The organism is Microbacterium sp. sgz311019, assembly GCF_056135325.1.
Genome location: NZ_JBWAXO010000007.1, coordinates 1 through 113,047, shown reverse-complemented (window position 1 = coordinate 113,047; position 113,047 = coordinate 1). Strand labels below are relative to the sequence as shown.

The 113,047-nt window shown below is 69.8% G+C and carries 106 protein-coding genes, 1 tRNA gene and 2 riboswitches (1 of these 109 cut by a window edge); of the genes, 48 read left to right on the top strand and 59 right to left on the bottom strand.

All coding sequences use genetic code 11. The features are described from left to right. Positions 1 to 163, top strand: partial view of a hypothetical protein gene (locus tag AC0NZN_RS12685; RefSeq protein ID WP_474592669.1) — the 3' portion only. It extends 662 nt beyond the left edge of the window; only the last 163 of its 825 coding nucleotides appear in the window; its start codon lies off the left edge, out of view; its stop codon occupies positions 161 to 163. A 14-nt stretch (positions 164 to 177) separates the two neighbouring features. Further along, positions 178 to 384 (top strand): hypothetical protein, encoded by a 207-nt coding sequence (locus AC0NZN_RS12680; protein WP_474592668.1) that lies wholly within the window; start codon positions 178 to 180, stop codon positions 382 to 384. On the opposite strand, the gene AC0NZN_RS12675 is transcribed toward AC0NZN_RS12680, so the two are convergent. Further along, entirely contained in the window at positions 381 to 695 is a 315-nt protein-coding gene (locus AC0NZN_RS12675; protein WP_474592667.1) for a helix-turn-helix domain-containing protein, read from the bottom strand. The genes AC0NZN_RS12680 and AC0NZN_RS12675 overlap by 4 nt on opposite strands. Positions 696 to 823: 128 nt before the next feature. Here AC0NZN_RS12675 and AC0NZN_RS12670 point away from each other — a divergent pair, with 128 nt between their 5' ends. Both AC0NZN_RS12670 and AC0NZN_RS12665 read left to right on the top strand, forming a co-directional pair. Then, positions 824 to 2,218, top strand: coding sequence for a maltokinase N-terminal cap-like domain-containing protein (locus AC0NZN_RS12670; protein WP_474592666.1), 1,395 nt, complete (start codon positions 824 to 826; stop codon positions 2,216 to 2,218). A 76-nt stretch (positions 2,219 to 2,294) separates the two neighbouring features. Continuing rightward, positions 2,295 to 3,320 carry a glycosyltransferase family 2 protein gene (locus AC0NZN_RS12665; RefSeq protein ID WP_474592844.1) on the top strand — a complete coding sequence of 342 codons (1,026 nt, stop codon included), beginning with the start codon at positions 2,295 to 2,297 and terminating at the stop codon, positions 3,318 to 3,320. Positions 3,321 to 3,346: 26 nt separating this feature from the next. On the opposite strand, the gene AC0NZN_RS12660 is transcribed toward AC0NZN_RS12665, so the two are convergent. From AC0NZN_RS12660 to AC0NZN_RS12650, 3 genes are read right to left on the bottom strand one after another with little or no spacing between them, the layout of a single operon-like run. Continuing rightward, entirely contained in the window at positions 3,347 to 4,783 is a 1,437-nt protein-coding gene (locus AC0NZN_RS12660) for a CDP-glycerol glycerophosphotransferase family protein (RefSeq protein ID WP_474592665.1), read from the bottom strand. Next, positions 4,780 to 6,069, bottom strand: coding sequence for a CDP-glycerol glycerophosphotransferase family protein (locus tag AC0NZN_RS12655; protein ID WP_474592664.1), 1,290 nt, complete (start codon positions 6,067 to 6,069; stop codon positions 4,780 to 4,782). The genes AC0NZN_RS12660 and AC0NZN_RS12655 overlap by 4 nt, the downstream gene beginning before the upstream one ends. 45 nt (positions 6,070 to 6,114) lie before the next feature. Continuing rightward, positions 6,115 to 7,788: a S1C family serine protease gene (locus tag AC0NZN_RS12650; RefSeq protein ID WP_474592663.1), complete on the bottom strand. Its 1,674-nt coding sequence runs from the start codon at positions 7,786 to 7,788 to the stop codon at positions 6,115 to 6,117. A gap of 100 nt (positions 7,789 to 7,888) precedes the next feature. Between AC0NZN_RS12650 and AC0NZN_RS12645 the strand changes: the two genes are divergently transcribed. Further along, positions 7,889 to 9,088, top strand: a complete 1,200-nt coding sequence (locus tag AC0NZN_RS12645; protein WP_474592662.1) for an aminotransferase class I/II-fold pyridoxal phosphate-dependent enzyme — start codon at positions 7,889 to 7,891, stop codon at positions 9,086 to 9,088. Positions 9,089 to 9,117: 29 nt separating this feature from the next. Here the strand turns inward: AC0NZN_RS12645 and AC0NZN_RS12640 are convergent, their stop codons facing one another. Both AC0NZN_RS12640 and AC0NZN_RS12635 read right to left on the bottom strand, forming a co-directional pair. Further along, positions 9,118 to 9,924 (bottom strand): carbon-nitrogen hydrolase family protein, encoded by an 807-nt coding sequence (locus AC0NZN_RS12640; protein WP_474592661.1) that lies wholly within the window; start codon positions 9,922 to 9,924, stop codon positions 9,118 to 9,120. Between the two features lie 50 nt (positions 9,925 to 9,974). Further along, positions 9,975 to 10,826, bottom strand: coding sequence for a LysR family transcriptional regulator (locus AC0NZN_RS12635; RefSeq protein WP_474592660.1), 852 nt, complete (start codon positions 10,824 to 10,826; stop codon positions 9,975 to 9,977). Positions 10,827 to 10,896: 70 nt separating this feature from the next. On the opposite strand from AC0NZN_RS12635, the gene AC0NZN_RS12630 reads away from it, so the two are divergent. Continuing rightward, on the top strand, positions 10,897 to 11,859 hold the full coding sequence (locus AC0NZN_RS12630) for a DMT family transporter (protein ID WP_474592659.1): 963 nt from the start codon (positions 10,897 to 10,899) through the stop codon (positions 11,857 to 11,859). Between the two features lie 92 nt (positions 11,860 to 11,951). Here AC0NZN_RS12630 and AC0NZN_RS12625 read toward each other — a convergent pair. The 3 genes from AC0NZN_RS12625 to AC0NZN_RS12615 form a co-directional block, all read right to left on the bottom strand. After that, a tRNA-Met gene (locus AC0NZN_RS12625) sits at positions 11,952 to 12,025 on the bottom strand. A 44-nt stretch (positions 12,026 to 12,069) separates the two neighbouring features. Then, complete coding sequence (locus AC0NZN_RS12620) at positions 12,070 to 14,973, bottom strand: UPF0182 family membrane protein (RefSeq protein WP_474592658.1); 2,904 nt, start codon at positions 14,971 to 14,973, stop codon at positions 12,070 to 12,072. Positions 14,974 to 15,061: 88 nt separating this feature from the next. Continuing rightward, the gene (locus AC0NZN_RS12615; protein ID WP_474592657.1) at positions 15,062 to 16,186 is read right to left on the bottom strand and encodes a YlbL family protein; all 1,125 of its coding nucleotides are present in this window, start codon (positions 16,184 to 16,186) and stop codon (positions 15,062 to 15,064) included. Between the two features lie 128 nt (positions 16,187 to 16,314). Between AC0NZN_RS12615 and AC0NZN_RS12610 the strand changes: the two genes are divergently transcribed. Further along, positions 16,315 to 17,685, top strand: a complete 1,371-nt coding sequence (locus AC0NZN_RS12610; protein WP_474592656.1) for a zinc-dependent metalloprotease — start codon at positions 16,315 to 16,317, stop codon at positions 17,683 to 17,685. Positions 17,686 to 18,053: 368 nt separating this feature from the next. On the opposite strand, the gene AC0NZN_RS12605 is transcribed toward AC0NZN_RS12610, so the two are convergent. The 3 genes from AC0NZN_RS12605 to nudC form a co-directional block, all read right to left on the bottom strand. Further along, positions 18,054 to 18,224, bottom strand: a complete 171-nt coding sequence (locus AC0NZN_RS12605) for a hypothetical protein (RefSeq protein WP_474592655.1) — start codon at positions 18,222 to 18,224, stop codon at positions 18,054 to 18,056. A 205-nt stretch (positions 18,225 to 18,429) separates the two neighbouring features. Continuing rightward, positions 18,430 to 20,196, bottom strand: coding sequence for an ATP-dependent helicase (locus AC0NZN_RS12600; protein ID WP_474592654.1), 1,767 nt, complete (start codon positions 20,194 to 20,196; stop codon positions 18,430 to 18,432). Further along, positions 20,193 to 21,098, bottom strand: a complete 906-nt coding sequence (gene nudC, locus AC0NZN_RS12595) for an NAD(+) diphosphatase (protein ID WP_474592653.1) — start codon at positions 21,096 to 21,098, stop codon at positions 20,193 to 20,195. The genes AC0NZN_RS12600 and nudC overlap by 4 nt, the downstream gene beginning before the upstream one ends. Before the next feature lie 64 nt (positions 21,099 to 21,162). Between nudC and AC0NZN_RS12590 the strand changes: the two genes are divergently transcribed. Then, positions 21,163 to 22,683 (top strand): protein kinase family protein, encoded by a 1,521-nt coding sequence (locus tag AC0NZN_RS12590; RefSeq protein WP_474592652.1) that lies wholly within the window; start codon positions 21,163 to 21,165, stop codon positions 22,681 to 22,683. On the opposite strand, the gene AC0NZN_RS12585 is transcribed toward AC0NZN_RS12590, so the two are convergent. Next, positions 22,617 to 26,063 (bottom strand): UvrD-helicase domain-containing protein, encoded by a 3,447-nt coding sequence (locus tag AC0NZN_RS12585; protein ID WP_474592651.1) that lies wholly within the window; start codon positions 26,061 to 26,063, stop codon positions 22,617 to 22,619. The two genes, AC0NZN_RS12590 and AC0NZN_RS12585, sit on opposite strands and share 67 nt — an antisense overlap. Then, the gene (locus AC0NZN_RS12580) at positions 26,060 to 29,320 is read right to left on the bottom strand and encodes a PD-(D/E)XK nuclease family protein (RefSeq protein ID WP_474592650.1); all 3,261 of its coding nucleotides are present in this window, start codon (positions 29,318 to 29,320) and stop codon (positions 26,060 to 26,062) included. The genes AC0NZN_RS12585 and AC0NZN_RS12580 overlap by 4 nt, the downstream gene beginning before the upstream one ends. A gap of 150 nt (positions 29,321 to 29,470) precedes the next feature. Here AC0NZN_RS12580 and AC0NZN_RS12575 point away from each other — a divergent pair, with 150 nt between their 5' ends. Together AC0NZN_RS12575 and AC0NZN_RS12570 are read left to right on the top strand one after the other, a co-directional pair. After that, positions 29,471 to 29,695: a DUF3107 domain-containing protein gene (locus tag AC0NZN_RS12575; protein ID WP_474592649.1), complete on the top strand. Its 225-nt coding sequence runs from the start codon at positions 29,471 to 29,473 to the stop codon at positions 29,693 to 29,695. 1 nt (position 29,696) lies between these two features. Next, the gene (locus tag AC0NZN_RS12570) at positions 29,697 to 29,984 is read left to right on the top strand and encodes a GlsB/YeaQ/YmgE family stress response membrane protein (RefSeq protein WP_474592648.1); all 288 of its coding nucleotides are present in this window, start codon (positions 29,697 to 29,699) and stop codon (positions 29,982 to 29,984) included. A gap of 15 nt (positions 29,985 to 29,999) precedes the next feature. On the opposite strand, the gene AC0NZN_RS12565 is transcribed toward AC0NZN_RS12570, so the two are convergent. Beyond that, positions 30,000 to 30,713, bottom strand: a complete 714-nt coding sequence (locus tag AC0NZN_RS12565; protein WP_474592647.1) for a ferritin-like fold-containing protein — start codon at positions 30,711 to 30,713, stop codon at positions 30,000 to 30,002. Positions 30,714 to 30,894: 181 nt separating this feature from the next. Between AC0NZN_RS12565 and AC0NZN_RS12560 the strand changes: the two genes are divergently transcribed. Together AC0NZN_RS12560 and AC0NZN_RS12555 are read left to right on the top strand one after the other, a co-directional pair. Further along, a complete protein-coding gene (locus AC0NZN_RS12560; RefSeq protein WP_474592646.1) occupies positions 30,895 to 32,406 on the top strand; it encodes a DEAD/DEAH box helicase in 1,512 nt (503 codons plus the stop codon). 144 nt (positions 32,407 to 32,550) lie between these two features. Continuing rightward, a complete protein-coding gene (locus AC0NZN_RS12555) occupies positions 32,551 to 32,940 on the top strand; it encodes an SHOCT domain-containing protein (protein ID WP_474592645.1) in 390 nt (129 codons plus the stop codon). Positions 32,941 to 32,979: 39 nt separating this feature from the next. On the opposite strand, the gene AC0NZN_RS12550 is transcribed toward AC0NZN_RS12555, so the two are convergent. Continuing rightward, the gene (locus tag AC0NZN_RS12550) at positions 32,980 to 33,846 is read right to left on the bottom strand and encodes a PHP domain-containing protein (protein WP_474592644.1); all 867 of its coding nucleotides are present in this window, start codon (positions 33,844 to 33,846) and stop codon (positions 32,980 to 32,982) included. Between the two features lie 126 nt (positions 33,847 to 33,972). Here AC0NZN_RS12550 and AC0NZN_RS12545 point away from each other — a divergent pair, with 126 nt between their 5' ends. From AC0NZN_RS12545 to AC0NZN_RS12535, 3 genes are all read left to right on the top strand, one after another. Further along, positions 33,973 to 34,986, top strand: coding sequence for an endonuclease/exonuclease/phosphatase family protein (locus AC0NZN_RS12545; protein WP_474592643.1), 1,014 nt, complete (start codon positions 33,973 to 33,975; stop codon positions 34,984 to 34,986). Positions 34,987 to 35,024: 38 nt separating this feature from the next. Next, complete coding sequence (locus AC0NZN_RS12540) at positions 35,025 to 36,458, top strand: aminopeptidase P family protein (RefSeq protein WP_474592642.1); 1,434 nt, start codon at positions 35,025 to 35,027, stop codon at positions 36,456 to 36,458. A gap of 68 nt (positions 36,459 to 36,526) precedes the next feature. Further along, complete coding sequence (locus AC0NZN_RS12535) at positions 36,527 to 38,281, top strand: gamma-glutamyltransferase family protein (protein WP_474592843.1); 1,755 nt, start codon at positions 36,527 to 36,529, stop codon at positions 38,279 to 38,281. Positions 38,282 to 38,329: 48 nt separating this feature from the next. On the opposite strand, the gene AC0NZN_RS12530 is transcribed toward AC0NZN_RS12535, so the two are convergent. Both AC0NZN_RS12530 and AC0NZN_RS12525 read right to left on the bottom strand, forming a co-directional pair. Continuing rightward, positions 38,330 to 39,010, bottom strand: coding sequence for an alpha/beta hydrolase family protein (locus AC0NZN_RS12530; RefSeq protein WP_474592641.1), 681 nt, complete (start codon positions 39,008 to 39,010; stop codon positions 38,330 to 38,332). A 47-nt stretch (positions 39,011 to 39,057) separates the two neighbouring features. Next, positions 39,058 to 39,735: a YflT domain-containing protein gene (locus tag AC0NZN_RS12525; protein ID WP_474592640.1), complete on the bottom strand. Its 678-nt coding sequence runs from the start codon at positions 39,733 to 39,735 to the stop codon at positions 39,058 to 39,060. 111 nt (positions 39,736 to 39,846) lie between these two features. Between AC0NZN_RS12525 and AC0NZN_RS12520 the strand changes: the two genes are divergently transcribed. From AC0NZN_RS12520 to AC0NZN_RS12510, 3 genes are read left to right on the top strand one after another with little or no spacing between them, the layout of a single operon-like run. Next, positions 39,847 to 41,121: a magnesium transporter MgtE N-terminal domain-containing protein gene (locus AC0NZN_RS12520; protein WP_474592639.1), complete on the top strand. Its 1,275-nt coding sequence runs from the start codon at positions 39,847 to 39,849 to the stop codon at positions 41,119 to 41,121. Continuing rightward, positions 41,121 to 41,666 carry a DUF1003 domain-containing protein gene (locus tag AC0NZN_RS12515; RefSeq protein WP_474592638.1) on the top strand — a complete coding sequence of 182 codons (546 nt, stop codon included), beginning with the start codon at positions 41,121 to 41,123 and terminating at the stop codon, positions 41,664 to 41,666. The genes AC0NZN_RS12520 and AC0NZN_RS12515 overlap by 1 nt, the downstream gene beginning before the upstream one ends. Next, positions 41,663 to 42,817 carry an Mrp/NBP35 family ATP-binding protein gene (locus tag AC0NZN_RS12510; RefSeq protein WP_474592637.1) on the top strand — a complete coding sequence of 385 codons (1,155 nt, stop codon included), beginning with the start codon at positions 41,663 to 41,665 and terminating at the stop codon, positions 42,815 to 42,817. The genes AC0NZN_RS12515 and AC0NZN_RS12510 overlap by 4 nt, the downstream gene beginning before the upstream one ends. 18 nt (positions 42,818 to 42,835) lie before the next feature. On the opposite strand, the gene AC0NZN_RS12505 is transcribed toward AC0NZN_RS12510, so the two are convergent. After that, entirely contained in the window at positions 42,836 to 43,198 is a 363-nt protein-coding gene (locus tag AC0NZN_RS12505; RefSeq protein ID WP_474592636.1) for a twin-arginine translocase TatA/TatE family subunit, read from the bottom strand. 75 nt (positions 43,199 to 43,273) lie between these two features. On the opposite strand from AC0NZN_RS12505, the gene AC0NZN_RS12500 reads away from it, so the two are divergent. Then, positions 43,274 to 43,927 (top strand): O-methyltransferase, encoded by a 654-nt coding sequence (locus AC0NZN_RS12500; protein WP_474592635.1) that lies wholly within the window; start codon positions 43,274 to 43,276, stop codon positions 43,925 to 43,927. Positions 43,928 to 43,998: 71 nt separating this feature from the next. On the opposite strand, the gene AC0NZN_RS12495 is transcribed toward AC0NZN_RS12500, so the two are convergent. From AC0NZN_RS12495 to dapE, 3 genes are all read right to left on the bottom strand, one after another. Then, on the bottom strand, positions 43,999 to 44,172 hold the full coding sequence (locus tag AC0NZN_RS12495; RefSeq protein WP_474592634.1) for a DUF3117 domain-containing protein: 174 nt from the start codon (positions 44,170 to 44,172) through the stop codon (positions 43,999 to 44,001). A gap of 103 nt (positions 44,173 to 44,275) precedes the next feature. Then, positions 44,276 to 45,505 carry a hypothetical protein gene (locus AC0NZN_RS12490; protein WP_474592633.1) on the bottom strand — a complete coding sequence of 410 codons (1,230 nt, stop codon included), beginning with the start codon at positions 45,503 to 45,505 and terminating at the stop codon, positions 44,276 to 44,278. Beyond that, entirely contained in the window at positions 45,487 to 46,563 is a 1,077-nt protein-coding gene (gene dapE / locus AC0NZN_RS12485) for a succinyl-diaminopimelate desuccinylase (protein WP_474592632.1), read from the bottom strand. Before dapE ends, AC0NZN_RS12490 begins: the two co-directional genes overlap by 19 nt. A gap of 82 nt (positions 46,564 to 46,645) precedes the next feature. Here dapE and dapD point away from each other — a divergent pair, with 82 nt between their 5' ends. Continuing rightward, on the top strand, positions 46,646 to 47,602 hold the full coding sequence (gene dapD, locus AC0NZN_RS12480) for a 2,3,4,5-tetrahydropyridine-2,6-dicarboxylate N-succinyltransferase (RefSeq protein ID WP_474592631.1): 957 nt from the start codon (positions 46,646 to 46,648) through the stop codon (positions 47,600 to 47,602). 120 nt (positions 47,603 to 47,722) lie between these two features. Then, entirely contained in the window at positions 47,723 to 48,592 is an 870-nt protein-coding gene (ppk2, locus tag AC0NZN_RS12475; protein ID WP_474592842.1) for a polyphosphate kinase 2, read from the top strand. A gap of 11 nt (positions 48,593 to 48,603) precedes the next feature. Here ppk2 and AC0NZN_RS12470 read toward each other — a convergent pair whose 3' ends face one another. Then, positions 48,604 to 49,173, bottom strand: a complete 570-nt coding sequence (locus tag AC0NZN_RS12470) for a TetR/AcrR family transcriptional regulator (protein ID WP_474592630.1) — start codon at positions 49,171 to 49,173, stop codon at positions 48,604 to 48,606. A gap of 157 nt (positions 49,174 to 49,330) precedes the next feature. On the opposite strand from AC0NZN_RS12470, the gene AC0NZN_RS12465 reads away from it, so the two are divergent. After that, on the top strand, positions 49,331 to 50,767 hold the full coding sequence (locus AC0NZN_RS12465) for an MFS transporter (protein ID WP_474592629.1): 1,437 nt from the start codon (positions 49,331 to 49,333) through the stop codon (positions 50,765 to 50,767). A gap of 60 nt (positions 50,768 to 50,827) precedes the next feature. Here the strand turns inward: AC0NZN_RS12465 and ddaH are convergent, their stop codons facing one another. The 9 genes from ddaH to AC0NZN_RS12420 all read right to left on the bottom strand — a co-directional run bounded on the left by ddaH (position 50,828) and on the right by AC0NZN_RS12420 (position 59,891). Continuing rightward, the gene (gene ddaH, locus AC0NZN_RS12460) at positions 50,828 to 51,589 is read right to left on the bottom strand and encodes a dimethylargininase (RefSeq protein WP_474592628.1); all 762 of its coding nucleotides are present in this window, start codon (positions 51,587 to 51,589) and stop codon (positions 50,828 to 50,830) included. Positions 51,590 to 51,619: 30 nt separating this feature from the next. Beyond that, a complete protein-coding gene (locus AC0NZN_RS12455) occupies positions 51,620 to 52,918 on the bottom strand; it encodes a citrate synthase (RefSeq protein WP_474592627.1) in 1,299 nt (432 codons plus the stop codon). A 153-nt stretch (positions 52,919 to 53,071) separates the two neighbouring features. Beyond that, a complete protein-coding gene (dapC, locus tag AC0NZN_RS12450; protein ID WP_474592626.1) occupies positions 53,072 to 54,202 on the bottom strand; it encodes a succinyldiaminopimelate transaminase in 1,131 nt (376 codons plus the stop codon). A 27-nt stretch (positions 54,203 to 54,229) separates the two neighbouring features. Further along, positions 54,230 to 54,550 carry a ferredoxin gene (fdxA, locus tag AC0NZN_RS12445; RefSeq protein WP_286289805.1) on the bottom strand — a complete coding sequence of 107 codons (321 nt, stop codon included), beginning with the start codon at positions 54,548 to 54,550 and terminating at the stop codon, positions 54,230 to 54,232. A gap of 10 nt (positions 54,551 to 54,560) precedes the next feature. Beyond that, complete coding sequence (locus AC0NZN_RS12440; RefSeq protein ID WP_474592625.1) at positions 54,561 to 54,959, bottom strand: histidinol dehydrogenase; 399 nt, start codon at positions 54,957 to 54,959, stop codon at positions 54,561 to 54,563. 52 nt (positions 54,960 to 55,011) lie between these two features. Then, positions 55,012 to 55,326, bottom strand: coding sequence for an AzlD domain-containing protein (locus AC0NZN_RS12435; RefSeq protein WP_474592624.1), 315 nt, complete (start codon positions 55,324 to 55,326; stop codon positions 55,012 to 55,014). Next, positions 55,323 to 56,060, bottom strand: coding sequence for an AzlC family ABC transporter permease (locus AC0NZN_RS12430; RefSeq protein WP_474592623.1), 738 nt, complete (start codon positions 56,058 to 56,060; stop codon positions 55,323 to 55,325). Before AC0NZN_RS12430 ends, AC0NZN_RS12435 begins: the two co-directional genes overlap by 4 nt. Positions 56,061 to 56,127: 67 nt before the next feature. Continuing rightward, entirely contained in the window at positions 56,128 to 58,041 is a 1,914-nt protein-coding gene (typA, locus tag AC0NZN_RS12425; protein WP_474592622.1) for a translational GTPase TypA, read from the bottom strand. Between the two features lie 71 nt (positions 58,042 to 58,112). Beyond that, positions 58,113 to 59,891 carry an ABC transporter ATP-binding protein gene (locus AC0NZN_RS12420; protein ID WP_474592621.1) on the bottom strand — a complete coding sequence of 593 codons (1,779 nt, stop codon included), beginning with the start codon at positions 59,889 to 59,891 and terminating at the stop codon, positions 58,113 to 58,115. Between the two features lie 71 nt (positions 59,892 to 59,962). On the opposite strand from AC0NZN_RS12420, the gene AC0NZN_RS12415 reads away from it, so the two are divergent. Then, positions 59,963 to 60,565, top strand: coding sequence for a PH domain-containing protein (locus AC0NZN_RS12415; protein WP_474592620.1), 603 nt, complete (start codon positions 59,963 to 59,965; stop codon positions 60,563 to 60,565). 5 nt (positions 60,566 to 60,570) lie between these two features. On the opposite strand, the gene AC0NZN_RS12410 is transcribed toward AC0NZN_RS12415, so the two are convergent. The 3 genes from AC0NZN_RS12410 to AC0NZN_RS12400 all read right to left on the bottom strand — a co-directional run bounded on the left by AC0NZN_RS12410 (position 60,571) and on the right by AC0NZN_RS12400 (position 65,041). After that, positions 60,571 to 61,599, bottom strand: coding sequence for an ABC transporter permease (locus tag AC0NZN_RS12410; protein WP_474592619.1), 1,029 nt, complete (start codon positions 61,597 to 61,599; stop codon positions 60,571 to 60,573). Beyond that, on the bottom strand, positions 61,599 to 63,134 hold the full coding sequence (locus tag AC0NZN_RS12405; RefSeq protein ID WP_474592618.1) for an ABC transporter permease: 1,536 nt from the start codon (positions 63,132 to 63,134) through the stop codon (positions 61,599 to 61,601). Before AC0NZN_RS12405 ends, AC0NZN_RS12410 begins: the two co-directional genes overlap by 1 nt. Before the next feature lie 128 nt (positions 63,135 to 63,262). Further along, the gene (locus AC0NZN_RS12400; RefSeq protein WP_474592617.1) at positions 63,263 to 65,041 is read right to left on the bottom strand and encodes an ABC transporter family substrate-binding protein; all 1,779 of its coding nucleotides are present in this window, start codon (positions 65,039 to 65,041) and stop codon (positions 63,263 to 63,265) included. Between the two features lie 189 nt (positions 65,042 to 65,230). Between AC0NZN_RS12400 and AC0NZN_RS12395 the strand changes: the two genes are divergently transcribed. After that, on the top strand, positions 65,231 to 66,034 hold the full coding sequence (locus AC0NZN_RS12395; RefSeq protein WP_474592616.1) for a CPBP family intramembrane glutamic endopeptidase: 804 nt from the start codon (positions 65,231 to 65,233) through the stop codon (positions 66,032 to 66,034). A 49-nt stretch (positions 66,035 to 66,083) separates the two neighbouring features. Here the strand turns inward: AC0NZN_RS12395 and gcvP are convergent, their stop codons facing one another. The 4 genes from gcvP to AC0NZN_RS12375 all read right to left on the bottom strand — a co-directional run bounded on the left by gcvP (position 66,084) and on the right by AC0NZN_RS12375 (position 71,999). After that, complete coding sequence (gene gcvP / locus AC0NZN_RS12390; RefSeq protein ID WP_474592615.1) at positions 66,084 to 68,960, bottom strand: aminomethyl-transferring glycine dehydrogenase; 2,877 nt, start codon at positions 68,958 to 68,960, stop codon at positions 66,084 to 66,086. Then, positions 68,957 to 69,340 carry a glycine cleavage system protein GcvH gene (gcvH, locus tag AC0NZN_RS12385; RefSeq protein ID WP_474592614.1) on the bottom strand — a complete coding sequence of 128 codons (384 nt, stop codon included), beginning with the start codon at positions 69,338 to 69,340 and terminating at the stop codon, positions 68,957 to 68,959. The genes gcvP and gcvH overlap by 4 nt, the downstream gene beginning before the upstream one ends. Continuing rightward, complete coding sequence (locus AC0NZN_RS12380) at positions 69,337 to 70,497, bottom strand: glycine cleavage system aminomethyltransferase GcvT (RefSeq protein WP_474592613.1); 1,161 nt, start codon at positions 70,495 to 70,497, stop codon at positions 69,337 to 69,339. The genes gcvH and AC0NZN_RS12380 overlap by 4 nt, the downstream gene beginning before the upstream one ends. A gap of 46 nt (positions 70,498 to 70,543) precedes the next feature. Further along, positions 70,544 to 70,649: riboswitch (glycine riboswitch) on the bottom strand. Then, positions 70,650 to 70,738: riboswitch (glycine riboswitch) on the bottom strand. It abuts the riboswitch before it with no gap. A gap of 88 nt (positions 70,739 to 70,826) precedes the next feature. Continuing rightward, positions 70,827 to 71,999, bottom strand: a complete 1,173-nt coding sequence (locus AC0NZN_RS12375; protein WP_474592612.1) for a MarP family serine protease — start codon at positions 71,997 to 71,999, stop codon at positions 70,827 to 70,829. 91 nt (positions 72,000 to 72,090) lie between these two features. On the opposite strand from AC0NZN_RS12375, the gene AC0NZN_RS12370 reads away from it, so the two are divergent. From AC0NZN_RS12370 to AC0NZN_RS12345, 6 genes are read left to right on the top strand one after another with little or no spacing between them, the layout of a single operon-like run. Further along, positions 72,091 to 72,846 carry an NUDIX hydrolase gene (locus AC0NZN_RS12370; protein ID WP_474592611.1) on the top strand — a complete coding sequence of 252 codons (756 nt, stop codon included), beginning with the start codon at positions 72,091 to 72,093 and terminating at the stop codon, positions 72,844 to 72,846. Then, complete coding sequence (gene nadA, locus AC0NZN_RS12365; RefSeq protein ID WP_474592610.1) at positions 72,843 to 74,159, top strand: quinolinate synthase NadA; 1,317 nt, start codon at positions 72,843 to 72,845, stop codon at positions 74,157 to 74,159. The genes AC0NZN_RS12370 and nadA overlap by 4 nt, the downstream gene beginning before the upstream one ends. Beyond that, complete coding sequence (locus tag AC0NZN_RS12360) at positions 74,156 to 75,928, top strand: L-aspartate oxidase (protein ID WP_474592609.1); 1,773 nt, start codon at positions 74,156 to 74,158, stop codon at positions 75,926 to 75,928. The genes nadA and AC0NZN_RS12360 overlap by 4 nt, the downstream gene beginning before the upstream one ends. Then, a complete protein-coding gene (gene nadC, locus AC0NZN_RS12355) occupies positions 75,928 to 76,782 on the top strand; it encodes a carboxylating nicotinate-nucleotide diphosphorylase (RefSeq protein WP_474592608.1) in 855 nt (284 codons plus the stop codon). Before AC0NZN_RS12360 ends, nadC begins: the two co-directional genes overlap by 1 nt. A gap of 1 nt (position 76,783) precedes the next feature. Next, positions 76,784 to 77,920, top strand: coding sequence for a cysteine desulfurase family protein (locus AC0NZN_RS12350; RefSeq protein ID WP_474592607.1), 1,137 nt, complete (start codon positions 76,784 to 76,786; stop codon positions 77,918 to 77,920). 45 nt (positions 77,921 to 77,965) lie between these two features. Further along, the gene (locus AC0NZN_RS12345) at positions 77,966 to 78,898 is read left to right on the top strand and encodes a glycosyltransferase family 2 protein (protein WP_474592606.1); all 933 of its coding nucleotides are present in this window, start codon (positions 77,966 to 77,968) and stop codon (positions 78,896 to 78,898) included. 6 nt (positions 78,899 to 78,904) lie between these two features. Here the strand turns inward: AC0NZN_RS12345 and AC0NZN_RS12340 are convergent, their stop codons facing one another. After that, positions 78,905 to 80,779 (bottom strand): ABC transporter ATP-binding protein, encoded by a 1,875-nt coding sequence (locus tag AC0NZN_RS12340; RefSeq protein ID WP_474592841.1) that lies wholly within the window; start codon positions 80,777 to 80,779, stop codon positions 78,905 to 78,907. A gap of 76 nt (positions 80,780 to 80,855) precedes the next feature. After that, positions 80,856 to 81,497, bottom strand: coding sequence for a DUF1345 domain-containing protein (locus AC0NZN_RS12335; RefSeq protein WP_474592605.1), 642 nt, complete (start codon positions 81,495 to 81,497; stop codon positions 80,856 to 80,858). A gap of 143 nt (positions 81,498 to 81,640) precedes the next feature. On the opposite strand from AC0NZN_RS12335, the gene AC0NZN_RS12330 reads away from it, so the two are divergent. Further along, positions 81,641 to 83,170 (top strand): DHA2 family efflux MFS transporter permease subunit, encoded by a 1,530-nt coding sequence (locus AC0NZN_RS12330; protein ID WP_474592604.1) that lies wholly within the window; start codon positions 81,641 to 81,643, stop codon positions 83,168 to 83,170. Between the two features lie 63 nt (positions 83,171 to 83,233). Beyond that, positions 83,234 to 83,809, top strand: coding sequence for a carboxymuconolactone decarboxylase family protein (locus AC0NZN_RS12325; protein ID WP_474592603.1), 576 nt, complete (start codon positions 83,234 to 83,236; stop codon positions 83,807 to 83,809). 15 nt (positions 83,810 to 83,824) lie between these two features. Here the strand turns inward: AC0NZN_RS12325 and AC0NZN_RS12320 are convergent, their stop codons facing one another. From AC0NZN_RS12320 to AC0NZN_RS12280, 9 genes are all read right to left on the bottom strand, one after another. Continuing rightward, positions 83,825 to 84,646: a DNA-formamidopyrimidine glycosylase family protein gene (locus AC0NZN_RS12320; RefSeq protein ID WP_474592602.1), complete on the bottom strand. Its 822-nt coding sequence runs from the start codon at positions 84,644 to 84,646 to the stop codon at positions 83,825 to 83,827. 45 nt (positions 84,647 to 84,691) lie between these two features. Further along, a complete protein-coding gene (locus AC0NZN_RS12315; RefSeq protein ID WP_474592601.1) occupies positions 84,692 to 85,201 on the bottom strand; it encodes a hypothetical protein in 510 nt (169 codons plus the stop codon). Between the two features lie 17 nt (positions 85,202 to 85,218). Then, positions 85,219 to 85,341, bottom strand: a complete 123-nt coding sequence (locus tag AC0NZN_RS12310) for a hypothetical protein (RefSeq protein ID WP_474592600.1) — start codon at positions 85,339 to 85,341, stop codon at positions 85,219 to 85,221. 42 nt (positions 85,342 to 85,383) lie between these two features. Further along, positions 85,384 to 86,751: a pyridoxal phosphate-dependent decarboxylase family protein gene (locus AC0NZN_RS12305; protein ID WP_474592599.1), complete on the bottom strand. Its 1,368-nt coding sequence runs from the start codon at positions 86,749 to 86,751 to the stop codon at positions 85,384 to 85,386. A gap of 124 nt (positions 86,752 to 86,875) precedes the next feature. After that, entirely contained in the window at positions 86,876 to 87,643 is a 768-nt protein-coding gene (locus AC0NZN_RS12300; RefSeq protein WP_474592598.1) for an ABC transporter permease, read from the bottom strand. After that, positions 87,640 to 88,464 carry an ABC transporter ATP-binding protein gene (locus AC0NZN_RS12295; protein ID WP_474592597.1) on the bottom strand — a complete coding sequence of 275 codons (825 nt, stop codon included), beginning with the start codon at positions 88,462 to 88,464 and terminating at the stop codon, positions 87,640 to 87,642. Before AC0NZN_RS12295 ends, AC0NZN_RS12300 begins: the two co-directional genes overlap by 4 nt. Further along, positions 88,461 to 88,826, bottom strand: coding sequence for a DUF1048 domain-containing protein (locus tag AC0NZN_RS12290; protein WP_474592596.1), 366 nt, complete (start codon positions 88,824 to 88,826; stop codon positions 88,461 to 88,463). Before AC0NZN_RS12290 ends, AC0NZN_RS12295 begins: the two co-directional genes overlap by 4 nt. Position 88,827: 1 nt before the next feature. Beyond that, positions 88,828 to 89,169 carry a PadR family transcriptional regulator gene (locus AC0NZN_RS12285; protein WP_474592595.1) on the bottom strand — a complete coding sequence of 114 codons (342 nt, stop codon included), beginning with the start codon at positions 89,167 to 89,169 and terminating at the stop codon, positions 88,828 to 88,830. A gap of 264 nt (positions 89,170 to 89,433) precedes the next feature. After that, positions 89,434 to 89,778, bottom strand: coding sequence for a DUF7882 family protein (locus AC0NZN_RS12280; RefSeq protein WP_474592594.1), 345 nt, complete (start codon positions 89,776 to 89,778; stop codon positions 89,434 to 89,436). A 169-nt stretch (positions 89,779 to 89,947) separates the two neighbouring features. Between AC0NZN_RS12280 and AC0NZN_RS12275 the strand changes: the two genes are divergently transcribed. The 3 genes from AC0NZN_RS12275 to AC0NZN_RS12265 are packed head-to-tail and all read left to right on the top strand — an operon-like array spanning position 89,948 to position 92,852. Then, a complete protein-coding gene (locus tag AC0NZN_RS12275) occupies positions 89,948 to 91,039 on the top strand; it encodes a type III polyketide synthase (RefSeq protein ID WP_474592593.1) in 1,092 nt (363 codons plus the stop codon). Then, positions 91,036 to 91,725, top strand: coding sequence for a methyltransferase domain-containing protein (locus AC0NZN_RS12270; protein ID WP_474592592.1), 690 nt, complete (start codon positions 91,036 to 91,038; stop codon positions 91,723 to 91,725). Before AC0NZN_RS12275 ends, AC0NZN_RS12270 begins: the two co-directional genes overlap by 4 nt. Next, positions 91,722 to 92,852, top strand: coding sequence for an FAD-dependent oxidoreductase (locus AC0NZN_RS12265; RefSeq protein WP_474592591.1), 1,131 nt, complete (start codon positions 91,722 to 91,724; stop codon positions 92,850 to 92,852). Before AC0NZN_RS12270 ends, AC0NZN_RS12265 begins: the two co-directional genes overlap by 4 nt. Positions 92,853 to 92,858: 6 nt before the next feature. Here AC0NZN_RS12265 and AC0NZN_RS12260 read toward each other — a convergent pair whose 3' ends face one another. Continuing rightward, complete coding sequence (locus AC0NZN_RS12260) at positions 92,859 to 93,734, bottom strand: UbiA family prenyltransferase (protein ID WP_474592590.1); 876 nt, start codon at positions 93,732 to 93,734, stop codon at positions 92,859 to 92,861. A 37-nt stretch (positions 93,735 to 93,771) separates the two neighbouring features. On the opposite strand from AC0NZN_RS12260, the gene AC0NZN_RS12255 reads away from it, so the two are divergent. After that, positions 93,772 to 94,299, top strand: a complete 528-nt coding sequence (locus tag AC0NZN_RS12255) for a DUF2127 domain-containing protein (RefSeq protein ID WP_474592589.1) — start codon at positions 93,772 to 93,774, stop codon at positions 94,297 to 94,299. Position 94,300: 1 nt separating this feature from the next. Here AC0NZN_RS12255 and AC0NZN_RS12250 read toward each other — a convergent pair whose 3' ends face one another. Continuing rightward, entirely contained in the window at positions 94,301 to 94,795 is a 495-nt protein-coding gene (locus AC0NZN_RS12250; RefSeq protein WP_474592588.1) for a MarR family winged helix-turn-helix transcriptional regulator, read from the bottom strand. 139 nt (positions 94,796 to 94,934) lie between these two features. Here AC0NZN_RS12250 and AC0NZN_RS12245 point away from each other — a divergent pair, with 139 nt between their 5' ends. Continuing rightward, the gene (locus tag AC0NZN_RS12245; protein WP_474592587.1) at positions 94,935 to 95,291 is read left to right on the top strand and encodes a DUF7882 family protein; all 357 of its coding nucleotides are present in this window, start codon (positions 94,935 to 94,937) and stop codon (positions 95,289 to 95,291) included. 150 nt (positions 95,292 to 95,441) lie between these two features. Continuing rightward, positions 95,442 to 95,933, top strand: coding sequence for a methylated-DNA--[protein]-cysteine S-methyltransferase (locus tag AC0NZN_RS12240; RefSeq protein WP_474592586.1), 492 nt, complete (start codon positions 95,442 to 95,444; stop codon positions 95,931 to 95,933). On the opposite strand, the gene AC0NZN_RS12235 is transcribed toward AC0NZN_RS12240, so the two are convergent. Then, the gene (locus AC0NZN_RS12235) at positions 95,930 to 96,316 is read right to left on the bottom strand and encodes a hypothetical protein (protein ID WP_474592585.1); all 387 of its coding nucleotides are present in this window, start codon (positions 96,314 to 96,316) and stop codon (positions 95,930 to 95,932) included. The genes AC0NZN_RS12240 and AC0NZN_RS12235 overlap by 4 nt on opposite strands. Positions 96,317 to 96,435: 119 nt before the next feature. Between AC0NZN_RS12235 and AC0NZN_RS12230 the strand changes: the two genes are divergently transcribed. The 6 genes from AC0NZN_RS12230 (at position 96,436) to AC0NZN_RS12205 (ending at position 102,263) form a co-directional block, all read left to right on the top strand. Continuing rightward, positions 96,436 to 96,987 (top strand): TM2 domain-containing protein, encoded by a 552-nt coding sequence (locus tag AC0NZN_RS12230; RefSeq protein WP_474592584.1) that lies wholly within the window; start codon positions 96,436 to 96,438, stop codon positions 96,985 to 96,987. Between the two features lie 177 nt (positions 96,988 to 97,164). Next, the gene (locus tag AC0NZN_RS12225) at positions 97,165 to 98,139 is read left to right on the top strand and encodes a patatin-like phospholipase family protein (RefSeq protein WP_474592583.1); all 975 of its coding nucleotides are present in this window, start codon (positions 97,165 to 97,167) and stop codon (positions 98,137 to 98,139) included. A gap of 193 nt (positions 98,140 to 98,332) precedes the next feature. Continuing rightward, the gene (locus tag AC0NZN_RS12220; protein WP_474592582.1) at positions 98,333 to 100,387 is read left to right on the top strand and encodes an MDR family MFS transporter; all 2,055 of its coding nucleotides are present in this window, start codon (positions 98,333 to 98,335) and stop codon (positions 100,385 to 100,387) included. 71 nt (positions 100,388 to 100,458) lie between these two features. After that, the gene (locus tag AC0NZN_RS12215; protein ID WP_474592581.1) at positions 100,459 to 101,037 is read left to right on the top strand and encodes a TetR/AcrR family transcriptional regulator; all 579 of its coding nucleotides are present in this window, start codon (positions 100,459 to 100,461) and stop codon (positions 101,035 to 101,037) included. Between the two features lie 75 nt (positions 101,038 to 101,112). Next, positions 101,113 to 101,541, top strand: a complete 429-nt coding sequence (locus AC0NZN_RS12210; RefSeq protein WP_474592580.1) for a pyridoxamine 5'-phosphate oxidase family protein — start codon at positions 101,113 to 101,115, stop codon at positions 101,539 to 101,541. 119 nt (positions 101,542 to 101,660) lie between these two features. Next, positions 101,661 to 102,263, top strand: a complete 603-nt coding sequence (locus AC0NZN_RS12205) for a dihydrofolate reductase family protein (protein ID WP_474592579.1) — start codon at positions 101,661 to 101,663, stop codon at positions 102,261 to 102,263. A 95-nt stretch (positions 102,264 to 102,358) separates the two neighbouring features. Here AC0NZN_RS12205 and AC0NZN_RS12200 read toward each other — a convergent pair whose 3' ends face one another. Further along, entirely contained in the window at positions 102,359 to 102,718 is a 360-nt protein-coding gene (locus tag AC0NZN_RS12200) for a VOC family protein (protein WP_474592578.1), read from the bottom strand. A gap of 193 nt (positions 102,719 to 102,911) precedes the next feature. After that, complete coding sequence (locus AC0NZN_RS12195) at positions 102,912 to 104,099, bottom strand: MFS transporter (protein ID WP_474592577.1); 1,188 nt, start codon at positions 104,097 to 104,099, stop codon at positions 102,912 to 102,914. 366 nt (positions 104,100 to 104,465) lie between these two features. Between AC0NZN_RS12195 and AC0NZN_RS12190 the strand changes: the two genes are divergently transcribed. The 3 genes from AC0NZN_RS12190 to AC0NZN_RS12180 all read left to right on the top strand — a co-directional run bounded on the left by AC0NZN_RS12190 (position 104,466) and on the right by AC0NZN_RS12180 (position 106,920). Then, the gene (locus tag AC0NZN_RS12190; protein ID WP_474592576.1) at positions 104,466 to 104,867 is read left to right on the top strand and encodes a nuclear transport factor 2 family protein; all 402 of its coding nucleotides are present in this window, start codon (positions 104,466 to 104,468) and stop codon (positions 104,865 to 104,867) included. Between the two features lie 199 nt (positions 104,868 to 105,066). After that, a complete protein-coding gene (locus AC0NZN_RS12185; RefSeq protein ID WP_474592575.1) occupies positions 105,067 to 106,005 on the top strand; it encodes a DUF1214 domain-containing protein in 939 nt (312 codons plus the stop codon). A gap of 114 nt (positions 106,006 to 106,119) precedes the next feature. Continuing rightward, on the top strand, positions 106,120 to 106,920 hold the full coding sequence (locus tag AC0NZN_RS12180) for a tryptophan-rich sensory protein (RefSeq protein ID WP_474592574.1): 801 nt from the start codon (positions 106,120 to 106,122) through the stop codon (positions 106,918 to 106,920). A gap of 619 nt (positions 106,921 to 107,539) precedes the next feature. On the opposite strand, the gene AC0NZN_RS12175 is transcribed toward AC0NZN_RS12180, so the two are convergent. Next, on the bottom strand, positions 107,540 to 109,489 hold the full coding sequence (locus tag AC0NZN_RS12175; RefSeq protein ID WP_474592573.1) for an ATP-dependent DNA helicase: 1,950 nt from the start codon (positions 109,487 to 109,489) through the stop codon (positions 107,540 to 107,542). Continuing rightward, positions 109,486 to 110,292, bottom strand: a complete 807-nt coding sequence (locus AC0NZN_RS12170; RefSeq protein WP_474592572.1) for a relaxase domain-containing protein — start codon at positions 110,290 to 110,292, stop codon at positions 109,486 to 109,488. The genes AC0NZN_RS12175 and AC0NZN_RS12170 overlap by 4 nt, the downstream gene beginning before the upstream one ends. Positions 110,293 to 111,031: 739 nt before the next feature. On the opposite strand from AC0NZN_RS12170, the gene AC0NZN_RS12165 reads away from it, so the two are divergent. Beyond that, positions 111,032 to 111,949: an aldo/keto reductase gene (locus AC0NZN_RS12165; protein ID WP_474592571.1), complete on the top strand. Its 918-nt coding sequence runs from the start codon at positions 111,032 to 111,034 to the stop codon at positions 111,947 to 111,949. A 317-nt stretch (positions 111,950 to 112,266) separates the two neighbouring features. Here the strand turns inward: AC0NZN_RS12165 and AC0NZN_RS12160 are convergent, their stop codons facing one another. Then, positions 112,267 to 112,515, bottom strand: a complete 249-nt coding sequence (locus tag AC0NZN_RS12160; protein ID WP_474592570.1) for a hypothetical protein — start codon at positions 112,513 to 112,515, stop codon at positions 112,267 to 112,269. 402 nt (positions 112,516 to 112,917) lie between these two features. After that, positions 112,918 to 113,047 (bottom strand): integrase core domain-containing protein (locus tag AC0NZN_RS12155; RefSeq protein WP_474592840.1); only part of this gene is annotated, 130 nt, incomplete at its 5' end.

Sequence of the window (113,047 nt, the reverse complement as noted above, 5' to 3'; positions counted from 1 at the left end):
CGCAGGCAACGGCATCCTCGGACGCCGGGTCGTGGTCTCGGCGCGTCGCGCCTTCGGGCCGGCGCCGCTCGAGCTGCCAGCCGACCTCGCCGACGCGCGGAATCAGCGCACCGGCCGACGGCTGCCCTCCCTTCCGGTGAGGCTGCCGCTGCGCCGCCGTTGACGGACAATGGAGGCATGGGTCAGTTCACCGAGCGCTACGAGAAGCTGCAGACGTGGGCCGTGCTGCCCGCCGAGCCGCTCTCTCCGGAGGACGGAGTCGAGCGGCTGGATGCGGCTCCCCCGCCGTCGCCCACGGACCTCGGCGACGGCTCGGCATCGGTCTCCGTGGCACTGCCCCCGGCCCTGCCCGCATCGACCGATGAGCAAGAAGACCGCGCTTAGACCGAGTCGAGCTCCTCGCGGCGGCGCAGTTCGCGCACGACATCGGTCTGCGACAGCGGTCTGATGTGGTCGGGAAGATCTGCGGCCGTGAGTCCTTCGACGAAATAGGCCGGCGATACGCCGAATACGGTGGCGAGCTGTATCAGCGCGAACATCGTCGGATTGCCGATGCCGCTTTCGAGACGGGCGATGTGCGAGATGTCCATGTCGGCGAGCTCGGCCAGAGTGCGCCGGCTCATCGTCGTCTTGTGCCGCAGATCGCGGATCGACTCCCCGAGCTGTGCGGATGCAGGTGACCGCGCTTCTCTCATGGTCTCTGATTATGGGGTGAACGCACGAATGCCGCAGGCATGAATGCGGCGGGCGGTTCTGCGTCTCACCGGAAACACGCCCTGCAAGCGCTTGCACCGTTGTCACTGCAGGCAATAGCCTCGATGCCATGGACAGCACGCTGGCGTGTCTGGCCGCGTGGATGCCGCGACAGCGCTGGTACGCGGCCAAGGGCAGGACGCCCCTCCTCCGTCTCGTCGGAGACCTCGACCTCGAGGCTGACGAGCCCGCGGGGAACCGGTCCCCTCAGGGTGCCCGCGTGCGCACGCTGCTGGTCGCCGACGAAGGCTCTGCGCCCGCCGTGCTGTACCAGATTCCGATCGTCGAGCGCCCCGCACCCGCGCCGCGCGAGCTGGAGGCCTATTCGATCGGGTCTGTCGGCGAGGGGACGGTCCTCATCGACGGCATCCATGACCCGGCCTATACGCGTGCGCTGCTGCGACTGACGACACGCGGCGGCCTCGTCCGCTCCGACGGCGTCGCCGCAACAGGCTCCACCGCGCTGGACGAGAGCACGGCATCCGCCATCGCGCCGTCCGCACACGCGACCGTCCTCGCCGGCGAGCAGTCCAACAGCTCTCTCGTGTACGCCGACGGCGGCATCCCGATCATCTGCAAGGTGTACCGGCAGCTCCAGCCGGGCCTCAATCCCGACATCGAGCTCGAGACGGCTCTCGCTGCTGCCGGATCACGACGGGTTCCCCGGCCGGTCGGCTGGATCCAGGCATCCTGGACCGATCGCGGGGCGGGAACGGACGCATCCCTCGCCTTCGCGCAGGAGTTCCTCCCCGGCGTGGAGGACGCCTGGCGGGTCGCCCTGCGCGCCGCTGCCGCGGGCGACGACTTCACGGACCGCGCCCGCGACCTCGGTGCCGCGACGGCGGAGGTCCATGTGACGCTCGCGCGCGAGCTGCCCGAGCAAGTCGCCGGTCCCGAGGAGCACGAGGCGATCTGCGGAGCCTGGAGCCGACGGCTCGCCATCGCGATTGCAGAGGTGCCCCAGCTGGCGGCGCGTCGCGAGGCGATCGAGAAGATCTACGCGGAGGGCCGGGATGCGGTGTTCCCGCCGCTGCAGCGGATCCACGGCGACTATCACCTCGGCCAGGTGGTGCTGGTGCCCGATCGCGGCTGGGTCCTCCTCGACTTCGAGGGCGAGCCGATGCGGCCCATGGCCGAGCGTCTGCTTCCGGACCTGGCCCTGCGCGACGTCGCAGGCATGCTGCGCTCGTTCGACTACGTCGCCGGCTCGGTGGCCCTGGAGTTCCCCGCGTCCGCCGGCGCGGCGGCCGACTGGGCGGCCGCCGCGCGCGAGGCGTACCTCGACGGTTACGCGACCGCCTCCGGCCTCGATCGCGCCGCCTGCACACCGCTCCTGCACGCGCTCGAGCTCGACAAGGCCGTGTACGAGGCGATCTACGAGGCCCGCAACAGGCCGACGTGGATCGACATCCCCCTGCGCGCCGTCGATCGCCTGTCAGGGGTCGCGCGACCGTACATGGCATGATCGACGGGTGCAGATCGGCGAACGAGGGCGAAAGGATGCCCAGGTCCCAGCCCCCGACGCCGGCGTCGCCTTCGTCATGCCGGTCCTCAACGAGGCCCGCTATCTCGAGCGTGCGGTGGACACGGTCCTGCAGCAGGACGTCCCCGGGCCCATGGAACTCGTGCTCGCCCTCGGCCCATCGAGCGACGGCACAACGGAGCTCGCCCGGCGCCTCGCGGACAAGGACCGCCGGATCACCCTCGTGGACAACCCGGGCGCCGACATCCCCAAGGGGCTGAACCTGGCGATCCGCGCGTCGCAGGCACCGACGATCGTGCGCGTCGACGCGCACTCCGAGCTCTCCACCGGGTACACGATGCGCGCGCTGGAGGCCCTTGCGAAGACCCGGGCCGCGAACGTGGGCGGCGTCATGCGCGCCGACGGGCGCACGCCCTTCCAGCGGGCGGTCGCCCGCGCCTACAACTCCCCCATCGGCCTCGGCGGAGGCACCTATCACGGCGGCACGCAGGCGGGCGAGGCCGAGTCGGCGTACCTCGGCGTGATGCGCCGGGAGGTCCTGGAAGAGGTCGGGCTGTTCGACGAGTCGATCCGCCGCGGGGAGGACTGGGAGCTGAACCTGCGTATCCGTGCCGCCGGATATCGCGTGTGGTTCGACCCCGCGCTGTCTGTGACCTACTGGCCGCGGGAGAGCTGGGCGCGGCTTGCCCGCCAGTTCCGCGCCACGGGCGCGTGGCGCGGCGAGCTGGTGCGGCGATTCGGCCGACGCAACTCCCTGCGCTTCTTCGCGCCCCCCGCACTCGTCGTCGTGCTCGCCCTGGCGATCCTGGTCGGCATCCTGCAGGCCGCGCACGTGCTCACGGGATGGTGGGCGGTCGCGGCATCCGTCGTCTATCTGCCCCTTGCGGCATACGCCCTGCTCATCATCGCCGTCGCGATCGGACCGGGAGGCGGCACCGGCTGGCGCGACAAACTCTGGACCCTCGCCGTGATCCCGACGATGCACCTCTCGTGGGGCTTCGGGTTCCTCGGCGGCGTCCTGCGCGGCGCGCACGACACGGTCGACACGTCGCGCCTGGGCAGCCGCAACACGCCGCTGCCCTAGTCGATCGCCGTCGTCCGCTGCGGCCGTCAGCGCGCGATCATGCGCTGATCGAGGATGCGCGCGACCACGCGCTGTGCGGCATGCCCGTCGTCGCGCGGGTTGAACTTCTCGCGCCACTCGTCGTACCGGTCGGCGTAGGCTGCCGGGTCGGTGTCGGACAGCGCGGCGACCAGCTCCTCCTGCGTACGGACCACCGGGCCGGGAGCGTGGGCGACGAGATCGAAGTAGAACCCGCGCAGCTCGCCGCGATAGTGGTCCATGTCCGGCACGAGGAAGAACATCGGCTTGCCGGTGACGGAGAAATCGAACATGACCGACGAGTAGTCCGTCACGAGCGCGTCGGCCACGAGCAGCAGCTGCGCCGTGTCCGGGAACGCGGTCACGTCGATGACACGCGCGCCCGCCGCATCCCGTCCAGGCTGCAGAGTGCGCGAGTGACCGCGCACGAGGACGACTGCGTCCGTCTGCGCGGCGAGCTGCGCCGGATCGATGAAGTCGACGATCTCGGTGCGGTCGTCGCGCCACGTCGGCGCGTAGAGGATCACGCGCTCGTGAGCGCCGATCCCCAGCGCGGCGCGCGTTGCGGAGCCGTCGCCGTGCACCAGGACGTCGTTGCGCGGGTAGCCCTCGACCCAGATCGGCCGCGACAGGAACGCGTACGCCTTGCTCAGGATCCGGGCCGCGTAGGGGTTCTGCGCGATCAGCACGTTCCAGCGGCGCGACTCCCGGATGACGGCGAGCGCCCGGCGCGGGTCGAATCCGGGCCGGTGCAGAGCGAGGCGCTTCAGCGGCGTGCCGTGCCAGGTCTGCAGCACGATCTGACCCGAGCGGCGCGCGAAGCGGCGGCGCAGCCAGTCGTTCACGACGAGCAGACGTGAGGCCCCACGGGCCCGCCACCACTCGGGACTGCCCTCGACCACCGGCACAGCGCCGTCGGGAACCTGCACCGACAGATCGACGACGCTCCAGTAGCGCGTCGCGCCGGGCGCCTGCTTCGCGATCTCGCGATCGATGGCCAGCGGGTTGCAGCTCGCATTGCGGCCGTAGAAGCTCTCGAAGAAGACGGCGTTCTCGAGTCCGCCCGGCGGTCGGCCCGCGTAGCGCACCTCGAGAGCGCCCTGACCCTCCCCCGAGTCGTAAGCGGGGTCGATCGGCGGGCCGATCCGCACCGTGCTGCCCTCGAGCGACGCGCGAACGGTGCCCAGCAGCTCGACCGGCAGGGGGTTCGCCTCCGTCGCGGTGCCGTCCATCCGCAGCGTGTACGCGCCGGACGGAAGTGGCAGCTCCGGTCCTCCCCAGCGCGATGCGCGCAGCGGGACGCTGGCCATCCACCCGTCTCCTCGCGTCTCGACGATTCCGTGGACGTGCGCACGAGCACCGACCAGTTCGACCACCGGCGCCGTGCCGCGCCCCTCGAGCACGAGCGCGGCACCGCCGTCGACAGTGAATCGGGCGTCGGTCATGAAGCTCCTTCAACGATGGTGACGGCGGGGTATGTGGAGACGGCGGGGATGCGACGCGCCAGTCCGGTCAGGATCGCACGGTAGACGCGCTCGGTGTTGCGGCCGTCGGCGAAGGCGTGCACGTGCGTGTCGAGCTCGCGCGCCCGCGCGAGACGCCGCTCACGCTCCTCGGGATCGTCGAACACGGCGCACAGCTGCTGGATCGCCTCGGTCCACGTCGAGGCGACGTCCGTGCCCGCGACATCCGCATAGCGACCGTAGAAGCCGCGCTCACGGGCGTAGGCGTCCACGTCAGGGGCGAGGAACACCACCGGCATCGGCACCAGCGCCGTGTCGAAGACGAGTGACGAGTAGTCGGTCACGAGGGCGTCGACGCCGGACAGCAGCGGGGTCACATCCCGCACGAGTTCGCTGCCGAGCCCACGGACGCGGTCGGTCTCGAAGGGCACGACGTAGTCGCCGGCTCCCAGTGGGTGCGAGCGCACGAGGAGCACGGCATCCCTGGCCTTCAGGGCTTCCGTCAGCGCCCGCCATTCGTCCATCGTCGGGACGGCGGGGTCGGCGGCGCCATCGCGCCACGTGGGGGCATACAGGACGAGACGCGCGTGTCCGATCTCCCCGACGAGGTCGGCGATCGCGCCGCGCGCCCGGGCGCGGCGCTCGTCCGGCCGACCCTGCGACAGCACGTCGACGCGAGGCTCGCCCGTGACCGGCACCTGCGCGTCGGAGATGCCGAATGCCGACTCGAGGCGGCCGCGGACCAGGTGAGAGGCCGCGGGCAGCACGTCGATGCGCTGGGCGGCGCTCCGGTACATCGCCGCCAGGAGCCGGCGCACGAGCCGGGACGAGGGCAGGATGCCGCTGCGCACGGTCGCCGGCGAGTCGAGGCCGATGCGCTTCAGCGGGATTCCATGCCAGAGCTGGACGACGAACGCGCCGGAGATCGCGTATCGGTTGGCGTCGCCGAACCCGTGGGTCACGACCACCACCCGGGCGCGCGCGGTGCGCCAGAACCCGCGGATCGAGTGCTTCGGGACGGTCGGGATGCCGAGGGCAGCCGCATCCGTCGCCTCCTGGTCGGTGCCGGTGAGCCACACGGCCGTGTGACCTTCGGCGTCCGCGACGCGCCACAGAGCCAGTGCGCCGTCGCCGATTCCGGCGCCGCATCCGAACACCCACTCGTCGTCCGAACGCGGGACCAGGAGGGTCGCGAGGCGTCCGGCCGCATACAGCGGGATGCGGACGAGCTTTCCCGCGTTGCCCGCGCTGAACGAGAAGGACGCCACCCCGCGAGCCTATCGCGGGGTGGCGTCCATACCTTGGGAGTGGGCTCAGCTGGTCTTGAGCTCGCCGAGCGTCACGGTCGCGGTCTGCGTCTTGCCGCCGCGCACATACGTCACCGTCGCGTCGCTGCCCGCGGCCAGTGCGCGCACCTGCGCGGTGAGGTCGACCGAGTTGGTGATCGGCACGTTGCCGAACTCGGTGATGACGTCGCCCTTCTGCAGGCCGCCCTTCTGGGCGGCCCCACCCGAGGTGACGGCGTCGATCAGCGCACCGGTGGTGGTGGCGCCGGACGCGTTGGCCGCGTCACCGACGGTCGCACCGAGCAGGCCATGGGTGGCCTTGCCGTTCTTGATGATCTCATCGGAGACGCGCTTGGCGATGTCGGAGGGGATCGAGAAGCCGACGCCGATCGAGCCCGACTGGCCGCCCGAGGACGAGCCGGCCGAGGCGATCGCGACGTTGATGCCGACGAGCTTGCCGTCGGCGTCGACGAGGGCGCCGCCGGAGTTTCCGGGGTTGATCGCCGCGTCCGTCTGGATCACCGCGATCTTGATCGTGTCCTGGGCCTGTCCCTGCTGGCTCTGGCCCTGGCCGAAGTCGAAGTAGAACGGCGCGTTCCCGTTCTGCCCGTTCCCGTTGCCGTTGCCGTTGCCCTTCCCGTTGCCGTTGCTGCCGTCCTGCGAGTTCGAGTCCGGGGCTGCCGACGACGCGATCTCGATCGAGCGGTTGAGGGCGCTGACGATGCCGGTCGTGACCGAGTTCGACAGGGCGAGCGGCGCGCCGATGGCCACCGTCTGGTCGCCGACGTTGATCTTGCTCGAGTCGCCGAACGTCATCGGAGTCATGCCCGATGCGCCCTTCAGCTTGATGACGGCGAGGTCGTAGGTCGGGTCCGTTCCGACGACGGTCGCGCTGTAGATGTGCCCGTCGCTCGTCGTGACCGACAGCGTGGGGTTGCCCGTCGCGCCGTCGAGCGTGACGACGTGCGTGTTGGTGAGGATGTACCCGTCAGCAGTCAGGACGACGCCTGATCCGGTGCCGGCCGAGCTGCCGGCCGAGGCGTCGATCGTGACGACGCTCGGCAGCACCTTGGTGGCCACGGCGGTGGTGTTCGTCACCGACTTGGGGTTGTTCACCGTGACGGCGGCGGGAGCCTGGGAGGAGGTCGTGCCGGAGGTGCCCCACAGCGCCGTGCCGGCGGCTGCGCCGCCGAGGCCTGCAGCGCCTCCGACGATCGCGGCGGCGAGGAAGATGCCGACGATGGCACCCGCGCCCATGCGGCCCTTCTTCTCTTGCGGGGTGGCGGTGGGCGCGCCGGCGACCGGCTGCGCCGGCACGCCGAAGGCCTGGCCAGGGTACGGCTGGCCGGCGTAGACGGGGGCTGCCTCCGTCGGGTGCACCGGCTGCGCGGCAGCGGCAGCCGACTGCGAAGGCACGGGCGGCACCGGCGGGACGTACCCGGCGGGCGCAGGCGACACCGGCAGGGTCTGCTGCGTGTCTGCGGATGCGGCGGGCGGCTGTGCGGGCGCGGCGGCGGTGGAAGTCGTGACAGGCTGCGCGGGCGCGGCATCCACCGCAGGGGCGTGCGCGGCAGCGGGTGCAGCCTCGGGGGCCGGCGTCGGCTCTGCCACGTTGCCGGCCTCAGTGGCAGCGGCCTCGGGGGCGGGCGCGGCGTCGGCCGCGGGGGTCTCGTCGGGGGTGATGCCCGGGGTGTCGCTCATGTGGTTGCTCCTTCTGGACAAGCATCTTCAGCTTGGGGTGGCCCTCTGTGCGTTTCCTATGTCGAGGTTGGGACCGCGCTATGCGAGTAGCGTGTGAACCGTGCGAGAGATTCCCGGCGCGTGGCGGCGCGCCGCCCGCGGGGCCGGCCTCCTGGCGGATGACGGTTCGCCCATCCCTACCATCTTCGCCGAGATGAGCGCCCGTGCGGTCGCGACCGGGGCAATCAATCTCGGGCAGGGATTCCCCGACGAGGACGGTCCGGCCGAGGTGCTCGACGTCGCGCGCGCGGCGATCGCGAACGGCGTGAACCAGTACCCGCCGGGTCGCGGCATCCTGGACCTTCGTCTGGCCATCGCCGAGCACCAGCAGCGCTTCTATGAACTCCGACTCGACCCCGAGCGGGACGTCCTCGTGACAGCCGGTGCGACCGAGGCCCTCGCAGCGGCTCTCCTCGGCCTCGTCGAGGGGCCGGACGACGAGGTCGTGGTGTTCGAGCCGTACTACGACGCCTATGCCGCAACCGTCGCCCTCGCCGGCGCCCGGCTCGTCCCGGTGCCGTTGCGCGGTGCGCGCTTCCAGCCCGACCTCGAGGAGCTGCGGAGCGCCGTGAGCGACCGCACCCGGATCATCCTGGTCAACGATCCGCACAATCCGACGGGCGCCGTGTTCTCTCGCGACGTGCTCGACGAGGTCGTGCGGCTCGCGGACCGCCACAACGCGATCATCGTCACGGACGAGGTCTACGAGCACCTCGTCTTCGACTCCGTCCACATCCCGATCGCGACCCTTCCTGGCGCATGGGAGCGCACGCTCACGATCTCCTCGGGCGGCAAGACGTTCTCGACGACAGGATGGAAGATCGGCTGGGTCACCGGTCCCGCCGATCTCATCGACGCAGTGCTCGCGGTCAAACAGTTCCTCACCTACGTCAACGGCGCACCCTTCCAACCGGCGATCGCCACGGGACTCCGCCTGCCGGACGGGTTCTTCAGAGGCGCCGCGAGCGCACTCCGCGCCAAGCGCGACGTGCTCGGTGACGGGCTGCGTGCGGCCGGCTTCGACGTCTTCGAACCGGCGGGGACGTATTTCACCGTCGCGGATGCCGCCCCGCTCGGGGTGACGGATGCCGCGGCCTTCTGCCGCGAGCTGCCCGCGCGCGTGGGCGTCGTCGCGATCCCGCTCACCGCCTTCGTCACGCGCGAGCACCGCGCCGACTGCGCGAGTCTCGTCCGCTTCGCGGCGTGCAAACGCATCGATGTGCTCGACGAGGCCGCCTCCCGGCTCGCCGCCCTCCGCTGATCCTCCGCGCCGCCGATCCTTCGTGCCCGTCAGTCGCCGGGCACGACGCGGTAGCGTCGCAGCCGCAGAGCGGGGTTCACACGCCGCACGTTCGCGATCGCCTCGGGGTCGAGGTGCGCGACGGCGACGTCGGTCGCCGTTCCCACCGACGCGACGACCGAGCCCTGGGGATCGACGATCATCGAGTGCCCTATGCCGAGGGGCGGCGGGTGGTCGGCGCCTGCGACGTACGCGGTGCTCTCGATCGCCCGCGCCGTGACGAGGGTGCGCCAGTGGTGCTCCTTGAGCGGCCCGCGCACCCACTGTGCAGGGACGAGGATGACGTCCGCCCCGGCGTCGACGAGCACCCGCGTGGACTCCGGAAAGCGCAGGTCGTAGCAGGTCTGCAGCCCGAAGGTGAGGCCGCCGCGCGCGAAGGTCTGCGGAGCATCCAGCAGACCGGGTTCCACCCAGTCGGACTCCCGCTGCCCGAATGCATCGTACAAGTGCTGCTTGCGGTAGACCGCGAGCAGACCACTGGCGTCCACGGCCACGGCGGTGTTCCGGATGCGCCCGTCCTCAGCCGCTTCGACCATGCCGGCGACCAGCACGATGTCGAGCGCCTCCGCGATCGCGGTGATCGACCCGACGAACTCGCCGTCCAGCCTCTGGGCATGCCGGGCGAGCGTCTCGTCGAACGGATCCACGAAGTAGCTCGAGTTCTCCGGCAAGAGGACGAGCTGCGCTCCGCGGGCCGCCGCACGGCCGGCCAGCTCGGCGATCTCTGCGATGTTGGCCGCGGTGTCGACGGTCGGTGCGAACTGCGCGACGGCCACGGCGAAGGTCGAGGTGCTCACGGGTCCATCCTCCCCGGCGGCCGGGGACCCGGCAACCAGTACGGGTCGCGCTACGCGGCGTCGACGAGCGCGCGGACGAGGGGATGCCAGGGGCGCGTCGTGGGCCCGGACATCACGAGCCTGCGCGGCCGCGGCCGGGCGAGCGGCTTCATCACGAGGTCGTCGGGGAGCATGTCGCGGCCGAGCGACGGCACGATGGCGACGCCCATCCCCTGCTGGACCATCCGGAACACCGTGCTCATCTCGCGCACGCGATGCGAGATCTCATAGGGCAGGCCCTCGTCGTCGTGCATGCGCTGGACGTGGCGCTCGCACCCGCCCGTCGAGACGATCAGTCCGTCGATCTGGAGTTCGGCGAGCGGGATGCCGTCGAGCTCGGTGAGCGGATGATCCTGGCGGATCACGGCCGCGAACTCATCGGTCGCCACAAGCTTTCCGCCTGCCGGGAACGGCGAGGGCTCGACCAGGATCGCCACGTCGACCACGCCCGCCTCGAGCCACTCGGGCATCTCGTCGTCATCGCCCTCGAAGATCTGCACGTCGACATGCGGCACCTTGGCGGCCCATGCGGGCAGCAGACCGGGCAGGAGTCCCTGGCACACGGTCGCCACCGCCCCGAGCCGGACCGTGCCGACGGCTGTGCTGTCGCGCCGCGCCGCGCTCTCGAGCGCAGACACGGAGGCGAGCGCCGCGCGCGCATACTCCACCACGCTGTGGCCGAGACCCGTCAGGGCGACGCCCGCATCCCGCTGCACCAGTCGTCCCCCGACCTCGCGCTCGAGGCCGGACAGCGCGTGCGAGACGGCGGACTGACTGACGCCGAGCCGGGATGCGGCGGTGGTGAATGACGCGCAGTCCACCACGGTCACCAGCGCGCGGAGCTGGGGCAGGGTCACACTCATCGATACTCCTCATGTCAGGATGAATCGGATTCATTTGCTTCATGATGCGTCGGGTTCGAGACTAAGCCTCATGACGTCCATCGGCAATGTGCGCAGCACTCTCTGGGCCTTCCTCGCCCTGTCGCTCGTGTGGGGATCGAGCTTCCTTTTCATCAAGGTGGGCCTGCAGGGGCTCGCCCCGTCGCAGCTCGTGCTCGCCCGCATCCTCCTCGGCGCCGCGACACTGGCGGTCATCATGCTCGTCACGCGGCGTCGATGGCCGCGCGAGGGCAGGGTCTGGGGCCACATGATCGTCGTGGGGACGTTCTTCTGCGCGGTGCCGTTCACTCTCTTCGCCTGGGCGGAGCAGTACGTTCCCAGCAGCCTCGCGAGCATCTACAACGCGACGACGCCGATCATGACCCTGCTCCTCACACCGCTGATGCTGCGCTCGGAGCGGCTCGGGCGCGCCCGCGTCCTGGGTCTGCTCGTCGGCATCGCCGGGGTCGTCGTGCTCACCGCGCCGTGGCAGCTGATCGGCTCAGCCGACCTCGCCGCGACCCTTCCCGCTCAGCTCGCCTGCCTCGGAGCGACCCTCAGTTACGGCTTCGCCGGCCTGTACCTGCGGCGCTTCGTCAGCGGGCTGCCCTACGACTCGGTGACGCTGTCCTCCGTGCAGCTCACGATGGCGAGCGCAGTGGTGCTCCTGCTCGCGCCCTTCGACGCCCGCGGACCCATCTCACTCGATCTCCCCGTCGTGACCAGCATGGCGGCCCTCGGGATCCTCGGAACAGGGATCGCCTACGTCTGGTACACGCGCGTGCTGCGCGATTGGGGCCCTGTCCGCGCCTCGACGGTCACGTATCTGGCACCGGTCGTCGGTGTCGTCCTCGGCGTGATCGTGCTCGGCGAGAGCGTGCACTGGTACGAGCCGGTCGGTGGACTCGTCGTGATCGTGGGCATCCTCATCAGCCAACGCGGCGTGCGCACGCGCGAGCCGGCTCCTGCCCGAACGGATGCAGTGACCCCCGCGCCCACCATCGGTGCGAAGTAGCGCGAGGGAACGCGGCCGTTCCGGCGAGACGCGCCTGAAACACGTCCCGAGATGAAGAAAGAGGCGCCCTTGGCGGGCGCCTCTTTCGTTTGTTGCGGGGACAGGATTTGAACCTGCGACCTCTGGGTTATGAGCCCAGCGAGCTACCGAGCTGCTCCACCCCGCGGCACATAGAAAGCCTAACACGGGATGAACAGATGACCGAATCGGCTACCCCCCGAGCGCGATGAGGTGCTGCACGGCATCCGTCAGCGCCTTGTCCGCCGTGCCGTACGCGGCCCAGTCGCCCGCCTTCATCGCCGCGTCGCGATCGAGCATCGCCTGCTGCGCGGCCTTGAGCCACGCCTGGTACTCGGCGTTGTTGGATGTGCCGCCGCCCGATCCGCCGGTGCCCGGGGTACCCGAGGCCGACGGCAGCGGGTTGGGGGTGGGCGTCGTGTTCGAGTCGCCGGCCGCGGCACCCGAGTTGCCGCCGAACAGGGCGTTCAGCGCCTGGTCGAGGGTGTCCTCGAACGCGACGTTGTTTCCGAACGCCACGAGCACCTTCTGGAGCTTCGGCAGCTTCGTCTCTCCCGACGACTGCACGAACACGGGCTGCACGTAGATGAGACCGCCGCCGAGCGGGAGCGTCAGGAGGTTTCCGTTCAGCACCTCCGACTGCCCCTGTTTGAGGAGGTTCAGGAACTGGGACACGCTCGGCTGCGCTGCGAACATGTTCTGCACCTGGCCCGGTCCTGGCACCGTCGTGGCGGCGTCGATCTCCAGCATCCTGAGCCTGCCGTAGTCCGACCGTCTCTCTCCCGCCGTGCTGCCGGCGTTCGAGTCGACGGCGAGGTAGCCCAGCAGCACGTTCCTCGCGATCTCTCCCCCGTTCGACTTGGGGATGAACGTCGAGAACATCGAGAACTCAGGCGTCGGCTGCGTCGGCATCTGCATCGTCAGGTAGTACGGCGGCTGCAGGCGATCCGGCTTGCCCGGGTCGTTCGGCGTCGTCCACAGGTTGTCCTGCTGGTAGAAGGACTGCGCGCTCGTCACGTGATAGGTGCCGAGGATCGCACGCTGGACCTTGAAGAGGTCCGTCGGGTACCGCACGTGGCTCATGAGCTCGCCGGACATGTCCGTCATCGGCTTGATCGTCGACGGGTAGACCTTCTGCCACGCCCGCAGCAGCGGGTCCTGGTCGTCCCACGAGTACAGCGTGACCTTCCCGCTGTAGGCGTCGACGGTCGCCTTGACCGAGTTGCGGATGTAGTTGATGTTGTCCAGGGTGTAGCGCGGCGTCGGGTTGTTGGAATCCGCGATGGCCTGCGACAGGCTCACGGTCGCCGAGTACGGATAGTTCGCACTCGTCGTGTAGCCGTCGACGACCCACACGATGTGCCCGTCGACGACGGTCGGGTACGGGTCCGAGTCGAGAGTCAGATACGGCGCCGCCTTCTGCACGCGGGCCAGAGGTCCGCGGTCGTAAAGGATCTGCGACTTGTCGGTGATGTTGTCCGAGAACAGGATCTGCTCGGACTGGAACTTCAGCGCATAGATGAGTCGGTTGAAGAAGCTGCCGACGTTCGGGCCGCCGTTGCCCTGGAACGTCGACTTCGATTCCGTGATGCCGTTGCTCGAGGGATAGTCGAGCTCGACAGGCGGCGTCCCCTTCGGGGCGCCGACGATCGAGTATTCGGGCGAGTCCTCGCCGAAGTACACCCGCGGCTCGAAGTTCTCCTCGTTGGTGAGGAAGCCCGAGGCGGGGATGCCGCGCTCGAGGAAGACCGGGTCGCCGTCTCCGGTGCGGTCGGTGCCCTTGGCGACCACCATGCCGTAGCCGTGCGTGTACACGAGGGTCGTGTTCTGCCACGACGCGCCTGCCCCGAGCTGGTCCATGTTGAGCTCTCGGAGCGAGACGACGGTGTCCTGAGAGACGCCGCCGATGTTGTAGCGGTCGACATCGAGCGGATCCTTGAACTGGTAGTACGAGCGGTACTGCTCGAGCTGCTTGACGGTCGGGCTGATGATCGCGGGGTCCATGATGCGGATCTGCGCCGTGGTCGCGGCATCCGCCCGCAGCTGACCCGCCTGCGCATCGGTCGCCGCCTTGTAGGCGATGTCCTTCATGCCGGCCACGCCGTAGGCAAGCTTCGTCTGCGTCAGGTTGCGCTGGTAGTACGGCTTCTCGAGCGCGAGCTGGTTCGGCTTGACCTGCACAGTCGTCACGAACCACGGGTACGCGACGCCGAGGACGATGGCCGACACGATGAGCAGTGCCGTCGCCGCCAGCGGGTAGCGCCAGCGGCCGATGAAGGCCGTGATGAAGAAGAGGATGGCGACGATCAGCGCGATGACGGCGAGGATGGTCTGCCCCGGGATCGTCGCGTTGACCTCGGTGTAGCCGGGTCCGGTGATGCGGTCGCCGGGCTCGACCATCGTCTTGTAGCGGTCGAGCCAGAGGCTGATGGCCTGCATCAGGATGTAGAGCCCGGCGATGACGGCGAGCTGGATGCGGGCGGCCCTCGAGATGCGGAGCTCCCGCTGCCCGATCCGCACCGAGCCGTAGAGGTAGGTGACGACCGCGCTGACGAGCAGGCACACGAGGAGCGTGGCCGAGGCGAATCCGACGAGGCCGGAATAGAACGGCAGGGCGAACAGGTAGAAACCCGTGTCGAGGTGGAACTGCGGATCGGTCGTCGCGGTCTTCACGCCGTTGAGCCAGAGCGCCGTGGTCTCCCACTGCGCCGAGGCGGCGAACCCGGCGAAGAAGCCGAAGAAGACCGGGATGCCCCACATGGCGAGGCGACGCAGGGGCTCGACGACCTCCTGATAGCGATCGAGCTGGGAACTCAGGCGGGCGTAGACGGGCCGGAGACGATACGCGAGCTGGATGACGAGCCACACCGGGACCGCCATCCCGAGGAAGCCGATGAGGAACATGACTGCGCGCCCGCCCCACTGGGTCGCGAGCACCCGTAGGAAGCCCAGCTGGCTGTACCACAGCCAATCGGCGTACAGGCTCGCGAACAGGAAGAAGCCCACGATGAGCACCGCGATCACGACAAGGGTGATAGCCACCACACGTCGGGTGCGGGAGGGGGCGGCCGGCTTCGGTGCGGAGGTCGACGTCACCGTCTCATCCTACGAGGGCGCGCCCGACGGCCGCCCCCGCGCGGTGGTTTGAGGGCCTGCTCACAGCGTGCCGTGACCAGGCCGCGACCTACTTCGCGGTGCAGGTGGGCAGTTTGTCGAGCGAGGTGTCGGCGCGGATCGCGTCCAGCACCGCCAGCGAGTCGTCCAGCGTCTTCACAGAGAAGACGCGCAAGCCGCTCGGGACGTGGCCGACGACCTCGTCGCAGTTCGTGCTCGGCGCGAGGAAGTACGCGGCACCGGCATCCACCGCGCCCCACATCTTCTGGCGGATGCCGCCGATCGCGCCGACGTCGCCCTCGGCGTCGATCGTGCCGGTGCCTGCGATGCGCTTGCCGGCGTTGAGCTGACCCGGGGTCAGCTTGTCCATGATGCCGAGAGCGAACATCATGCCGGCGCTCGGTCCGCCGACGTTGTTGAGCTGGATCGTGACCTGGATCGGGAAGTCGAAGTCGTTCGTGAGCGTGACGCCGATCAGCCACACGTCCTGACCGCCGATCGTCGTCTGCTTCGGCGTCACACTGACCTTCGACGGCGTGCCGTCGCGCACGATCCCGAGTTCGATGGGCGAGCCGGCGGACTGGTTCACGATCGCGCGCAGCTGATCCGCCGTCGTGATCGCCTGCCCGTTCGCCGTGTCGATGATGTCGCCCTTCTGAAGGACGCCCTCGGCCGCAGAGTCCTTGGTCAGCGAGTACACCTCGATGTGCTGCTTGACGTCGTAGCCCAGGTGAGTGAGAGCGGCGGCCGTGGCCTCCTTCTGCGAGTCGACCATCATGGCCGCGCTCTCCTGGTTGCGCTCGTCTGTCGACTGTCCCTCGGGGTAGACGGCGTCGATGGGCAGCACCTGCATCGACGGGTCGAACCACGCGGTCGCGAGCTCGATCCACGACGGGGTGCGCTCGCGGTTGCCGCGCACCTGCACGGTGAGGAGGTCGAGCGCCGGCTTGGTCGTGTAGGTCTCGGCGCCGCTCACCGTGATGAGCGGGACCTCCTTGCCGTTCTCGTCGGGCGCCGTTCCGAGCGTGTCGTAGACCGGGCCCGGCTGCTGGATGACGTACGCGGTCGGCAGGAAGCTGATCGCCACCAGCGCGACGAGGGCGACGGCGAGCGCCCAGAGCCCGGCGACCGTGGCGCGCGAGCGGGGGCGCTGGGGTGCAGGCACCACCGTCACGTCATCGTCGAACAGCGCCACGTCCGCCCCTCTCTCGTCGCGGTCGTTCGCGACCGGCGTAAGCGAGGGTGAGCCCCGACCGGGAGTTGCGATGATCCGTGCGACTAGCGTAGATCCACATCCGATCTCTCTGCTGGAAGGCGGCTGAAGTGGCAGACGACGACGAGGACCGGGAGCCCGACCTCGAGGAGATCCTGCGGAGCCTGCTGGGCGCCGGCGGCGAAATCGACCCGGAGCAGCTCGCGCAGTTCGGCATCGATCCGGCAGCCATGCAGGCGGCGATGCGACAGCTGCAGGGGATGCAGAGCGCCGACGGCGGCATCGCGTGGGATCTGACGAAGCGCCAGGCGCTGCATATCGCGAATCAGAGCGACCTCGGAGTGACCTCGGCCCAGCGCACGGACCTCGACCAGGCATTCGCTCTCGCGACGCTGTGGCTGAGCGAGTCCACGACGGTCTCGGACCTCGCCGTCACGCCCCACGCCATCACGCGCGGGGCGTGGGTGGAGAAGACGCTGCCGGTGTGGCAAGAGCTCGCGGAGCCGGTCGCCACGAGCATCGCCGACGCGCTGACGACCGCCCTGAGCGAGCAGACGCCGGAGGAGATGCGGGGACTCGTCGCGGGCGCCGGGAAGCTGCTGCGCTCCGTGGGCGGCTCGATGTTCGCCTCGCAGCTCGGGAACGTCGTCGGGAACCTGTCTCTGGAGGTCGTCAGCGGCGGCGATGTCGGCATCCCGCTCATGCCCGACGGGGAGGCCGCGATCCTCCCCCAGAACTTCGCCGACTTCGGCCGCGACCTCGAGATCCCCGTGGATCAGCTGGCGCTCTACGTCGCCACACGCGAGCTGGCTCATGCACGCCTGTTCCGTCACGCCCGTTGGCTGCGGCTCCAGGTGATCACGGCCGTCACGGAGTTCGCGCGCGGTGTACACGTCGACACGGACGCGCTGGAGGACCTCGCATCCCGCTTCGATCCCTCCAACCCGGATGAGCTGCGCAACGCGCTGGAGAGCGGCGCGCTGCTGCCGCAGCGCTCGCCCGAGCAGGAGTCCGCACTGCGAAGCCTCGAGAACACGCTCGCCACCATCGAGGGCTGGGTCGACGTCGTGACCGAGTCGGCCACGAGCCGGCTGCCCTCTGCCGCGCGCATCGCCGAGGCCACGCGTCGCCGGCGCGCCGTCGGCGGACCCGCGGAGCAGGCGCTGAACTCGCTTGTCGGCCTCGAGCTGCGCCCGCGCCGCATGCGGGAGGCGGCCGCCATGTGGCGAGCGGTGACGGATGCCGTGGGCATCGCCGCGCGCGACGCCCTCTGGGACTACCCCGACCTCATGCCCACCGCCGAGGACATCGACGACCCGTCGGCGCTCGTCGCGCGGCTCGAGGCGCTCGCGCGTGGCGAGGCACCCGTGCGCGATGAGATGGACGACGCGCTCGCCGCGCTCCTGAACGGTGAGTCCGGTGACCGTCCGTCCGAAGGGGACGGCGGCGCGGAGGATCCTGAGGGTCCGCGGCCGGTCTGAGGACTCCTCCACAATCGGAGCGGACGCCGCCGGTTGTACACAGCTGCGCTGATCGAGCTCGGGGGCCCAGGGCGCATCCGCACAATCGAGTCATGCTGCGTCTCGACCCCGCGTATCCTCCCGTCTGGTCCACGCCGACCCGCCTCCAGCTCGGTGCGGAGGCTGTCGTCGTGCTCGACGATCCCCGGCCGTGGGAGCAGAGGCTCCTGCGCGATCTGCAGCACGGCTTCCCGGAGTCCGCATTGGGAGCCGTCGCGGCGCAGTACGACGTGGGTGAAGCGCAAGCGCGCACGCTCGTCCGGCGCATCGAGGCGGCGCTCTTGCCGCTCACACCGGCGCGGCAGCGCGTGCGACTCGAGGTGGCCGAGTCAGTCGAGTCCGCGGATGCCGCGGCCGTCGCCGACGCGCTTGCCGCCCATGGACTGCTCGACTCCGAGCCGAGCGCTGAGGCACCGGAGCCCGCCGCCGTCGTGCTGCTCGCGCATCACGTCGTCGACCCGCGGCACGCCGCCGCGCTCCTGCACGACGACATGCCGCACCTCCCCATCGTCCTGGCGGGCACCCGCGCCGTCGTGGGCCCGTTCGTCCGGCCGGGGATGACAGCATGCCTCTCGTGCGTGCATGCTCATCACGCCGAGGCGGACCCGTCGTGGCCGGCGATCGCCGCACAGCTGCTCGGTCGTCCCGGAGCCCCGGTCGGCCGCGCCTTCGCGTCGGAGGTCGGTCTCGCGGCCGGTCGCCTCCTCAGCGGACCCGAGTCGCTGCGCCCGGTCGCGCACTCCCTGTCGATGTCGACCGGGTCGCTGCGCCGCGTGTGGCGCGCGCATCCGCCGCACGCAGACTGCCGCTGCCGATCTCTCGAAGGAACCGCGAGGCCTGTCGCTCGACACGTCCCCGCCCGCGCGACCATGACAGGGACAGGGTTCGCGCAGCACGCGTGATCCCGACGTACACCAGCCGACGTTCCTCGTCGACCTGATCGAACGTCGTCGCATAGGCGATGGGCAGCAGTCCTTCGCTCATGCCGACGAGGTGCACGTGGTCCCACTCGAGTCCCTTGGCCGCGTGGAGAGTGGCCAGCGTGACCGTGCGCATGCCCGGCTCGTCCTGGGCCTTCGCGCGTGCCACGAGGTCATCGGCGAAGGTCCGCAGTGTCGCTCCCTGGGGCGCCTCATCCGCCAGTCGCATGATCGCTGCGCGCGCCTCCCAGGCATCGCGCACGGCACCTCCCGCGGGCGGCGGCTCCTCGGTGAGTCCGAGTGAGCGCAGGACGTCGCGCACCGCATCACGGAACGTCGTCTCCAGAGGGGCGACAGCGGCGGCGCGCAGCGCCATGACCGCCTGGCGCACCTCCGGCATGTCGAAGAACCGCGTACCCCCGAGCACGCTCGTCGCCACCTGCTCGTCGGCGAGGGCACGGAGGAACTCCGGCGACTGCGAGCGCGCGCGATACAGGACCGCGATGCTGCGCGGGTCGGTGCCGGAGGCGATCTGCGCCGCGACGGCTCGCGCCACGCCGCGGGCCTCGTCCTCGTCGTCGGCGTAGACCGCCACAGAGGGGACCGGGGCGTCGCCCGCCGGTCGATCCGAGACGAGGGTCAGCGCACCAGGTCTGCCTCGCATGAGCGAGTTGGCGACCGCCAGCACCGGCGCATCCGACCGGTGGTTGTGCTCGAGCCGCACGATCTTCGCGCCCTCGTGACGACGTTCGAACTCCAGGAGGTAGCGCGCATCGGCACCGGCGAACGAGTAGATGGTCTGGCTCGCGTCCCCGACCACGCAGATATCTCGCCGGTCGCCGAGCCACAGCTCGAGAAGGTGATTCTGCAGGGGCGACACATCCTGGAACTCGTCCACGGTGAAGTGGCGGTACTGCTCCCGCACGGCCTGCGCGACGCGCGGCTCGGCCTCCAGCATCCCGGCGCACGCGAGCAGGACGTCCTCGAAGTCGAGCTGACGCCGCTCGTCCTTCAGCGCCTCATAGGCGCGCTGCAGGTGGACGACCGCGAGGCCATCGAGCTCGCCGATGCCGGCCGGGCGCGCCTGCGCATATTGCTCGATGCTGCGCATCGTGACCTTGCGCCACTCGATCTCGGCGGCCACGTCACGGAGCGTCGCACGGTCGAGGTTCATCCGCAGACCGTCGGCCGCGTGGGCGAGCAGGCGCACCTTGTTGTCCACGATTGCGGGGGCTGCGTCTCCGGCGACAGACGGCCAGAAGAAGTTCAGCTGGGCGAGCGCCGCGGCGTGGAAGGTACGCGCTCCGACGCCCTCGACGCCCAGCGCTCGCAAGCGCCCGCGCATCTCCCCTGCGGCCTTGGCGGTGAAGGTCACGGCCATGACCCGGCCCGGCGAGTACGCGCCGGTGTCGACACCGTGAGCGATGCGACGCGTGATGACCCGGGTCTTGCCCGTCCCGGCGCCGGCGAGCACACACACCGGACCGCGGAGCGTCGTCACCGCCTGCAGCTGCTGCTCGTCGAGTCCTTCGAGTGCGCCGACGCCGCTCACGCGCCCTCCGCGTGCCACTCGGAGATGAGCGCGTGCGCGATGGACGAGGGCCCGGGAAGGCCGATCTCGCCGTCACCGCGCAGGCCCGCGCCGATCTCGTCACGCGTGAACCATCGCAGGCTGATGATCTCGTCTCCGTCCGGCAGGATGTCGGCGTCGTCGACCGCCGTGGCGCGGAATCCGAGCATGAGCGAGCGCGGATACGGCCAGGACTGCGAGGCGCGATAGCGGATGTCCCGCACTCGCACGTGTGCCTCCTCGAAGAGTTCGCGCTCGACCGCGGATTCGAGGGACTCGCCCGCCTCGACGAAGCCGGCGAAGCACGAGTACCGCTGACCGCCCCACGCGGCGTTGGCTCCGAGCAGCAGGCGGTCGGAGTCGGTCGCGCTGTCGATCGCCACGATCACCGCCGGATCGGTGCGCGGGAAGTGCTGGCGCCCGCATACGGTGCACCCTCGCATCCATCCCGACATGCGCAGCTCGCAGCGTCCGCCGCAGGTCGGGCAGAACTGGCTGTCGCGCAGCCATCGCCCGAGGCTCACCGCCGTCACCAGCAGTTCGGCATCGGACGCGGGCAACGAGGCACCGACGACGCGCAGACGCCCCCACTCCCCTTCGAACGGGCGGGTCGCGCCGTCGGGCATGACGGCCCCCAGCACCGGTCCCCGCTCGTCTCGTCCGAGCAGCGCCCAATGGGCGCCGTCGGGAACGTCGTCCGGGGCGACGAATCGCAGCGAGGACGACGCGCCCAGGGGTGCGCGGTCGTCGTGGACGACGAGGACCCGAGTGGATGCATCCGCCCGGGCCCGTTCGAGGAGCTCGGTGTCGGCGCGTTCCTCAGCTGCCCGGGGGATCCCGCGCCGAGCCAGCGAAGGCAGAAGCGGCGACTCGTGGGCGGACATTCGATCCCTCTCTCCAGGGCGTGGCGAGGTACCGCCGCGAGGAGGCCCGACCTACCCTGGGGGCATGGCACGCTCACCTCTCACTCTAGCGGCGTCGGTGACCTCGGCTCTTCCCCGCGTGGGTGTCGTGAGCGTCGGCGCGCTGACCGACGGAGGCACCGGCAGGTACGACTCCGCGATCGCCGAACTGGACGACGGACGCCGCGTCATCGTGCGGGCGTCGACGGATGATGCGGCAGCCGACGCGCTCGCAGCCCAGGCGAGGGCACTGCGCGCTCTCACCCCCGGCGTGCGCGCGCTGCTGCCGTTCGCAGCACCGGAGCTGCTCGGCGAGGCGGACCTCGATTCGGGTCGCGCGGTCGTCCTGGACTTCATTCCCGGCTACCACGTGGATGCGGCGCACGTCCCCGCGGGGCCGGGTACCGCTACCGCCCTGGGCGACGCGATCGCCGCCGTTCACGGTCTTCCGACGACGATCGTCCGCACTGAGGGGCTGACGTCCCTGACGCCGGAGCAGTCGCGTGCCGAGGTCGTTCGGCTCGTCGATCGCACCGAGCAGACGCGGCGGGCGCCTGTGGCCCTCATCACCCGCTGGCGGCAGGCGCTGGCGGCATCGCACCTCTGGCGGTTCGAGGCATCCGTGGTCCTCGGCGGGGTGGATTCGGTCGACTTCCTGTTCGCCGACGGCCCGCAGGGACTGCACATCGCCGCACTGCTCGAGTGGTCGGGCCTTGCGGTCGGCGATCCCGCGATCGATCTGCGATGGACATCCTCCGCCCCGACCGCAGCCGCCGACGTGTTCGAGGCGTACGCCGCGGCACTGCACCGTGCGCCCGACGCCGGGCTGCGCACGCGCGCCCGCATGTATGCGGAGCTCGAGTTCGCGAAGTGGCTGCTGCACGGCGTCGAGGAGGACGACGAGGAGATCATCGAAGATGGGGTCGCGCTGCTGACCGCGCTCGCCGACGGAGTGAGCGCCGACAGCCTCGTCGCCGACACCGAGCCCGATGTGGAGGATGCGCTCGCCATCCTGGGCCGGGTCGCCCCGGCCGCGACGGCCACCATCGACACGTCGATGCAGACAGATGCGTACGACGCCGAGTCCCTGTCCGAATACCTGGAGACCGACGATCTCACCGCGGCGGTGGTCCGCGCCGCGGTGGCGTCCGATTCCGCGGTCGGCAGGACGATGACGGCGGACTCGCCGGCCGCCTCATTCCCCGCGACGCCGCACGACGACACGCAGCCGATCGATACGGCCGAGCTCGTCGCACTCGCCGAGCGCGCCGTGGCCGGCATGCGGCCCACGGACGGCGCAGCCCTGCAGGTCCTCGACGACTCGCCCGTCGTCCCCAGTGCCGCGCCCCTGAGCACGGGCCCTTTGAGCACGGCACCCGCCGGCACGGCACCCGCCAGCCCAGCACCCACCGGCACGGTACCCACCAGCCCATCACCCACCAGCGCATCCCCCATCAGCGCCGCCCCCATCAGCGCCGACGAGATCGATCCTGTGGCTGATCAGGCGGACGCGGAGCGCGCCTCCCGTGCCGCGCTCCACCGCTGGGCGAGGTCGGACTCCGAGTAGACCCGGTCATCCCGCAGGACGAGGTCGTCGCCGACGTAGTACAGGGCGACGTCGATCTGGTCGAGCGGCACGCCGTGCCGCTTGTGATAGGCGACGCGGTACAGGGCGAGCTGCAGCATCCGCTCCTCGCGCTCGCGCGCGGTGGCGGGCGGCCTGCCTGTCTTCCAGTCGACGATCTCGATCCGCCCACCACGGCGATAGACGGCGTCGAGCTTGCACACCACGATGTGATCCGCACCAGTGCCGTCATCGAGCGAGAAGTCGATCTCCGCCTCGACCTCGAGCGGGGCGAGGTGTCCCCACTCCGAGGCCTCGAAGATCGCCTGCAGCCGGGCGAGCTCAGCCGCATCCTCGGCTCCCGCCTCGCTGTCGGGCTGGTCGATGTCGGACTCCCAGAGTCCGTCGTCCGGAGAGGGACCGACGCCTGCGCGCTCCGCGCGCTGCTCGACCCACGCGTGGAAGAGGGTGCCCAGCCTCGTCTGGCGGTAGGGCCGCTCGGGCACAGGGCGGGCCACGGCGCGCACCGTCGCATCGAAGGCCGTCACATAGTCCTTGAACCGTGATGCCGGGATGCGCGTCGGCGGCGCGATGTCCGTCCCCGCCGCTCGAGCGTCGCGCTCCGCGAGGAGGCGGATCAGCTCGTCGTCGGGGACAGCATCCCCGGCCTCCATCGCCGCCGTCACCGCGCCCGCCGCCTCCCGCACGACCGGGCCGCGCGCACCGAGTGGGTCGAGCGGCCACGCGAGGATCTGTCCGCCCCGGTCGAGGTACGGGTTGTCGCCGGGGTCGGCCTCGGCCAGCGGCTCGCGGCCCAGGGCATCCAGCATCTGGGCGAGGTACGGGCTCGGGCGCCGCGACCGCAGCTGCCCTCCCCACGTCGACCCCGTCAGCAGCAGGTCGGTGCGGGCGCGCGTCACCGCGACGTACGCGAGTCGACGCTCCTCCTGCTCCTGGTAGGTGCCGCTCCCCTCCTTGAACGTTGCGATCGCGTCGGCGAGCTCCTTGCGCGTGGCCTGTGCCTGCGCGTCCCACACGAGGGCAGGCAGCGCGGCGCGGTCACCGCGGAAAGCGTAGGGCAGCGTCCCGAAGCCGAGCCAGCCGAGCTTCGTGCGCGGGGATTTCGGCAGCTCGCCGGCCACGAGACGCACGACGGCCACGGCATCCCATTCCAGCCCCTTCGACCCGTGGATCGTCAGCAGCTGCACGACACCCGGCTGCGGAGGTTCCGTGCGCGGGACGAGCTCGTCGGTCTCCTCGGCGTGATCGAGCCACGCAAGCAGGCTCGACACCGATCCCTGCTCGTCGCCGGCCAGGAATCCGCGCACCTCGTCGAGGAACGCCCGCAGCTGTGCCGAGGCGACCCGCGCCGCGCCCCGCGTCTCGTTGGCGGCAAGCTCGACGTCCAGCCGGAGTTCGACCTCGATCAGCCGGATGAGATCCGGGATCGGCTGCGCGGCCGCCCGCCGCAGCCGAGAGAACATCTCCCCCGCCTCCCGGAGTCGCGCGAGGCCCTCTGCCGTGAACCCGTCGAGCAGTCGATACTCCTCGCGGGTCGTGCGCACGAACTCCAGCGCGTCGATGATGGAGAGCTGCTCGTCGATCCCGGCCGAGCCGCGCACGCGCGCGGCGAGTTCCGGCTCGAGCGGCTGGAGCGAGCCGTCGCGGCGCGACAGGGCATCGGCGAGCTCACCCAGGGCTCCGAGATCGGCGACGCCGATGGCGAATCGCGGCCCGGACAGCACCCGGATGAGGGCGGAGCCCTGGCTCGGATCGTGCACGACGCGGAGCGCCGCGACCACATCCACGACCTCGGGCGTCGAGAGGAGGCCGCCGAGGCCGAGGATCCTGTGCGGGATGCCGCGTCGCGCCAGGGCATCCGCGAACGTGTTCATGTGCCGCTTCGCGCGGAACAGCACCGCACCCGAGTGGGCCCTCTGCTCGACGGGCGGCAGGCCGGCGTCCGCACGCTCGCGTGCCGCGGCCGCCAACGCGGCGGCGTGCGCAGCACGGACCTGCGCGAACCATTCCGCGACCGCATCCGCCTCGTCGTCGATCGTCGCCTCGAAGCGGCATGCGACCCGTCCGCCGCCGGCACCCGGCCGGGACTGCAGGGCCCCCACGGGCACGGTGCCGTGCGCCGTCCCGGCGACGAGGCTGTTGGCGGCAGTGAGGATCTCGACGTCGTTGCGCCAGCTGACCATCAGTCCATGGTGCTCGCACTCCGTCTGCCGGGCGAAAGCGCCTGCGAACGCAGTGAGATTGTCGGCGGATGCGCCGCGCCAGCCATAGATCGACTGGTTGGGGTCTCCGACGGCCATCACGGCGCCGTCGTGGAAGATCTCGGCCAGCAGCTGGGTCTGGATCACCGACGTGTCCTGATACTCGTCGAGGAGCACGACGCGATACTGCTCGCGCAGCTGCTCCCCCACCGCGGGTGACTGCTCGACGATGTCGAGCGCGCCGGCGACCTGGTCGGCGAAGTCCAGCGTCTCCTCGATCGTCTTTCGCTGCGCGTAATCGCGGACGAGGCCTGTGAGCACCGGGAGGCCGGTCATCGCGGCGTGGAACTTCTCGATGTCGCCGGGACTCTGCAGCTGCGGATTCACGAACGGCTCGACGCGACGCGCCCAGTCCTCGGCGAACGCGTCGAGGCGATCGAGGTCCGCCCGGTTGTCGAGCACCTCGCCGGCCAGGGCGCTCACGGCGTCCACGACGGTCGAGAACGCCTCGCCGCGCTCTGCGAGGCGTTCGTCGACGGATGCGATCACCACCCGCCGTGCGAGCAGCCATGACGCGGACTGACTCATGAGTGCGGCGTCGGGGTCGCGTCCGATGCGGGCGCCGTGCTCGCGCACGATGGCGTCAGCGAACGAGTTGTAGGTCGCGACTCGCGGCCGCAGGAGCGCGTCCTCGGCGACGGAGGGGGTCGCCGAGACGCCGAGACGAACCGCGAGTGAGTCGAGGTAGGCGCTCAGGGCGACTCGCCGTGCGCGGGAGGCGGCATCCCCCATTCCCGCCCAGAACCGGGCGAGCTCCCCCGACGCCGCAAGGGCATCGATGTGCGGGACCAGCCCGCGCCGCGCGTACTCGTCGATGCTCGCCAGTCGGTGGTCGATGCGCTCGGCCAGCTCGCCGGCCGCTTTGCGCGTGAACGTGAGACCGAGCACCTCGTCGCGCCTGACGTGCTCGTTGGCGATCAGCCACACCACTCGGCCCGACATCGTCTCGGTCTTGCCGCTGCCCGCACCCGCCACGACGAGCGCCGGAGCGGGCGGTGCCTCGATGACGGCGCGCTGCTCCGGCGTCGGAGCCGGCAGACCGAGCGCCGCGGCGATGCCCTCGGCGCTGACGGTCGCGACGCGGTCCCAGGCAGCGCTCATGAGGCGGACACCGCCTTCACGGTGTGGATGCCGCAGACGGCGAACCGATCCGTGCGGCAGTGGGTGTCGAGGTGCGCGTCGAACGAATCCGAGGCCATGCCCACGGCGACGTCGACGATCCGCTGCAGGAAGGCCGTGCGGACCTCGGGTGTCATGGGCTCCTGTCGGGCGAGCCGGTACTGCGTGTTCTTGAGGGTCTTCGAGAGGACGAGCAGTCGCGCGCCCGCGTTGGCCGCGGGGTCCGCGCCCGGCACATGACCTTCGAGAAGTGCGAGCTGATAGGCGGCGAGCTGCGGGTCCTCGACGACCTTGGCATCCGACACGCGGTCCTCGGAGCGCCCGGTCTTGAGGTCGACGATGACCACGCGCTCCGCGTCGGGGCGCCCCGCGTGCGCGGGCACCTCCTCACCTGCGCCGGGCGGGTACACCTCGACCCGGTCGACCGAGCCGCTGAGCAGGGCGATGCGCCGGCCCTCGAGGCTCTCCCCCTCGCTCATCACGAGCACCTCGGATCCGGAATCCATATCGACGCCGATCCGGAAGCGCGCCTCCGCACCGATCGCCCGTCCGCCCTCGCGCGCCACCCGAGAGAGGTAGGCGTGGAGCCGGGCGACGAGGACGCCCGCCCAGGCGTGCTCCTTCTGCGACAGCCACGGCGCCTCGAAGTCGAGCTCGCCCCACCGTGCGTCGACGAGCGCCTGCAACTCGGCCAGCGCGCCACTCGGCACCTCCTCGAGAGCGGCATGAAGGATCGTGCCCACCCCGGCGGAGGACGAGCGGCTGTCGCCGCCGAGCGCCCTCACCGCCCAGTCCAACTCGCACTGCGCGAAGCCCTCCAGCTTCGACGGCGACACGTGCACGGGTCCGCGGGCGGGATCCCGCAGCGGAGCGTCGGAGCTCGGGGTGGCGATGCCGTACCACTCGGCGGGATCGGCCCCGGCGACGCGAGCGGCGGCGAGGAGCGACAGCTGCCCCGCCGCGTGTCGTCGTGCGGGCTCCAGCGATGAAGTCGTCAGCGTCCGCCGGTGCTGCGCGACGAGCCCGCGCAGGGTGAGCGGATGCTGAGGCACCGAAGGTCCGTCGGGGTCGTCGTCGGATGGCGGGAAGTACGACAGCAGCGGACTCGCGCCGAGGTCGTCGTCATCCACGGCCGTCACGACCAGCCGGCTCCGCGCCCGTGAGACAGCGCGAACGAGGAGCCGCAGCTCGTCGTGCAGGACCGCTCGCCGACGGTCGAGCACTGCCGGGGCATCGGGAGCGGATCGCCCCGCGCGCCAGGCGGCCACGTCGTCGGCGAGTCGCCAGGTGTCGAGCAGGCCGCCACGCAGGCGCACGTTCGGCCACACACCGTCCTGAACCCCGGCGATGACGACGGCCTCGAACTCGGTGCCGAGTGCCGCTGCGGGCGTGAGCAGGGTCACCGTCTGTCCGCGGTCGGGAGCGGCGAGGATGTCCTCGGGCACGTCGCCGTCGAGGATGCGGTGCACGAACGGCCAGGGTCCGTCCTCCGGCGCCCGCTCGACGGCGCGCTTGGCGGCATCGAACAACGCGACGAGGGCGTCGAGCGCATGATCGGCCTCCGCCGCGAGGATGCCGGCGCTTCCCGCCTGCTCGCGCCACGCATCGCCGAGTCGTCTGCCGGTGCCGGCCTCGCGCGCGCGGTCCCACGCGGTCCACAGCAGATCGTGGATCGTCGCCCCGCGCTCAGCGTCCTCGCGCAGCCGCTGCAGCGTCACGCCGAGCCGCTCGGCGATCCCCCCCTCCCGCGTGCCGAGGAGCCCGAGCTCGAGCGGCGTCGCGAGCGCCGCGCGCAGCAGCTCGCGCGCAGGCGGGGCGGGTGGGGCTCCGTCCGCCTGCGCCTCGCGCAGGGCAGCGTGCCGCAGGCGCGCGCGCAGCCGTCGCAGGCCCACCGCATCCAACCCGCCGAACGGGGAGAGCAGCGCCGAGGACAGCCGATCGGGGTCGCGCTCGAGCGGCGGGGTGAGCCCGAGTCGGACGATCTCGACGAGGTCGCGCACGACCTGCTCCCGGCCCAGCGGGCGCTGGACCCCTGCCGCCCGCGTGGGCACCTCTCGCGCGGCCAGCTCCACCTCCAGAGAAGCCACCTGCCGCGTGTCGTGCGCGATGACGGCCATGTCAGACCATGACACCTCGTCGAGCACATGCCACTCCCGCACCGTCCGCGCGATGCGGTCGACCTCCTCGAATGGCGACGGCGCGACGATCGTCCGGAGCGCGGAATCGTCCTCCTCCGGACCGGGCGGACGTCGGTGATCGACCCGTCCTCCGGCGCCGATGGCGCTCGTCACGGTGCGCGTGGCGCGGGTGAGGGATGCCGCGGCCCGGTGCGGGACGTCGAGCACATGCACCGGACCGAGCACATCGCAGAGCTCGGCGAAGAGCTCCGGGCCCGCTCCGCGGAAGGCGCCCGATCCGATGTCGGGATCGCCGAACGCGAGCACCGCCACGCCGCGCGACCGCAGCGCCCGGATGAGCTCTATCCCTCCGCGGGTCAGCTCCTGGGCATCGTCGACGAGCGCGACGCGCAGTCGTGCCGGGGGCCCGAGCTGCGGCTCCGCCGCCTCTCCCGGCCGGGCGTCGCGGAGGATCGCGGCCGCCTCGGCGACCAGGTCGGCCGCCTCTCGGTGAGCGGCCCGCATCTGGCCCATGATGTCGCGGTAGTCGCGCAGGAAGGATGCGGCGGCCACCCACGCCGGCCGTCCGCACGCCGATCCGAGCGCGGCCAGCTCGGCCGGCTCGATGTGCAGCTGCGCGCACTCGGCGATGAGCGCCCGCAGCTCGGTGCGGAAGGACCGCGAGGCGCGGACATGGGATGCGAGGCCCTCCGGCCAGCGGTCGCCTGCGCGCGCCGCATCCTCTGCATCACCGGCGAGAAGCTCCGCGATGATGCGGTCCTGGTCACCGGCGGTCAGCAAGAGCGGCGGCTCGTCGCCGCGTTGCACCGCCGCAGCGCGCACGAGCTGGAACGCGAAGGATGCGAGCGACCGCGCCAGGGGGCCCGCCGTCGCCTGCCCGGCCGCGAGCGCGAGCCGGTCGCGCAGTGCCGTCGCCGTCTGACGGGTCGGCGTGAGCACGAGCAGCCCGTCGGTCGGCAGCCCGCCCGCGAGCAGGGCACCCACCCGCGCAGCGAGCGCCGACGTCTTGCCGGTCCCCGGCGCTCCGATGACGACTCCCGACGCCTGCACACCGAGGTCGACGACCGATCGCTGCGCCGCATCCAGAACCATGCCGTCCATACGCATGCCACGCTAGCGCGCGCCTCGGACACCGGCCGTCAGGCGTTCGCCCAGAGCGTTCCGCGTCGGGGCCGGGCCCTGCGAGCGTGTCGTAGAGTGGCGATGCGCGCTCAGAGAGCACGCGTTGGACATCGAGAAAGGCACCGCCCCGTGGAGATCCGCATCGGCATCGCGAACACCGGCCGTGAGCTCAACTTCGAGACGAACGACTCGGCCGACACGGTCAAGAAGGCGCTGGCCGACGCGCTGGACGCCAAGGCGACGCACGTGACCTTCGCCGACGCGAAGGGCGCCACCTACATCGTGCCGACGGCGGGCCTCGCCTATGTCGAGCTCGGTACCGAGGAGTCCCGCCGCGTCGGATTCGTGGCGTGACATGCAGATCCTGCTGGCTCTGCTGTTCGGGGCGGCCGTCGGCGCGCTCGTCCACTTGACGCTCTCCGGCCGGGAGACGCGGGGGGTCGCGCTGACCCCGATCGCGGGCGCCGTCGTCGGCGGCGCCGTGTGGCTCGCCCTGACCTGGGCGCACCTGACCGTCGACAACCCGTGGCTGTGGATCGCCTCCTTCGCCGCGCCGTTCGTCCTCTACCCGATCGTCGCGGCGCTGACCGCGAGCCGTCGGCATCACGATCGGGCCGAGCGGGTCCGGCTCCGCCTCGTCTGATCGCGGACGCAGCCGTTACGCCGCGAGCCCTATCTGCGACATCCGTCGATCATGAGCGGCGAGCAGCTCGGTGAACACGGGCTCGACCTTCTTCTCGTCGACTTCGTCGAGTCGCACGGGTGCGAGCGCGGCACGGGCGATGAGCAGCGTGTCGCCGACGAGGCGCCGTCCCCACAGCGACAGCAGCGATGCCCACTCCGGGTCGCTCCGGATCGTCCGCATCAGGATCGCGACGACTCCATCGCTGTCGTCCGGCGCCCGCAGGATTCCGGCCGCTGCGCGGCCCTGCTCGCCGTAGCTCGACGAGAGGGACACGTAGAAGTCGTCGAGCATGCCGGCGGTGATGTGCACCGACAGCATCGTCTCCGGCGTGCGCATGCCGTGCGTCGCATCCCGGAACGCGTCCAGCTGCTCGCGGAACGGGAGCATCAGCGCCGTCGGGTCGTCGCCCCCCGCGCGCATGAGCGCCACGAGCTTCTCGTGCTTGGCGAGAGCCGCACCCGCGGCGCGCGAGAGCGCTTCCTTGTCGGCGAGTCCGGGCGTTGCCGAGATCAGCTCGCTGAGCGTCTCGAAGAAGCCCAGCTGCAGATACGCGGCCTGGCCGAGGAACGTGTCGATGTCGGGGGCGAGCTCGGCGAAGTCCACGAGCGTGGCGTCCGACACCTCGTCCCGCGACCGTACGCGGAGGGTGCGCCGCGGCTCGCGTCGACGCCGCAGCCATTCCCACATGGAGTCCACCTTAGAGCCGCGCGCTGCCGCCAGAAGGGCTGAGGGGGCGCTCTCGGGCTGGCCCGCTATCCTGGTAGCCGTCCCGACGTCGGATCGGGGCCCCGCGCCTGCGCAGATGAAGGGCGTGGATCCATTTCCGCGACGCCCGCCGTCGCCCTCATCGCACAGACAGGTTCATATCGTGACGACCTTCGCCGACCTCGGCGTCGACCAGGACATCGTCGACGCTCTCGCCGCTCGCGGCATCGTCGACGCCTTCCCCATCCAGGAGCAGACGATCCCCCTCGGCCTTCCCGGCCAGGACATCATCGGGCAGGCCAAGACGGGCACCGGCAAGACCTTCGGCTTCGGCATCCCCGTGGTGCAGCGCCTGGGTCTCGAGCCCGAACCCGGCGTCAAGGCGCTCATCGTGGTGCCGACCCGTGAGCTCGCCGTCCAGGTGTACGAGGACATCGACATGCTCACGTCCAACCGCTCGACGAGCGTCGTCGCGATCTACGGCGGCAAGGCGTACGAGGGGCAGATCGAGCAGCTGAGGGCGGGCGCGCAGATCGTGGTCGGCACGCCCGGTCGTCTCATCGACCTCGCCGGCCAGCGCCTGCTCGACCTGTCCCACGCCACCGAGGTGGTGCTCGACGAGGCCGACAAGATGCTCGACCTCGGCTTCCTGCCCGACATCGAGAAGATCTTCCAGAAGATCCCTGCCGTCCGGCACACCCAGCTCTTCTCCGCGACGATGCCCGGCCCCATCATCGCGCTGGCCCGCCGCTTCATGTCGAATCCGATCCACATCCGTGCGACCGACCCCGACGAGGGCCTCACGCAGGCGAACATCCGCCACCTCGTGTACCGCGCGCACTCCCTCGACAAGGACGAGGTCATCGCGCGCATCCTGCAGGCCGACGGTCGTGGCAAGACCGTGGTCTTCACGCGCACGAAGCGTGCCGCTCAGCGGCTCGTCGACGAGCTCGGCGACCGCGGCTTCAACGCGGCCGCCGTGCACGGCGACATGAGCCAGGAGTCGCGCGAGCGCTCGATGGCGGCCTTCAAGGCCGGCAAGCGGGACGTCCTCATCGCGACGGACGTCGCGGCCCGCGGCATCGACGTCGACGACGTGACGCACGTCATCAACCACACGATCCCGGACGACGAGAAGACCTACCTGCACCGCGCGGGCCGCACCGGCCGCGCGGGCAAGACCGGCATCGCGGTGACCTTCGTCGACTGGGAGGACCTGCACAAATGGGCCCTCATCAACCGCGCGCTCGAATTCGGCCAGCCCGAGCCCGTGGAGACCTACTCCTCGAGCCCGCATCTGTTCAGCGACCTCGACATCCCCGCAGGCACCAAGGGCCGCATCGCGAGCGCGCCGAAGGCCGCCAAGCCCGAGGGTCGCGAACGCTCCGCACCGCAGAGCGCGTCCGAGGCCGCGGCGGAGGACACGACCCCCGGCGGCACGCGCCGTCGTCGCCGTCGCTCGCGCGGCGGCGAGCGGGTCGGCTCGACGTTCGAAGGCGACAAGCCCGTGGCGGCCGAGGTCGCCGCATCGGCGGCAGGTGGCGAGCGCGCAGACTCCGGTGACGGCGTCGGCACGCACGACGGCGCGGGCAAGGAGCATCACGACGGTCACCCGGCCCCCCGTCGGCGTCGCCGCCGCCGCGCCCCTCGTCCTGACGGCGGCACCGCGGCCTGATCCGCCTGTCGGGCCCCGGCATCCGACGTCGAGACGGATGTGATGCACGGAGCCTCACCGTCACGCCATAATCACTTCTATCGGGCGCTGATTCAGCGTCCGGACGCTGCCCTCGACGCAGCGCCCTTCTAACTAGGAGTGTCAATGGGCTTTGGGTCCAACCTCGGGGACATCATCTGGATCTTCCTCTGGTCGTTCTTCTTCATCGTCTACCTGATGGTGCTGTTCTCGATCCTGACGGATCTGTTCCGCGACCACTCTCTCAACGGCTGGTGGAAGGCCGTCTGGATCATCTTCCTGATCTTCGTCCCGTTCCTGACCGCGCTGATCTATCTGATCGCGCGCGGCCGGGGCATGGCGGAGCGCGGCATGAAGCAGGCGACCGAGGTCAAGAAGCAGCAGGATGCCTACATCCAGCAGGTCGCAGGCTCGTCGAGCGCGACCGACCAGATCGCGCAGGCGAAGGCCCTGCTCGACGCGGGCACGATCACGCAGGCCGAGTTCGACCAGCTGAAGGCCAAGGCGCTGAGCTGACCTGAGCCGAGAAGCTCGTTCCGGAGCGCCCCTGTCCGCCTACGGGTAGACGGGGGCGCTTCCGCGCGCGCGATCGATGATGCGCGCGACCATCGCGTCGTCGGTCGTGTTCTCGCCGGGGAGGTTCGGCTTACCGTGGCCGTGGTAATCGCTCGAGCCGGTGACGATGAGGTCGCGGTCGGCGACGAGACGGCCGAGGATGCGCATCCCCTCCGCCGTGTTCTCGCGGTGGCCGAGCTCGAATCCGGCGAGACCCGCGTCGAGCATGTCGTTCACGAGCGGCCGCGGCAGCACGCCCGCCCGCCCGGCGGGGTGGGCGATGATCGGGACTCCGCCGGCACCCACGACGCGGGCGACCGCGGTGACCGGGTCGGGCGCGTAGAGCGCCACGTAGTAGTCGCCGCGAGGGCTGAGGATGCCGCCGAACGCCTCCGCCCGATCGCGGACGTAGCCGCGGGCGACGAGCGCATCGGCGATGTGCGGGCGGCCGACGGTCGCGCCGTCCGAGGTCTGGGCGGCGATGTCGGCCCACGTCAGGTCGTAGTCGCGCCCGATGCGCGCCGCCATCTCCTGTGCTCTGGTGAGCCGTGAGGCGCGGATGCGCTCCGTGAGCGCGCGCAGCGGCTCGTCGTCGGGATCGAAGAGGTACGCGAGAACGTGGACGCTCCGCCACTCCCAGCGGGAAGACAGCTCCATGCCGGGCAGAAGCGTCATGCCGAGCGACATCGCGGCCTCGGCCGCTTCCGCCCACCCGGCGGTCGTGTCGTGGTCGGTGAGCGCGACCGTGCGCAGACCGTGACGATGGGCCGCCGCCATGACGTCCGCAGGCGCTTCCGTGCCGTCCGAGATCGCCGAGTGGAGGTGCAGATCGCTCGGCCCCTCGAACCTCCGCGCCGCCGCCACCATCCTCCGAGCGTATCGGCCCGCACGACGGCCATGCGGACCTGCGGCGGGGCGCCGCATCCATGCCGCACCCCACCTCCGCTCACGACATCTCCAGGCTCCTCGCATAGAGTCGCGAGAGTGTTGCGTGTGACGGGGATCATCGTGGCGCTCGTGTGCGCGGCCGCTGCCCTGGTGCTCACCTGGCCGCAGCTGCTGAAGCTCGAGCGCACGTATCCGTTCGCCCAGGCGGTCGCTTTCCGGGGCATCGGGGTGGGCGTGTGCGTCGGACTCTGCCTCGTGCTCCTGCTCTTCGCGATCATCCGTCCGGTGCGCCCCATCGCGCTCGCGCTCGCGGCCGTCGTGGGCCTCGCCGCCGTCGGCGGCGGGCTGGTCCTCATGAGCCGCGGGATGGGCACCGACGCGCTGCCCGCGAAGGGCGCGAAGAGCATCCGGGTGCTGACCTGGAACACCGCGGGCGCCGCCACGGGCGCGCAGACGATCGCCCAGACGGCGGTGGCGATGGATGCCGACATCGTCACGCTGCCCGAGACGACGATCGAGACCGGCGAGAAGGTCGCGCTCGCGATGCGAGCGATGAACCACCGCATGTGGGCGTACCACACGCAGTACGGCGAGCACGGATGGGATGCGAGCTCCACGACGCTGCTCATCTCTCCGCGTCTCGGCGACTACTCGGTCGTGGCGTCCTCCGTCAACGGCTCGACCGGCACCTCGACCGTGCCGAGCGTCGTCGCGATGCCCGTGAGCGGAACGGGCCCGGTCGTGGTGGCCGCCCACGCCGTCGCCCCCCGCGCCGCATACGTCGCCCGGTGGCAGTCGGATCTGCGATGGCTCGCCGACCAGTGCGGGTCGGCCGACGTCATCATGGCCGGCGATTTCAACGCGACCCTCGACCACATGAGCGGACTCGGCGTGAAGGACGCGACCCTCGGCAGGTGCACGGATGCGGCGAGCCGCACGGGCAACGGAGCAGTGGGCACCTGGCCGAGCTCGATGCCTGCGCTGCTCGGCTCCCCCATCGACCATGTCATGACCACCACCGCCTGGCGTCCCACCGGGTCCGTCGTGCTCCGCTCGCTGGACGGCTCGGGGAGCGACCACCGCCCGCTCGTCGTCCAGCTCGAGCCCGCGACGGGCTGACTCGCGGCACCTCCCTCACGGAGTGCGAGGATGGAGGGATGAACGCAGGCGACGGCGCCACGAGCGCACCCACGGCACAGGTAACGCAGACCACCGAGTCGACCCCCGACCCGAACACGAATCGTCGGCAGCCCTTCCCGCAGGGGTTCCTCGACACGATCTCGTCCGGCTGGGCCGTCCGCCCCGAGTCCGCCCCGCTCCCCCGGGCCGAAGCATCCTTCGCCGCCGCGCGCCGTGCACGCGTCTCCGAGGCGTTCCCGGGAAAGCGACTGGTCATCCCTGCCGGCGAGCCGAAGCAGCGCAGCAACGACACCGACTACCCGTTCCGCGCGCACTCCGCGTTCTCGCACCTGACCGGCTGGGGCTCGGACTCCGAGCCCGGCGCGGTGCTCGTGTTCGAGCCGCGCGAGGGCGGTCACGACGTGACCCTCCACTTCCGCGAGCGCGCCGACCGCACGACGTCGGAGTTCTACTCGGACGCCTCGATCGGCGAGTTCTGGATCGGCCCGCGTGCGGCGCTCGACGCCGTCGCCGTCGATCTCGGCGTCGCGACCTCACACATCGACCGGTTCGAATCGCGCGACGGCGACCTGGTCGTGGGCGAGGACGACGCGCTCACGCGCTTCGTGTCCGAGCTGCGCTTCGTCAAGGACGAGTACGAGATCGAGCAGATGCGGCTCGCCGTGGAAGTCACCGCGGCCGGCTTCGACGACATCGTGCGCGAGCTGCCCGCCGCACTCGAGCACCCGCGCGGCGAGCGCGTCGTCGAGGGCGTCTTCCACCGCCGCGCGCGCAGCGACGGCAACGGCGAGGGCTACGACACGATCGCGGCATCCGGTCCGCACGCGTGCTACCTGCACTGGACACGCAACGACGGCGCCGTCATGCCGGGCGACCTCATCCTCATCGATGCCGGCGTCGAGGTCGACAGCCTGTACACCGCCGACATCACTCGCACGCTCCCCGTATCCGGCCGCTTCACCGATGTCCAGCGGCGGGTCTACGAGACGGTTCGCGAGGCCGCCGACGCCGCGTTCGCGGCGGCACGACCGGGCGTGCGATTCCGCGATGTGCACGCCGCGGCGATGGAGGTCATCGCTCAGCGCGTGGCGGAGTGGGGCCTCTTGCCCGTCACCGCCGAGGAGGCGCTGGATGCCGACCGCGGCGGCCAGCACCGCCGCTACATGGTCCACGGCACGAGCCACCACCTCGGCCTCGACGTGCACGACTGCGCACAGGCGCGCCGCGAGATGTACTACGACGGGCTGCTCGAGCCCGGAGTGATCTTCACCATCGAGCCCGGACTGTACTTCCAGATCGACGACCTCACCGTGCCCGAGGAGCTCCGCGGCATCGGCGTCCGGATCGAGGACGACATCCTGATGACCGCCGACGGTCCGGTGAATCTCTCGGCGGGCATCCCGCGCACCGCGGATGAGGTCGAGGCCTGGATCGCGGCTGCGTCCGCGTGAGCGTGCCGGCCACCTTCACCGCCCCCGACGCCTTCACCACCCGTCCGACCCTCACCGGGTCGTTCGGGATGGCGGCGTCCACCCACTGGATCGCGACCGGAGTCGCCCAGGGAGTCCTGGAGCGCGGCGGGAATGCGTTCGACGCGGTCGTGGCGGGCGGCTTCACCCTCCACCTGGTCGAGCCGCACCTGAACGGCCCGGGTGGCGACCTGGTCGGGATCTTCGCAACGGCCGCCGAGCCCGGACGACCCGTCGTCCTGATGGGCCAGGGTCCCGCACCCGCCGGCGCCACGATCGACCACTACGGCGCGGAAGGACTCGACCTCGTGCCGGGCGCCGGCGGCCTCGCGGCGGCGGTCCCGGGCGCCGTCGATGCCTGGCTCCTGCTGCTTCGCGATCATGGCACGGCGACGCTCGAAGACGTGCTGCGACCGACGATCGAGTACGCGCGCACCGGCGTTCCCCTCTCGGCGAGCGCTGCGGCCACGATCGCTCGCGTGGCCGAGCTGTTCGCCGACCACTGGACGACCTCCTCCGCCCTGTGGACTCCCGGCGGACGTGTCCCCGCCGAAGGCGACCTCGTGCGCAACGCTGCCTACGCCGACGTGCTGGAGAGGCTGGTCGCGGCATCCCTCGGCCACGACGATCGCGTCGCGGGCATCGACGCGGCGCGCGACCTGTGGGCCGCGCTCGTCGGGACGGAGGCGTCCGCGTTCCTCGCGACGCCGCACCGCCACTCGTCGGGCACCGATCACGCCGCCGTCATCCGCCCGGAGGACGTCACCGGCTTCCGCGCCGCATTCGAGGATGCCGTGACCGCCCCGTTCCGTGGACACGTCGTCGCGAAGGCCGGGTCATGGTCGCAGGGACCCGCGCTGCTCGAGGCTCTGCGCATCCTCGATCCGCTTCCCGATGCGTCGCTGGACCCGTCGACGGGACTCGGCGCGCACACGGTCGTCGAGGTGCTGAAGCTCGCGCTCGCCGATCGCGACGCGCACTTCGGAGACGGCGCGCCGGTCGACGACCTGCTCGCCGACCCCTACATCGCCGCTCGCCGTGCCGGGCTCGGCGAGACGGCGTCTCGCGCGTGGCGCCCCGGCCACCCGGAGGGGCGCACACCGTTCCACCCGCCGCTGCGCTCGGATGTCGCAGCGGGCGACGACGACTCCCTGGGTGTGGGAGAGCCCACGGTGCAGGGCACGGGTGATCCGACCGTCCAGAGCAGCGGCGAGACCCGCGGCGACACGTGCCACATCGACGTCGTGGACCGCTGGGGCAACATCGTCGCCGTGACCCCGTCGGGCGGGTGGCTGCAGTCGTCGCCCACGATCCCGTCGCTCGGCTTCTGCCTGGGCACCCGGTTGCAGATGATGTGGCTCGACGAGTCCGCGCCCTCGGCGCTCCGGCCGGGGGCGCGTCCGCGGACCACCCTGACGCCCACGCTCGTGCTGCGCGACGGGGCGGCGGTGATGGCCATCGGCACGCCCGGCGGAGATCAGCAGGAGCAGTGGCAGCTGCCGGCTCTGCTGCGCATGCTCGTCGGCGGCTACACCCCTCAGCAGGCCATCGACGCTCCGAGTTTTCACACCACGGCGCTCATCGACTCCTTCTGGCCGCGCACCTGGACCCCCGCAGGGGTCGTGGCGGAGGGCCGGCTCGGCCCCGAGGTGATCGCGCAACTGCGCGGCCGGGGGCACGACGTCGCGGTGTCGGGCGACTGGTCGCTCGGTCGCCTCTCGGCAGTCGGCATCGACCGGGCGACGGGGCAGCTGTGGGCCGCCGCCAATCCGCGCGGGGCTCTCGGCTACGCTGCCGGCCGTTGAGATGCGGCGCCGGCCGCTGAGGCGAGGATCACGAGATGCGGTGGAGCGTCAGACGGCGAGGCGGCTCCGAAGGAAGCGCTCCACGCGCCCGGCGATCTGGGTGGCGAGGTCGACAGGTGCGATCTTCCGTCCCTTCACCTCGAACCCGTGCCCGCCCGGCGCCCACTCCAGCACCGCGTCCTGACAGGACGCGACGGCCTGCTCGAGCTGCTCGTGCGGGTCGACGAACGGATCGCTCTCCCCGGACAGGAACAGCTGGGGCGCCGTGATCGACGGAAGGTGCTCGATGCGCGGGCTCTCGGGTCGTCCCGGCGGATGCAGCGGGTACCCGAGGTAGACGAGAGCCGCCGGCTCGATCGTGCCGTCCGCGGCCGCCATCGAGGCCATCCGTCCGCCATAGGATCGGCCCGACGCGACGACCGGCACGCCGGGAACGGCCTCGTGCAACGCGGCGTCGACCGCCGCCCACGTGGCGATGGCGTGCGCTGCGGGGCCCGGCATCCGCCGACCGGCTTCTGAGTACGGGAAGTTGAACCGCATCGCCGCGACGCCGCGCGCCGCCATGGCGCTCGCGAATCCGACGACGAACGGGTGATCCATGCGTGTGCCCGCGCCGTGCGCGATGCCGATCGCCGCCCACGGCTTCTCAGGCAGGGCGAGGAGGGCGGCCACGACCGCTTCTCCGGCCGGAAGCGTGACGGTCAGGCTCAGCGGCGTCTCACGGTCCACCCTCGAATCATGCCGCAGATCGTGTGCGACACCCCCGACGTCGCGCGTCAGTCCTCCGAGTGCGGACCGGGCCCGTCATCGGCCTTCGAATCCGACTGCTCACCGTCCGCATGCGCCTCACCCTCCGGCGACACCCTCTCGCCGTAGCGCGGCGGCTCGGCGTGCACGGCGGGTGTCCCCGGACCCGGCCGCACCGACGGCGCCGCGTTCGCGGGGGGAACCGGCGGCTCGGAGGGAATGGTCGGATGCTCGACGGGAAGCCCCTGCGCTCCGATCACCTGGCGCGCGCGATGGATGCTGTCAGGCCGCACGGTCACGTCGTAGTGGTCCGCGACCACCTGCATGACGGAGGCGTAATCGCGCCGGCGGCGGATCATCGCGTACGTGAGGAGCGAGAACAGCATGCCGATCGCGATGCCGACGAACAGCACGCCGACGAACGCCTGGATCGGCACCGAGCTGTTGCCGAGCACGAAGATCGCCGAGAAGAGCAGACCCAACAGCACGCCGTTGATCGCGCCGGAACGCGCGGCGGCCGCATAGCCGAGGCGGCCCGTCACCCGCTCGATGGAGCGCAGTCCGTACCCGACGATGGCGATCTCCTTGGCCGGGATGTCACCGGCGATGAGGGTGGAGACGGCCTTCTGTGCGGCCTCGTAGGTGGGGAAGCTCGCGATGCTCTCCCCCGCCTCGGCGGCGTTCGGCGATCCACCCATCATCGTCATCCCCCCATCCTCCCATGGACGCCCGGACCGGCCCGATCGACTGCCCCGGTGAACATGCGGGGACCGGTCACAGGCACCTGGAGCCCGTGAGCCGCGCACTACGCTGGTTCCGTGAGTACGCAGAGGGTTTTCGTCGCGCGCCTGTCCGGGTGCTCGGTCTTCGACCCCGCGGGCGACCGGCTCGGCAAGGTCCGGGATGTCGTCGTCATCTACCGAAAAGCCGATCCGCCGCGCGTCATCGGCCTCGTCGTGGAGATCCCCGGCCGTCGGAACGTGTTCGTCTCGATCGGACGCGTGACCTCGATCGCCACGGGGCAGGTCATCACCACGGGACTCATCAACGTGCGCCGCTTTCAGCAGCGCGGCGGCGAGGTGCGCGTCATGGCCGAGTTGGTCGGCCGCAAGGTCTTCCTCGCCGACCGCACGCAGGCCGTCATCGAGGATGTCGCGATCGAGCGCAGTCGCACAGGCGAGTGGGACGTGGGTCAGCTGTTCCTGCGCAAGCCCAAGACGAGCGCCTCCCCGTTCGCGAAGGGCCCCACCACGTTCGCCTCCTGGTCGGAGGTGCGCGAGAGTCAGGATCCGGGCGAGGCCCAGTCGGCCGAACAGCTGGTCGCGACCTACAGCGAGCTGAAGCCCGCCGACCTCGCCAACACCCTCCTCGACCTTCCCGAGGATCGGCTCATCGAGGTCGCCGAGGAGCTCCCCGACGACCGTCTCGCGGACGCCCTCGAGGAGATGCCCGAGGATGAGCAGATGCACATCCTCGAGCAGCTGGGCGACGAGCGCGCCGCCGACATCCTGGATGCGATGGAGCCGGATGACGCGGCCGACCTCCTCGGTCAGCTGCCGGAGGCGCGCAGCGAGCAGCTCCTCGAGCTGATGGAGCCGGAGGAGGCGGAGGACGTCCGTGCGCTCCTGAAGTACGGACCCGACACCGCGGGCGGTCTCATGACGCCGGAGCCGATCGTCCTGTCCGCCGATGCGACGGTGGCCGAGGCGCTGGCCCTCATCCGTCGTCACGAGCTGCACCCGGCGCTCGCCGCCGCCGTGTTCGTCACACTGCCGCCGTACGAGACGCCCACCGGCCGCTTGCTCGGCACCGTGCACTTCCAGCGCATGCTGCGCTATCCGCCGCACGAGCGGCTCGGCGCGATCATCGACGACACCCTCGACCCCGTGCTCGCCAGTTCGTCGGCCGCTGAGGTCGCGCGCCTGCTCGCGAGCTACAACCTCGTGTCGCTTCCCGTGATCGACCAGGCGCACCGGCTCGTCGGCGCGGTCAGCGTCGACGATGTCCTCGACTACCTCCTGCCCGACGACTGGCGCACGCATGATGCGGAAGAGGTGGATGCCGCGCCCACGACTGGAACGGGGGGCCGTTGATGGCACGCCAGACCCGACAGCCCTCGCTCGACGCGCCCCGCGGGCGCTCGGGCATGCTGAGCCGCAACGCACAGCAGCAATCCAGCGACCGGTTCGGCCGCTTCTCCGAGGCCTTCGCGCGCGCGATGGGCACCTCGGGGTTCCTCATCGGGATGACGATCTTCGTGGCCGTGTGGCTGACGTGGAACATCTGGGCGCCGCCCGCCTTGCAGTACGACCCCGCGAAGACGAACTTCACGCTGCTGACCCTCATCCTGTCGCTGCAGGCGTCTTACGCGGCACCGCTCATCCTGCTGGCGCAGAACCGCCAGGACGACCGCGACCGCGTCCAGATCGAGCAGGACCGGCAGCGCGCAGAGCGCAATCTCGCCGACACGGAATACCTCGCGCGCGAGATCGTCGCGCTGCGCATGGCCCTCACCGAGGTCTCCGGCGAGGTCGTGACGAAGGACACGCTCCGCCAGGAGCTGCGCGGTCTGCTCGATCAGCTGGACGAGCGCGACGCTCGCGCGGTGGCCGTAGAGCGGCCCGGAGGAGCGGCGTGACCGCAGGGCGCGACGCCGTGCTGGGCGACGCCGTCCGCGCTGCCGTCGGAGCCGTCTCCGACCCCGAGCTGCGGCGCCCACTCGCCGATCTGGGGATGCTGCGGGACATCCGGGTCGACGACGGCACGGCGCACGTCGGCATCGCACTGACGATCGTCGGCTGTCCGGCGGCGCAGCGCATCGAGCGCGACGTGCGCGAGGCCGCCGCGTCGGTGGCGGGAGTGGATGCCGTCGACCTCACCGTGGGCGTCATGACCCCGGATGAACGGCGCGAGCTGACCGAGCGGCTGCGCGGCTCCCGCGCGCGCACGATCCCCTTCGGTCCCGAGTCCCTGACCCGCGTCATCGCCGTGACGAGCGGCAAGGGCGGCGTCGGCAAGTCGACCTTGACCGCGAACCTCGCTGTCGCGCTCGCGCGTCGCGGTCTCGCCGTCGGTCTCGTCGACGCCGACGTGCACGGCTTCTCGATCCCGGCCCTGCTCGGGCTCGTCGACGACACCGGCCGCACGATCAAGCCGACGCGCATCGACGAGCTCATCCTGCCGCCGGTCGCCTATGACGTGAAGACCATCTCGATCGGGATGTTCCTCCGGGAGGGCGACGAGAACGCGGCGGTCGCGTGGCGCGGGCCGATGCTGCACCGCACCGTCCAGCAGTTCCTGACGGACGTGCATTTCGGCGACCTCGATGTCCTGCTCCTCGACATGCCCCCCGGTACGGGTGACGTCGCGATCTCGGTCGGCCAGCTCCTCCCCCACGCGGAAGTGCTCGTCGTGACGACGCCGCAGGCCGCGGCATCCGACGTCGCCGTCCGCAGCGGGCTCGTCGCACGTCAGACCGGACAGCACGTCATCGGTGTCGTCGAGAACATGGCCGCAATGACCCTTCCCGACGGGACGGTCGTCGACCTGTTCGGATCAGGGGGCGGCGAACGGGTGGCGGCGACGCTCTCCACCGCCGCGGAAACCGTCGCGCTGCTCGCCCAGGTGCCCCTGAGCCCGGCGCTGCGGGCGGGCGGGGATGCCGGCATCCCCGTCGTCGTGTCCGACCCGGACGACGCAGCAGCCCGCGCGATCATCGAGCTCGCGGGGCGACTGTCGGTGCGACCTCGCGGCCTCGCGGGCCGGTCGCTCCCGGTCACGCCCCGCTAGGAGCGAGGTCGGCGGGGATCAGGTCGCCTCGGCGTCGAAGGGCGGCACATCCCCGGGAACGAACGTCTCGATCGTGGCCGCAGCGGGGCCGGCCGCCGTCGCCGTCGCGACCGGCGCCACAGGGGCATCGTCGAGGAGCGCCTCGCGGATGATGCGCCGAGGGTCGTATTGGCGGGGGTCGAGCGTGCGCCAGTCGACGTCGTCGAAGTCCTCGCCCATCTCGTCCTTGACGCGGTCCCGGGCGCCGCGGATGAACTCGCGCGCGCGCACCGTCAGCTGCGCGAGAGACGCCGCGTATTTCGGCAGGCGCTCGGGTCCGACCAGGAACGCGGCGAGCACACCGATCACCAGCAGCTTCTCGATGGTGATCCCGAAAATCATGAGTTCAGGTTACCCGCCGCGCCGCGCGTTGGCCGAACCTGCGCACGCGTAGGCTTTCGCACGGAGGTCTGGGATATGGGCGAGAACGCGACGCAGGCGGTGGACGGCGCGAAGGATCGGTTCGCACGCGAAGCGATCGTCGAGCCGGAGCACATCGCTCGAGCGCGTGCGCACGCTCTCGAGCTCGGCGCCGCGCCCGTGAGTCCACCGGTCGGCGCGCAGATCGCGGTGCTCGCCGCCGCATCCGCAGCCCTGAACATCGTCGAGATCGGCACCGGCGCCGGCATCTCGGGCCTGTGGCTGCTGCACGGCGCCCCGCGGGCGATCCTCACGACGATCGACACCGAGCCCGAGCACCTCGCCGCGGCGCGGCAGGCCTTCGCGGACGCCCGCATCGCTCCGGCCCGCTCCCGGTTCATCGCGGGACGCGCGGCCGACGTGCTGCCCCGCATGAACGAGGCGTCCTACGACATCGTGCTGGTCGACGCCGACCCCGACGGCGTCATCGAGTATGTGGAGCACGGCCTGAGGCTCGTGCGTCCGGGCGGCACCGTCCTCGTGCCGCGCGTGCTCGTCGGCGGCGCGGTCGCCGACCCGGTGCGGCGGGATCCGATCACGACCGCGTACCGGTCGCTCATCACCGAGACGCAGAACTCGCCCGCGGTCGTCGGAGCGCTGTCGACCGTCGCCGAGGGACTGCTGCAGCTCACCACGCTTCTTTCGGCCTGACCGCTGACGCCGTCCCGCTCAGACGACGAAGGCCGGTCCGAAGACCGGCCTTCCCGTGATCGAGGAGGTGCTCAGGCGGCGCTGACGACCTCGCCGAGCACGTCGTAGAGCTCCTTGGCCTCGGCGTCGTTCACAGAGACGACGAGACGACCGCCGCCCTCGAGCGGCACACGCACGATGATGAGGCGGCCCTCCTTGACGGCCTCCATCGGCCCGTCTCCGGTTCTCGGCTTCATGGCTGCCATGCTTGGCTCCCTTTCGTCGCTGGTCTGGATCAAGTTTATCGTCTGTCACTGACAGGCCAGAAATCGCGGCGGGTTCCCGGGGGAGAATCCGGACGTATTCCGGCTAGGGAATCTGCCAGTAGGTGTTGGCGAGCGCATACATGTTGTAGATCCACCACCACTGGCCGACGATGCAGGCGACGAGAACGCCGACGCGCCACGCCGTCGACTTCGGCGCGGCGACCGCCCCCCACAGCGGGGAGAGGGGAAGCAGCAGCCGGAAGATGCTTGACTGCGGGAAGAAGACCGCCAGAAGGTAGAGCAGGTAGCTCGCCGACCACAGCCGCAGCTCGACACCGAGCCGCCGCACGTGCGGCTCGAAGAGCAGGAGCGCGGCGATCGCCACGACAGCCGCGGCGAGGAAGACATATCCCCCGTACTCGCCCCAGCCCCACACGCCCGACCAGAAGTGGGCACCGACGACGAAGCCGTCGAAGGGGAAGAAGCTGCTCGTCGAATCCGGGATCCAGTTCCTGCGCCAGGCCAGCTCGGTGCGCAGGTAAGCGCTCGGATCCCCTGTCGCGATCCCGGCGATCACCTGCCAGGCGAAGCCCACAACCGTCGCGAGGGCGGCGAGCGCGACGATATGCACGATCTCGCGCGCCCGGAGAGGTTCGCGCGTGCGGGTGAGCCACCGCCAGATGCCGAACAGGCCGAGGGTCAGCGCGAAGGCGAGGACGCCGGGACGCGTGAAGCCCATGAGCGGTATCAGCAGGTAGAGCCACCCGTAGTGCCGGCGCATCAGCAGCCACAGCGCGAGGAGGAGCCACAGCATGAAGAGGGCCTCGGCGTAGCCGATCTGGAAGAGCGCGGCCAGCGGACCCGACACGAAGAGGACGACCGCCCACGTCGCCGCCGTGGCATCCAGCTTCATCCGGAGCATGCGGTACAGCACGAGCGCGGAGAGGTAGCCCGCGACGAGTGAGATGAGCACCGCCGCGATCGGCCAGCCGCCCAGCGGGATGCCGACGAGCTTCGCGAGGTACGGATACAGCGGCAGGAACGCCCACTGGTTCTCGGTGACCAGTCCCTCGGGGTTCACCGGGATCGTGGACGGGTACCCGTTCTCGGCCGTGAACCAATACCACTGCGCATCCCAGCCCATCACGAGGGTTCCGAAAGCCGCGTGCAGTCCGAAACGGGATGCGGGGCCGGACAGCGCCGATGCGCCGAAGAAGAACAGCGTGGTCAGGACCCGGGCGGCGATGTAGAGGATCGCGATGCGAAGGGCAGGCCGCTGCCAGACGCGTTCGAGCGCGCCTGGACCCTCGCGGGTCAGCGTGCCGTCAGCCATGCCCGCAGTCCACGCTCGACGGCGTCGATCTGGGCGAGCGGCACCCGTTCCTCGTCGTGGTGCGCCAGCTGGGGATCGCCGGGACCGTAGTTGACGGCGGGTACGCCGAGGGCCGAGAACCGGGCGACATCCGTCCACCCGTACTTCGGGCGGGGTTCGGCGCCGACGGCGGCGAGGAACTCCTGCGCGAGCGGCGCGTCCAGGCCGGGACGCGCGCCCTCGGCGGCATCCGTGATCTCGACCTCGAAGCCGGCGAACACGTCACGCAGGTGCGCGGCGGCGGCCTCGACCGAGCGACTGGGCGCGAACCGGTAGTTCACCTCGACCTCGCAGAGGTCCGGGATGACGTTGCCGGCGATGCCTCCGCGGATGGCGACGGCGTTGAGGCCTTCACGGTAGGCGAGCCCGTCCACCGTCACCTCACGGGGGCGGTACTCCGACAGCCGCATGAGAATGGGCGCGGCGCGGTGGATGGCGTTCTCGCCGACCCACGCGCGGGCGCTGTGCGCGCGGACGCCATGCGTGCGGACCACAGCGCGCATCGTGCCGTTGCATCCGCCTTCGACCTGACCGTTGGACGGCTCGCCCAGGATCGCGAAGTCCGCGGCGAACAGGTCGGGCCGGTCCCGAGCGAGGCGCCCCAGGCCGTTGCGGTCGGCCTCGACCTCCTCGTGGTCGTACCACATCCACGTGAGGTCGACACGCGGCTCGGCGAGCTCGGCGGCGAGCTTCAGCTGCACGGCGACGCCCGCCTTCATGTCGACCGTGCCGCGGCCCCAGAGGTACGGCTCGCCGTCGATCTCGATGTCGCGCGTCGGCACGTTGCCGTTGATCGGCACCGTGTCGATGTGACCTGCGATCACGACGCGCTGCGCGCGACCGAGGTCGGTGCGCGCGACGATCGTGTCGCCGTCCCGGAACACCTCGAGGTGAGCCAGCGCGCTCACCGCCTCGTGGATCGCGTCGGCAAGGGTCTTCTCGTCGTCGGAGACGCTCGGGATGTCGCAGATCGCCCGGGTGAGAGACACGCTGGACGCGGACAGATCGAGGCGCGGCATCGTCCGAGTCTATCGGCGGGTCCTCAGGCCTCTCTCCGTCATCGGATCGGAGTCCCGTCGCCGCGCTCGGTAGCCTGGAGGCATGAGCGACGAGCGATGGGTGTGGGGCTGGGGCCTGGTGACGACGACCGACGCGGGAGCCATCCTCGACACGTGGTTCCCCGAGCCGACGATCGGCCGCCTGCCGCTCGGGCTCGACCCCGTGATCGCCCCGGAGAACCTCGACCGACTCGCCGTCGCGGATGAGCGGCGGCGCGTGCGTGTGGACGTCGTGGCGGTCGAGGCGGACCTGGATGCAGCCCCCACGTCGACTCCGGACGCCTATCTCCGCCTGCACGCTCTGTCGCACCGGCTGGTGCGCCCCAACGAGGTGAACCTCGACGGCATCTTCGGCCACCTCCCGAACGTCGCGTGGACCAACGCCGGTCCGATGCATCCCGATGACGCCGCCCGCCTGCGTCCCGAGCTCGCGCGCGAGGGGATCCAGATCCAGGGCCTCGACAAGTTCCCGCGACTGCTCGACTACGTCGTGCCGGCGGGCGTGCGCATCGCCGACGCATCCCGTGTGCGGCTCGGGGCATACCTCTCCCCCGGCACCACCGTGATGCACGAGGGCTTCGTGAACTTCAACGCGGGCACGCTCGGCGCCTCCATGGTCGAGGGACGCGTCTCGCAGGGCGTCGTCGTCGGCGACGGCAGCGACATCGGGGGCGGCGCATCCATCATGGGCACGCTGTCGGGCGGCGGGCAGCACCGTGTCTCGATCGGCGCGCGCGCACTGCTCGGCGCAAACGCGGGCGTTGGCATCTCACTCGGCGACGACTGCGTCGTCGAGGCCGGCCTGTATGTCACGGCCGGCTCGAAGATCGTGCTCGCCGACCAGGCTCCGCGCGCCGACGGCTCGCAGCCGACGGTGAAGGGCGCCGAGCTCTCGGGCGTGCCCGGCATCCTGTTCCGCCGCAACTCGCTGACGGGCGCGATCGAGGCCGTGCGACGCGCCGGCGTCGGCGTGACCCTCAACGAGGCCCTGCACGCCTGACGACACGCCGCCCTGCGCCTCGCGAGGCGCCCCCGCAGAGCATCCGAGCGAGAACGACGGACGCGGATGAGGCGCTATCGTCGGATCAGCGTGGACGAGGGGGCTCACATGAGCGATCGGATGCCGAGGCGCCTGTACGAGGACGAGCTCAAGGTCCTGCAGGCGCGACTGGTGGACATGCAGGCGTGGGTGCAGGCGACGGGCGCCCGCATCATCGTCATCTTCGAGGGGCGGGATGCCGCCGGCAAAGGCTCGACCATCAACCGGGTCACGCAGTATCTGAACCCGCGCGTCACCCGCACCGTCGCCCTGCCGACCCCGACCGAGCGTGAGAAGACCGAGTGGTACTTCCAGCGCTACACGACGCACCTGCCGGCCGCGGGTGAGATCGTGCTGATGGACCGCTCCTGGTATAACCGCGCCGGGGTCGAGCATGTCATGGGCTTCTGCACGAACGCGGAGTACCACCGCTTCCTGCATCAGGCGCCGATCTTCGAGCGGATGCTCGTCGAGGACGGCATCCTTCTGCTGAAGTACTGGTTCAGCGTGTCCGACGTCGAGCAGGAGCTGCGATTCCGCTCCCGCAACGACGACCCGATGCGCCGGTGGAAGCTGAGCCCCAACGACGTCCTGTCGATCACGAAATGGGAGGACTACTCCCGCGCCAAGGACACGATGTTCGTGCATACCGACATCCCCGAGGCCCCGTGGTTCGAGGTCGACAACGACGACAAGCGGCGCGGGCGGATCAACATGATCCATCATCTGCTGTCGCAGATCCCGTATTCGCTCGTGGAGCGCGAGCCGATCGAGATCCCCGATCGCCCGGCCTCCGGCGGCTACGAGCGGCCGCCGCGCGATCCGTCGACGATCGTGCCCGACTATGTCGCCGAGCTGCGGAAGAAGCACGGCAAGCGGCGACTGCCGTCAGACGGTGATCGGGATGCCGAGGCCGCTGCCATCGCGCAGCGCGAGGATGCGAAGCGCTGACCTGGACGTCGCTAGCGCCGGATGGCGTTGATCGCGAGGTTCAGCACGCGCTCGCGCTGGGCCGCATCGTCGAACGCGGCCACGGCGGCCACGCCCGACACGAGCTTGACGACGTCGCCGATCGTGATGTCGGGGAGGACCTCGCCCGCCTCCTGCGCCCTGATGAGGAGCGGCTCCCCCGCCGACAGCATGATCGAGCGGCACTCGACGAGCACGGATGACTGCCGGTTGAGCCCCTCCAGGAGGGCGTGCTTCGTGCCGACATAGGTGACGAAGCGGTCCAGCCACGCCCTCAGGGCCTCCCACGGCTCGAGATCGCTGACCTCGTCGGCGGCCTGGGCCAGGGCGTCGACCTCGCCGAGGTACAGCGTCTCGATCAGATCGTCGCGCGTCGGGAAATTGCGGTACAGCGTTCCGATGCCGACGCCGGCGCGGCGCGCGATGTCCTCGAGGGATGCCGATGAGCCTTCCTCGGCGAACGCCTCGCGCCCGGCGGTGACCAAGGCGTCGAAGTTGCGTGCAGCATCCGCGCGCTTGGGGCGACGCTCGTCCAGCGCGGATATGCGCTCTGCGACCGGCATTGCAGAACCTTTCGGACTCGGGAAGAAAAAGTCGGTGATCGGACTTGCAAACCGGAGGGCCCCTCCGGTAATGTCAATCCGGAGGAAACCTCCGTTCGGAGACCGACCCTCACTTTACCCCTCATTCACCGGATCCGCATCTCTGGGAAGGCCCTTCATGCCAACTTCCACCTCCACCCGTGCGGCGTTCCTCGCGATCACGCTCAGTGTCGCCTCCCTCGCCCTGCTGCAGAACCTCGTCATCCCCGTCATCCCGCTGATCAGCGCGGACTTCGGCGTCACGGCGGACGCGGCATCGTGGACGATCACCTCGTGGCTCATCGCCGCCGCGGTCGCCACGCCCCTCCTCGGCCGCATCGGCGATCTTCGCGGACGCCGCAACACGTTCCTCGTGGTCCTCGCGGTCGTCGCCGTCGGCGACATCGTCGCCTCCTTCGCCCCGACACTCGGAGTGCTGATCCTCGCGCGGGTGCTGCAGGGGGTCGGCGGAGCGCTGTTCCCGCTCGCCTTCGGCCTGCTGCGCGACGTCATGCCGCGCGAACGCCTGACCGGCGCCATCGGTGCTACCAGTGCCATCATCGGCATCGGCGGCGCCGCGGGCAGCGTGCTCGCGGGTCCGCTCGCCGAGCTCCTGGGCTGGCGCGGGATCTTCTCGATCCCGTTCGTGACGGCCGTGGCCGGCATCCTGCTCACCCTCGTGCTCGTCCCGGCCACCGGCACCCGCGCAGCCGGCCGCGTCAATGTGCTCTCCGCCGTGCTCCTGTCCGGCTGGCTGGTGGCCCTGCTCGTGCCGCTCAGCTCGGGCGCGCGCTGGGGATGGGATGCTCCGCTGACCATCGGCCTGTTCGCCGCCGCAGCGGTCCTCTTCGCTGCATGGCTCGTCGCGGAGCTGCGCTCTCGCGAGCCGCTGGTCGACCTGCGACTCGTCGCCAGCCGAGCCATCTGGCCGGTCAACGCCGCCGGACTGCTCATCGGCGCCGCGGCCTTCGGATTCTGGGGCTATCTGCCGCAGTTCCTTGAGACGCCCGCCGTGTCGGGCTGGGGGCTCGGTCTCGGAGTGCAGGGCGCAGGACTCGCCCTGCTGCCTCTCCTGATCGGCATGTCGAGCGTCGGATTCGCCACGGGGGCCATCGCCCGGGTCGTCCCGCTCCGGGTCATGATGGCGCTCGGCGCGCTCTTCATGGCGGGGGGCATCGTGTTCGCCATCCTCGAGCACAGGTCGCTCATCTTGCTCGCGGTCGCCGGCGGCCTGTTCGGTATCGGCATCGGTCTGGCGTATGCATCCGCCGCGAGCATCATCGTGGAGAGCGTGCCCGCCGACCGCACCGGCATCGCCACCGGCGTGAACGCGAACCTGCGCACGATCGGATCGGCGATCGGTTCGGCCTTCACCACGGCGATCGTCTTCGGCTCGGTGCGGGCCGGCGGCACTCCCGCCCTCGACGGCTACACCGTCGCCTGGCTGACCCTTGCTGCCGCCGCAGTCATCGCGGGGATCATCGTGCTGGCGGTGCGTCCCAGCCGCCGCGGTGCTGTCGTCGCGGACGACGCCGGCGAGCTGGAGTCCGCCGAGCTCTACGCCGAGGCAGCCTGACCGGATACCGACAGGAATGCGCCCGGGGGGATGCCCCCGGGCGCATTCGTCTGCGATGCCTCAGTCGCGCACGCGCACCGAGAGGCAGGTCACGCAGCCCTCGAGCTTCTCGAACTCCGAGATGGGCGTGGTGAGCACCTCGAGACCGCGGTCGCGGAACAGCTGCGCGCTCTGCGGAGCGTCCGATGACATCAGCACCGTCGAGTCGTCGAGCACCACGACGGCGGTTCCGTGCTCCTCGGGCACGCCGAGGAAGGACGGGTAGACGCTCGGGTCGTCCACCAGCGGCTCGTAGCCGATGATCGTGCCGTCCGGCAACGCGGTGACGCCGCTCTTCAGGTGCAGCACCTTCGTGACGGGCACGGCGACGATCTCCCACCCACGCGGTGCGAGGTGTGCACGCAGCTGCGCGATGCCCTCGTCGTTGGTGCGAAGCGTGCGGCCGACATAGACCGTCCTGCCGACCTTGAGGACGTCGCCGCCGTCGAGCGTTCCGGGCTCGGTGATCCGCAGGTACGGGATGCCGACGGCCTCGAGCGTCTCGCGGGCCGTGTCGATCTCCCCACGGCGGGAGTCGGCGCCGGGGCGCGTGAGCACCGCGACGTCGCCGAACATCACCACCGCATCCTCGACGAAGACACCGTCGGCGTGCTCGTCGGCCGCCTCGAGGTCGACGACGTCCCATCCGCGCGCGCGGTAGACGTCCACATACCGCGTCCACTGCTCCATAGCGAGGGCGGCGTCCACCGGGACGCGCTCGATGTGGGTCAGCTCGCCTTCGGCGAGGCGTGGCGACGGACGACGGACGAGGAGTCGAGGCATCCGCTCAGCCTATCTTCGGCCGCTGCGGCGTCAGACGGTACCCGGGTAATCGCGGCGCGGAGCACCCGTGTACAGCTGCTGCGGACGGCCGATCTTCGTGTGCGTGTCGCCGCCCGCCTCGCGCCACTGCGCCAGCCAGCCGGGCAGGCGGCCGATCGCGAACAGCACCGTGAACATGCGGGTCGGGAAGCCCATCGCCTTGTAGATGACGCCCGTGTAGAAGTCGACATTCGGGTAGAGACGGCGCTCGCGGAAGTAGTCGTCGTTGAGCGCGATCTCCTCGAGCTCCTTCGCGAGGTCGAGGAGCGGGTCGCTGATGCCGAGCTCGGCGAGCACCTCATCCGCGGACTCCTTGACGAGCTTGGCGCGCGGATCGTAGTTCTTGTAGACCCGGTGGCCGAAGCCCATGAGCTTGACGCCGTCCTCCTTGTTCTTCACGCGCTCGACGAAGCGCTGGACGCTCTCGCCGGAGTCGCGGATGCGGCCGAGCATCTCGAGGACGGCCTCGTTGGCGCCACCGTGCAGGGGGCCGTAGAGGGCGTTGATGCCCGCCGAGATCGAGGAGAACTGGTTCGCGCCCGTGGAGCCGACCAGACGCACCGTCGAGGTCGACGCGTTCTGCTCGTGGTCCTCGTGCAGGATCAGCAGGCGCTCGAGAGCGCGGGACATCACCGGGTTGACCTCGTACGGCTCCGACATCACGCCGAAGTTGAGCTTGAGGAAGTTGTCGACGAAGCTCAGCGAATTGTCCGGGTACAGGAACGCCTGCCCGACGCTCTTCTTGTGCGCGTAGGCCGCGATCACGGGCAGCTTGGCGAGCATCCGCACGGTGTTGAGCTCGATGTGCTCGGGATTGTGCGGGTCGGACTCGGTCTCGTAGTAGGTCGAGAGTGCGGAGACGGCCGAGGAGAGGACCGACATCGGGTGCGCAGTGTGCGGGAGCGCCGAGAAGAACCGCTTCAGATCCTCGTGCAGGAGCGTGTGGTGACGGATGCGCTCGTCGAAGCCGGCGAGTTCGTCAGCGGTCGGAAGCTCGCCGTAGATGAGGAGCCACGCGACCTCGAGGTAGGTGCTGTTCTTCGCCAGCTGCTCGATCGGAAAGCCGCGGTAGCGCAGGATGCCCTGGTCGCCGTCGATGAACGTGATCGCCGAGCGGGTCGCCGCCGTGTTCACGAATCCGTAGTCGAGAGCCGTGAGGCCGGTCTGTCGGGTCAGCGTCGACAGGTCGATGCTCGGGTGCCCCTCGGTGCCACGCAAGATCGGCAGCTGGGCGGTCGTCTCGCCGACGGTGAGAGTCGCGATCTCCGGCTGGGTGGCCGCATCAGTCACGGCGCCTCCTTGCGATTTCTGGTCGTTGGGGGTGCGTCCGGCACTCGCGCCGGAGCTGGGGATGCGGCGGATGGCCGAACCTTTTACAGCCTAATGCGCGGGAACGACTACGTTGAACGCCACCAAAGGATGGCACGTATGGATGGAGGACCTCTACGAAGCTGGGCGGCCGATGGCCGCCGACGCCCGCAGACGGGCGGCCGCAGCATCGACCCGCTCGTCCGTCGCCGTGAGCGACAGACGCACGTGCTGCGGGAAGTGCGTCCCGTAGAAGTGGCCGGGACCGGCCAGGATGCCGAGTGCGGCGAGCCGGTCCAGGCTCTCCCATGCGTCGCGCCCCTCGGTCGCCCAGAGATAGAGGCCCGCGTCGCTGTGGTCGACCCGGAAACCCGCCGCCTCGATGGCAGGCTTCAGCACATCTCGCCGGCGACGGTACAGCTCGCGCTGACGCGCGACGTGCGCGTCATCGCGGAGCGCAGCCGCCATCACGGCCTGCACGGGAGCCGGCACCATGAGCCCGAGGTGCTTGCGCGCCGTCACGAGGCGGGAGACGATCGCGGCGTCGCCCGCCACGAAGGCCGCGCGATAGCCGGCGAGGTTCGACTGCTTGCTGAGCGAGTACACGGAGAGCACGCCGTCCGGCTCGGATCCCGCGACCCGCGGGTCGAGCACCGACGGGATCGGCTCGGCATCCCACGGCGCGTCCCACCCCAGCTCGGCGTAGCACTCGTCACCGGCGACGACCGCACCGAGCTCGCGCGCGCGAGCCACGGCGACGCGAAGGGTGTCGGCATCCAGCACGCGGCCGTCGGGATTGCCCGGCGAGTTCAGCCAGACGAGGCGCGTCGCCTCCGGCCACTCCCTCGGGTCATCGGACGCGAACGGGGTCGCGCCGACCAGGCGCGCGCCGACCTCGTAGGTCGGATAGGCGGCACGCGGATGCACGACGACGTCGGCGGGACCGAGGCCGAGCAGGAGCGGCAGCAGGGCGACGAGCTCCTTGGATCCGATCGTCGGGACGACCTGCTCGCGGGTCAGCCCAGGGACTCCTCGGCGCCGCCCGTACCACTCGACGATCGCGTCGCGCAGATCGGCGGTGCCGATGGTCTGCGGGTAGGCATGCGCATCCGTCGCCGCTTTCAGCGCGTCGACGACGACGGCGGGCGTCGGGTCGACGGGCGAGCCGATCGAGAGATCGACGATGCCGTCCGGATGGCGGCGGGCGCGGGCCGCGTAGGGGGCCACCGCATCCCACGGATAGTCGGCGAGATCGGCGACGCCCATCTCAGCGCGCCCGGCTCTGGGAACAGGTCACGGCGCCTGGGGCGGAAGGGCCGCCACGATCGGGTGATCCTTGTGGATGACACCCACCTTCGCGGCGCCGCCGGGCGAGCCGATGTCGTCGAAGAACTCGACGTTGGCCTTGTAGTAGTCCTGCCACTCGTCGGGCAGGTCGTCCTCGTAGTAGATCGCCTCGACCGGGCACACGGGCTCGCAGGCGCCGCAGTCCACGCACTCATCCGGGTGGATGTAGAGCGAGCGCTCCCCTTCGTAGATGCAGTCCACGGGACACTCGTCGATGCAGGCGCGATCCTTGACATCGACGCAGGGAAGAGCGATCACATACGTCACGACTGTCAGTCTAGTTGGCCGCGGAGACCCGATTACGGGATCGGTCGGGCCACGCGACGACGAGGATCGTCATGAGCGGAACCGCGATCGTCCAGACGAGTCCGAGGTTGACGCCGGCCAATTGGTCGAGCTTGCCGCTCGGCACGATCACCGAGCCGCCGGGGCCGGTGCCGGAGAACAGGAGGATCGCCGCGAACAGTCCGATGCCGCACGCGAGTGCCGCCCACCGGTCGCGCGTGAGCAGGCGCACCGCGAGGAGCAGCGCGGCCGCTCCGACGACGGCGAGGATCAGTCCGATGGGGACGGGGCCGACGCGGTAGGCGTGGGCGATGGTGCCCGCGATCCCGAAGACACCGCCCGCGAGGAGCGCGACGATCCAGGTGACGAGGCGACTCCACGAGAAACTCACGCCGCAAGTCTAGGGCGCGCGCTGCGGGGCTCACCCAGGCGTGATGCGCGCTTCAGGTCGCCCAGCCCCCCAGGCGCAGCAGCGATGCGACCGCGGCCGCTGCCGCCACGACGACCAGGAACGGGGCGCGCAACAGCAGCAGGCCCGCCGCTACGATCACCGCAGGGACGCGGGCGTCGACGACGATCGCCTGCCCCTGGCCGAGCGTCTGCACGGCGACAAGGGCGGCGAGCAGCGCCACTGTCAGCAGGTCCGCGATGCGCGCCGGACGCGGAGCCTCGAGCACCTTCGCGGGCAGCAGATAGCCCGCCGTCTTCAGGATGACGCAGGCGATGGATGCGAGCAGCACGGCGTTCCACAGCGTCACGGCAGGCCCTCCCGTTCCGGGACGTCCTCCGGCTCGGCGACGGGTGCGCTGCGCCCGAACCACCCGACGACGATTGCGACGAGGGCGGCGATCAGCACGGGCACTCCGGGCATCAGCACCGGGGTGAGGACCGTCGCCACCACGGCCGCCGCCACCCCGACGGCGATGGGCTGGCGCCCGCGCAGACGGGGCCACAGCAGGGCGAGGAACGCCGCTGCGGCTGCGGCATCGAGCCCGTACGCTCGCGGATCGCCCACGACGTTCCCGAGCAGCGCACCGACCAGCGTCGTCGCATTCCAGCCGACGTAGATCGCGATCCCCGTGACCCAGAAACCGACGCGGCGGGCGTGCGGGCGCGTCTGCGCGAGGGAGATGGCGGTGGACTCGTCGATCGTGAAGGGGATGGCCGCGACGCGACGCCAGAACGTCGTGCCGACGACCGGAGCCATGCGCATCCCGTAGGCGGCGTTGCGGACCCCGAGCATCGCCGCCGAGGCGATCGCGGACGGCAATGCGGCGAGCCCCCCGGCTCCGAACACGCCGATGAACGCGAACTGCGATCCGCCGGTGAACATCAGGAGGCTGAGAACACAGGCCTGCCAGACGTCCAGACCGGATGCGGTCGCCAGGGCGCCGAACGACACGCCGTACGCGCTCGTCGCCAGGGCGACGCCGATTCCGGCGCGCGCCGCACGACGAGACTCGGCGCGCAGGTCGTCGTCAGGTGGTGCCACCGGATGAGCCTAGCGACGGCCGCGGGCAGGACGCTCGGACATCCCGAGGGGCCGCGGCCGGGTGTCGCTACGCGTTGGCGTCCTGGCGCTTCAGGCGGGACGCCGCGCGACCGCGCTCGGTCGCGTCCAGGATCACCTTGCGGATGCGCACCTTCTCCGGTGTCACCTCGACGCACTCGTCATCACGCGCGAACTCGAGGCTCTCCTCCAGCGAGAGCAGGCGCGGCGGAGTCATCGACTCGAACGCGTCAGCGGTCGAGGACCGCATGTTCGTGAGCTTCTTCTCCTTGGTGATGTTGACGTCCATGTCGTCGGCGCGCGAGTTCTCGCCGACGACCATGCCCTCGTAGACCTCCTCGGTCGGCTGCACGAAGAAGCTCATGCGCTCCTGCAGCGCGATCATCGCGAACGGGGTCACGACGCCGGAGCGGTCGGCGACGATCGAGCCGTTCTGACGGGCGACGATGTGCCCTGCCCAGTCGTCGTAGCCGTGCGAGATGGCGTTCGCGATGCCCGTACCGCGGGTAATCGACAGGAACTCGGTGCGGAAGCCGATGAGGCCGCGCGACGGGACGATGAACTCCATCCGCACCCAGCCGGTGCCGTGGTTGACCATCGTCTCCATACGGCCCTTGCGCGACGCCATCAGCTGCGTGATCGCGCCGAGGTACTCCTCGGGCGCATCGATCGTAAGGTGCTCGAAGGGCTCCTTGACCTTGCCGTCCTCGCCCTTCCTGGTGACGACCTGCGGTTTGCCGACCGTGAGCTCGAAGCCCTCGCGCCGCATGTTCTCGACGAGGATGGCGAGCGCGAGCTCGCCGCGGCCCTGGACCTCCCAGGCGTCGGGGCGGCCGATGTCGACGACCTTGAGCGAGACGTTGCCGACCAGCTCACGGTCGAGGCGGTCCTTCACCATGCGGGCGGTGACCTTGTGGCCCTTTACCTTGCCGACGAGGGGCGAGGTGTTGGTGCCGATCGTCATCGAGATCGCGGGGTCGTCGACGTGGATCGCCGGCAACGCGCGCACGTCCTCCGGGTCGGCGATCGTCTCGCCGATCGTGATCTCCTCGATGCCGGCGATCGCGACGATGTCGCCGGGGCCGGCGCTCTCCGCCGGGTAGCGCTCGAGAGCGCGGGTCTTCAGGAGCTCGGTGATGCGCGCATTCGAGTGCGAGCCGTCGTGGCGCACCCACGCGACCGTCTGGCCCTTCTTCAGCGTTCCGTTGAAGACGCGCAGGAGCGCCAGGCGGCCGAGGAACGGGCTCGAGTCGAGGTTCGTGACCCACGCCTGCAGCGGCGCCTCGTCGTCGTAGCTCGGCGCGGGCACGTGCTCGAGGATCGCCTCGAACAGGGGCTCGAGGTCGTCGTTGTCCGGCAGCTCGCCGTTGGCGGGCCGGTTGCGGGATGCGGCGCCGGCACGGCCGCTCGCATAGACGACGGGAACGTCGAGCAGGGCGTCGACGTCGAGGTCCGGAACGTCCTCGTGCAGATCGGATGCAAGACCCAGCAGCAGGTCGTGGCTCTCCTCCTCGACCTCGGCGATCCGCGCATCCGGTCGGTCGGTCTTGTTCACGAGCAGGATGACCGGCAGCTTCGCCTCGAGCGCCTTGCGCAGCACGAAGCGCGTCTGCGGCAGCGGACCCTCGCTCGCGTCGACGAGGAGCACGACGCCGTCGACCATCGACAGGCCGCGCTCGACCTCGCCGCCGAAGTCGGCGTGGCCGGGCGTGTCGATGACGTTGATCGTCACCGGGACATCGGTGTGCAGCCCGTCATACGTGATCGCCGTGTTCTTGGCGAGGATCGTGATCCCCTTCTCGCGCTCGAGATCGTTCGAGTCCATCGCCCGCTCCTCGACGTGCGCATGCTCGCCGAAAGAGCCGGTCTGACGCAGCATGGCATCGACGAGCGTCGTCTTGCCGTGGTCGACGTGGGCGACGATCGCGACATTGCGGAGGTCCGAGCGGAGGGCATGCGCCATGACGGTGTCCTTACAGCGGGGGATGCGCCCGGAATCGGGCCATCCTCCATCCTACCGTGAGGTGCGCTGCGTCACTCGTCGTCGTCGGCGCCGAGCCCCAGAGCCTCCAGGCGAAGAGCGCGACGGGCGTGCTGCACCTCGGGATCCGGCACCGGCACGGCCGCCAGCAGGCGCTGCGTGTACGCCTCCTGCGGGTAGCGCAGGATCTGCTCGCGCGTGCCGACCTCGACGAGCTTGCCGTGCCGCATCACCGCGATGCGATCGGCCAGCACGTCGATGACGGCGAGGTCATGCGTGACGAAGAGGCACGCGAATCCGCGCTCGCGCTGCAGCTCCCGCAGCAGCTCGAGGACCGTCGCCTGCACCGACACGTCGAGGGCGCTGGTCGGCTCGTCCGCGACCAGCAGTCGCGGGTTCAGGGCGAGCGCGCGTGCGATGCCGACACGCTGCTTCTGGCCGCCCGAGAGCTCGTGGGGGAAGCGCGACGCGTACTGACGCGGGAGACGCACGGACTCGAGCAGGTCGCGGACGCGCTTCTCCAGCGCGTTGCCCTTGACCTTCTCAGCGAGGAAGATCGGCTCGCCGAGCGACTGCCCGATCGTCATGCGCGGGTTCAGCGAGCTCGACGGGTCCTGGAACACGATGCCCACGCTCTTGTGCAGGTGGTGGATGACCTCACGCGTCGGCTTCGAGATGTCGACGCCGTCGACGACCAGCGAGCCGGAGTGGATCGGGAGCAGGCCGACCGTGGCACGGCCCAGCGTCGTCTTCCCCGAACCGGACTCGCCCACGAGTCCGACGACCTCGCCCTGGTGGATGGTGAGGTCGATGTTGTCCGCCGCCCGGAACGCCGGAACGCGACCGTGCTTGGGGTACTCGATCGCGACATCCGAGAAGCGCACCACCACCGGCGCCTCGAGCGACTTCTCGTATTCGGCGAGAACGCGCTGGGCTTCGGTCATCGTGGTCGTCGACTCGGCATCCACGAGCGCGGCCGTGATGTCGACGGCCTCGCTCTCCGCGCTGCCCTCGCCGAGCCGGGGCACGGCATCCAGGAGCGCCCGCGTGTAGGGGTGCTGGGGGTTTGCGAAGACCTCCTTCACGTCGCCGCGCTCGACGATCTCGCCATTGCGCATGACGACGATGCGATCGCCCATGTCCGCCACGACGCCCATGTCGTGGGTGATCAGAAGGATGGCGGTTCCCAGACGCTCCTGAAGGGAGCGCATGAGCTCGAGGATCTCCGCCTGCACGGTCACATCGAGAGCGGTCGTGGGCTCGTCGGCGATCAGGAGCACCGGGTCGCACGCCACGGACTGCGCGATCATGGCGCGCTGGCGCTGACCGCCGGAGAGCTGGTGCGGGTAGGACGCGAACGCCTTCTCCGGATCGGGCAGTTCGACGAGCCCGAGAAGCTCGATCGCGCGGGCGCGTGCCTCGGACGGCGACATCCCGAAGTGCTGGCGGAGCGTCTCGATGATCTGGAAGCCGATGGTGAGCACCGGGTTCAGGGCCGTCATCGGCTCCTGGAAGATCATCGAGATCTGCTTGCCGCGCACGCGGACGACGTCACGCGGCTTGAGACCGATGAGCTCACGGTTGCGGAGCTTGACGCTCCCCTTCACACGCGAGTTGTTCGGCAGGAGGCCGAGGATCGCCATCGAGCTCACGCTCTTGCCCGAACCGGACTCGCCGACGATGGCCAGCACCTCTCCCGGCGACACGGAGTACGAGATGTGCTTGGCCGCAGGCACCCAGATGTTATCGACGGCGAAGTCCACATTGAGGTCGTTCACCTCAAGCACGGGACCCGTCTCGGTGTGAGGAGTGGTCACGGAGGGGTTGGTCATGAACGGATTCCTTCCGCGCGCCCCGTGCCTGTGGGCACGGCGACGCGCACTGACGATGGGAGGATGAACTCGTGGTTGAGAGCTCGCGACTGGTCTACCGATCGAACACGAACAAGGTCATCTCGATCGGGGGCTGGGGTGTGCTGGGACTCGCGGTCGTCGCGGCCTTCCTGACCGGCCGGCCCAGCGCTGCGCTCGGACTCGTTCCGATCGCCACGATCGCGCTCCTGATCTGGGAGCTCTTCTGGCGTCCGGCGATCATCGTGGAGGATGACGGCGTCACTCTGGTGAACCAGTTCCACACGGTCGTCATCCCCTGGGCGATGATCATCGACGTGGAGACCAAGTGGTCGATGACGATCGTCACCCCGGAGCGCCGCTATCGTGGCTCCGCTGCACCGGCGCCCGGCGCGGTGTACCGGCCGAACACGTCCGGAGCGGCGCGCACCGGACGCGTCGTAGACGGCAGCATCAGCAAGGCCGATGCTCCGGGAACCGACTCGGGCGACGCCGCCACGATCGTCCGCCGCCGCCTGCAGGCGATGGCCGAGGCCGGCACGCTGCCGATCGGTCAGGCGGAGTCGATGAGGGTCACGACCCGCGTGCACTGGGTGAGCATCGCGGTGCTCGCCGCCCTTCTGACGGCGAGCATTCCCGCGCTGCTTCGCGCCTGACGAGGTCATATCCCACCGAAGGTCGCCTCGGTGGCCGCGCCTCCGCCCACGTCCTCCGGCTGCTGGTCCGGGCCGTCCTTGACGCGACGGTTCGAGAACCGGCGGCTGCGCGGGTCGAATGCCTGACGCAGCACGTCGCCGAAGATGTTGACCGAGAGCGCCAGGCAGACGATGAACAGGGCCGGCCACCAGAACAGCCACGGCCGGACGGTGAATGCTGACTGGTTCGCGCCGATCAGCAGACCGAGCGACACGTCAGGAGAGCGGATCCCGTAGCCGAGGAGCGAGATCGCCGCCTCGAGCAGGATCGCCGATGCCGCCAGCAGCGATCCGGAGACGATGATGACGCCCGTCGCATTCGGGAGGATGTGCTTGAAGATGATGCGCGCGTCCGACGCGCCCGCCACACGGGCCGCATCGACGAACTCGCGCTCGCGCAGCGAGAGGAACTCGCCGCGCGTCAGACGCGCGATGACCATCCAGCTGAAGAACCCGAGCATGATGCCGAGGACCCAGACGCCGATCGCACCCGCCCAGTTTCCGACGACCGCCGCGATGACGATGGCCGGGATCACGATGAACACGTCCGTGATGCGCATGAGCACCGCATCCACCCAGCCGCGGTAGTAGCCCGCGATCGCGCCGACGACCACGCCCGTCACGACGGCGAACGTCGTGATCAGGATCATGGCGACGAACGAGTTCTGGATGCCGCGCATGACCATCGCGAAGTAGTCGCGGCCGATGCGGTCCTGTCCGAAGGGGTGCTGCCCGAGCGAGAACGGCCACCACTGCAGAGTCGGCGCCCCGTTGTTCACGATCTTGGGCGACGGCGTGTAGTAGTTGTACGGCCACCATCCCTTGATCGGCCCGACGCCGATCGAGGACACGGACAGGATCAGCACCAGCACGAGCACGATCAGCGCGATGATTCCGGCGCGCTGGCGCATGAAGCGCCGCAGGACGAGGCGTCCCTGGCTGACGGGCTTCTCGGTGACGACCTCGTCGACGAGGCTGGGAAGGGAATCGGTCATCAGCGGACCCTCACTCTCGGGTCGAGCGCCGCGTAGCTGAGGTCGGCGAGGAAGTTGAACGTGATGGCCATGACGGCGATCACAAGGAAGTAGCCCATGACCGGGTAGATGTCACCCGGCCCCAGTGACATCTGGAAGAGCTGCCCCATGCCCGGGATGGCGAAGATGTACTCGGTGATGATCGCGCCGCCCAGAAGGGCGCCGAGGTCGGTCGCGACGAGCGTCGTGATCGGGATGAGCACGTTGCGGAACGCGTGCCGCACGACGACGACGCGCTCGGGCATGCCCTTCGCACGCGCCGTGCGGACATAGTCCTGGCCCATGACCTCGATCATCCCGGCGCGCGAGTAGCGCGTGTACTGGGCGAACGAGATCGCGAGGAGCGACAGCGTCGGCAGCACGAGGTGGAAGAACACGTCGAGGCCGCTGCGCCACATGTTGTTCGGGTCGTACGCGGGCGTGGACGAGCCGACGGTCGCGACCGGGCGGCCGTTCATGTCGAACATGTAGCCCGGGAACGACTGCATGAAGCGGTCGATCAGGATGAGCAGCGAGATGAGGAAGGCGAGGATGGCGCCGATCCGCATGTTCTGCTTGCGGTCGTCACCGCCCACGAAGTAGCCGACGGCGAGTCCGACGCCGATCGCCACGACGGCGAGGACGACGATGAGCAGCGGAGTCGCCCGGTCGAGCAGACCCTGGATCGAGAAGTAGGTGATGATCCCGATCACCGCGACGATGCCGCCCGTCAGGAGCGCCCGTCGTTGGTGCAGCCCTGCCAGCAGCGCCACGAGGCCGACGGCCATGGCGATCGAGATGATCGGCAGCGCCACGGGCCCGATGGCGGGGGTCAGGAACCACCCGCTCGCACTCATGTAGATGAGCAGACCCGAGGTGATGACGAAGTTGATGCCGAACGCGATCAGGCGTCGACGGGCGTCTCCGCCGACGACGGCTTGGACGATGACGCCCATCACCACGCCTATCACCAGCGACACCCAGATCGGTATGACCGGATCTTGAAGGAAGTTGTTGTAGCCGATGGCGACGAAGCTCTTGAGCATCGCGGCCGCGAGGAACGACGGCAGCGAGAACAGGAAGAGGCTGATGACGGTGAAGCTGGAGTCGAATCCGCTGTTCTCTCGGATGGCGGAGAGGATGCCGGTCATGAGACCGAAGAGGATGGCCAGGACGAGCGAGGCCGTGACCATCTGAACGGTCGAGCCCATGGCCGTCGGAAGAAGCTCGGTCACGGGCGCACCGTGGAACGAGACGCCGAGGTCGCACTGGTTGGCGAACGGGATGAGGCACTTCGCGACGCCGCCGAGCCACATTGCCCAGCGGATGGGTGCGGGCACGTCGAGGTGCGCGATCTGAATACGGGCTTGGATCAGCTGCTGCTTGTTGGGCAGCGAGGACTGACGCAGATCTTCGAGCGGGTCTGTGGAGATCGCGACGAGGTTGAACATCACGAACGAGGCCGCGATGAGGATCAGTACCGAGACGCCGATCCGGCGGAGGACGAATCCGATCAAGGGGACTTCCTAGTTGTGGCAGGGAGCCGGCGGTCCACCGCGGATCGCGAGGAAGACCGGTCAGCAGAACAGAATACGCGAGCGTCGGGGGTGGCGCCCATACGGACGCCACCCCCGAGCATCGTCACTTACTTGGAGCTGGTGCTGGTCTTGACCGACCAGTCCCACGTGTTCCAGACCGGACCGGTCTGGTTGCCCATGTACTTGACTCCCTGGACCTTGCCAGAGACGCCCCACACACCGGCCGCCTGGAACAGCGGGAGGCCGTAGCCCTCGGTGAAGGCGATCTTGTCGATCTCCATCGAGAGGCTGTCGAGCTTCTTCGGGTCCAGCGTCGTCTGCGTGGCGAGCGCCTGGTCGTTCGCGGCGGTGAAGCCGTTGTAGTTGCCGCCACCCTGCGAGGAGAACAGCTGCGGGATCTGGGCCGTGCCCACACCCGGGCTGATCCAACCGAAGATCGAGGCGTCGTAGTTGCCCGCGGGCAGCAGCGACGACCACTTCGGGTCACCGCCGTCGATCACCTTGAAGCCGGCCTGAGCTGCCGAGGCCTGGATGGCCTGGAACTCGTCGACACGGTTCGGGTTCTTCGTGTTGTAGAGGATCTTCACGCTCGGCGTGGCGCCCTTGAGGAGCTCCTTGGCCTTCGCGATGTCGACCTTGTTGTACGCGTCGGAACCGTTCTGCTTGATCGTCTGCGCGTACTGGGCCTGGTTCGGCAGCCAGATCTGCGAGTCGAGCGGCTTGGCGGACGGGTTGATCGGCTTGACGATCGCGTCGACGATCTGGTCACGCGGGATCGTCAGGAGGAACGCCTGTCGCACGTTCGGGTCCTTGAACACCGACGACTTGAAGTTCAGGTCGAGGTGGTCGTACGAGACCTGGTTGCCCGTGAGGACCTGCGTGCCCGAGACGCCCTCGAGGGACTTCTTGGTGTCAGCGGAGGCCTGCGGGTAGGCGATGTCGACCTCACCGTTCTGGAGAGCCGTGACCTGAGCGGCCGAGTCGCCGATGATGCGGAGAACGAGCTTGTCGATCTTCGGCTTCAGAGCGCCCTTGTACTCAGGGTTCGGAACGAGCTCGACCGACTGGCCCGGGGTCCAACCTGCGACCATCCACGGGCCCGAGGCGACGAGGAGGTCCTTGTCGGTCGGGAAGCTCGTGATGTCGTAGCCGGTGTTCACGAACGCGGCCACCTTCTGGAGCGTGGCGTCCGGAGCGGCCGGGTTGGCCGGGTCGCCCTTCGGCAGGCCCTTCAGGAGCGAGGTCAGCGCGGCGGCGTTGGCGAGGCCGGCCTTCTTCGCGACCACGTGCGCGGGCTGCGCGAGCGGGTTGAACAGCTCCCAGTCGACGTACGGCGTGCCGTACTTGAGCGTGACCGAGCGGTTGTCGTCGCCGACGGTCGGGAACGCCGTGGAGTCGACGCCCGCGGTCGAACCCGCGATGGCGAAGTACTGCGTGCCCTTGGTGACGTTGCCGTCCGCGTCGAACGTGGCCGAGTCGTAGTAGCCCGAGCCGATCGCCCAGCCGAGGACCAGGTCGTCAGCCGTGATGGGCTGGCCATCCGACCACTTCGCACCCTTGTTGATCGTGTACTTGACCGTCAGCGGGTCGTTGGACACCTTCGTGTACGTGCCGAAGTCGGTGTTCTTGACCAGCTTGAAGTTGTTGTCCGGGTAGTTGAAGAAACCCCCGGTCAGGTAAAAGATCTGGCCATTCGTGTCCAGGTTGCCCTGAGGCGTGTTCTGGTTGAGCGACGTCATGTCGTTGACGGTCGCGACGCTGACCGTGCCACCCGTCGGTGCGGCGCTGGCAGTGCTGCCGGAGCCTCCCGAGGATGAGCAGCCCGCGAGTGCGAGAGCACCTGCGGCCGCGACCGCGACCACCGCTCCCAGGCGTGACTTCTTCAATGTTCCTCCTGTGCAAGGGGTTAGCGGCCGTGCGGGATCATGCCCGAACCGGCCGCGGATAGGGAAAGACTAGGTAACCTCCGACGGATGGTCAAAGAGCGTGTCGAAAACGTTACATACCCTTAACTCAAGTCCAAAGGGGTGTGGCAATCTGACAACGCAAAGGGTGTATAACCGCGAGGAGTGCGCATGTCGAACGAATCCGCCACGGCTGCCCTCCGGGTCGAACCGCTCAGCCGGCCACGGATCATCTGGGAGATCTGCCTCGTCCTCGCGATCAGTGTCGGGCAATCTGCCGTCTACTCAGTGCTCTCGCTCATCCGCTCCGCGCTGGCGACGGCGCCGCTGGGCGACCAGCAGACCCAGCTGAACCCCTCCCGGGACCACATCGCTTTCTGGGATGTTCTCTACCAGTTCCTGGACATCTTCTTCTCGTTGGCGATCGTCGCGCTGGTCGTGTACCTGCTCTGGGAGCCGGGCACGAACGCGCTGCGGCGCATCGGGCTCGACTTCCGCCACTTCGGGAGCGACGTCCTCCGCGGCCTGCTGCTGGCGGCTGTCATCGGCATCCCCGGACTCGCCCTCTACGCGGTCGGGCGCACCCTGGGCTTCACCGTGGCGGTGGTCGCATCCCCGCTCGGCGCCGCCTGGTGGACGGTCCCGCTGCTGCTTCTCTCGGCGCTGCGCGCCGGACTCACCGAAGAGGTCATCTTCGTCGCCTACCTCACCGACCGCCTGTCACGGCTCGGGTGGAACAAGTGGGGGATCATCTTCTTCTCCGCCGGGCTCCGAGGGCTGTATCACGCGTATCAGGGCCCGGGTGCGATCGCGGGGAACTTCGTGATGGGCGTGGTCTTCGCGTGGTGCTACCGCCGCTGGGGTCGTGTGATGCCGCTCGTCATCGCGCACACCCTGCTCGACACGGTCGCGTTCGTCGGCTACCCGCTCGCGGTGGCCCTGTGGCCGGGCGTGTTCGCGCCGGCGCACAAGTAGAGTGCGGGGGCGGGATGCCACGCATCCCGCCCCCGCACTTGCGGCGCCCCTACGCGAACGCCTCCACGGGCGGGCAGGCGCACACGAGATTGCGGTCTCCCCACGCGTTGTCGATGCGGCGCACGGGTGGCCAGTACTTGGTGCGCACGAGCGTGTGGACCGGGTAGACCGCTGTCTCGCGCGAGTACGGATGCGTCCACTCCCCCGCGACGATGGACTCCGCGGTGTGCGGGGCGTTGACGAGCGGGTTGTCCTCCGCCGGCCACTCCCCGGCGCCGACCGCGACGGCCTCGGCTTTGATCGCGATCATGGCGTCGACGAACCGATCGAGCTCGGCGAGGTCCTCCGACTCGGTCGGTTCGACCATGAGTGTGCCCGCGACCGGGAACGACATCGTCGGCGCGTGGAAGCCGTAGTCGATGAGGCGCTTGGCCACGTCGTCGACCGTCACACCGGTGTCGTCCTTCAGCGGCCGCAGATCGAGGATGCACTCGTGCGCGACGAGTCCGTCCGCTCCCGTGTAGAGCACCGGGTAATGCTCCCGCAGCCGCGCGGCGAGGTAGTTCGCCGCGAGCACGGCGGCGGACGTCGCATCCTTCAGCCCCGCTGCCCCCATCATCCGGACGTATGCCCACGAGATCGGGAGGATGCTGGCAGAGCCGTACGGCGCAGCCGAGATCGGGCCGCCCTCGAACACGAAGCCACCGGCGTGGTCGGCGCGTTGCGCGAGGTTGTGGCCGGGCAGATAGGGCGCGAGGTGCGCCTTGGCCGCCACCGGGCCCACACCCGGTCCGCCGCCGCCGTGCGGGATGGCGAACGTCTTGTGCAGGTTCAGATGCGACACGTCGCCGCCGAGGTCGCCGAAGCGGGCGTAGCCGAGGAGCGCATTGAGGTTCGCGCCGTCGACGTAGACCTGCCCGCCCGCGTCGTGCACGGCCTGGGTGATGTCGACGACATCGTGCTCGTACACGCCGTGCGTGGAGGGGTAGGTGATCATGAGCGCGGCGAGCTCGTCGGCGTGCGCGGCGATCTTCGCGCGCAGGTCGTCGAGGTCGACGTTGCCCGCGTCATCGCACGCCACGACCACGACCCGCATCCCCGCGAGGACCGCGGACGCCGCATTCGTGCCGTGCGCCGACGACGGGATGAGGCACACCGAGCGCTGCGCGTCGCCGTTCGCGTGGTGATAGCCGCGGATCGCCAGCAGGCCCGCGAGCTCGCCCTGGGAGCCGGCGTTCGGCTGCAGAGAGACCGCGTCGTACCCGGTGACCTCGGCGAGCCAGGACTCCAGCTGCTCGATCATGGCCAGGTAGCCGTGCACGTCCTGCTCGGGCGCGAAGGGATGCACGCGCGAGAATTCCGGCCAGGACACCGCCGCCATCTCGGTGGCCGCGTTGAGCTTCATCGTGCAGGAACCGAGCGGGATCATGCCGCGGTCGAGCGCGTAGTCGCGGTCGGCGAGCTGCTTGAGGTAGCGCATCATCGCCGTCTCGCTGCGGTGGGTGTTGAACACCGGGTGCTCGAGGTACGCGTCATCCCGCATCAGCGACTCGGAGACCGCGCGCAGCGGCGTCGCGTCGGCGTACGGCAGGTCACGGACGTCGTTCTCATCCGCATCGGGAAGTCCGAACGCCCACGCGATCGCGGCGAGGTCGTCGGCGGTCGTCGTCTCGTCGACCGAGATGCCGACGGTCGCGTCATCCACCCAGTGCAGCTGGTAGCCCTTCGACCGCGCGCGCTCGATCACCCGGCGGGACGGACCCGGCGTCGCGACACGGATGGTGTCGAAGAAGGAATCGGCGACGAGGTGCAGGTCGTACGAGCGCAGGCGCTCGGCGAGGGCCTCCGCCTTCCGTGCGGCATCGGTCGCGATCGCGCGCAGGCCGTCCGGTCCGTGGTAGACCGCGTACATCGACGCCATGACGGCCAGCAGCACCTGCGCGGTGCAGATGTTCGAGGTCGCCTTCTCGCGGCGGATGTGCTGCTCACGCGTCTGCAGCGAGAGGCGATAGGCCGGGTGGCCCGTCGCATCCTGCGAGACGCCGACGAGACGGCCGGGCAGCTGGCGCTCGACGCCCTGGCGCACCGCCATGTAGCCGGCGTGCGGGCCGCCGAAGCCGAGCGGGACGCCGAAGCGCTGCGTCGTGCCCACGGCGATGTCCGCGCCGAGCGATCCGGGCGACCGGAGCAGCGTGAGCGCGAGGAGATCCGCCGCGACCACCGCCTGTCCGCCCGCGAGGTGGACGGCGTCGATGACGGCGGAGGGGTCCCACACCCGTCCCGAGGCACCGGGGTACTGCACGAACACGCCGAAGGCCTCGTCGGGCATCGTCGCGCCGTGCGCGAGGTCGAGCTCGACGATCTGGATGCCGACAGCGGCCGCGCGTGCGTGCAGCAGCGACTTCGTCTGCGGGAAGGCGTCCTTGTCGACCACGAAGGTCGCGGAGGCGGACTTCGACACGCGCCGCGCGGCGAGCATCCCCTCCACGACCGCCGTCGACTCGTCGAGCATCGACGCGTTGGCCGTCTGCAGCCCGGTCAGATCGGTCACCATCGTCTGGAAGTTGATGAGCGCTTCGAGGCGACCCTGCGAGATCTCCGGCTGGTACGGCGTGTAGGCCGTGTACCAGGAGGGGTTCTCGAACACGTTCCGCGCGATCACGGAGGGGGTGATCGTGTCGTAGTAGCCGAGGCCGATCATGGGCCGCGCGGCACGGTTCTGCGAGGCCAGCTCGCGGAGCTCCGCCAGCGCCTCCGCCTCGGTCGCCGCAGGCGGAATCGAGGTGCTCTCGCGAGGCTGCGCGTGGATGGATGCCGGCACGGCCGCCTCGACGAGAGCTTCGACGGTGTCGTAGCCGACGACCTCGAGCATCGCGCGCTGGGCCGCGGCATCCGTCCCGATGTGGCGGTCGGTGAAGGCGGTCATGCAGCACCCTCGGTGAGGGCGACGTAGGCCGCACGGTCGAGGAGCGCCTCGACGTCGGCCGGGTCGACCCGCACCTTGATGAGCCAGCCCTCGCCGAACGCGTCGGCGTTCACGAGCGAGGGGTCGGCGTCGACGGCGCCGTTGACCTCGACCACTTCGCCGGACAGCGGTGCATAGAGCTCGCCGACCGACTTGGTCGACTCGATCTCGCCGCAGACGTCGTTGGCGCCGACGCTGGAGCCCGCAGAGGGCAGGTCGACGTAGACGATGTCACCGAGCTGCTCGGCGGCGTAGTCGGTGATGCCGATGGTGGCGACATCGCCGTCGAGGGCGACCCACTCGTGCTCGGCGGTGTACTTGAGGGCGTCGAGATCGGTCATGTGTTCCTCCGGTAGAAGGGCAGGGCGGTGACGGTGGCAGGGATGCGGGTTCCGCGGACGTCGATCGAGAGCACGGTGCCCTCCTCGGCCGCGGCGGGCGCGACGAAGGCCATCGCGATCGGGTGGCCGAGTGTCGGGCTGAGCGCCCCGCTCGTGATCTCGCCGACGACGTCGTCGCCGAGGAGCACGCTGTAGCCGGCGCGGCCGGCGCGCTTGCCGTCCGAGGTGAGCCCGACGAGGACGACGGCGCGGGGGGCAGGCGTCGTGTGGCCCTTGCCGACGAAGTCCTCCTTGGCGTCGACGACCACGCGGCCGAGGCCTGCCTGGGCAGGCACGATGGCGCGCGACAGCTCGTGGCCGTAGAGCGGCATGCCCGCCTCGAGGCGCAGCGTGTCGCGGGCGGCGAGCCCGGCGGGCACGAGCCCGAGCGGCTCGCCGGTCGCGAGGAGCGCGTCCCACAGGGGGCCTGCGGCATCGTTCGCGACCAGCAGCTCGAAACCGTCCTCGCCGGTGTAGCCGGTCCGTGCGACGAACAGCCACGCGCCGTCGAACGTCCCCTCACGCCATGCGTAGTAGCCGAGGGTGTCGAGGTCCGGGATCTCGACACCGGGCGTCGCCCGCACGATCTGCTCGGCGAGAGGACCTTGGACGGCGATGAGCGACAGGTCCTCGGTCACGTCCTCGATGACGGGCGCGTCGGCGCCGAAGGTGAGGGACTCCCCCAGGATGGGGCTCTCGACGACTGTGGGCGTGGCGTTCCAGGCATCGAGTCCCGCCGCGAACGCCGCCGCGACGGCATCCCGGTTGCCCGCGTTCGAAACCACCAGGAAGTACTGCTCGCCGGTGCGATAGACGATGACGTCGTCGATGATCGTGCCGTCCTCGGCGAGGACCAGCGAGTACTTGGCCTTGCCGATCGCCATGGCGGAGATGCGGCCCGCCAGGACGTAGTCGAGGAAGTCCGCGGCGCGGCCGTCGTGGACCCAGAACTCCGCCATGTGCGAGATGTCGAAGAGACCGGCGGCCTCGCGGACGGCGCGGTGCTCGGCGAGGTCTGAGCCGTAGCGGACCGGCATCATCCATCCGCCGAAATCGGTGAAGGATGCGCCGAGCGCCTCGTGACGAGCACGGAGGGGGGTGTATCGGGGGTCTGTCATGAGTTCTCCCGTCGCGGGTGCGGGCAGCCGTCGATCGGCGGCTGAGAACTCCCCCTCTGTCATGGGCCTGAGAGCTTCACGGGTGCAGGGCACCCGCTTTCACCGTCGGCGGACCGCGAGCGTCGTGTGCTCGAATCGCTTTTCAGAGCGGCCTGACCCGCGCGGTACGCGGACCTGAGAGATTGGCGGGGAGCTTGCTCCTTCGGTGCCCGGCGTGCCGGGGCTCTCCCGCGAGGGTCATGAGGCCTTATTCGGTTGGCCCGTCAAGCATAGCGGCGAGATGCCGTGCCGTCACGACCGGGATGGGGCGGCTCGCCGCCGTTCGGACGTCAGGCAGCGCACTGCGTGGGCGCCACCGGCGTCTGCAGTTTCGACGCCTCACGCACGATGGGGGCGATCTGGTCGGTCGTCTCGGCGTAGCCGCGGGACGAGTCGTTCTCGTCGCGGGCGAAGACGAGACCGGCGACGGTGCCCTGCGCCGTGAGCAGCGGCCCGCCGGAGTTGCCCGGCCTGACCTGCGCCTGGAGCGCGTAGACGGAGCGGACGGCATCCTTCTTGTTGTAGATGTCGGGCACCGAGACGCTCCCGGTCGACAGGACGCGAGCCGGGGTCACGGTGAACGGTCCGCCGTAGGGGTAGCCCTCGACGACCGCGGACGAGCCGGGCTGCAGGGTCGGGGTCAATCGGAGCGATGGCACCTCGAGCCCGGGAACGGCGACGACGGCGAGGTCCTTCTCCGGGTCGAAGTAGACGACACGACCCTCGTGCGCCGTCTGCCCCGGCAGCTCGACGACGGGGCGGTCGACGCCCGCGACGACGTGCGCGTTGGTGAGGAGGCGTCCCGGGGCGACGACGAAGCCGCTGCCCGTGACGCTCACGCCGCAGGCGTACGCCGTGCCGCTGATCCGTGCGACCGATCGTGCCGCGGCCGAGAGGGCGGGGTCGGCGACGTTCACGGGCGGTTGCGGGCTCGCCGCGACACCCGGCAGCGCCAGTCCGAAGCTCGGCAGCCCGCCGTCGAGCACGTCGGCCCGCAGCTGTGCGATGCCCGCCGCGACGGGTTCGGGCGTGAGGTTCTCGATGGTCGTGAGCACGCGCGAGGAGGCCACCGCCGATGACACCGTGGGGATGCCGACGGCAGCGATGCCGGTGCCCACGAGCGAGAGGGTCAGCGCGGCGATCACGAGCGTCGCCGCTCCCCCGAGCACGCGCTCGAAGGGGCGCAGAGGGGTGCGGTCGACGCCGCGACGCACGAGGAGCCCGAGGGCCGACCCGCCCCAGGCGCCGAGGACGAGAAGGGCGATCGATGCGAACACCGTGGCGAATGCGCGCCACCCGGGTGCCGGGATGAAGCCGCCGAGGACCGGGACGAGCCAGTATGCCGCCGCTGCCCCCGCGATGAGGCCGACCAGGGTGCCGATGCTGGCGAAGAACCCGCGGGTCAGCCCGCTCACCAGCGCCATGATCAGGACCGCGATCAGGATGATGTCGACGACGTCCACACCCAAGACGCTATGTCGAATGTCTGTGAGCCCGCCGACTTGCTGTTCTGGTCATCCTGACTCTAAGATCGAGGCGAGAGTTAGAGTCACCATGACCAGAACGCCCCCTGAATCCGACCCCGCGACCCGCGTCGCGGTCTCGACCGTGATCTTCACGCTGCGCCGCATGCCGCACGCCGAGCACGCGGCCGTCGTGCTGCCTCTCGTACGCCGCACCCGCGACCCGTTCGAGGGCCGCTGGGCACTCCCGGGCGGCTGGCTCGATGTCGTGGAGGGACTGGATGCTGCGGCATCCCGCACCCTCGCCGAGACGACCGGTCTCGCCCCGAGCTATCTCGAGCAGCTCTACGCGTTCGGCGATGTGGACCGCTCGCCGACGAGGGTCGTGTCGATCGTCTACTGGGCGCTGCTGCGGTCCGACGAGGTCGACGCCCAGCTCGCCGAGCATGCCGCACGCGGCGATGCGCCGGAGAACGTCGCGTGGTTCGACGCGGCATCCCTCCCTCCCCTCGCCTTCGATCACAACCACATCGTCGACTACGCGCTGTGGCGCCTGCGCAACAAGGTCGGCTACAGCCGCATCGCGCACGGCCTGCTGCCCGACGCCTTCACCCTCGCGGAGCTGCGCGAGGTGAACGAGTCGATCCTCGGACGGCGCCTGGACCCGGCGAACTTCCGTCGTCAGGCCGAGGCGTCCGGCACCCTCATCCCGACCGAGGCGTTCCGCACGGGCAGCCATCGCCCCGCGCGCCTGTATCGCTACAACCGTGACGTCGAGCTCGCCGAGCGCGGGCCGCTGCTTCCCGCCGGACACCCGGCATCCTCCCCCGAATGGATCACCTCATGACCGTCTCAACCCTCACGCTTCAGCCGCGGCCGGAGATCGACCCGTCGGTCGATCACGGCATCCAGGCGATCGTCGCGGGCGCGTCGAGTGCCGAGACCTGCAACACGGATCTGGCCGCGGGCCCGTGGGACTTCGACATCCGCCCGGGCTACGGCCCCGGCGCATCCATGGGCGACGTGATCCCGACCGGCGCCCCCCGGCAGGGCGCACTGCCGCAGGAATACCGCGACGCGTCCGAGGACGAGCTGCATGGCCGGATCGCCGCGGCCAAGCAGGCACTGGGCGAGCGCGTCGTGATCCTCGGCCACTTCTACCAGCGCGAGGAGGTCGTGCGGCACGCGGACTACGTCGGCGACTCGTTCCAGCTCGCGGGTTTCGCGAAGCAGCATCCCGAGGCGGAGGCGATCGTCTTCTGCGGCGTGCACTTCATGGCGGAGACGGCCGACCTTCTGTCACAACCGGAGCAGGCGGTCATCCTGCCGAACCTCGCCGCCGGATGCTCGATGGCCGACATGGCCGACATCGACCAGGTCGAGGACTGCTGGGAGCAGCTCGCCGAGATCTACGGCGACATGGAGACACCGGATGCCGACGGCCTCGTGCCGGTCGTACCGGTGACGTACATGAACTCCTCGGCGGCGATCAAGGGCTTCGTGGGGCGGCACGGCGGGATCGTCTGCACGTCGTCGAACGCCCGCACAGTGCTCGAGTGGGCCTTCGCGCGCGGGCGGCGCGTCGTGTTCTTCCCCGACCAGCACCTCGGCCGCAACACCGCCAAGGCCATGGGCGTGCCGCTCGAGCAGATGCCGATGTGGAACCCGCACAAGCCGCTCGGCGGCTCATCGGAGGCGGAGCTCGAGGATGCGAAGGTCATCCTGTGGCACGGCTTCTGCTCGGTGCACCGCCGGTTCACCGTCGACCAGATCGAGAAGGCGCGCGCGGAGCACCCGGGGGTGCGCGTCATCGTGCACCCGGAGTGCCCGATGGCGGTCGTGGATGCGGCCGATGAGTCGGGATCCACCGACTACATCCGCAAGGCGATCGCCGCCGCGACCGAGCCCACGACGTTCGCTGTCGGCACCGAGATCAACCTCGTGCAGCGCCTGGCCGCCGAGCACCCGCAGCACGAGATCTTCTGCCTCGACCCGGTGGTGTGCCCCTGCTCGACGATGTACCGCATCCACCCCGGCTACCTGGCATGGGTCCTGGAAGAGCTCGTCGCCGGATCGGTCGTGAACCGGGTGACGGTTACGGCGGACGTCGCGGACCCCGCACGGGTCGCGCTCGAGCGGATGCTGGCGGCCCGGCCATGACTCGCCAGGTGCCGCCCGCTCGGCGGACGGTCGTCGTCGGCAGCGGCATCGCCGGGCTCACCGCCGCGCTGCATGCGGCGGCTGGCGGATGCCGTGTGACCCTCGTCACGAAGGACGAGCTCGAGCACGCCAACACCCGCTACGCGCAGGGCGGCATCGCCGCCGTGCTGTTCGACGACGACCGCATCGAGGACCACGTCGAGGACACCCTCACCGCGGGGGCGGGCCTCGCCGACCCGGAGGCGGTGCGGGTGCTCGCCGAGGAAGGGCCGGCACGCATCCGCGAGCTCATCGACCTCGGCGTCGCGTTCGACCGCGCAGCGGACGGATCGCTGGCGAAGGGCCTCGAAGCAGCGCATTCCTACCCGCGGGTCGTCCACGCGGGAGGGGATGCGACGGGCCTGGCGATCGAGAAGGCCCTCGTGGCACGCGTGCGCGCGGCGGGCATCGAGGTCGTCGAGCACGCCTTCCTGGTCGACATCGTCCTGCGCGAGGCTCGTGCGGCCGGTGTCGACCTGCTCCTCGGCGGGCGACGGCTGCGGCTCGAGGCCGACGCGGTGGTGCTCGCCACCGGCGGGGCCGGGCAGCTGTACCGCTACACGACCAACCCGTCGGTCGCGACCGGCGACGGCATCGCGGCCGCGATCCGCGCCGGGGCGGAGGTGCGCGACCTCGAGTTCGTGCAGTTCCACCCCACTGTGCTTGTGGGAACGGCTCGCGCCGCCCAGGGCGGAGGTCCTGCGCACGGCCTGAGCACGGCTGGCGCCGCCCAGGGCGGAGGTCCTGCGCGCGGCCAGGCTACGGCTGGTGCCGCCCCCGGCGGAGGTCCTGCGCGCGGCCAGGCTACGGCTGGTGCCGCCCCCGGCGAAGATCCTGGGCAAGGAGCTGACGACGCTGGCGCCGCTGAACCGTTCCTCGTGTCCGAGGCGGTGCGCGGCGAGGGTGCGATCCTCGTCGACGAGTCCGGCCGCCGGTTCGCGTTCGACGCCCACCCCGACGGCGAGCTGGCACCTCGCGATGTGGTCGCCCGGGCGATGGCGCGGCAGATCGCCGCACAGGAGGGACGCCCGGTCTTCCTCGACGCCACGGTCCTCGGCGCCGAGCTGCTCGCGAGCCGCTTCCCCACGATCGACCGCGCCGTGCGCGAGCGCGGCTGGGACTGGACGCGAGAGCAGATTCCCGTGGCGCCGGCCGCGCACTACCTCATGGGCGGGTTCGTCACCGACCTCGACGGGCGCACGAGCATCCCCGGCCTGTACGCCGTCGGCGAGGTCGCACGCACCGGGGTACACGGCGCGAACCGCCTCGCATCCAACTCCCTGCTCGAGGGCGCCGTGTTCGGAGCCCGGGCCGGCGACGCGATCGCGCGTTCGACGAGCACGGCATCCGCGAGCCCGCACCCGGGTTCCGAGCCCACACCCGATTCACGCCGTTCGAGTGCGGGCTCGGGAAGCGAATGCGGGCTCGCGGGTCAGACGGAAGGATTCTCGCGCGCGGCTCTGCAGGAGCTCATGTGGGCCGATGCGGGACTGGTGCGGGATGCTGCGGGCCTGCGGCACGCGGCATCCGTCATTGCCGCCTGGCGTGGCCAGCCGCGAGACCACGACACCGTGGAGGAGCTCGAGGACGACAACCTTCTGCTCGTCGCGCAGCGCATGGTCTCCGCCGCCCTCGCCCGCAGGGAGTCGGTCGGCGCGCACTTCCGCAGCGACGACGTCCCCCGCGCGGATGTCGACGCATCCGTTCTCGAATCCATCGGAGCCCGCTGATGCTGACTCGCTCGACCATCGATCGCGTGGTCGCCGCCGCGCTGGACGAGGACGCGCCGTGGGGCGACCTGACCGGGGAGGCCCTCATCCCGGCGGGTGCCACAGCTCGAGCCGAGCTCGTCGCCCGAGAGGACGGCGTGTTCAGCGGCGGCGAGGTGTTCGAGGCGGCGTTCCGGCTCACCGACCCGGCGATCCGCGTCGAGCTCCACGTCGCCGACGGCGGCACGTTCGCCCCGGGCGACACGCTCGCTGTGGTCGAGGGACCCGCCCGCGCGATGCTCACCGCCGAACGCATCGGCCTGAACTTCACCCAGCGGATGTCGGGCATCGCCACGCTGACGGCCCGCTACGTGTCCGAGATCGCCGGCACGCGTGCCCGGATCGTGGACACCCGCAAGACCACGCCGGGTCTGCGCGCCTTCGAGCGGCACGCGGTCGCCTGCGGCGGCGGACACAACCACCGGTTCTCGCTGTCGGATGCCGTGATGGCGAAGGACAACCACCTCGCCGTCCTCCAGTCCGGTGGCGCCGACCTCACCGCTGCCCTGCGCGAGGCGCTCCGGCGTCTGCCTCACACGACCCACGTCGAAGTGGAGGTCGACAGGTTGGACCAGATCGAGCCCGTGCTCGCGGCGGACATCGACACGATCATGCTCGACAACTTCTCGCTCGACGACCTCCGCGCCGGGGTGGCGCAGGTCGCCGGGCGCGCGACGGTGGAGGCATCGGGCGGCGTGAACCTCGACACGGTCCGCGCGATCGCCGAGACGGGCGTCGACGTCATCTCGGTGGGCGCGTTGACCCACTCGGCGCGAGCGCTCGACCTCGGCCTCGACATCCGCATCGGCGACTGACGTGCTGTACCTCGACAACGCGGCGACGACGGCGGTGCGGCCGGAGGTGCTCGACGCGATGCTGCCGTTCCTGACGCGCACATTCGGCAACCCGTCGAGCCACCACACCGTCGGTGAGGAGGCGGCGGCGCCGCTCGCCGACGCCCGCACCCGCGTCGCGCGGGTCGTCGGGATGCGTCCCGGCGACATCGTCTTCACATCCGGAGGCACGGAGGCGAACAACCTCGCGGTGAAGGGCATCTCGATCGCCGCCGCCATGAACCGAGGCGCACGGCATGTGATCACGTCGCCTATCGAGCACGAGTCGATCCTCGAGTCCGTCGACTACCTCGGCCGCGTGCACGGTTTCGACGTGACGATGCTGCCGGTCGACGCGACGGGCACGGTCTCCCCCGGCGATCTCGCCGCGGCGCTGCGCGACGACACCGCACTCGTCGCGCTCGGCTACGCGAACAACGAGATCGGCACCGTGCAGGATGCGCCGGCACTGGCCGCCGCGGCGCGGGAGCGACGCATCCCGTTCCATCTCGACGCGGTGCAGGCGGCCGGCTGGCTGCCGCTGGCGGGGACGGATGCCGACTCCCTCGCGATCGCCGGGCACAAGGTCGGCGCGCCGAAGGGCACCGGCATGCTCGCCGTCCGCGGTCGCATCCCGCTCGAACCCCTGCTGCACGGCGGCGGGCAGGAGCGCGGGCGCCGCAGCGGCACCGAGGATGTCGCCGGTGCCGTCGGGCTCGCGACCGCGCTGGAGCTCGCCGAGGCGGAGCGGACGGAGGATGCCGCCGCCGTCCGTGCGATCTGCGACATGTTCATCGAACGCGTGCTCGCCCTCGTGCCCACGGCGCGGTCGACGGGCCACCCGCTGCACCGCCTGCCCGGCACCGCGAGCTTCACGTTCGAGGGCACCAGCGGCGAGGCGGTGCTTCTGGAGCTCGAGCGCCGCGGAGTCGTCTCGTCGAGCGGATCGGCCTGCGCCGCGGGAAGCGACGAGCCGTCGCACGTCCTGGTCGCCCTCGGCATCGCTCCGGAGATCGCGCAGACGGCCGTGCGCTTCACGCTGCCGCATGGGCTGCGGGCATCGCTGGATGACGTGGCCGATGCCGTCGCCGCATCCGTCGCCGCCGTCGGCGGGATGTGACGGCGGCGCGCCGCACCGTCGGCGGGTCCCCGTAGGATCGGGCGCGTGAGCCGCCCCGTCGTGACCGTCATCGTGCCCGGCCGCGACGTCGGCGCCTTCGCCGCCACCGCGGTCGCCTCCCTGCGCGAACAGACGTTCGCGGAGTGGAGGGCGATCCTCGTCGACGACGGATCCGCCGATGTCACGAGCACCGTGTTCGAGAACGCGGCGGCGGAGGACGACCGCATCCGCGTCATCCGGCACGCCGAGTCGCGCGGGCTCGGCGCCGCCCGCAATGCCGGGCTGGATCTGGTCGACACGCCGTATGTGGGCTTTCTCGACGCCGACGACGTCCTGCGTCCGCGTGCGCTCGAGCGGCTCGTGGGGACCGTGACCTCGACGGGGAGCGACCTCGTCGTCGGAGCCTACGTGCGGCTCCGCCCCGACGTCGACGGCGGCTATCGCGCCGGTGAGGTGCAGCCATGGGTGACGGCATCCACCGATCCGGAGCGTCACGGCGTCACCCTCGCGACGCACCCGGCCGCCGCCGGCAACATCGTGGCGTGGTCGAAGGTCGCGCGCACGGAGCTCTGGGACGGCCTGCGCTTCCCCGAGGGGCGCGCCTACGAGGACCAGGTCGTCGCGCAGCTGCTGTACACGCGGGCGCAGGCGTTCGACGTCATCCCGGACGTCGTCGTCGAATGGCGCGAGCGCGCCGACGGCACGTCGATCACGCAGCGCAAGGCCGAGCTGCCGATCCTCCGCGACTACCTGGACGCGCTGGCGGGGGGCGTGGCGGTGCTCGACGAGCGGGGATGGGATGCCGCGTCCGCCGGCCGTGTCGCCCTCATCTTCCGTCTCGACCTTCCGCCGCTGCTCGAGATCGCTCGGACGCATCCTGATCCGGAATACCGCGCGCTCCTCGACGCGTTCGTGCGCGAGCTCGCAGCTCGTCCCGGCGCCCCCCGGGGAGTCGACGAGCTCCTCGCCCTCGACTGACCCGGGTCAGGCTCCCTCGATGCGCGAGGCCGCCAGCTGCTCGGCGGCGAGCGCCGAATACAGGCCGCCGCGCGTGAGGAGCTCGCCGTGCGTCCCGGACTCCACGATGCGGCCGCCGTCGACCACGTGGATGACGTCGGCATCCACGATCGTCGACAGGCGGTGCGCGACCGTGATGGTCGTGCGGCCGCGGGCCGCGGCATCCAGCGCCTCCTGCACGACCCGCTCGGAGACGGTGTCGAGGGCGGACGTCGCCTCGTCGAGGAGCAGGACCGGCGGGTCCTTCAGCAGCACGCGCGCGATCGCGATGCGCTGCTTCTCCCCGCCGGAGAGGCGATAGCCGCGCTCACCCACGACCGTGTCGTAGCCCTGGGCGAACCCGGCGATGACGTGGTGGATATTGGCTGCTGTGCAGGCCGCCACCAGCTCGTCGTCCGTCGCATCAGGCTTCGCATACAGCAGGTTCTCGCGGATGGTCGCGTGGAACAGATACGTCTCCTGGGTGACGATGCCGACGTGGTCGATGATCGACTGATGCACGAGCGAGCGCACGTCGGCGCCTGCGAACATGACGCTCCCGCCGCTGGCCTCGTACAGTCGCGGCGTCAGATACAGGACGGTGGTCTTGCCGGCGCCGCTCGGCCCGACGAAGGCGACGTGCTGTCCCGGCTCGACGCGGAATGAGACCCGGTCCAGGGTGGGCCGGGGTGAGCCGCCGGCATCCGGATACCGGAACGAGACGTCGCGGAACTCGACGCTCCCGGCAGGCCCCGGCGCATCCTCGACGCGGATCGCATCCGGGTCGTCGGCGATGGCCGGCACCAGGTCCATGTACTCGAAGATGCGGGCGAACACCGCCTGCGACGTCTGAAGATCGAGGGCGACCCGCATGAGGCCCATGAGAGGCTGCAGCAGCCGTGCCTGCACCGTGGTGAAGGCGACGATGGTGCCGGCGGTGATCACGGCGTTCCCGTTCGCGAGGATGATGCCCGACACCAGGTAGATGACGGCCGGGACGCTGGCCATGATGACCCCGACGAGGGCGAAGAAGCCCTGGCCGCTCATCGCGCGGCGCACCTGCAGCCGTACCTGGTTGCGGTTCTCGGCACGGTAGCGGTCGCCCTCGGCCTGCTGACGGTTGAACGACTTGGACAGCAGGATGCCCGAGACGCTCAGCGTCTCCTGGGTGATGGCGGTGAGTTCGGAGAGCGACTCCTGCGTCTGCGCGGCGATGCGCGCGCGCACCTGTCCCACGCGCCGCTGGACGACGGCGAGCACCGGCATGATGATCACCGCGATGATCGTCAGCCGCCAGTCGATGAGGATCATGGCGACGAGGGATGCGACGACGGTGACGGTGTTGCCGAGGATGCTCGTGACGGTGTTGGTGAGCACGTCGGCGACGGCGCCGACGTCGTTCTGCAGTCGGGACTGCACCGCGCCGGTCTTCGTGCGGGTGAAGAAGCCGAGCTCCATCGACTGCAGGTGGTCGAACAGCCCCACCCGGAGGTCGCCCGTGACGGAGTTGCCGACCGTCGAGGTGAGCCAGGTCTGCACCACTCCGAGCCCCGCGGAGACGAGGAACAGCGCGATCATCGCGGCGACGAGCCGGAAGAGCAGGGGCAGGTCCACACCCCCGCCGTCCGTCGGGAACAGGGCGTCGTCGAAGACCCGCAGCACGATGAGCGGCGGGATGACGGCGATCGCGGCGCCCGCGATCACGAGCATGGCGGTCAAGACGATGCGGCCGCGGTAGGGGCGGAACAGGTTGACGGCCCGCTTGCCGAGATCCTTGATCTGCGGGGCTGCGGCGTTCGCCGCGCGCTGGGCGCGCGCATCCACTCCGCGGAATGCGGCTCCGCCCCCGCCGGGGTGTCCCATGGCCATCAGAGAGCTCCCCTCTTCCAATACGGTGGCGCGACGCGCGCCGGGCCGGCGATCGGCCCCGTCACCCAGGTCAACTCAATCCCGTCACGAGGTTGATGACGGTCGCCAGGATGACGGCGCCGAACAGGTAGGCGAGCAGCGTCTGGGCGACGACGATCCGCCGGACCTCATTCGATCGCACGTTTGTGTCCGCAACCTGATAGGTCATCCCGAGGCCGACCGAGAAGTACGCGAAGTCGGAGTACATCGGATCCTCGTCCTGATTGAACGAGATGCCGCCCACCGGCTCCGCGTAGTAGACACGTGCGTAATGGAGCATGTAGTCCACTTGGATGAGACTCCAGGATGCCGCCACGCTCAGCACCGCGATCCCGGCGAGCTCGAAGGACTCCGGTCCCACGGCGTGCTTCGCCTGGACGACGACGAAGACCACGGCGGCGAGGCTCGAGACCGAGCCGACCAGCGAGATCAGGCGCGCCGAGGCCCGTCCGGGGTCCTCAGCGATCGCATACTCGCGGGTGCGCGCGGCATCCATGTTCCACACGAAGATGAGGATCCACGCCACGTTCACGATGGCGAGGAACGCCCAGCCGGTCAACAGTCCCGCAGCCAGACCGAGCTGCGTCCCCACGGTGATTCCCGCGCCCGCGCCGAGGGCGAGGGAGAACAGGAATCGGATCCGCACGGAGTGACGCAAGGGCGGTGTGGTCATGACGGAATCGTTTCACGAAAGTCGGAATGCGATGTCGGATGCCACTGTTAGGTTGCTACGTGCCGCTTATCGCGGCCCATTACCTTTCACGCGCGTCGCTGCATCGGCGCGACCACGCGAGAACTCTGCAGAGGGGACGACCCATGGCCGCCACCGAAACGACGCCGGGAACGGGAAGCATTCCCACGTCGCAAGCCGCCGCTCCGACGCTCGGTCCCGAGGAGAGCCGCGTGGTGTGGCTGCTCCTCGCCGCCGCGTTCGTCGCCATCCTCAACGAGACCACGATGGGCGTCGCGATCCCGCACCTCATCACCGACCTCGGCATCACGGCGCTGGCCGCGCAGTGGCTGACCACGGCGTTCATGCTGACCATGGCGGTCGTCATCCCGATCACCGGCTTCCTGCTCCGCCGCTTCACGACGCGCACGATGTTCGTCGCCGCGATGGGACTCTTCTCACTCGGCACGCTCATCGCGTTCCTCGCGCCCGGGTTCCCTGTGCTCCTGGTCGCCCGCGTCGTCCAGGCCTCGGGCACCGCGATCATGATGCCGCTGCTCATGACGACGCTGATGACCGTCGTACCGCCGGCCATCCGCGGACGCATGATGGGCCGTGTCAGCATCGTGATATCGCTGGCCCCGGCGATCGGCCCGACGCTCGCCGGCGCGCTGTTGAACAGCTTCGAGTGGCGCTGGATCTTCGGTCTCGTCCTCCCGATCGCGGTCGTCGTGCTCGCCGTCGGCGCGCGCTGGATCCACAACCTCGGAGAGACGACGCGCGCGCCCATCGACGTGCTGTCGGTGATCCTGTCGGCGCTGGGCTTCGGCGGCCTCGTGTTCGGACTCAGCCAGCTGGGTGCGGGCGCAGGCGGCACGGGAGCGGATGCGGCGGCGGCCGCCGCTGCATCCACCACGACGCTCGTGGTGTCGCTCGCGGTGGGCGTCCTCTCGCTCGGCCTCTTCGGCTGGCGGCAGGTGATCCTGCAGCGCAAGGACGACGCCCTCCTCGACCTGCGCGTCTTCAAGAGCTCGAACTTCACGCTCTCGATCGCGCAGATGGCGATCATGTCGATGGCGTTCTTCGGCGCCATCACGATCGTTCCGCTCTACCTGCAGGACGTCCTCCAGGTCACGCCGCTCGTGACCGGTCTCGTGGTGCTGCCGGGGGCTCTCGCCATGGGCCTCACCGGCCCCGTCATCGGACGCATCTACGACCGCTGGGGGACCATGGTCCTGCTCGTGCCCGGTGCCGTGGTCACGAGCGGGATGTTGTGGTTCTACACGACGTTCACGGCGGCGACGCCGGTGTGGGTGATCGCCGTGGCGCAGACCGTGCTCTCGATCGGGCTGGCGCTGTCGTTCACCCCGCTGTTCACGGCGTCCCTCGGGTCGCTCGAGCCGCGCTTCTACTCGTACGGATCGGCCGTCCTCGGCACCGTGCAGCAGGTGGCCGGCGCCGCAGGCATCGCACTCATGTTCGGTGTCATGGCGGCCGCATCCGCGGCTGCCACCGCCGCGGGCGCGGATTCCGTCGCCGCGCAGGCGGCCGGCACTCAGGCGGCCTTCCTCACGGCCGCCATCCTGTCGCTGCCGCTGCTCGTGGGCGCCTTCCTCGTCCGCAAGCCGGCAGACCAGATCGGAGCGCCGGCCGAGGGCGAGCTCGTCGCGCACTGAAAGACCACTGTCGCCTTCGGCTCCGGCGTCCTAGCGTGATCTCCGGAGCCGAAGGAGACAGCGATGATCGTCATCCCCCCAGCCGAATCGGACGCAGCGGGACATGTCGCCGACATGTACGCCGGAGACATCGAGAGCGATGGATTCGTCTTCGCCCATACGAAGGCGATGGCGATCAACCCCGAGGCGCATCAGGCATTCGAGGCGCTCGTCCGCGCGATCGTGCCCTCCATCGGGGTGCGCACCTATGAGCTCGCGACGCTGGGAGCAGCCCGCGGCATCCGATCTCAGCATTGCCTGCTCGCGCACGGGCGCAAGACGCTCCGCGCCCATGCAATGGACGAGCAGCAGCTGCAGAGAGCCGCAGTCGACTACCGCGACGCGGGCCTCTCCCCCGCTGATGTCGCGGTGATGGCGTACGCGGAGAAGCTCTCGACGGATGCCGCGTCCATGACCGACGCGGACAGCCGGGAGCTGCGCGACCTCGGATTCAGCGACCGGCAGATCGTCGACATCACCCTCGCGGCCGCCGCGCGGAACTACTTCAGCCGCACGCTGCAGGCGCTCGCCGTGCCGCTCGACGACGTGCCCGGACTCTCTCCCGAGCTCGCCGACGCGCTCCTCTCGCCCACGCGCTGAACCCCGCGCGGGGTGTCAGGCCACGCCGCCCTGACAGAACGGGCAGTACTGGCCACTCGATGAGCCTGTGCCGCCCGGGATGTCGAGGATCGTCGTCCCGCACACCGGGCATGCCTCACCGGTGCGCCCGTGGACCCGCATCGCGGCGACCTTGGCCGACTTGAGGTCCGCGATGGGGATGCCGCGCCGGGCCTGCGTCGCATCCCGCATCACCGACACCACGGATGCGAACAGCCGGTCTCGCTCGTCACCCGTCAGCGCCGCCGCGTGTGCGAGCGGAGCGATCTTCGCCGTGTGCAGGATCTCATCGGAATAGGCGTTGCCGATGCCGGCGATCGACTCCTGCTCCTGCAGCAGAGCCTTGAGCTGCTTGCGCCGAGAGCCGACGACGCTGTCGAAGTCGCGCCGGGTGTATGACGGGTCGAGGGGGTCGGCGCCGAGCTTGGCGATCGATCCCACCTCCGCCGGATCGTCGACGACCGATACTCCGAGCGACAGCCACTCGCCGGCATCCGTCAGCTCCAGCTGTGCGCCGTCGAACGCCAGGTGCGCGACGACCGGCGCCGGCGCCTCGGCCGTCACCGGGTCCCAGGCCGCCCATCCCGCGCGGCCGAAGCTGATGACGAGGTGCGGGCCCCCGCCGTCGTCGGTGGCGAGATCGACGTGCTTGCCGTAGCGGCGCACCCCGGTCACTGTGCGGCCCTCCAGCTGCGTGAGCGGCCTCGCGCGTGTCTTGAGGACGCGGAACTCCTCGAGCTCGCCGCCGAGGAACCGCCGACCGTCGAGCCGTTCGGCGAGCTCGTCCGCCAGCGCCTGCACTTCGGGGGACTCGGGCATGGCTCCAGTGTGCCACCGTGCCCCGACACCGCCAGGCAGCCCGGTTCAGTGCGTGACGACGGCCTTCAGCAGGATCAGCACGCCGCCGAACGCAGCCGTGACGACGGCGCTGAGGAGGCGGGGACCCCAGTGCGTGCTCCAGCGCGCGACGGCGATCCAGCCGAGGGCGCCGAGCAGCACGGTGTCGGCGATGAGGGCCGCCCACTGGGACGTCGTGTCCTCGATGAGTTCGGTGGCGCCGAGCAGCAGGATGACGAGCGGCGGCAGCGAGGCGTACAGCATTCCGCTGGAATGCTTCGCGGCAGCGCCGAAGCTGGCCCGCACTCCTGCGTGGCCGTTGGTCGCGGCCAGGCGCCCGAGGGCCCCGGCGTACACGTGCGCCGCGAAGAATACGATGACAGTCACCACGACCGCGATGAAGGTGTCCCACGCGGTGCCTTGTGCCGCGGCGCTGGCCACGATCATGCCCGACACGAGGATGAGACCGTAGATCGCCTCTTCGGAGGTGAGGATGCGGTTGACCCGCGGCGTGATGTGGAGGTCTTCGTCGGTCATGGCCGGCGCGTCGAGGGTCAGCCGATGCAGCAGCTGTCGCCGCCGCAGCACGAACCTGCGGAGTCGGCGACCGCGAGGAGGTTCTTGTCGTCGGGGACCGTCAGAAGCGTCAGGGGGGCGGACTGGGGCGAAGTCGTCATGCGTACCATGCTATCGATCCTCGGCGGAGCCCGGCCCGGCGCTCACCTCATCGTGTCGAGGATCCCGACCAGCCGCTCGAACGTCGTGCGCGGGTTGAGGATCGCGAAGCGGGCGTTGGTGCGGCCCGCATGCGAGCTCGGAGTGACGAAGGCCATCTGATCGTCCAGCAGCCGGGCGGACCACCGGTTGTAATCCTCCTTCGTCCAGCCCTCGCGTTCGAAGACGACGACCGACAGCATCGGCCGGCGCACGAGACTCAGTTCGGGGCGGCTCTCGATCTCGTCCGCAATCCGCCGGGCCATCTCGATGCCGTGGCTGACCGCATCTCGGTACACGCCCGCCCCGTAAGTCGCGAGCGAGAACCACAGCGGCAGTCCGCGCGGGCGACGGGTGAGGTGGATGGCGAAGTCGGACGGGCTCCAGTCCTCGGTCTCCGTGAGTGTGTCGAGGTACTCGGCGTGCTGGGTGTGCGCGATGCGCCCGAGCTGAGGATCGCGGTAGATCAGCGCGCACGCGTCGAAAGGCGCGAACAGCCACTTGTGCGGGTCGACGACGAGCGAGTCGGCCCGTTCGACGCCGGCGAAGAGGGAGCGGGTGAGGGGCGACAGCATCCCGGCGAGCCCGTATGCGCCGTCGACGTGCAGCCAGAAATCGAACTCGTCCTTGAGCGCGGCGATGCCGGCGATGTCGTCGACGATGCCGAAATTGGTCGATCCGGCTGTCGCAACCACGGCGAAGACGCGGTCGCCGTGCTCCTCGAGCGCCGCACGGACGGCGTCGGCACGCAGGATGCCGTCTTCTCCGACAGGCACGGCGATGACGTCGACGTCCATGACCTTGGCCGCGGACTTGTTCGACGAGTGGGCCTCCACGCTGCACACCATCGCGAATCGCTCGGGGTTCTTGCCTTTGCGGCGGGCCGCGTCGCGCGCAGCGACGAGGGCGGAGAGGTTGCCGAGCGTGCCACCCTGGACGAAGACGCCGCCGGCGCCCTCGGGAAGCCCGAACTCGGCGGCGAGCCAGCGCAGCACCTCGTTCTCGGCGTGCACGGCACCGGCGCCCTCGAGCCACGAACCCCCGTAGAGGACGCTCGCGGAGACGACGACGTCGAAGGCGGCCGCAGCCTTCGTCGGCGCGGCCGGGATGAATGACAGGTACCCGGGGTCGTCGATCGAGATGCACGCCGGCGCGAGGACGTGCTCGAAGATCCCGAGGGCTTTGCGGGCGCCGATGCCCTGCTCGCTGATGGTGCGCCCGGCGAGCCGGACGAGCTCGGCAGCGGGAAGCGGCTTGTCGAGCGGTGTGTCCTGCGCGAGGAGCCGGTTGCGCGAGTATTCGAGGACGAGGTCGACGATGGCCGCCGTCTCGTCGGACACCTCATGCATGCGGGCGCTGTCTGCTGCGGTCATGGTTCCTCCTCTTAGGGCACCGCCATGGTGGCACGGCGGCGATGCCGGACGCTACTCGACCCGGAGCGCACGACGACGACGGCCCGCATCCGGAATCGGATGTGGGCCGTCGCCACTCGATTCATCAGCTGATCTTGCGACGGTACAGCGACATCGAGACGGCATAGCCGACGATGAGGATGCCGACGCACCACGCCAGCGCCACCCAGATGTCACTGCCCACGGGCTGTCCGGCGAACAACGCGCGAGTCGTGTCGACGATCGACGTGACCGGCTGGTTCTCCGCGAACCAGCGCACGGGTCCGGGCATGCTCTCCGTCGGCACGAACGCCGAGCTGATGAAGGGCAGGAAGATCAGCGGGTAGGCGAAGGCGCTCGCACCGTCCACGGTCTTCGCCGAGAGCCCGGCGATCACGGCCAGCCATGTGAGCGCCAGTGTGAACAGCACGAGGATGCCGGCCACGGCGAGCCATGCGGCCACGCTCGCCCCGGTGCGGAAGCCCATGATCAGCGCGACGCCGATCACGATCGCCACCGACACGAGATTGGCCACGAGCGACGTCAGCACCTGCGCCCACAGCACGCCGGAGCGCGCGATCGGCAGCGAGTGGAACCGCTCGAAGATGCCGCTCTGCAGGTCCATGAACAGGCGGTACGCCGTGTAGGCGATGCCCGATGCGATCGTGATCAGCAGGATGCCGGGCAGCATGTAGTCGATGTACGACCCCTTCGCGCTCCCGATGTCGATGGCCCCGCTGAACACGTACACGAACAGCAGCATCAATGCGATCGGCGTGACCGCGGTGGTGATGATGGTGTCGGGGCTGCGCAGGATGTGCCGCAGCGACCGGCCGGTGAGCACGGCGGTGTCGCCGATGGTGTGCGTGGTCATCGCCCTTCCTTCCGTGTGGCGGCGGCATCCTTCTCGATACCGCCTGTGGTCTCCTGCTCGGCCGCGTCCGCCTCGCCGGTGAGGGCGAAGAACACGTCCTCGAGGCTGGGCTGCTTCTCGACGTACTCGACCTTCGCCGGCGGCAGCAGCTGCTTGAGCTCGGCGAGTGTGCCGTTGACGATGATCGTGCCCTTGTGCAGGATCGCGATGCGGTCAGCCAACTGCTCGGCCTCCTCGAGGTACTGCGTGGTCAGCAGCACCGTGGTCCCGCTGCTCGCGAGCTCACGGACGGCGTCCCACACCTCGTTGCGCGCCGCCGGGTCGAGCCCGGTCGTGGGCTCGTCGAGGAAGATCACCGACGGGCGGCCGATGAGGCTCATCGCGATGTCGAGTCGGCGGCGCATCCCCCCGGAGTACGTCCCCACCCGGCGAGAGCCTGCCTCCGTCAGCGAGAACCGGGCGAGGAGCGCGTCGGCGATTCCGCCCGGATCCTTCTGGTGACGCAGCTTGGCGATGAGAACGAGGTTCTCCCGGCCGGTGAGCACCTCGTCGACGGCGGCGAACTGACCGGTGAGGCTGACGGTCTCGCGGACCTTCTGCGCCTGCGCAGCGACGTCGTAGCCCGCGATCGACGCGGTGCCCGCATCCGGCTTCAGGAGAGTGGAGAGGATGCGGACGACCGTGGTCTTGCCCGCCCCGTTCGAACCGAGGAGCGCGAAGATCCCTCCCCGTGCGACGTCGAAGTCGACGCCCTTCAGCACGTGCAGGTCCTTGTAGGACTTCTCGAGTCCCTGCACATGGATCGCGACGTCCGCGGTCATGAGCGCGCCTCCTTCTCGGCCTCGTCGATCGCCTTCACCAGGCGCGCCCGCTCCTTGTCGATCCACTGCTTGCCCGTGTAGGAGGCGGCGACCTCGTCGGCGAATGCCACCGGGTCGTCGCTGACGATCTCGCGCAGTGGAGTTCCGTCGGCGGCGGCGCGCTCCCACATGTCGACCTGGTCGCCCATCATCTTCATGAGCGTGTCGCCGTCGGTGATGCCGCCGGAGTACATGAAGTACCGCTGGACGGCCTTCGCCGCCGAGCCGTAGGGCTCGGGGAGGGCGTCGAGACGGGCCTTGTACTGCTTGTACTGCTTCTTCTGCTCCAGCGAGCCCGTCAGAGTCTCAATCCAGTTGGCCATGTCAGTTCTTCCCTTCGGTGTGTTCCTGCTGAATTCGTGTCATGCGACCCGCAAGCGAGTTCCAGCTCCCCCAGAACTCCTCCAGCTGTTCGCGTCCTTGCGTGTTGAGCGAGTACACCTTGCGCGGCGGACCCTTCTCCGATGCCACCCTCTCGACGTCGACGAGCTTCTTCTGCTCGATTCGCACGAGGACGGCGTAGATCGTGCCCTCGACGATGTCCGCGAACCCGCGGTCGCGAAGCTCGGCAGTGATCTCGTACCCGTATGCGGGACGCGTCGAGAGGATCGCCAGGACGATTCCTTCGAGAACGCCCTTGAGCATTTCGGTGTCCTGTTTGCCCATGAGGTCCCCCCTCTCTCGATCTGCTACTCAGTGTTGTTGACTACCAGTAGACAGTAACACTGAGTACCGGTAGATAGCAACACCAAGTACCGAAGTTCTTCGGAGGGTGGATCCACGCTCTCGCGCGCCCGCGGCGCCATGAGGCGGCGGTCGACGAGGAGACGTCGCGGAGGACGCGACGAAGGTCAGCTTCGACTCAGGTGTCGCCGCACGTGCGGAGCATGCCGGCGCGCCACTCGGGCCGAGCGGAGGCCGCGGGCAACGCTAGACGGGAACCGCGCTCTCGTCGTCGGACGCCGGCTCACCCGGCAGGTCGACGGGCTCGGGGACGAGGTGGAGACCCGCCGGGGAGTTGGCGGCGAACATGAGGGCCTCGAGCCACTTGCGATTGAGCTGCGCACGGCGGCTCCCCGAGTAGCTGAAGACGATCGAGGAGTGAGGATGCAACCAGACGGTCGTCCTGCCGCTGCCGAGACTGCGATCGACGGTCCAGTTGAAGGTGAACGCCTCGCTCCGTCTCAGCTTCGTGCCGATGACACTCTGCAGGTGAAGCAGGACCCGATCGTCGATGTCGAGTCTCGTGTCGTTCTCGTAGATGAACCTGCCCACGGGCCGCCCTTCTGCTCCGGGCCAGGGCCCGCCTTCGATCCCCGATCGAGCCCATTTTATCCTTCAAACGCAGGAGGTACGTCGACAGCGCGTCGGCTCGAACGAGCGCCAACCCGTCGAATCCCCGTCAATCCCGCTCGACACCCCCCACGGCGCGTTAGCGTGAGCCATGCCCGCAGCGATCCTCTCCATCGGCACAGCGGTTCCGGCGACACGCTTGGCCCAGTCCGAGGCGCGTGATTTCTTCGCCGCCCAGCCGGGGATCAGCCGCCTGGCGGGACGCCTCATCCACGCCGCGTTCGATCAGTCCGCGATCGACTTCCGCCATACCGTCATCCCGGACCTCCACACGCCGGAGGGAGGCATCTTCCTCAGCCCGGCGTCCGGCATGCAGCGGCCGACGACCGGTGCGCGCAACGCGTTCTACCGTCGCGAGGCGCCGTCGCTGTTCGCGGCCGCCGCGACGGACGCGCTCGCACGGGCCGGGATCGACGCATCCGAGGTCACCCACGTCGTCACGGCGTCCTGCACCGGGTTCTTCGCCCCGGGACCCGACTTCCGGCTCGTGAGGGACCTCGGCATCCCCACGAGTGCCGAGCGCTACCACATCGGATTCATGGGATGCGCCGCCGCCTTCCCCGCTCTGCGGGCCGCGGCGCGCATCTGCGAGGCCCAGCCCGGCGCGATCGTCCTCGTGTGCTGCGCCGAGCTGTGCACGCTGCACATCCGCTCGTCGAGCGAGCCCGACCAGATCGTCGCATCCTCCGTGTTCGCGGACGGAGCGGCCGCCGCCGTCGTGACCTCGGACGTCTCCCGCACGACGAGAGCCCGCCTGGAGGCGGACGCGTTCACGACCGCCATCACGAGCGAGGGCGAGCAGGCCATGGACTGGACGATCGGCGACGAGGGCTTCGAGATGGTCCTCACAGCGGAGGTGCCGCGGATCGTCGGGCGCGAGATCCGTGCCGCCGTGGAGGCCGCGGGCGGCTCGGAGACGACCGATGCCTGGGCCGTGCACCCCGGCGGGAGAAGCGTGCTCGATCGGGTGCAGTCGGGGCTCGAGCTGCCCGACAGCGCCATGACGACGTCTCGCTCGGTGCTGCGGGAGTACGGCAACATGTCCAGCGCCACCATCCTGTTCATCCTCGGCCGGGTGCTCGCCGACCCCTCGCTCGGCGACGGCGCGCGCATCATGGGCCTCGCATTCGGGCCGGGGCTGACGGTCGAGACGGCCAGGTTCACGCGCCGGGATGCGCCGTGAACCTCGCTGTCCGCGACGCGCAGCTGCGCGAGATGATGGACGACCCGGACTGCGACCCCGTCCGTCTGCGCCGCACCCTCGACCGGTTCGCGATCACGAACCGCGTCGTGGCGGGATGGGGACGCACGTACCGGGACCTGATCCGACCGACGCTCGCGGCGCTGGAGCGTCCGGCGACGATCCTCGATCTCGGATGCGGGGCCGGCGACGTGCTGCGGCGCGTCGTGCGGGCGGCGCAGCACGATGGATTCCAGCTCACAGGGCTCGGCGTCGATCCGGACGAACGGGCGGTCGCGACAACCCGACCGATGGATGGCGTCGCGTACCGCGTCGCCGACAGCCGGCGTCTGGTCGCCGAGGGGGCGACCTTCGATGTCGTGATCTCCAACCACGTGCTTCACCACCTCGACGAGCACGACCTCCGCCGATTCCTCGACGACTCTGCATCGCTGACGACGGCGCTCTGCGCGCACTCCGACATCCGCCGCACCTCGCTCGCCTACACGGCGTATGCGGTCGGGATCACACCGATCGCGCCGGGGTCGTACTTGCGCACGGACGGTCTGCGCAGCATCCGTCGCTCGTTCACACCGGGCGAGTTGTCCGCGGTCCTGCAGCCCGGATGGGTGGTGCGAACGTCGCGGCCGTTCCGCGTGCTCGCCGTGCATCGGCCGGGGCGCACATGAGCCATCACGACGTGATCGTCGTCGGAGCCGGCCCCGCGGGACTGCTGGTGTCCACCGCGCTCGCGCGCCGCGGGGTGGATGTCGCGCTCTACGAGGCCCGTGAGACCGCGGGGGCGGGGAGCCGGGCGATCGGTGTCCATCCGCCGGTGCTCGCGGCTCTGGAGGCGTCCGGCGTGACGGAGCGGATCCTCGCCGGCGCGGCCCGCATCCCGCGCGGCCAGGCGCGCGACCGCAGCGGAGACGTCCTGGGCGAGGTGCGCTTCGACGGCCTCGGCACGCGATTCCCGTTCGTGGCGGCGGTTCCGCAGGCGATCACCGAGGCCGCCCTCGCGCACGATGGGCCGCCTCCGATCCGGGGACGCCGGGTGGATGCCGTCAGCGAGCGCATCGACCGCGTCGAGGTGCGCTTCGGGGACGATGTCGCCACGGCATCGGCCGTCGTCGTCGCAGCCGGGGTCAGCGGGCGACGTCTGGTGCCTGAGGCCCTTCCGCGAGCACGAAGCTACCGGGACCGCTATGTCATGGCCGACCTCCCCGGACCGACGGGTGAGCCCGACGGGCTCGCCGTCGTGACGCTCGACTCCGCCGGGGTCGTCGAGTCGTTCCCCCTGCCGGGCGGGGGCCGGCGGCTCGTCGCGTGGACCGGCCGAGCGACCGCCGACGACGGCCTCGCGGTCGAGACGCTTCGCACCGCGGTGGCCGCGCGCACGCGGAACATCCCCCTGGCCGACCTCATCCAGGATGCGACGGCCTTCGGCATCCGTCGTGTGCTCTCCCGTCGCATGCGCAGCGGGCGCGTCTTCGTGATCGGCGACGCCGCGCACGAGATCAGCCCCATCGGCGGGCAGGGCATGAATCTGGGGCTGCTGGATGCCGCGACCCTCGCGCCCGTGCTCGCCCGATGGCTGTCGGAGCCGGGTTCCGCGCAGGCGCTCGATGTCTGGGAGCGCCGTCGCCTGCAGTCCGCGCGGACGGCGGCGCGCATCTCGGGGCTCAACACCGCGCTCGGCCGCGGGCGGCGCGCCGCATCCCATCGCCTTCTCTCGGGCGCGGTGCGCGGATTCGCCGGGCGGCTCTCCCCCGTGCTGGCACGCGCGTACGCCATGGGCTTCGACGCCGAGGGGTGAGGAACGTCAGGCGCCGAGCCGGGTGGCGACGACGACCTCGGCTGTCAGCAGCAGCGCCCCGGCCATGACGAGCCGGAACGACAGGCGCCGCGGCTCGCGCACGAGCGAGACGACCAGTCCCCAGGCGGCCAGTGCGAGCACGCCGGCTGTGAGCACCCAGGTCGTGATCACGCCCGCCGTGCCGCCGACGTCCGTGCCGACGCGCACAACGATCGCTCCGACGGCAAGCGCGACGTAGGCGACGACGGCCGCGGTGCGGCGGCCGAGCCGGTGCGGCAGTCCGCGCACCCCGGTGAGCTCGTCATCCTCCAGATCCGGCAGCACGTTCGAGAAATGCACCGCGGTTCCGAGCGCGGCGCCGGCGATCCACGCCCAGACCGGCGCGACGTGGGGTTGCGGCAGCGCCAGCGTCGCGAGCGACGGGAAGACGCCGAATCCCACGGCGAAGCATGCCGCCGACCACACGGTGGACTTCAGCGCCGCGTTGTAGGCCCACCCGCAGGCCAGGAACACCGCGTGCGCGACCGCCATCCCCCATCCGAGCAGCGCGGAAAGACCGAGTGCGACCGCGACCGCGACGACAGCCGTGATCCAGGCGGCGCGCACCGGCGCGTGCTCGCGCGCGAGCGGCTTGTCCGTGCGCGCCGCGACGCGATCCCGGGGCGCGTCGATCAGATCGTTCGAGAGTCCGATCGACACTTGGCCGAAGAAGACCGAGACCGTGAGGACGACGAGCGACGAGATGCCGACGCCGACTGCGAGTCCGAGAGCGAGGGCGATCGTCGTGACGACGAGGGTCGGGCCGGGATGCGTCGACCGCCAGAGAGTCGCGACCACATTGGGGCGGCCGCGCTTCGAACTCTCCGTGACGGCGGGTGTCATGGACCCACGCTACGGCTACCCGGTGGAGGATGGGTCGATGAAGGAGCGCGTCCTCGACCTGGTCTTCCTGATCGGCGTCCTGTTCAAGGGCATCGACGGACTGGCGGAGCTGATCGGCGGGGTCGTGCTGCTCATCGTGACGCCGGCCAAGCTCATCGGCGCCGCCGAAGATCTCACCGCGTCCGAGCTCGCCGAGGACCCGCACGACCTGCTCGCGAATCTGCTGCTGCACGGCGTGGCGCACCTGAGTGCGGGCGGGAAGACCTTCATCGCGGCCTACCTCCTGGTGCACGGCGTGGTGAAGCTCGCGATCGTCGTCGCGCTGCTCGTCGGCTCCCGCAGGATCTACCCGTGGGCAATGGCCGCCCTGGGACTGTTCCTCATCTTCCAGATCTACGAGATGGTCACGCAGCCGTCGGTCGGCGTCGCGATCCTCACGGTGTTCGATGCGGTGATCATCTGGCTGACGTGGCGCGAATGGAGGCGCGGCCGCGAGCTGCGCGACACCTGGCGGGGCACGGTGGCCTGGGTGTTCCATCGGACGCCCGCGCCCGAATCGGAATGAGCTACGCGCGGTTCCGATCGAGACCGTCGAACCGCGCGGTCTGGCTGCGAACGGCCTCGGTGACGCGCTCGAGGAAGCTCGTGATGATGCTCGCCTCCGAGGCGGTGAGGGATGCCGAGATCTCCCGCAGGCGGGCCGTCAGCGGGTCGATCTCATCCGGCTTGATCGTGCGATCGAACGTGACCACCTGCTTGCTCCGCCGATCGGCCGGATGCGGCCCGACGCTGAGGAACCGCTTGGCGACGAGCCTGTCGAGGAGCGTCGTCACAGACGACGGCGACAGATGGAGCTGGTCGGCGATCATCCTGGGCGTGACCGCGATGCCGTCATCCCCCAGCTCCGACACGTAGCGCAGCGCGGCGCGGTCGGTGTCGTTCAGGCCGGACTGCCCGGCCCTCTGGCGCCCCAGACGGGCCTCCGCGAGTCGCAGGCGCTCGACTGCATCGGTCAGCGTGCGGACCTCGTCGACAGTCGCTCCGCCGTCTTCACTGACCATGCCTGAACGATACCGAACATTACTCGGAAATCGAAATATGAGAAACCTCACATTTCGGCTCCGAATATTACGGAACCGAACTATCATGGGAATCGCGTAACCGTGCCCCAGCGGTCGCGACGACCCAGAGGAGCCGGAGATGGGCAAGTTCCACTACAACGCCACGACCCGGGCGGAGATCGACGACCGACTCCTGCTCCATCTCCAGATCGTGATCGGCACCAAGCTGCGGCGAGGCGAGGCGTTCCCGTTCACATGGAAAGGCGACGCGAGCCTCGGTGGGGGGCACATCACCGTGTGGGTGAGCGCCTCCTCCACTCTGATCTACCGCTATCACGGCAGCCGCACGCCTTCCGTGAACGGCCAGTGGCTCGAGGCGCTCATGAACGCCGCGAACTCCCCCGCCGGCCTCTACCCTGTGAGCGAGCCCGCGGCTGTGTCGCGGAGGGACGCCATCGGACCGGACGAGCAACTCACTCTGGAACTCGTTCCCTGATCCGCCGCCCGGCCGGCGTGTCCCCAGCACGCCCCCAGCAGCCGGCCGGGCGCGCGAGGTCGCTTCATCGTCTGAGCCAGGGTGCTCGATGTCGTGAGACGGCTGACGCCGGCGCGTCCGGATGTCCGCTCCCCCGCGTAGCGTCGTCGCATGACGTTCTTCGGCATGCTCGAGACCCCGGTCGGCATGATCGGCGTCGAGAGCGACGGCGACGCGATCACCCGGGTCAGGTGGATGCAGGTGCCCCAACCGCCCGGGTCCTCCCCCGATCCGGTGCTCGCCGAGGCGCTGCGCGAGCTGACCGCGTACTTCGCCGGTGACCTGACGCGGTTCGATGTGCCGGTGGCCATTCCCGCTCGACCCGATCCGACGAATGCTGTGCTGAGCACGCTCCACGGCACGGTTGCGTACGGCGAGTCGGTGACGTACGGCGAACTGGCGACGCGCAGCGGCGGTGCGGTGCCGGCGCGGGCCATCGGCTCGATCATGGGCGCGAACCCGATCGCGATCATCGTGCCGTGCCACCGAGTGGTGGCCGCGGACGGCCTCGGCGGCTACTCGGGAGGCACACCGGGTCAGCGTCGTTCGACCAAGCGCTGGCTGCTCGCACACGAGGGCGCGCTGCCGCCCTCCCTGTTCTAGGACCCTTCGTCGAACTCGCGCCGCAGATACTTCGGCGCCTGCACGCGCCAGGACTCTGTGACGAGCTCGGTGAAGTGGTCGGGGTCGATGCGCTGCATCCTGAAGGCGATCTTCGGCTCGCCCCAAGGCGTCGTCCGCGGCAGGAACACGTCCGGTGCCATCTCGCGGAGGGCGAATGCCTCGACGTCGTCGGCGAGCTTCACGGCCACCACGAGCTCCGTCGCCATGATCTCGCGCACCTGCTCCGGGACACTCGGCCACGGTGCGCACTCCCACGCGTACAGCTTGCGGCGCACGAACCACGCGGCGCCGCCCGTCATCGCGCGCTCTTCACTTCCCGGCAGGCGGTCCGCGATGATGCGCAGATCGTCGAGGCTGACCACCTTCGAAGGCTAATCGGGACTCCCGACATCGCGAACGGAAGCGTAGGTTGTCCTCACGACCTGTCGGCAGCCGCTTGCGATCAGCATCGTCCCGGCCCGACGGCCGCGAGGAGGGCGACATGATCGAGACAGCACCTGCGGGGTGGTACGGGCTGCCGGGCGGGGGCAGCCGGTTCTGGGACGGACGGATGTGGACGCCCGACGTCCTCGGCGCGCCCTCGCACGCAGCGGAGTACGAAGCTCTCTCGCCGGATCTGCCGCCGCCTCAGACCCTGGTGATGGAGCCGCCGGCAATGGAGACGATGGTGATGGAGCCGCTCACGACGGCGGTGCCGGCGGGCTGGTACGCGAACGCGTCCGGGGTCCTGCAGTGGTGGGACGGCACGGCGTGGGGACCGCTGGAGCCGCGTGCCGGAGCGGGTCGACGTCGGGCGAAGGAGGCGGGGATCGCGTACGTCTTCTTCCTCCTGCTCGGCGGGGTCGCTGCGCACCGGTTCTACCTGGGGCTGACGGGGTCGGCCATCGCCTTCAACATCATCTGGTGGGGCGGGTGGATGCTGTCTCCTCTCCTCATCGGCATCCCGTTCGTCATCGCAGGCGGTTTCTGGCTCTTCATCGACCTCTTCCGCATCCCGTTCCTGACGCGTTCCGTGAATGCCCAGCGCGGCTAGGACCCCGAGAAGTGCGCACGTGGGACGCGTGCTAACGTCGTCCCGATCGTTGTCGACCGACAGGAGGTGAGACCCATGAACGCAGTACCGCAATGGGTGCTCCCCCGGCAGGAACGATCCTGCGACTGAGGTAGTCGCACGGGAGCGCCGACAGGCATATCGCGAAAGGCGACTCCCATGAACACCTCCTCCACCTCTCACAACGCGTCCACGTCTCCGACCGCGGGCAACTGGCCGATGCCGGATCAGCGGTTCGATGTCGTGGGCTCCGGTTGCGCTCACAAGCGCGCCCTCGTCCTCGCAGGCGGCGGCGCGGCAGGCAACGCCTGGGCGCTCGGCGTCGTCGCCGGCCTCGCGGACGGCGGCCTCGACGTCACCCGGGCCGACCTCGTGATCGGCACGTCGTCCGGTTCGACCGTGGCCGCGCAGGTCACGAGCGGAATCCGTCCCGCCGACCTGTACGCGTCGATCCTCGCCGAGCGGGCGCCGGCACGCGGCGGCTCCCCTCTCCGGGGACCCGCGGGCGCCGTCACGGGTCAGAGCTACCTCGACTGGTCGGACGCGATCATCGCGTCCGCGTCGGACGCCTCCGACATGCGGCGCAGGATGGGCACCGCGGCGCTCGAGCGCGACGCATCCGACCGTGCGGACGGGATGCGATGGCGCGGCGTGGTCGCGGCCCGCCTCCCCGGCTCCGAGTGGCCCGCACAGCGCGTGCTGATCACGGCGGTCGACGCGCGCACCGGCGATCCGGTCGTCTTCGACCGCGACAGCGGCATCGACCTCGTGGATGCCGTGGCGGCGAGCACCTCCGCGATGAATCCGTACCCGATCGGCGAGAACCGGTACCTCAACGGGAGCTACCGGCGCAGCGAGAACGCCGACCTCGCCGCCGGCTATGGCCGCGTGCTCATCCTCGTCCCTTTCGGCGGGCGGACGCGCGTACCGCGTGAGTGGGGCATGGACCTCGCCGCCCAGGTCGCAGACCTCGAGGGCGGCGGCAGCGCGGTCGAGGCGGTGTTCCCGGATGCGTCGACCCAGGGCCTCTTCGACGCTAACGCGCTGGATCCGGCCACCCGGCTGCAGGCCGCCCGTGGTGGCTACGAGCAGGGCCGCTCGCTCGCGTCGACGCTCACTGACTTCTGGCGCTGATTCTCTCGCTCAGCCGTCCGCCGCGGCTCCGCACGCTGAGAGTTTTGCATGAGTGCACAGATTGGTGTTCTGCATCCTTGCATGCATGCAATTATGTAGGTACGCAATCTTACGAAGGAACATGATGTCTTCAACCGCAACAGCGCCCACGCGGACTGTGCGCGCATCCCGCCACACTCCCGGGTCCCCGATCATGACGCACCGGCAGATCATGCTGGTGATCGTCGGCCTGATGGCCGGCATGTTCCTCGCATCCCTCGACCAGACCATCGTGTCGACCGCCATCCGCACCATCGGCGACGACCTGCACGGTCTCGATCAGCAGGCATGGGTGACCACCGCCTACATGATCACGTCGACGATCATGGTGCCGATCTACGGCAAGCTCTCCGACGTCTTCGGACGCCGCCCGCTCTACCTCTTCGGCATCGCCGTGTTCATCGTCGGGTCGCTGCTGTCGAGTTTCTCGACCTCGATGATCGAGCTCGCCGCGTTCCGCGCCTTCCAGGGCATCGGCGCGGGTGCGCTCATGTCGCTGCCGCTGGCCATCATGGGCGACATCCTCGCTCCGCGTGAGCGCGCCAAGTACCAGGGCTTCTTCCTCGCGATCTTCGGTGTCTCGGCCGTCCTCGGCCCGCTTCTGGGCGGTGTCTTCGCCGGCGCGAGCGAGATCTTCGGCATTACCGGATGGCGCTGGGTCTTCCTCATCAACGTGCCGATCGGAATCATCGCCATCGGCATGGTCTTCGCATTCCTGCATCTGCCGAAGATCGGCGACCGGGCGAAGCCGCGCATCGATTGGTGGGGGGCCACGGCGGTCGTCGTCGCGCTCGTGCCGTTCCTCCTGGTCGCCGAGCAGGGCCGCACGTGGGGCTGGGACTCGACCGCATCCATCACCTGCTACGTCATCGGTGCGCTCGGCCTCATCGCATTCCTCCTCATCGAGCGACGCATGGGCGAGGATGCGATCATCCCGCTGAAGCTCTTCCGCTCCGGCACGTTCTCGATGGCGACGGGCCTCGGCTTCCTCATCGGCTTCGGCATGTTCGGCGCGATGCTCACCATCCCGCTCTACCTCCAGATCGTCGCCGGCCTCTCCCCGACCGCATCCGGGTTCGCGATGCTGCCGATGGTCCTCGGCCTCATGGTCTCGTCCATCGGGTCCGGTCAGCTCATCTCCCGCACAGGCAAGTACCGCTGGCTGCCGACCATCGGCATCGCGCTGGTCGCCGCGGGCTACGGCCTGCTGACGATGCTGAGGGTCGACTCGTCGATCTGGATGCTGTCCGCGATCATGGTGCTCGTCGGCCTCGGCCTCGGCATGGTCCAGCAGGCGCTGACCCTCGCCACGCAGGGCGCGGTCGAGCCGCGGGACATGGGTGTGGCGACGAGTGCCGCCACGTTCTTCCGCCAGATCGGCGGCACGCTCGGCACCGCGCTGCTCCTGTCGATCCTGTTCTCGGTCATGCCGACGCACATCAACACCGCGATGGCCGACAAGACGCAGCTGACCGCCGCGCTGGACGCCGCGATGAACCCGGCTGTCGCGGACAAGGCGAACAACAAGGGCGTCATGGACCAGATGTGGTCGAAGATCGTCGACCCGATCGAGAAGGGCACGCAGGAGGGTCTCGACAAAGCGACCGCTCAGGTGACCGCCGGCGTCAAGGTCGCCGTCACCCAGAAGGTGACCGCCGCGGTCGACGCGCAGGTCGTCGCCGGGCACCTCCCGCGGCTCGCGGCCGACTCGGTGATCGCGGAGCAGGTCGCGAAGGCGCTCCCCGATGCGACCGCCGCTGCGCTGCAGCAGGCCGCGGACAAAGCGGGCGTCTCCGTGATCGACGGCAAGCTCGCCGTCGACTACACGAACGCCGAGCAGCGCGCGGCGATCGTCGACAAGGTCGAGCCGACGATCGAGAAGAAGCTGAGGGCCACCTCGTCGTCCAGCTCATCCGACAGCTCGAGCATGAGCGACACGTCGTTCCTGAACGGCGCGGACAAGCAGCTGACGGTGCAGTTCCTCACCGGCTTCACCACGGCGACGAGTCCGGTGTACTGGACCGGTCTGCTCGTGATGCTCGTCGCGTTCGTGCTGTCGCTGTTCTTCAAGGCTCCCCCGCTGCGTCAGCGCTCTGCGCTGCAGGAGCAGGCCGACCAGCACGCCGCGCAGGTGGAAGCTGAGAAGACGGATGCCGAGAAGACAGATGACGAGGTCATCGCAGAGCTCGAGGAGCGGGTCAACACCTGACCCGTCACAATGGGAGGTGCACCGGCCGGACGAGTTCCGGCCGGTGCATCCCCGCAGAACGGATTGAGACGATGACGAACCTGCAGCCGGATTCGCTCCGCGAGCGCAAGAAGCGCGAGACGCGCGAGCGCATCCGCGAGGCCGCCGTCGAGCTGGCGGATGCGAAGGGCATCGCCGATACGACGGTCGAGGAGATCTGCGCCGCGGCCGATGTGTCCGTGCGCACGTTCTTCAACTACTTCCCGAGCAAGAACGCCGCGATCCTGGGCCTTCCCGTGCTCGTGATCACGGACGAAGCTCGTGCCGCGTTCCTCGAGAGTGAGGGCTCGCTCGTGGGCGACATCGTGACGCTGATCACTGGCCTCGGGATCGAGCTGCCGGCGAAGCACAAGCACGGGATCGTCAAGCGCCACCCGGAGCTTGCGTCGACGCTCATGGAGTGGGGCAGCCGGCACCGCAGCGACCTCATCTCGATCGTGGAGCAGCGGACGGATGCGCCGACCGCGCGGCTCGCCGTCGGCGCGGTGATGCTCGCATTCGGCGACGCGGCGTCGGAAGGCGGCGACCTCAGCGAGGACACGATCGTGGATGAGGTGCACCTGGCTCTCGACCGACTCGCCGGACTCCTCGCGGAGCGCACTCCGCGCTGAATCCTGCGCCGAGCCGCCTCTCGCCCGATCGTGCACTCGTCCGGTAGGACTGAAGCAACGACGAGGAGGCCATCGATGGAGCTGGACGATAAGCAGCGTGCGTTCCTGCAGGACCACCACAGTGCGGCGATGATCACGATCGCCCGCGGCGGCACCGCCAAGGCGGTGCGCGTCGGAGTCGCCCTCGTGGACGGCCGGATCTGGAGCAGCGGAACCGCCGCACGGGTGCGCACGAAGAGGCTGCGGCGCGATCCGCGGACCACGCTCTTCGTCTTCGATCCGGGACCGAGATTCCTGACGATCGAGGCGACGGTGACCATCCTCGACGGGAAGGATGCGCCGCAGAACAACGTGGAGCTCTTCCGCGTGATGCAGAGTCGTCCCGACGGCCCGCTCAACTGGTACGGCGACGAGCTCGACGAGGACGCCTTCCTGGCCCGCATGGTCGCCGAGGACCGGCTGATCTACGAGTTCGCCCCGGTGAAGGTCTACGGCACCGCGTAAGACCTCCCACACCGCTGGCTACCTCGCCCGAGGCAGCCTGTCCATCTCCTCGCGGTTCGATCGTCATCAGGTGAGACGGGCATCCCGCCCGCTCGCTGAGAGACGGACCGAGAAACCCCATGAGCAGAATCTATGTCGCAAACCACGTGACCCTCGACGGTGTGATGCAGGCACCCGGCCGGCCGGAGGAGGATGTCCGAGGCGGCTTCTCGCGAGGCGGCTGGGCGAGCGCCCGATCCAACGATGAGGTCGCTGCCGCGCTCGGCGAGCGCGTGATGGCGGCGGGCGGGATGCGTCTCCTGCTCGGGCACCGAAGCTACGACGACATGCTCACGCACTGGAACTCGGAGGGCGGACCGTTCAAGGACGGCCTCAACAGCGCACCGAAGTACGTCGTGAGCGGCTCGGCTTCGACATCACTGCCGTGGCCGAACTCGACCCTCGTCTCTCCCGACGTGGCATCCGGCGTCGCGGAGGTGAAGGCAGGACAGGGCCCGGACTTGTGCATCATGGGCAGCGGCGCCTTGATCCAGACGCTGCTCACACACGGTCTGATCGATGAGTTCCTGCTCTTCGTCCACCCGATCATCCTGGGCACCGGGCGACGACTCTTCCCGGACGGTGGTGCGACCGCGGATCTGAGACTCCTCACCACCTCGAGCACACGCACGGGGGTCGCCATCGCACACTTCGAGGTCAGGACCGCAGGCCCCAGAATTTGACGCAGCGATGCTCATCCCGCGAGTCAGCGAACTGACCCGGTCAGGGCGGTCAATGGGCGTCGACCGCCACCGAAGCGAGCACGGAAGGAGGGGGGTCAGGCGTTGGCGACGACATTGATGACGTTGCCGTCGAGGTCGCGGAAGAAGAACCGGCGCACGCCCCACACCTCGTCCGTGAGGGGATGGAGGACCTCCAGGCCAGCGGCCACGACTCGTTCGTGGACCGCGTCGACGTCGGCAGGGGTTTGAACCCCGACGCTGACGACGGGATTGCGAGGCGCGGCCACGTCCGTCGTTATCAGCTGCAGCTGAACCGCCGGTGATTCGGGTGATGCGAGATTGCCGATCCACCCCAGATCCATGCCCACGACCAGGTCGAAGAGTTCCGCATACAGCGCGGCAGCTCGTGCGGTGTCGCTGACGGGAAGATCGGGCACGATCCGGACGACTGTCACGGTTGGACTCTACCGAGCGACGCCGACATCGGTTACCGCCCCACTTCGGGCCTCGCCTCAATGCTGCTTCAGATGGCACGGCTCGGGGCTCAAGCGCTCGCCGAGCGTTGCCGCCGACTCGGTCATGAACACAACAGCGTCCTCGACGGTGGCGCACACGGGAACATCGTGGTGCGGATCGGGTGGGAGGCCCTCACACCGCGCCCGCGCGGGCCTTCCGGCGGCGCAGCACCAGCACGAGCAGCACGATCGCCACCGCTTGCAGCACGCCGACGATCGTGATGAGCGCGGGAACGTTCGCGTACAGGGCGCCCGCGACGATAGCGCCGGCGAGCGCACCGGCACCCTGGAAAACCGCGAACCAGCCGTACGCCGACCCGCCCCGACCACTGGGGGCGAGCTCGGCGACGAGGGCCTTCACCGTGGAATCCTGCACGCCGGATGCCGCACCCCACAGCACGACGCCCGACATCACGGCGACGAGGGTCGTGCCGAGCGACAGTCCGGGCACGAACGCGGTGAGAATCGGGACGGCGAGCAGCACCGCCGGACCCCAGCGGTCGTACGCCCACCCGGTCACGAGCGCCGAGACCGCCGCAGCTGCCATTCCCACCGCGTACACAAGCGGTATGGCGGGAAGCGCGACGAGGTCGGTCTGGACCAGGTGGAACGACACGATGCTGTAACTGAGAAGGCCGAAGGTCGTGAGGCCCGCGAAAAGGGAGAACAGGAGGAACGTGCCGTACGTCTTGCGGGCAGGGCCCGAGGCGGTTACGGGCGCGGGAGCGGACGGCTGGTGCGATGCCGCGGGCACAGCATCCGCTCGCCGATACAGGCTTGGATCGGGCACCCGCGCCCACAGCCAGAACAGCAGGACCATCGCGACGGCGGCGGGGATGATGAGCACCAGGAACGCCGGCCAGAGGGTGCCGACGACCGCGGTGATCCCGGCGACGAGCAGAGGTCCGGAGAATGCGCCGATCTGATCGAGCGTCTTGTGTACCCCGAACCCTCGGCCGGCGCCCACGGCCTGGGCGGCGTCGGCCAGCAGCACCGTCTTCGCGGGGGCGCGCACGGCCTTGCCGGTGCGCTCGATCAGCAGCAGCGCGCACGCCACGGCGAGGCCGACCGACCCGAGCAACGGGGTGATCGCGAAAAGGGGCACCGATATCGCGGTCATCGCATACCCGACGATCGTGAAGGTCCAGTACGCCCGGGTGCGGTCGGACCAGGGACCGGTTACCAGACGCAAGAGCAGCGCGAGCGCCTCCGCGCCGCCGGCGACGACGCCCACGAGCACCGCCGACGCGCCGAGCCCCGCGAGCAGGGCGCCGCTGACTGATGCGGCGCCGTCGGCGACCATGTCGATCGCGAGACTCACGAAACCCAAGCCGATGACCATCGACCACGGCGCGAGGCGAGGCGCTCGAGTATGCGCGCGGTCCGGGGGCGCGGGGCGGTCAGGTCTCGTCATCTCGCGCCCAGCCTACGGCCGGGGGCTCGGCGCGTTTCAGCTTGCCGCGCTCTCGCAAGCGGGACCCAGCGATATGAGCAGGTCGGCTTCGACCGGTGACGACCTCGATCCGGCCACGCCGACGTGAGTGACGTCCATTCCGGTTACGGATCGGTTTATCCACGTGCTCGATCCCTGATGGCGGAGTGTTCCCGATCGGCGCCGCCAGGAACAGCTCGACGGGCGTACCCTGGCCCCCGAACGCGACGGCTTTCATCGGGAGAGAACAACGCGATGTATTCGATCAGGCAAGCTATCCAAGAACACTGGCGCGCATCGGAAGTCGGCGACGTCACGACCGAACACGCGATCTACGCCGACGATGCAGTGCTCGACTACCCGCAGTCCGGCGAGCGCTTCCGTGGGCGCGCGACGATCGCGGCACAGCGTGGAGGCCATCCGGCCGAGCGCCACTTCACGGTCCTGCGCATCGAGGGCGAGGGCTCGCTGTGGGTGAGCGAATGCATCATCAGCTACGACGGAGCACCGAGTTTCTCGGTGTCGATCATGGAGTTCGCCGACGGACGGGTCTCTCACGAGACTCAGTACTTCGCGGACCCATTCGGCGCGCCCGACGCTCGACTCGCACTGGCGGAACCCATGCCGGGACGCGAGATCCGGCGCCCCCAGCCATGACTCGGCAGGGCCAGGATGCATCCTCGAATTCCGCACCTTCCCCATAGGACCGGCACGAGAACGCGGACCGCCAACGGCTCGTGCCAACCAACCGCACACCAGGCACACCGCCCGCAAAGGGACCCCCGCGCGCGATTCTGGCGTTGACCTGTCCTCTTTCGTCCAGGAGTCGTGAGGCTGTCGTGCGAGGATCGGATTCATGAGCATCCTCGTCAACGTGGACAACTTCGCCCTCGCTGAAACGCATCGCATGATGCGCGATCTGCAGGCGAACGCAGGGGGCGCGGGCAGATTCCTCCATAATCGTCAGCCGGCTGCGATCGACGAGCAGACGGTGATCCGCCTGAACCGAGACACGCTGTACAGCTTCGCCGTGGTCGACATCAGCGCCGGTGCCACGCTCACTCTTCCCGAGCATGGTGAGCGGTACCTGTCCGCGATGGTCGTCAATGAGCACCACTACATCGATGCCGTCTTCCACGACGCCGGCCAGTACATGCTCACCGTCGCCCAGTTCGGTACGCCTCATGTCGTGCTCGCGGTCCGCATCCTCGTCGACCCCACCGATCCGGCGGATGTGGCCGCCGTCGCCCACCTGCAGGATCAGATCGGACTCGAAACCGGCTCGTCCGAGCCGTTCGTGATGCCGGACTACGACACCACGACCCTCGACGAGACGCGGGATGCTCTGCTCGCCCTGGCACGCAACCTCACCGGTTTCGACCGGACCTTCGGCGCGCGGGAGCAGGTCGACCCCGTTCGCCACCTCATCGGCACGGCCGCGGGATGGGGCGGGCTGCCCTCCACCGAGGCGAGCTACATCGGCGTGGACCCGCGCCTTCCTGTCGGGCGGTACGAGCTGACCGTCGGCGAGGTCCCGGTAGACGGGTTCTGGTCGATCTCGGTGTACAACGCTGCGGGGTTCTTCGAACCGAACGATCGCGGCGCGTACACGATCAACAACATCACCGGCGTGCGCAACGGCGACGGAACCATCACCGTCCGCTTCGGCGACTACCCCGCGGACGTCCCCAACGCGCTCCCCATCACCGAGGGATGGAACTACCTCGTGCGGTTGTACCGCCCACGCCCGGAGATCCTCAACGGCGAGTGGACCTTCCCCACCCTCAGCCGATAAGCCCCGCGGGGACATTGCACGCTTGAGGACCCCTTCACGTTCGGATTCAGGCACATTCCTCGCCTCGTCGCCGTGATCTTCGCAAACCCAAATTTTGCTAGATAAGCTAGCTAAATGGATCAGACAGACAACCCGGCCACCTTCTCGGATCGCATCCGCCAGGTGGCAGTCGTCATCGGCACCGTCCTGGCGGTGGTCGGTGCGTTCATCGGTTCCGGCGCCGCGGGCGGCACGCCTATCCAGGACGCCGCGGGAGGGGCGTTCGCTGCCGACGCCACGATGCTCGCTCCTGCTGTGCCCGCGTTCTCGATCTGGTCGGCGATCTACCTCGGTCTCATCGCCTACGCCGTCTATCAAGCGCTTCCTCGGCAGGCGGGGCGCGCCGTCCACCGCGCCGTGGGATGGTGGGCGCTGGCCTCGGTGCTGCTGAACGCGGCGTGGATCCTCGTCGTGCAGGCCGGGCTCATCCCCCTCTCGCTTGTCGTGATCGCGGTGCTCCTGGCGGTCCTGGTCGTGATCCTGGCGCGGCTGCGGGTGATTCGCGCGCGCGGCTGGGCGGAAGCGATCGTCGTGCACGGCACGATGGGCCTCTACCTCGGGTGGGTCCTCATCGCGACGGTGGCGAACGTCGCGGTTGTCCTTGTTCGCGTCGGCTTCACAGGCGCAGTGGTCGGACCCGAGGCATGGGGTGTGATCGTCCTCATCACGGCAGGAGCGATCGCGGCCGCTCTGGCAGTCTGGGATCGCGGGCGCTTCGCACCGGCGTTCGCCACGGCATGGGGCGTCTTCTGGATTGGAGTCGCCCGTGCGAGCGGGACGCCTCACTCGTGGATGGTCGCCGTGACGGCTTTCGTCGTGGCGGGCGTGATTCTCGTCGTGACAGTCGTGACACGTCTTGCACAACGCACGACGTAGCTTCGCGTGGCGACAGTCTCCGTTGGGGTGCGGTTATCGACTTCGGCATCCCTGCCGTTGACCAGACCCGCTCCAGCACTTCGTGCGCGACGTCGCAACAAGGTGCTCGCGAAGGACGTTCCAGCGGCTCCCGGTGTCTCGCAGAGGAACCCGCTGGGGTTCAGTCGTCGCCATTCAGACGTTGAAGCGGAACGATGACGGCGAAATCATCACCCGACATAAATCGCCAAATTACCTGATCAGCGGCTGTTTTTTTCAACACTTGCATGCAGGCGAAATCCTATAGATGCAAGATTCTTGCGGACTTTTTGCGGACTAGATGGGTTCTTCACGAGCGAGGTTGCAGTGCGTTGAGCGGGCAGCGTCACCCCAGGCACGGCGACGAGGACGTCGCGCGGATCATCGACCTCACCGCCCCCCCCGCTCGCGAGAAGACAGGCCCGCCGCGGCTGTTGGAGACGGTCGAGGGCCGCTCGAACGCGGTGTTGAAGCAGTGGCAGGTCTACGTCGCCGACGACGCCCTGGACCCGTGCGGAGCAAGACCCCACAGGGCACCGGGGTTCTCCGCACCCTGCACGTTCCTCGACCGCGCCCGCACCAGCCCCGGTCCCGCAGGCGATCAGCGCGATAGCCCGCCGCCCTGCGAAGGGGACAAGCCTGGGACCACCCACGGAGCGGACGCCTCCATCGCCTGCTGCCGAGCTGCCCGCCGTAGTTCCGCTTCCGCGGCGCGCATCGCGTCCTGCATCGTGAGCTCGGTCGTCCCGCGCATCATCGTCGCCGCGATGTTGTCGCGCGCGTCCTCGTCGCTGTGGGCAACCGCGATCGCGACGTTGTGGTGACGCCCGCGCGTCAGCCCGACATACAGGCCCGCGGCGTCGACATCCGGCCCCACGACGGCGGCATCCATGGTCTCGCCCTGGATGCCGTGCACCGTTGACGCGTAGGCGAGTTGCACGTGCTCGAGCGCGTAGTCGAGGCTCACGTGACGCAGCTCCCCGCTGTCGCCCGGCGACATCAGGGTGATGCCATCACCGGAGATGCTGCGCACGACCCACAGCGCACGGTTCTCGACGCCGGTGCGCGGGTCGTTGCGCCGGGTCTGCACGGTGTCGCCGACCAGGATGCGCTGCTCCCCCATCCCGAACGCGAGCACCGTGGGATCGAGCTCGCCGTCGTCCACCCGGCGCTGTTGGATCGCCTCGTTGATCGCATCCGCCCCCACGTTGCTGCCGGAGACCAGCGCGACCCGTCTCCCCCGCGTGTGCCACTCGAAGTAGGCCTCCACCATCGCATCGCGCGCTGCCTCCGCGCTCCGCACTCGTTGGACATGCCCGCCGTGGAGCAGCTCCCCCGCAACCGTGAGCGCGTCGGCGTGATCGCGAGGATCGCGCAGACGCAACGTGAGCGCGCCGTACGCAGGATCGCTGAACCGGTGCACGGTGTCGAGTTCGACGGATGCGGTCGCGTAGCGAACAGCGGATGCCATGGCTCCTGCGTGTCCGACCGGCAGCGCTTGGTGCGGGTCCCCGACCATCGCGACGCCCACCCGTTGTTCGAGCGCGAGATCCACAAGCACGGACGCGGTGTGCAGGTCTAGCATCCCGGCCTCATCCACAACGATGCGATCGCCCGGTCGGAGGACGAACTTCGAGGGACCCTGGTACATGACGCCTGTCCCCGGATCCGCTTCGCCGACCGCGAGACGCGTCCACACCTGCGCGCCTGCCGCGTCGGTGTTCCACCGGTATCCGTGGTCGGCAAGCAGGGCATGCAGGCTCGACGCTGCGGCACCCACTTCACGGGATGCGACGGATGCCGCCTTCCGCGTCGGCGCGACCACCAGCATCCGTCGGTGTTGCCATGCCAGCCCGGCGTACGCGACCCGCAGCATCGTCGTCTTGCCCGCGCCGGCCGGTCCGGTGATCGCGACGAGTCCACCCGTGCCGGCGATCGCACCGGCTGCCGCAAGCTGCGACGCATCGAGCTCGTCGACATCATCCGAGGATGCTGCCGCGCGTGCCAGTTCGTCTGGAAGAAGCGCACGTCCCGCCCATGCCAGCGCATCGAGCTGCCCTGCGAGCCCGATCTTCAACCGCATCGTCTCGGTCGCCATGAAAGCCTTCACGTGGCCGGGGATGTCGAGATCCCTCACCAGACGCACGGAGTTACGATTCGCTCGCCGGGCGATCGCGTCAATGGTGGCGGTGAGCTCGTCGCGCGGCGCAACGATTCCGCTGCGTGAGAGGGCACGCACCGCGCCGGCGCGAAGATCGAAGGAGCTGAACCGGCCGCCGGAACGGGTGGACCGCACGTCGGCATCGACGACCGCGGCGTCCGCGAGCAGATCCAGGTCCAGCGCGTCGAGCGGCGTCGCCTCGACCGCGACGGACGCGCGGTCGAGGCTGACTTCGGGGTTGAGGTTCGCCAGCTCGTCGCGGATGGCAGTCTCCCAGGACTGCTCGTCGAGGCTGGCGGGCTTGTTCGGTCGCGAGATCGCCCAAGCCCGGCGGTCGATCTGCGTCAGGACCCGGATGCTGGGGCTTGCCCCGCCGTGTTGGCTGCTCATTCCGCGATCAACGTGGCGCGGTTGGTCTCGATCTGTGCGGACCGCCGCGAGAAGCGCCGCACCACCACCGCGAGCTCTGCGACCTCGCCCTGATCGTCGAGGGTGAAACCGTGACGGGCGAGCGCGGCGATCCACTGCGGGTCGGTGCGCGCGGCGAGCTCGCCTTCGGCGTTGATCAGGGTGTGCAGCTTCATCGCCACCCGGGAGTCCACGTTGGACCACTTGCCGTCGGTACCGAGGACCTTCACGTTCAACCAGAGATGACGGTGGGCGTGCGGGTCCAACGCACGGGAGCGCCGGTGCTGCAGCTCGACGACCTCAATGCAGGTGATGTCTTCCCGGATGCGTCCGCCGTGGCCGCGGCGCGCGTTCAACTCCTGCAGCCAGGTACGCGTGATCTGGTCCCGCAGGCGATCTTGCAGCGCCTCGAACTCGGTTCCGAGCTCGGGATGCAGCAGCGCGGCGATGCTGTACGACTTGGGGTGGTTGAGCGTCGCGTCCAGCAGCAGATCTGCGTCCGGGCTCAGCCTCGGGGTTCCGCGCTCCTCCCCCGTCACCGGGTCACGCCCCGTGAGCCACACCCGCAACGCACTTGCCGACAGCTCGTCTTCGATGATCCCGTCCTGGGTGACGACGAAGCGCGAGACACTCGTGTCGTCCGCATTGCTGTAAGCCTCGAGCGCATCGGCCCCGGCCGACGGGTGGAGGTGTGCGTCGCAGGTCCCCTTGAGCGCATAGTCGATCGCGTGCCCGACTCCGCGAGAATCGACGCCCCTCTTCCAGGGCTGCAGACCACCCCTCATGGCGCCCAGGGTACGGCCATTTTTCCCTGATAGCGAGCCATTTCTTAGCTATGCTGGCGCTTGTCGGGCGATGCTGATTTGTGCGGTCCGGATCGGCCTCCCACCGATGGGTGCCTGCGTGCATTGATCCTTTCGTTGTTTGGTTGCGCCGCTCTTGCCATCCCGCGCGAAGTCCGCGCCGTGGTCTCGGCGGAACCCTCGACTGGCGGCTCCGGGATCGTCTCGTTCGTCGGCAGGACGGCATCCGATTGCTCCCTACCCGGGAGCCACTGCCCAAACGTTCCGGCCGAGATCTGCCAACAGGAATCCGGCGCGATGAGCGCCCCGCCCTCGCGCACACGCGCGCGCCGGTCATCTGCGACGACAAGCCGGGGAGTCTGGCAACCCCGGCGATCCGGTCAGGAATCCCCCAACCGTTCGGTCTGCCTGTCGATACCGCTTGGAGAACCCCGTTGCGCTCCACCCGGAGTGGCTGCGGCCCTGCGCACGCAACGGCCGAGGGCGAGACTTCACGGTCACCCGCCACGACAACGCCGTGGAGGCCGACAGCGCCAAGGTCACCTGCGGCCAAGTTCAGACCGGGGACGCCGGCGTGCACGTCGTCGAGTCGTACAGTGCGGGTGGGCGGCCGCGTCCCCTGCCGCGGGCTTCGACAGATCCGCTCACGTGATCCTGATTGAATTGATCCGCATACTCGCCGGCGGTCTTTCGCTGGCACCATGCTCGGAGCGGAGGACGCATGACGGTGCAGCAGCGGGCCCATGACTCGGCGACACCAGCCGACGCGACAGACCTGGCCGGCGGTTCCTGGTCGCTCGGATCGTTGCGGGTGAGCCGGATGGGCTTCGGTGCGATGCGGCTCGCGGCCGGTGCGGCGTTCACCGACGGGCCGAGCCGAGACCGGGCGGCATCCATCGCGGTGCTGCGCCGCGCCCGCGAGCTGGGGGTGACGCACTTCGACACGGCCGCGTTCTACTTCTCGTCGCTGCGCTCAGCGAACGAGATGATCAACGCCGCCTTCCCTGACCACGACGACGACATCGTCGTCGCCACGAAGGTGGGTCCGGGTCGGGATGCCGCAGGCGACTGGACCGATCCCGCCCGCCCCGACCAGCTGCGCGGGCAGGTCGAGGAGAACCTCCGTCAGCTCGGCCGCGACCGGCTCGACCTCGTGTACCTGCGGGTGTTCGGATCGGACTCGATCGGCGAGCTGTTCGGCGTGCTGGCCGACCTGCGCACCGAGGGCCTGATCGGCAGCCTCGGCATCTCGAACGTGTCCCCAGCACAACTGGACGAAGCATGCGAGATCGCTCCCGTCGTCAGCGTGCAGAACCGGTTCGGGCTCGACCAGCGCACCCCGCAGACCCTCGCGGTGCTCGAGGAAACCACCCGCCGCGGGATCGCGTTCGTGCCGTTCTTCGCGATGGCCGGAGCTGCCGGCGGGCGCGGGCGGACCTCCGAGACGAACCCAGTGGTGACCGAGCTCGCGAATGCGCGCGGGGTTTCGGAGGCGCAGATCCGGCTCGCCTGGACGCTGCATCAGGGTCCGAACGTGCTCGCGATCCCGGGCACCGGTGACATCCGGCACCTGGAAGAGAACGTCGCGGCCGCCGACATCCGCTTCACCCAAGAGGAAGTGGACGCCCTCAACCCTTGACCCAGCCGACACGCTGAACGGGTTGCCGGGCAGATCGCACGCGGCCGTCTCGAGGTCCACCAACCGCGGCCAACGACCGACCACACATCACGCGACCAACACGGGGGCCGTAGAGCCGGCTACCGCACGATGAGGGACCGGCTGCCGTGCACTCGGTCTCGGCGACATCGCAGGGAGGGGGATATCGACGTGGCCGCCGACCCCGGCTGGTAGGGACACCGCCGGTCACGGCAGGCGGTCAGTCGGCGGGATCCGCGAGCCGCCCTGCGTGCGCGTCGCCCGGGCGGTGGTCTGAGGCAGAGCCCTCCAAGAGGGAGCTACCTCCAGTAGCCGCGCTTCTTTGCCTCGAGCACGGCCCACAGGAATACGGCGCCCAGCACGAAGTAGATGGCGCAGGCGTACTTGGCCTCCATGGTCAGACCGAACATCGTGACGGAACCGCTGGAAGCCGTCCCGAACCCTCCGATGCCGACGAAGAGCAACACGGTGGCGAGACCGGTGAAGATCCAGCCGGACCGCTTGACGTCCTTAGGGGTGGGTGTGGGGGTCGGGGTGGGCCTGGTCAAGATGCTGCTCCTCACGTGTGATGGTGTTGGGAGGACGATATTCATCACCGCCGTGCACGCCGAGGACCAAGGTCCTACATCCGCGGGCTCCGGAGAGTTGACCTGACCCGGATGTGAGCATCCGCTACAGAGCACTCCCAAGCCCGAGGAGCACTCGGCGCGGATCATCTCCGTGCTGCCGGCCATTCAAGGATGAACCGCACATCAGCTCCCTCAACGCGTCGGATGCACCCCTGATTTCGGCCCGCGGTCGGCACAGCCGAGGGGCGCTCGGTTATGGACCGACGATCGTGCGGTGAGTGACTCGCGATGATGTCCGAGGTTGTACTCTCCTTCGCTTGCCCGAGAGTCTCCTCGTGGCGGAAGAAGAGAAGCGGCACCACGCACCCACACTTGACTCAGCTAGATGTTCTTCCCCGTGAGGTTGTGAACGCGTTGGGCGGGGGTTGAGCCTTCGAGCGCGGTGTGGGGTCGATGGTGATTGTAGTGATGCAGCCAGTCGTTGTAGGTCGCGGCGCGGGCGGCGTCTGAG

Bases quoted from the DNA above. Each gene is read 5' to 3' on its own strand.
- AC0NZN_RS12465 (WP_474592629.1), top strand. From the start codon at position 49,331: ATGCCAACTTCCACCTCCACCCGTGCGGCGTTCCTCGCGATCACGCTC.
- AC0NZN_RS12325 (WP_474592603.1), top strand. From the start codon at position 83,234: ATGATCGTCATCCCCCCAGCCGAATCGGACGCAGCGGGACATGTCGCC.
- AC0NZN_RS12210 (WP_474592580.1), top strand. From the start codon at position 101,113: ATGGAGCTGGACGATAAGCAGCGTGCGTTCCTGCAGGACCACCACAGT.
- dapD (WP_474592631.1), top strand. From the start codon at position 46,646: ATGAGCGACGAGCGATGGGTGTGGGGCTGGGGCCTGGTGACGACGACC.
- nudC (WP_474592653.1), bottom strand. From the start codon at position 21,098: ATGTCCGCCCACGAGTCGCCGCTTCTGCCTTCGCTGGCTCGGCGCGGG.
- AC0NZN_RS12180 (WP_474592574.1), top strand. From the start codon at position 106,120: ATGGATCAGACAGACAACCCGGCCACCTTCTCGGATCGCATCCGCCAG.
- AC0NZN_RS12295 (WP_474592597.1), bottom strand. From the start codon at position 88,464: ATGACCGCGGACGTCGCGATCCATGTGCAGGGACTCGAGAAGTCCTAC.
- AC0NZN_RS12540 (WP_474592642.1), top strand. From the start codon at position 35,025: ATGAACGCAGGCGACGGCGCCACGAGCGCACCCACGGCACAGGTAACG.
- AC0NZN_RS12190 (WP_474592576.1), top strand. From the start codon at position 104,466: ATGTATTCGATCAGGCAAGCTATCCAAGAACACTGGCGCGCATCGGAA.
- gcvP (WP_474592615.1), bottom strand. From the start codon at position 68,960: ATGACCGCCTTCACCGACCGCCACATCGGGACGGATGCCGCGGCCCAG.
- AC0NZN_RS12535 (WP_474592843.1), top strand. From the start codon at position 36,527: ATGGCGGCGTCCACCCACTGGATCGCGACCGGAGTCGCCCAGGGAGTC.
- AC0NZN_RS12170 (WP_474592572.1), bottom strand. From the start codon at position 110,292: ATGAGGGGTGGTCTGCAGCCCTGGAAGAGGGGCGTCGATTCTCGCGGA.
- AC0NZN_RS12225 (WP_474592583.1), top strand. From the start codon at position 97,165: ATGAACACCTCCTCCACCTCTCACAACGCGTCCACGTCTCCGACCGCG.
- AC0NZN_RS12420 (WP_474592621.1), bottom strand. From the start codon at position 59,891: ATGACCAACCCCTCCGTGACCACTCCTCACACCGAGACGGGTCCCGTG.
- AC0NZN_RS12300 (WP_474592598.1), bottom strand. From the start codon at position 87,643: ATGACCACGCACACCATCGGCGACACCGCCGTGCTCACCGGCCGGTCG.
- AC0NZN_RS12330 (WP_474592604.1), top strand. From the start codon at position 81,641: ATGGCCGCCACCGAAACGACGCCGGGAACGGGAAGCATTCCCACGTCG.
- nadC (WP_474592608.1), top strand. From the start codon at position 75,928: ATGCTGACTCGCTCGACCATCGATCGCGTGGTCGCCGCCGCGCTGGAC.
- AC0NZN_RS12580 (WP_474592650.1), bottom strand. From the start codon at position 29,320: ATGGACGGCATGGTTCTGGATGCGGCGCAGCGATCGGTCGTCGACCTC.
- AC0NZN_RS12495 (WP_474592634.1), bottom strand. From the start codon at position 44,172: ATGGCAGCCATGAAGCCGAGAACCGGAGACGGGCCGATGGAGGCCGTC.
- AC0NZN_RS12250 (WP_474592588.1), bottom strand. From the start codon at position 94,795: ATGGTCAGTGAAGACGGCGGAGCGACTGTCGACGAGGTCCGCACGCTG.
- AC0NZN_RS12320 (WP_474592602.1), bottom strand. From the start codon at position 84,646: ATGCCCGAGTCCCCCGAAGTGCAGGCGCTGGCGGACGAGCTCGCCGAA.
- AC0NZN_RS12285 (WP_474592595.1), bottom strand. From the start codon at position 89,169: ATGGGCAAACAGGACACCGAAATGCTCAAGGGCGTTCTCGAAGGAATC.
- AC0NZN_RS12240 (WP_474592586.1), top strand. From the start codon at position 95,442: ATGACGTTCTTCGGCATGCTCGAGACCCCGGTCGGCATGATCGGCGTC.
- AC0NZN_RS12470 (WP_474592630.1), bottom strand. From the start codon at position 49,173: ATGCCGGTCGCAGAGCGCATATCCGCGCTGGACGAGCGTCGCCCCAAG.
- AC0NZN_RS12335 (WP_474592605.1), bottom strand. From the start codon at position 81,497: ATGACCACACCGCCCTTGCGTCACTCCGTGCGGATCCGATTCCTGTTC.
- AC0NZN_RS12670 (WP_474592666.1), top strand. From the start codon at position 824: ATGGACAGCACGCTGGCGTGTCTGGCCGCGTGGATGCCGCGACAGCGC.
- AC0NZN_RS12590 (WP_474592652.1), top strand. From the start codon at position 21,163: ATGGCACGCTCACCTCTCACTCTAGCGGCGTCGGTGACCTCGGCTCTT.
- AC0NZN_RS12505 (WP_474592636.1), bottom strand. From the start codon at position 43,198: ATGATTTTCGGGATCACCATCGAGAAGCTGCTGGTGATCGGTGTGCTC.
- AC0NZN_RS12310 (WP_474592600.1), bottom strand. From the start codon at position 85,341: ATGACGACTTCGCCCCAGTCCGCCCCCCTGACGCTTCTGACGGTCCCC.
- AC0NZN_RS12265 (WP_474592591.1), top strand. From the start codon at position 91,722: ATGAGCCATCACGACGTGATCGTCGTCGGAGCCGGCCCCGCGGGACTG.
- AC0NZN_RS12360 (WP_474592609.1), top strand. From the start codon at position 74,156: ATGACTCGCCAGGTGCCGCCCGCTCGGCGGACGGTCGTCGTCGGCAGC.
- AC0NZN_RS12490 (WP_474592633.1), bottom strand. From the start codon at position 45,505: ATGGCTGACGGCACGCTGACCCGCGAGGGTCCAGGCGCGCTCGAACGC.
- AC0NZN_RS12675 (WP_474592667.1), bottom strand. From the start codon at position 695: ATGAGAGAAGCGCGGTCACCTGCATCCGCACAGCTCGGGGAGTCGATC.
- AC0NZN_RS12660 (WP_474592665.1), bottom strand. From the start codon at position 4,783: ATGACCGACGCCCGATTCACTGTCGACGGCGGTGCCGCGCTCGTGCTC.
- gcvH (WP_474592614.1), bottom strand. From the start codon at position 69,340: ATGACCGATCTCGACGCCCTCAAGTACACCGCCGAGCACGAGTGGGTC.
- AC0NZN_RS12205 (WP_474592579.1), top strand. From the start codon at position 101,661: ATGAGCAGAATCTATGTCGCAAACCACGTGACCCTCGACGGTGTGATG.
- AC0NZN_RS12260 (WP_474592590.1), bottom strand. From the start codon at position 93,734: ATGACACCCGCCGTCACGGAGAGTTCGAAGCGCGGCCGCCCCAATGTG.
- AC0NZN_RS12515 (WP_474592638.1), top strand. From the start codon at position 41,121: ATGGCACGCCAGACCCGACAGCCCTCGCTCGACGCGCCCCGCGGGCGC.
- AC0NZN_RS12555 (WP_474592645.1), top strand. From the start codon at position 32,551: ATGGGCTTTGGGTCCAACCTCGGGGACATCATCTGGATCTTCCTCTGG.
- AC0NZN_RS12585 (WP_474592651.1), bottom strand. From the start codon at position 26,063: ATGAGCGCTGCCTGGGACCGCGTCGCGACCGTCAGCGCCGAGGGCATC.
- AC0NZN_RS12635 (WP_474592660.1), bottom strand. From the start codon at position 10,826: ATGAGTGTGACCCTGCCCCAGCTCCGCGCGCTGGTGACCGTGGTGGAC.
- AC0NZN_RS12340 (WP_474592841.1), bottom strand. From the start codon at position 80,779: ATGGGACACCCCGGCGGGGGCGGAGCCGCATTCCGCGGAGTGGATGCG.
- AC0NZN_RS12370 (WP_474592611.1), top strand. From the start codon at position 72,091: ATGACCAGAACGCCCCCTGAATCCGACCCCGCGACCCGCGTCGCGGTC.
- AC0NZN_RS12680 (WP_474592668.1), top strand. From the start codon at position 178: ATGGGTCAGTTCACCGAGCGCTACGAGAAGCTGCAGACGTGGGCCGTG.
- AC0NZN_RS12395 (WP_474592616.1), top strand. From the start codon at position 65,231: ATGTCGAACGAATCCGCCACGGCTGCCCTCCGGGTCGAACCGCTCAGC.
- AC0NZN_RS12275 (WP_474592593.1), top strand. From the start codon at position 89,948: ATGCCCGCAGCGATCCTCTCCATCGGCACAGCGGTTCCGGCGACACGC.
- AC0NZN_RS12215 (WP_474592581.1), top strand. From the start codon at position 100,459: ATGACGAACCTGCAGCCGGATTCGCTCCGCGAGCGCAAGAAGCGCGAG.
- AC0NZN_RS12550 (WP_474592644.1), bottom strand. From the start codon at position 33,846: ATGGTGGCGGCGGCGCGGAGGTTCGAGGGGCCGAGCGATCTGCACCTC.
- ddaH (WP_474592628.1), bottom strand. From the start codon at position 51,589: ATGCCTCGACTCCTCGTCCGTCGTCCGTCGCCACGCCTCGCCGAAGGC.
- AC0NZN_RS12500 (WP_474592635.1), top strand. From the start codon at position 43,274: ATGGGCGAGAACGCGACGCAGGCGGTGGACGGCGCGAAGGATCGGTTC.
- AC0NZN_RS12165 (WP_474592571.1), top strand. From the start codon at position 111,032: ATGACGGTGCAGCAGCGGGCCCATGACTCGGCGACACCAGCCGACGCG.
- AC0NZN_RS12525 (WP_474592640.1), bottom strand. From the start codon at position 39,735: ATGACGATGATGGGTGGATCGCCGAACGCCGCCGAGGCGGGGGAGAGC.
- AC0NZN_RS12305 (WP_474592599.1), bottom strand. From the start codon at position 86,751: ATGACCGCAGCAGACAGCGCCCGCATGCATGAGGTGTCCGACGAGACG.
- dapC (WP_474592626.1), bottom strand. From the start codon at position 54,202: ATGGGCGTCGCCGATCTCGCCGACTATCCGTGGGATGCGGTGGCCCCC.
- AC0NZN_RS12175 (WP_474592573.1), bottom strand. From the start codon at position 109,489: ATGAGCAGCCAACACGGCGGGGCAAGCCCCAGCATCCGGGTCCTGACG.
- AC0NZN_RS12245 (WP_474592587.1), top strand. From the start codon at position 94,935: ATGGGCAAGTTCCACTACAACGCCACGACCCGGGCGGAGATCGACGAC.
- nadA (WP_474592610.1), top strand. From the start codon at position 72,843: ATGACCGTCTCAACCCTCACGCTTCAGCCGCGGCCGGAGATCGACCCG.
- AC0NZN_RS12650 (WP_474592663.1), bottom strand. From the start codon at position 7,788: ATGAGCGACACCCCGGGCATCACCCCCGACGAGACCCCCGCGGCCGAC.
- AC0NZN_RS12290 (WP_474592596.1), bottom strand. From the start codon at position 88,826: ATGGCCAACTGGATTGAGACTCTGACGGGCTCGCTGGAGCAGAAGAAG.
- ppk2 (WP_474592842.1), top strand. From the start codon at position 47,723: ATGCCGAGGCGCCTGTACGAGGACGAGCTCAAGGTCCTGCAGGCGCGA.
- AC0NZN_RS12230 (WP_474592584.1), top strand. From the start codon at position 96,436: ATGATCGAGACAGCACCTGCGGGGTGGTACGGGCTGCCGGGCGGGGGC.
- AC0NZN_RS12315 (WP_474592601.1), bottom strand. From the start codon at position 85,201: ATGACCGACGAAGACCTCCACATCACGCCGCGGGTCAACCGCATCCTC.
- AC0NZN_RS12410 (WP_474592619.1), bottom strand. From the start codon at position 61,599: ATGACCGATTCCCTTCCCAGCCTCGTCGACGAGGTCGTCACCGAGAAG.
- AC0NZN_RS12565 (WP_474592647.1), bottom strand. From the start codon at position 30,713: ATGTGGGAATGGCTGCGGCGTCGACGCGAGCCGCGGCGCACCCTCCGC.
- AC0NZN_RS12185 (WP_474592575.1), top strand. From the start codon at position 105,067: ATGAGCATCCTCGTCAACGTGGACAACTTCGCCCTCGCTGAAACGCAT.
- AC0NZN_RS12665 (WP_474592844.1), top strand. From the start codon at position 2,295: ATGCCGGTCCTCAACGAGGCCCGCTATCTCGAGCGTGCGGTGGACACG.
- dapE (WP_474592632.1), bottom strand. From the start codon at position 46,563: ATGCCGCGCCTCGATCTGTCCGCGTCCAGCGTGTCTCTCACCCGGGCG.
- typA (WP_474592622.1), bottom strand. From the start codon at position 58,041: ATGGCGCATGCCCTCCGCTCGGACCTCCGCAATGTCGCGATCGTCGCC.
- AC0NZN_RS12255 (WP_474592589.1), top strand. From the start codon at position 93,772: ATGAAGGAGCGCGTCCTCGACCTGGTCTTCCTGATCGGCGTCCTGTTC.
- AC0NZN_RS12630 (WP_474592659.1), top strand. From the start codon at position 10,897: ATGACGTCCATCGGCAATGTGCGCAGCACTCTCTGGGCCTTCCTCGCC.
- AC0NZN_RS12570 (WP_474592648.1), top strand. From the start codon at position 29,697: ATGCAGATCCTGCTGGCTCTGCTGTTCGGGGCGGCCGTCGGCGCGCTC.
- AC0NZN_RS12380 (WP_474592613.1), bottom strand. From the start codon at position 70,497: ATGACAGACCCCCGATACACCCCCCTCCGTGCTCGTCACGAGGCGCTC.
- AC0NZN_RS12220 (WP_474592582.1), top strand. From the start codon at position 98,333: ATGACGCACCGGCAGATCATGCTGGTGATCGTCGGCCTGATGGCCGGC.